We start from the raw sequence: 115,343 nt of genomic DNA, 5'->3' as shown, positions 1-115,343 counted from the left end.
TCGTCGAGGTGGCTGCGCACGGTGTTGACGTGCGAGTCCAGCATCTTGGCGATTTCGGAGATTTTCGCGCCCTGTGGAAACTCATGAAGCGCGTCTAAAACCTTGCGCTGCTTAGGCGATAGACCCAAGGACTCTGGAAATAAATCAGAGCTTGAGCGGGGGACCTGCGAGGAAGAATTCGCAGCACCGCTGTTCATCTGAATCAGCGTCCTTTCTTGAAAGTTTAAAAATAAGAGTCTATGCAGTTGTGCAGCCGAAGCAATTGCGTCGCGGGTTGAGCTTGAGAAAGCTCGCGCGCCGGGGCACGGCGTGGATGTGTTGATAGTACCGCGTGGGCAGATGAATTAAATAACCAACCCTTCTGCGTTGCGGGTACTTCAACAGGGGAAACAACCAACTTTAGTTCCTAGTTTAGTTCTCCAACAGCACTAATAGAAGACAACACTTCTGTCTATGAACTGGGCCCAAACAACACCGTTAAACACAAAAATGACCCGCGCTGAGAAAGGCTAGAGCGGGTCATTTGAAGCATCAGAGCCCTAGCGTGAGGCTAGGAAGAACGCGGCGGGCGGGTCTTATCGGCCCGCTTGTTGTTGTCAGTATCGCGGTCAAGCTGCGAATGCGGTGAACGCACTGGCTCCCAAGCAACGTGGGAACGCATATCGGTGGTGCGGCTGTCGCGCGAGCGGTAGACCACATATGGACGGTTGACATATCCAACCGGCGCGGAGAACGCGTGCACCAGGCGGGTAAACGGCCACACCGCAATCAGCGTAAAGCCAGCAAGCACGTGCAGCTTGAACGGCCACGGCACCTCAGACATCAACTCCGGCTGGATATTGAAAATCAGCAAGTTACGCAACCACGGAGAAATGCTCTCACGGTAGTCATAACCATGCGTTCCCTGAATATCGAAAAGCTGCAGCGTCAACGTTGCAATCGTGCCGGTCAAGATCGCACCGCCCAAAAGCACGTACATGACTTTGTCTGAACGCGACGTTGCCAAAAATACCGAGCGGTTCACCACGCGGCGATAAATAAGCCCCGCCAAACCCAGGCACGTCGCAATCGCGGCCAGCGCGCCGGGATAGGTGGCAATCAGGTGGTAGAACTCATCGGAAATTCCCACTGACTGCGTCCAGGACTTCGGAATGGCCAGGCCCATGAGGTGACCGACAATGACGAAGACCATGCCCCAGTGAAACAGCGGGGATGACACGCGCAGCAGTTTGGATTCGTAGATTTGGGTGGAGTGGGTGGTCCAGCCGAACTGGTCGGTGCGCCAGCGCCAAAAGATGCCGACGAAGAAGGCGACAATCGCCAGCCACGGGAACGCACCCCACAGGAAGTTTTCAAAGTATTCCATGATGATAATCCTTTAAAGATCGTCAGGTTGGACGGTCGGGAATGGAAGATCGGCAATACCCACAACCTCAGCGGGCGGGCCGGTACGGATAAGGTCGACATACTTTTGAGCGGTCTCCGCATCGACACTGGGCAAAGACCTACACACAGCAACAATGAGTGAGACATAGGGGGAGCCGGTTTGCTGCAGCGCGGCGCGGAGAACTTCGAGGCCGTCGCGGTAGCTGGCTACAAACTCCACGGCCTTTTCATGCGCGGAACCTTCAGATAGTCCAAGCGCCTCTAGTACCACGCAGAGGTGATCGGGCAGCTCATCATTTTCATCAAAGTCAAAGCCTAAGTCCCGCAGCTGCTGGCCGAAAGCCAAGATTGCCATGCCTCGCTGGCGAGTATCGCCGACCGCGTAATAGGTCAAAAACAACGAGCAACGGCGGCGTTGATCAAAGGTTTCCACGTAGTGCTCTTCCAGCTCCCGCAGGCTGGCTGCCTGCGCCCAGTCGAGGAATGCGGCGAAATCGGCGGCAATTTCTTCCGGGAGGCGATCTAGCTGGGCGTGTACTGCGGCAAGCCGGTCATGGAATAGCTCATCAGGGTAGTGCAGCAACAGCGACACCGCCATGGCAACGGTGCGCCGCTGATGCTCAGTTACTGCAACAGGCGAAATGAGCTCCGCCGGGATGAGCCCAGTGTGAGTGCGGCGTGGATTTGCAGCGCCCACGCGCGCGCTTAAAGTCGCGCGGCTCGTGCGCTCAACATCTTTTACGCCGCCGGAAGTGCCCATGCCGGCTGGCGTTCCGAAGCTAGCAAGCATGTCATGATCAGCTGGTGGTGCGGATGCAGGAGAGCCACTGCCTGGCCAGAGTTTGAGTTTGGAACGAATATCCATGATGGTGTCCTTTTCTCCCTATCCCTCATCGCGCTTCGGCGGGAACATACCGTCAGGGCGGTCACCAGTCCAGGACAACAGTGAGACCTTGCCGGACTCACTACCGCCGTGACTAGAACATGCTTCCGGAGCACCCATGCCCAGGTCCGCAAAAGCCTTGTCCATGGCACGGGTTGGGTCGGTGTCACCAAATGGATCCAGGTCAGCAATACCGCGTGGAGTTTCCGGCGAGGCGGTTGGGATGACATAGCGGTCGTCATACTTGGCAATAGCGAGCAGACGGTACATCTCCTGAATCTGCTTGCCGGTCATGCCGACTGCTTCCGCGATTTCCTCCTGTGGCTCATTGCCCAGGTTGATATCGCGCATATAAGAACGCATTGCCACCAGGCGACGCAGCGACTTTTCTACCGGAACGGTATCGCCGGCACTGAACAGTCCTGCCAGGTAGTCCAGCGGGATGCGCATGTTAGACAGCGTGGAAAACAGCAGCTTATGGTCCTCACCGTCGTAGCCAGCGGCGGTGATTTCATCAACCACTGGGGACAACGGCGGGACGTACCAAACCATGGGCAAGGTGCGGTATTCCGGGTGCAGCGGGAGTGCGACTTCATACTTGAAAATCATGTCGTAGATAGGTGACTGTTGCGCAGCGTCAATCCAAGAGTGCGGGATGCCTTCACGCTTTGCGCCTTCAATGACCTCTGGATCATTGGGGTCCAACAAGATGGACTTCTGTGCTTCTAGCAAATCCTTTTCATCTGGGGTGGATGCAGCCTCAGCCACGCGGTCGGCGTCGTAGAAGATAACGCCCAAGTAGCGCAGGCGACCCACACATGTCTCAGAACACACGGTGGGCTGGCCAACTTCAAGGCGTGGGTAGCACAGCGTGCATTTCTCAGCCTTGCCAGTCTTGTGGTTGAAGTAGACCTTCTTGTACGGGCAGCCCGAGACACACATGCGCCAGCCGCGGCACTGATCCTGGTCCACCAGCACAATGCCATCCTCCGCGCGCTTGTACATCGCACCGGATGGACACGAAGACACACACGTTGGGTTGATGCAGTGCTCACAAATACGCGGCAGATAGAACATGAAAGAGTCTTCAATCTGCTTTTTCACCGCGACGTTCATCTTGTTGAGCACCGGGTCACTATCCATGGTGGCGGTGGAGCCACCGAGGTTGTCATCCCAGTTAGACGACCATTCGATCTTGTTGATCTCACGGCCATCAATCTGAGAGACAGGCTTTGCTGTTGGCTGGGTTTTCTGCCCAGCCTTGGCGCCCATGAGGTCCTCATACTGATAAGTCCAGGGCTCGTAGTAGTCATGGATGGTGGGCAGGTTCGGGTTGTGGAAAAGCGTGAGCAGCTTCTTAATGCGTCCGCCAGCTTTGGGCTTGAGCTTGCCACTGTTGGTCAGCTTCCAGCCACCTTGCCACTTTTCCTGGTCTTCCCAGGTGCGGGGATAGCCCACGCCGGGGCGGGTTTCAACGTTGTTGAACCAGATGTACTCAGTGCCTTCGCGGTTGGTCCATGCCTGCTTACAGGTCACGGAGCAGGTGTGGCAGCCGATGCACTTGTCCAGATTCATGATCATGGAGATTTGGGCCATTACCTTCATTAGTACTGCACCTCCTGGGAGCGGCGACGAACACGGGTGACTTCGTCGCGGTTATTACCGGTAGGTCCGATGTAGTTGAAGTGATAGGTCAGCTGGCCATAACCGCCAGCGATGTGGACGGGCTTGATGAGGATGCGCGTCAAAGAGTTGTGCGTGCCGCCGCGGCGGCCGGTGTGCTCATTGAGCGGGGTGCCCACCGTGCGCTCTTGGGCATGGTTCATGATCATCGTGCCTTCAGGGATGCGGTGGGAGACAATAGCGCGGGCGCTAACTACACCGTTTCGGTTGTAGACTTCGACCCATTCGTTATCTGCTACACCGATCTTTTCGGCGTCCTTATTCGACATCCAGATGACCTGGCCACCACGGGAGATGGACAGCACATGCAGGTTGTCAAAGTATTGCGAGTGAATTGACCACTTGTTGTGGGTGGTCAGATATCGCAGAGAAATTTCTACTTCGCCATTTTTGTCAAAGGTTTCGCCCGGGTTGAATTCACCATGCAGGTGCAGGTGGTCTAGTGGCGGGCGGAAGACCGGCAGGGATTCTCCGTAGTCCATAAACCAGTCATGGTCGATGTAGTAATGCATGCGGCCGGTGAGGGTGTGCCACGGTTTATCAAATTCCACGTTGATGGAAAAGGCTGTGTATCGGCGGTTATTGCGCTTATCCGCGGTCCACTCAGGAGAGGTGATGACCTGCGTTGGGCGTTCCTTAATGGCATCCCAGTTGATTCGCACGTCCTTATCTGAGGCAGCCAGCGGGGACAAGTCCTTGCCGGTGCGCGATGACAGGTAGTCAAAGCCATTGGCCGCAACCTCACCGTTAGAAACACCAGATAGGTGCAAGATGGCGTCAATAACCTTGGTGTCCTTGGTCAAATCCACCAGCTCACCCATCGAGGTTTCCGAGGTGCCGCAGATAAGCTCGAGTTCTTTGACCTGCTTGCTGACATCAAACTTGGTGCCATGCACTGCTGTTCCAGCCTTGGCTGTCAGTGGGCCCAAGTGCGTCCACTTTTCGTAGATCTTGGTGTAATCACGTTCAACTACGGCAAGCTTCGGCATGGTTACCCCAGGAATGTAGCCCATCTTTTCCACATCAGGCACCACGCCATTGGGCATGCCCAACTCATCCGGGCTGTCATGGTGGCTAGGCTGGGTGACCACGTCACGCTGCGTTCCCAACCAGCGCACAGACATCGCAGACAAGGATGCAGAGAGGTCGCGGAAGACTTCGAAGTCGGTGCGAGCTTCCCACGGCGGGTTGATAGCCGCGTTAAAGGAGTGCAGGTAGGGGTGCATGTCTGTCGATGACATATCGTGCTTCTCATACCAGGTTGCCGCCGGCAACACGATGTCTGAAACCAACGTTGTCGACGTATTGCGGAAGTCCGTGGTCAGCATCAAATCGAGCTTGCCCTTCGGTGCTTCATCACGCCAGGTGATGGTTTCTGGACGCTCATCCTCGGACAACTCTTCTGCCGTGGCATCCGAATCCACGCCCAAGAGATGCCGCAGGAAGAACTCCGTACCCTTCGCCGAAGAGCCCATGAGGTTGGTGCGCCAGTTGAGCAAAATACGTGGCCAGTTTTCCTCCGCCGAAGGATCATCATAAGCAAAGCCCAACTCGCCGGACTCTAGCTGCTGCGGAATGTATTCCTTGACGTCTAGGCCTGCGGCCGCGGCTTCATCGGCAAGCAAAAGCGAATTGCGGTTGAATTGCGGATACGCCGGCATCCAACCACGGCGCATGGACTCCGCCATGGTGTCTGAAACCATCTTGGAGCCAATGGAATTGCGCTGCGCCAGGGGCGAGCCCAAGTGGGAGGCATGCGTGTTGTCATAGCGCCACTGCTCAGTACCGAAGTAGTAGAAGGCAGTGGTGACCATGTGGCGCGGTGGGCGCTGCCAGTCTGTGGCCATTGCCCACTGCTGCCAACCGTTCATCGGACGCAATTTTTCCTGGCCCACGTAGTGTGCCCAGCCACCGCCGTTGACACCCTGGGTGCCACACATCGAGGTCAACGCCAAGAAAGTGCGGTAGATAGTATCCGCGTGGAAGTAGTGATTGACGCCCGCGCCCATGATGATCTGGGAACGCCCCTGGGAATCCGCCGCATTCTGCGCGAACTCGCGGCCAATGCGAATGGCTGCGTTGGCTGGCACACCAGTCATGGTTTCCTGCCACGCCGGGGTACCCACCTCGGTGGCATCATGGAAATCCTTCGGCCAGCTACCTGGAAGATTGAGTTCCTCACGGTTGACTCCGTAGTGCGCGAGCATGAGGTCAAAGACGGTGGTGTACTTGACGCCGTTGATTTCGCGATAAGGCACACCGCGGTGCACGACGCCCGCGCCGATAGGCTTGCCGGAGCCAACATCTGCTGGATTCGCATCCAAGTCAAAGCGGGGAAATAGTACCTCTGCGGTGCCGAAGCTGTCTGTCTCCGCCATGGACATCACCGGATCCACGCCCTCAAGGGAGAGATTCCAGCGGGAGGTGGACTCATCCCACCGGTCTGCGACCGTGCCGCCGGGGTCCACAATCTTGCCGTTGGTTTCCATCATCAACGTGCGGTGCGTAGCATTTGCGGACTCGCGCAGCTCCGCGTACTCATCACCCTCCAACTGGGATGCGGTGAGGAACTTGCCCGGGGTATAAGCTGGCGACTGCTCAGTGGTGTGGTCAGTGGTGTGGTCAGGGGTTTCTTCCAAGGCCACCAAGAAAGCAGAGTCCGTGAATTTGCGCATGTAGTTGAGGAAGTACGGTTCCTGGCGGTCCACATGGAAAGTCTTCAAAATGACATGGCCCATGGAAAAAGCCAGTGCAGCGTCAGTACCAGGGTTAATACGCGCCCATTCATCAGCATGTACGGTGTTATCCGCAAAGTCTGGGGAGACCACCGCAACTTTGGTGCCGCGGTAGCGGGCCTCGACCATGAAGTGTGCATCCGGAGTACGGGTAACCGGGATATTGGAGCCCCACATCATGAGATAGGAAGAGTTGTACCAGTCACCTGATTCCGGGACGTCCGTTTGGTCACCAAAGGTCTGTGGCGACGCTGGTGGAAGGTCCGCGTACCAGTCGTAGAAAGACAGCGCGACGCCGCCGATCATTTCCAAAAAGCGGGTGCCGGCACCGTAGGACACCTGGGACATAGCTGGAATAACGGTGAAGCCATTGATGCGGTCCGGGCCGTACTCACGGATGGTGTAGACGTGCGCAGCGGCAGCCATTTCAATTGCCTCTTCGTAATTAATACGAATCAACCCGCCCTTGCCACGCTGGCTGATATAAGCATTGCGTTTTTCGGGGTCTTGCTGAATATCGCGCCACGCCAGGACTGGGTCGCCGAGGCGTTCTTTGGCTTCGCGGTACATATCCACCAACACGCCGCGGGCATATGGATAGCGGATGCGTGTTGGGGAATAGGTGTACCAGGAAAATGATGCGCCACGTGGGCAGCCGCGGGGCTCATATTCTGGCATGTCATTGCCATTGGTGGGGTAGTCCACTGCCTGGGATTCCCAGGTGATGACGCCGTCTTTGACATACACCTTCCACGAGCATGAACCCGTGCAGTTGACGCCGTGAGTGGAGCGCACCATTTTATCGAATACCCAGCGGTTGCGGTAGAAGACATCTGCTTGGCGTCCGCCTTGCAGAAATAGCTGTTGGCCGCCCGAGCCTGAGGTTCCTTTGCGCAGGTAGGAGCCCATCTCGAATAAGGAGTTGGTGGCTTTAGGAGAAGATCCTGTGGTTGCCTTTGTCATGGGGGATAGTCCTTTGTTTGGGGATGAGAACAAGTGCAGGTTTAGCCCGGGTATGGCGCCTTGGGGCGGGCATAGAAGATCCAGACCAGTGCGGTGCAGATGGCGAAGAAGACCACGCAGCCCCAGTAGAAGGTTTGGATTGGAATGAAAGAAAGCAGGACACCGACGATGAAGGGGCCGAAAGCTGCGATGGCGGATGTCCAGCCGATGACGCCGCCGGCCTGGGTCTTAGGCAAAATCATGGGCATCTGCTTGAAGGTCCCAGCGTTGCCGAGACCCGTGAAGAAGAACATGGCGAGCATGGCGCCGAGGAACCACCAGAATTGATCCGGGTCGGTGGGATTGAGAAAGAGTGCCGCCGCGGCGGTGAAGACGGTCATGCCAATACCACCGATGAAGGTCCAGATTGCGCCACCGAACTTGTCACACAGTGGGCCCCAGGCCGCGCGAACCGCTGCGCCAATGAGTGGGCCAAGGAAGGCATAGGCCGCACCCTTCGGCAGGTTCTCTACTCCCACGGTGTCTGCGAAAGAAGAGCCAGCGCCATATATTTGGTTGATGATAAGCGCGAACTGCGCCGCAAATCCTGCGAAAGTGCCGAAGGTCATCAAATAAACCAGCGTCATAATCCACGTATTTGGATTGGAGAAGATATCAATCTGCTGGCGGAAGTTGGCCTTGACGGGGACGTCTTTGAGAATAAGCCACGCGATAATCGCGCACACGATGGTCCATGGCGCCATGAAGATGGCCGGGTTATGAACAAAGACTGCGGAGCCATCGGGCAGGCGCTGTGGGGCGACGAGGCCAACACCCATGAGGGTGAAACCCATTAGCCATGGGGCAACTAGCTGAATGAAAGAAATGCCGAAGTTGCCGATACCTGCTTGCAGGCCAAGTGCCGTGCCTTGTAGGCGCTTGGGGAAGAAGTACCCAGTTGAAGGCATGAATCCTGCGAAGACGCCACCACCGAAACCGGAAGCAAAGGAGATGGCGAGCAGCTCCCAATAAGGCGTGTTATCGGGGCGCTGCACGACTGAGAACCAGCCGAGCATGGGCAGCAGAAACAAGATTGCGGAGAAGGCCACCAGTTTGCGGGTGCCGACAATCGGCGGTAAGAACATGAAGACCAATCGGAACAATCCAGCGGATAGGCCAGCAATGGCGGTGAGCGCGTAAAGCTGGCTGTCACTTAAGTCGAATCCGATTTGATTAAGCAGTGGTGCGATAGCGGAGACCAAGTACCAGGCGCTGAAACCAACGGCCATTGTTGCCGTGGTGATGATCAAAGTGCGCCAGGCGATCTCTTTGTCCCACTTGGCTGGATCCTCTGGATCCCAGCCGTGAAGAATTTTTCCGGAGGTATCTAGTTGAGTACCGGTGGTGTTGAGTTGAGACAGGAATCCTCGCTCTAAAAGAAAGGTAAACGGGCGGGGTACCTTTTAATAAGATTAGCTTGCTAAGCTCATAATTAAACGGTTAAACACTAAAAAATTCGTTTAATTAAACAACGCTAATATTGCGTAATTCACCTGCGGAAACTATCTCTGCAGCTAGTGATTGTGCGGTGTAAAAGCAGTACTTTCGTACTGTTAAGTGTTGGCTTGGTCACGTCGTTTCAGAACGAAGGAAAAGCACGAAAATGTCCCCCACAACAACACCCCCGACGGCAGCTTTGATCGTTGTTTCAAACCGCATTGTGGATGGAATCAAGCCGGACCACGCGGCAGACACCGCCGCCACATTATTGGCGGGTGCCGGAATCTCCCTGATTCACCACGAAGTTATCCGTGAAGAGGAATCTGCCATCGTCCACGCCCTCGACTCGCAGCTCCACACATTCAACGAGACTCGCAGGGGAGGAAACGTCGGAGCTAATAAGGCCGACATCGTTATCACCCTCGGCGGCACGGGGACGCGGCTCGGCAATGTGGTTCCCGAAGTGACCATGCAAAAGATTGCGGCACGTCTCCATGGTCTGGAAACCCAGGTGCTATTAAAGGGCTTGCAGTCTTCCCCCAAAGCAGGCCTGTGTCGTGGAGTCATTGTTTGGTCACCCCACCCAACTGATCATCAACTCCGCCGGCTCCCGCGGCGCAGTGCGTGACACCCTAGAAGTTGTTCTCCCACTCATCGGCGATATCTTTCGCGAGTGCTCTTCGGAGAAGCCAGGTGTCACCACTGCGGCGGTGCACTAATTAGTGCCGTACGGCAATTGGCGCCGTGCGCTAACTAATGCAGCTCCGACTCAACATCGGTTACGGCCTTGGGGTCTTCCGGTTTACCGGCGCCGGGGCCTTCAAGTTGGATGATGTTGTATTCGCCCTCGGCGAGATGCGAGCGCATGTCCTTCTTATCGAATTTGCCGACGGAAGTTTTGTCTAGGCCCTTTACAAAGGTCCAATACTCCGGCAGCATCCACTTTGGTAGCTCCTTGCGCAGACCTTCACGCAGGCGCTCTGCTGTTTCGATGGTCGGGGCAACGCCTGGGCGCAAGACCGTGATGGCGAGTGGGCGCTCAACCCATTTTTTATCTGGATAACCAATAACGGCGGCTTCCACGACGTCGCCATCATTCATGATGAGATTTTCTAGCTGTACGGAGTAAATCCACTCACCTCCCGAGCGGATAACATCACGCGCGCGGTCGGAAACACTTAAGAAGCCGTCCTCATTGACATAGCCGACATCGCCGGTGCGCAGCCAACCATCGGCAGTAAATTTGTCTGCTGCCGTGTCGGTTGGCTTGCCGCGGAACTCTGCCGCCGCACCATCTTCATGCCCGGACGGGGCGTCATAGTATTCCTTGGTCACCATGTTGCCGCGCACTTGGATCTCACCCGCGTTGCGGTCGGTGGTGGCCACCACTTGGCCGTCATTGACTACGCGGTATTCCAGTGAGGCAGGGAAGCGTCCCTGGGAAATGCGGTAAGCCCAGCGGGCATCACCGGAAGCGCCCTGCGGTGGGCGCGCGACCGTGCCCACAGTGGAGACTTCCACCATGCCCCAGACATGAACGACATCCACACCGTATTGCTCCTCCCATACTTTGATGAGCTGGCCCGGAACAGGGGAGCCGCCGGCGTAAATCTCAACCAAAGACATACGCTCAGGAGGATTGTTGAGGTAGTGCACCATCAACTGAATCCACAGCGTTGGAACACCGTGCGCCACGCGTGGGTGCGTAGTGGCGATGATCTTGGCCAAGGTTGGCGCCGACACATTGGAGTCCGGCAGAATCAACGGCGTGCCGGTCATCCACGCGGCAAACGGCACACCCCAGGACAACACATGGTAAATCGGGATGCAGCACAAGAAAGACTCACCGTGGGTAATAGCCAAGCTGTCCGTGGTGCGCAGCATCATTGCTTCCAAATAAATAGAGCGGTGCGAATACACCGCGCCTTTCGGCGCGCCGGTGGTACCGGTGGAATAACACAGCGCTGCGGCGGTGTGCTCATCTAAAACGGGCCAGTCATAGACCGAATACTTGCTATCGAGCAATGCTTCATATGAGTAGACCTCAACGTTGCGGCCGAAATGCTGCGCGAACTGGCGTGGGTCCTGCATTCCGGTAAACACGACAGCACGCACGATTTCGGCGCCAGCCAGTACTTTGCCCAACTGCTCCGCTAGGCGTGGATCTGCAACCACAACCTCGACCTCAGCATGATTGACAATGTGGCGGATCTGGTCATTCATTAGCTGCTTGTTCAACGGAGTAAACACTGCGCCCTTGCAGGATGAGGCGAACATGACCTCCAAATGCTCAGCACAATTCCACAACAGTGTTCCCACGCGCTCATCTCCAGTTACGCCGAGGTCTTCATGAAGAGCATGCGCGAAGGCTGCGGCGCGGGCAGCAATCTCTGCGAACGTAGTTTCCTCAGCAGGGTTCTCACCTGTGGCTTCACCACAACCGTCGCCGTGCCACGTGGTGACTTTGGTGTTGGCGTGGACGGTCGAGCCGTAGGTCAAGATCCGTGAAACTGAAAGTGGGATGTCCATCATGGTCGAAAGCATGTGTCCCACTTTAGCGGTGCAGGTGGTGATAAGTTATACTATTGCCTGACTGGTTGAAAACTCACTTTTTAGTCGAGTGTAAAACCCATCTACCAGCGCAGTTAAAGCGCGGGAAGCAGTCACCTCACCTGATGGTTGGCCCCTGACTTTAAACGTCACTTTCTGGGTCCCCACATGGGGGAATAAAGAAACTTTCGCCGCAAGATAACTCATTCGGGCGAGAACATAAATAGCTTAAAGTACCGTAACGGCCTGCTTAAAAAATGGCGCAGTTCAGCGAAGCTGTATGCATACTGTCGCAGGCTACGAAAGGACATCCGTGAGCGATACGGACATCAATTCCGCAAAGGATTTGGCCCCCCTGAAGCTAACTGAGCTGCGCGCAATGGCAGCCAAGAAGGGATTGCGTGGAATTTCAGGTTTGCGCAAAGGCGACCTGATTACCGCAATTATCTCCGGCCAGGTGCCGGGTAAGGCAGCCGCTGCAGCAGAGGACAAGCCAGCTAAGGCCGCCCCTCGCGCATCAAAGGCAGCGAAGAAAGAAAGCACTGCTGAAGCAGCTAGTGCAGCGCCAGCAAACGTTGCAGAGGCTTCTGCAGATAACACCGCCGGTGATAACAATGCTGGTGACAAGGATGACAAGGCAAAGCAAAGCACCCGTCGTCCACGCCGTGTAGTCCGCTCTAACAGCGCTGCACGCGCTGAGGATTCTTCCGCGGGAGAGAAGGACCAGGCTGCGGACACCAGCAGCACTGACAAAGCTGGTGACAACCAGCAGTCGCAGGACGGCGATGGAAACGAAGATCACCGTTATGATTCTCGTTCGCAGGCACGTCGCGCGCGCCGCAACCGTGCCCGCCGCAACGAGCAGCAAAATCAGGATGATTCTTCGAATTCTGCTGATTGGCAGGGTTCCTCGGACAACAATGCCTCCGGAAACCAGCAAGACTCCGGCAATGATCACCACAATGATGGTGATCAGGGCGATAGCTCCAACGACGGTGACAACCGCAATAACCGTCAGCGCGGTGGCCGCAACAATAACCGTCGCAATGATCGCAACGACAACCGCGACAACCGCGGTAATGGTCGCAACGACAACCGTAATGACAACCGCAACGATAATCGTGGTGGCGATGACAATGACGGTGACAACCGTGGTGGTCGCAACAACGATAGTCGCGGTGGCCGTAACAACAACGGCAACAACGGCAACAGCGGCAATAGCGGCAACAGCGGCAATAGCAGCAATAACGGTGATGATGACAACGCACGCCGCGGTCGTCGTGGTCGTCGCAACCGTCGTAACCGCGGTGGCAATGAGGGGCAGGGCGGACATGGCAACAATGACATGCAGATCCGCGAAGGCGATGAGCTGCAGGCAGTCGGCGGCATCCTCGAGGTTGTAGACAACAACGTTGCATTCTTACGCACCACTGGTTACCGCGCGATGAGCAGTGACGTGTTTGTGAACAACAACCTGGTTCGTCGTCTGGGGCTGCGCTCCGGTGACGCTGTGACCGGTCAGGTCAAAGTTGGCGGCGCAACGCACTCACACGGCAACGGACGTAACCGCCGCAAGTACAACCAGTTGGTACGCGTGGACACCATCAATGGTTTGGATCCAGAGCAGACCAAGAACCGTCCGGACTTCTCCAAGCTGACGCCGCTGTACCCGAACCAGCGTCTGCGTTTGGAGACCACTCCAAACATTTTGACCACTCGTGTCATTGACTTGATCATGCCTATTGGTAAGGGCCAGCGTGCGCTGATTGTATCCCCACCAAAGGCCGGTAAGACCACTATCTTGCAAAACATTGCGAACGCTATCGCTACCAACAACCCAGAGTGCTACCTCATGGTTGTGCTGGTTGATGAGCGTCCCGAAGAAGTTACTGACATGCAGCGCTCAGTCAAGGGTGAGGTTATTTCCTCCACTTTCGACCGTCCACCATCAGAGCACACCGCGGTGGCTGAGTTGGCCATCGAGCGCGCAAAGCGTCTGGTGGAGCAGGGCAAGGACGTTGTGGTTCTGCTGGACTCCATTACTCGTCTGGGCCGTGCCTACAACAACTCCTCACCAGCATCGGGCCGTATCCTGTCCGGTGGTGTGGATTCCAACGCACTGTACCCACCAAAGCGTTTCTTGGGTGCTGCCCGCAACATCGAAAACGGTGGTTCTTTGACCATCATCGCAACCGCGATGGTGGAGACCGGTTCCACTGGTGACACGGTCATCTTCGAGGAATTCAAGGGTACCGGCAACGCTGAGCTGAAGCTGGATCGTTCTATCTCTGAGCGTCGTGTCTTCCCAGCTGTAGACGTTAATCCTTCGGGCACCCGTAAGGATGAGCTGTTGCTGGTTCCAGAAGAGGCGCGCATCATGACCAAGCTGCGTCGCATCCTGTCCGGTCTGGATTCTCACCAGTCTATTGACTTGCTGATTAAGCAGCTGAAGAAGACTAAGTCCAATGGTGAATTCCTCATGGGCGTTGCAACTTCAGCTCCTATGGCGGCAAGTTTGGATGAGGAGGAATACTCCTAATGGCAAACCAAGTATCACTTGTTGATGACATTGTTTCGGAGTACCAGGGCATTGAGATGCAGATGGCTGACCCGGAGGTCGCCTCTGATCAAAACCAGTTCCGCAAGCTGTCCAAGCGTTATGCAGAATTGCGTCCCATCATCGTGGTTCACAATGAGCTGTCCCAGGCCAAAGAAGACCTCGCTGATGCGAAGGAAATGGCTTATGAGGACCATGAATTCCAGGATGAAGCGCAGCGCCTAGAGGGTGTTGTGTTTGAGTTGGAAGAGAAGCTGGCTGACTTGTTGGCGCCGCGCGATGAGCATGACTCTGAAGACATCATCATGGAAATCAAGGCTGGCGCCGGCGGTGAGGAAGCAGCATTGTTTGCTGCTGACCTGGCACGCATGTATGAGCGTTATGCCGATAAGGCTGGCTTTAGCTGGGAAGTTCTGGGTCTCAACGAGTCTGACCTGGGTGGCGTGAAGGACATGACCATTACGTTCAAGTCCAAGACTCCATCCCGTGACGGCGCATGGTCCGTGTTCAAGTTTGAGGGCGGCGTGCACCGCGTGCAGCGCGTGCCAGTGACTGAGTCCCAGGGACGTATCCAGACTTCCGCAGCTGGCGTGTTGGTTTACCCAGAGCCAGATGAGGTTGAGGCAGTTACTATCGATGAAAAAGATATCCGAGTCGATGTTTACCGCTCATCCGGTAAGGGTGGTCAGGGCGTTAACACCACGGACTCCGCGGTGCGTTTGACCCACTTGCCAACTGGTTTGGTTGTGACCTGTCAGCGTGAGCGTTCCCAGATTCAGAACAAGGCGCGTGCAATGCAGGTTCTGCAGGCACGTCTTGAGCAGATGGAGCGTGAGGCTCGTGATGCTGAGGCAGGCGAGCAGCGCGCGTCCCAGGTCCGCACCATGGACCGCTCTGAGCGCATCCGCACCTACAACTGGCCGGAAAACCGCATCACGGATCACCGCATTGGCTACAAGGCCAACAACCTTGATTCCGTGCTGGATGGCGATATGAATGCCATGATTGAAGCTTTGCAGGCGCAGGAGCGCGCAGAGCGTATGGAATCAGAAAGCTAACGCGTAAATGAGCCACAAGGCTACTTTTGATGAGGCGCTTCGCATTGCCGCGGGGCGCCTTCGCGCTGTCGGGGTGGATTCCGCTGAGTGGGATGCACGCATGCTTCTTGCGCATGTCCTCAAAGTCGGCCATATGGATATTCCCTCGACCCAGGAGGCGACGAATGCCGAGCAGTTCTATGCGCTCATTGATCGCCGCGCGCAGCGTGAGCCGTTGCAGCACATCATTGGCACAGCGCCATTTGGCCCTTTGGACCTGGAAGTTGGCCCGGGCGTGTTTATCCCACGCCCAGAGACCGAGACGTTGGCTGATTGGGCAGTGAACTACCTTAACCAGCATTTTCCACGCGCAAAGTTTGCGGGAGCAGGCGAATCGCTTGCGCCCGCCGTGGTCGATTTGTGCACGGGCTCTGGAGCATTGGCGGCCTATATCGCGCACTACCGTCCTGATGTTCAGGTGTTTGCAGTAGAGCTTTCCGATGCCTCCCTGCCGTTTACACAGCGCAACCTCGCCGGGACTTCTGTTCAGATTATCCAGTCCGATGTCACCAGTGTGGAGCTGCTCAACAAGCTCGAAGCCGTTGTGGGCAGGGTTGACTTGGTTGTCACTAATCCGCCATACGTGCCTGAGGATCCGAACTTGGCACCGGAGGTTTATCATGACCCGCATGACGCAGTCTTTTCAGGCGTTGAAGGCATGGACACTATTAATGCGATGCTGCCCAATGTTCTCAAGCTGCTTGCGCGCGGCGGGGCAGTGGGCATCGAACACGATGACTCAACCTCGGAGCTAGTACAGCGTGCAGCGAACCAGGCTGGCCTAGTCAATGTCTCACCCTTGAAGGACTTGGGCGGAACCGCACGCTTCGTCTTGGCCAAAGCACCAAGCTGACGACCACGGAGAATTGAAACCGGCGTGGGCAGACAAGGGTAGTACTATGAAAAACCTAAATATGCCCTTCGCTATCAACACACAAAGTCACACCATCTAGTGGGGAGAAGTACATGCAGGGAAAAATCTACGATTGCTCGGATGAGCAGCAACGTGCCGAAGGTATTGAGCTGGCCGCCAAGGCTGCAAAGTCAGGCAGGCTGATCGTTACCCCAACTGACACCGTTTACGGTATCGGCTGTGACGCTTTTGATAATGACGCAGTAGCAAGCCTTCTGGCTGCCAAGCACCGCGGCCCAGACATGCCAGTGCCAGTGCTTATCGGTTCTTGGGATACGGCAAAGGGCTTGGTACAGACTTTCACCGAACAGATGAAGCTTTTGACTGAAGCTTTTTGGCCAGGTGGGCTTTCCATCGTCGTGCCACAGGCGCCATCATTGCCATGGAACCTCGGTGATACCCGCGGCACGGTGATGTTGCGTATGCCTTTGCACCCGATTGCAATTGAACTTCTTCGAGAGGTTGGCCCAATGGCAGTATCCTCGGCCAACATTTCGGGGCATGCTCCAGCCACCACGGCGATTGCCGCGAAACAGCAGTTGGGAAAGACGGTCTCCGTCTACTTGGACGGCGGTGAAGCACCCATTGGGGAGCCTTCAACCATCATTGACCTGTCCGGCCCTTGGCCTTATCTGTTGCGGGAGGGCGCACTGTCCGCTGAACGCATTGGTGAAGTACTCGGTATGGATGCGCAGCGTCTGCGTACCCGTCCGGGTCAGCCAACCCCAGCGCCACAGGTAGCACAGAACAATCAACATGTTCAGCAGCCATCCCAGCCTCCGCAATCACAGCGTCCTGATGGAATGCAGCCTGGAGTTCAGTAATACATGATTGGCTCCGGCGTACCCCTGCGAGAACTGGGACTGGTAATCCTTGTCGCAACAGCGCTTACATATCTTGCTACCGGCTTCGTGCGTTCCTTCTTGGTCCGTACAGGCCGGGTAGCGGAGATTCGACTGCGTGATAGTCACTCCCAACCCACCCCGCAGTTGGGTGGCGTCGCGATGTTCACTGGCTTCATCGCTGCTATCTTCCTTGCGCAGCAGCTACCGGCGCTCACGCGCGGGTTCATGCCCATGACCCCGGAAATTTCCGCTGTCGTGTGGGCCGCGCTCGCCATAGTCATCGTCGGCGTGATCGATGACCTTTACGAGCTTAGCGCCTTGGTTAAGCTTGCCGGCCAATTCGTTGCCGCAGCATTGTTGAGCATCTTGGGTCTGTCGTGGACGCTGTTGTTCATCCCCTTCGGCGGCGGAACCACAGTCGTATTGGACCAATTCCAGTCCTCACTCTTGACTACCTTCGTTGCGGTATTGCTCATCAATGCCATTAACTTTGTCGATGGCCTAGATGGCCTCGCAGCGGGGCTGGGACTAATCGCCGGCAGCGCAATTCTGATCTTCTCGCTCACGGTGCTCTATGACCAAGGCGGTGCAGTTTCCGCATACCCTCCGGCAATCATTTCCGCCGCACTAGTTGGCATGTGTTTAGGGTTCTTGCCCCATAACTTTGAGCCCTCGCGAATATTCATGGGGGACTCAGGCGCCATGCTTATTGGTTTGCTGCTCGCGGCCGCATCCACCTCGGCGTCCGGCAAGATTACCCAGTCCCTGTACGGCACTGCTGACATGGTCGCGTTGGTTAGCCCTTTCATCGTGGTCTGCGCTGCCGTGTTCGTCCCCGTGCTGGACTTGGTGTGGGCAGTCATCCGCAGGCTTTCTCAAGGAAAGTCACCATTCGCAGCGGATAAGGCGCATATTCACCACCGCCTGTTGTCACTCGGGCACACCCACCGCCGCACCGTCCTCGTGTTGTACCTGTGGGTATCGGCGGTAGCGTTCGGTGCGGTGAGCTATTCAATCGTGCCGCCGATTGCTGCGACTATTGCGACAGTCATAGCACTGCTCGTTGCCTTTGGTGTCACGCTCATTCCGCTGCGCCAAGGAAAACTTGGGGCGAAAAAGAAAGCAACGCGGGTTGTTCACGAAACAACCCCTGTGGAAGACTCCCGAGGAACTGGGGCTGACCTTTAGCTCAGCTGTGGCCAATCCAATAGCTTTCCAGGGCTGAGTAGTTAAGTGATTCCAGCGTACTGTAGTAGAGTGTGCCAGCGTGAGCGAATCTTTAAATGAGAACAACGGCAGCACCAGTAGCTTTGATGACCCGCGCGTGCCGCTGCAGCGAGCACTGCGCTTTGGCTCCATCGCGCTAGCCATCATCACTGTGGCTTCCCTCGCAATTTGGGGCGGATTGCGTGAGCTTCCAGGCATCTGGGGTGTAGTCATCGGAGCAGCCATCGGCGGTGGCTTCGTTCTCATTACCGCGGCTTCGGTCTTGGTAACTTCAAAATCTACCCCGTCAACCACCATGGCAGTTGTGCTCGGCGGGTGGCTGCTCAAGGTTGTGCTCTTGATTGTGGTCCTGATGGTGATTCGAGGAATGGACTTCTACGACACTATGGCGCTATTTGTCACCGTCGTTCTTGCTATGGTTGCCGTGCTCGGCACCGAGGTTTGGGGCATCATCACAGCGCGCGTGACCTACGTGTCCTAGCGTCGAATTTTCGGCAACGGCTCGCGTGCCAACAGTTAGGTAAGCGAGCCGCACATAGGGGAGCGAACCACAGATTGTGGTTCGCTCCTTGTGTCTGTTTTCCACTCGTGCATGGCCCGGATAGGGGTCGAGGTCAAGGTGACATTAAACCGGGCATGTTAGGGGTTATCTGTGGGTGTAGTTGAGCGGGCAAACTGGATAGTTGAAAGTTCTGCAACGGTCAATTGCATGCCATTAATGTGACCTAGGGCAACAATTTAGATAACGGTGACGTACCCCCGCATTATGCCTTTTGCGTGCGTATTAAGGTCCGCAGGGGGAGTCCCCGAGACTGTCGCGGAAAGGGGTGAAGGGCGGGGGTAATAATCTGCAGAACCGTAAGTCGTGAAATAACTGTGATGAACCTTACTAACGCCTGAAAACCACATCTGGGCAGGGTAAACAACCCCAAATGTGGGACTTCAAAGAAGTGTTGCATCGAATGGTTTAGATTCGCTGCAACCCGGATCGGAATAAGGCGTCTTGAGCTGATATTATTTCCTGCGGGTTACCGCGGAAGCGGCATTAGTTAAATTCGTGTCCTGCGAAAGAATTATGCCGTATCCCATTTACGGTGAATCCCTGTTACAACTTCGCTGATGTGCGACGGAGTCCGTTGTTGTAATAGAGAGTTTGAGACGTCCATCGCACCGTACGACTCCGACATTCGTACGGCCCGAACACGGGAGAGAACGCTGAGCGTTACAACATTGGCCATGAAGGGTAGCTTCCACGCGCCTGAACTGGATCCTGAATTTTTCCCGGGGCAATATTACGGCGACATCCTGTTTGACGATGTGTTGGGCGGATGGTTCGCACTTGATCGCATCATGTTGGTACGTCTGTTGATGACGGCCATCCTGGTGCTTTTATTTATTGCAGCATTTAGGAACCCAAAGCTGGTTCCTAAGGGACTACAGAACGTCGCAGAATACGCGCTAGATTTCGTCCGCATTCATATCGCTGAAGACATCCTGGGCAAGAAGGAGGGTCGACGCTTCCTACCGTTGCTGGCGACTATCTTCTTCGGTGCTCTTTTCTGGAACGTCTCCACGATTATTCCGGCTCTGAATATCTCCGCAAACGCTCGTATTGGTATGCCAATCGTGATGGCAGCTGCAGCGTACATCGCAATGATTTACGCGGGCTCCAAGCGCTACGGCTTCGGTAAGTTTGTCAAGTCTTCGGTGGTTATTCCTAACCTTCCGCCGTTTTTGCACATCCTTGTTGTACCAATTGAGATTTTCTCGACATTCATTCTGCGTCCCGTCACTCTGGCAATTCGTCTTATGGCGAACTTCCTTGCCGGCCACATCATCTTGGTTCTTCTGTACTCTGCCACGAACTTCTTCTTCTGGCAGCTCAACGGCTGGTCCTTGATGTCCGGCGTGACCTTGCTCGCAGCGGTTCTGTTTACGGTCTACGAGATCATCATCATCTTCCTGCAGGCATACATCTTTGCTCTGCTGACGGCGGTGTACATCGAGTTGTCACTTCACGCAGACTCGCACTAAAGGCGCGAACAACATGCCCTTGTAATAAACCCCAACTTCAAACCAACACCGACTTCGCCAGAAAGAAAGATTGGCGGAGAATTTTCGAAAGGGAACGACTTTCATGAACGACATCATCTTGGCTCAGGCTACCGAGACCTCCTTCGATGGCTTGCAGTCCATCGGCTACGGTATCGCTACCATCGGCCCAGGCTTGGGCATTGGTATCCTCGTCGGCAAGACCGTAGAGGGCATGGCACGTCAGCCTGAGATGGCTGGCCAGCTGCGTACCACCATGTTCCTTGGTATCGCCTTCGTTGAGGCACTTGCACTTATCGGCCTGGTTGCAGGCTTCCTGTTCTAAAAAGCGCGCGTTTAAAACCAAACCACCGTTTTTAAGACTGGAGACTCATGAACAACGTCTTTTATTATCTTGCAGCGGAAGGAGAGACCCTTCCGATGGAAGGTGGTAACTCTATTCTGTTTCCCAAGACTTATGACATCGTCTGGTCTCTGATCCCGTTCGTAATCATTCTGATTGTCTTCGCAATGTTCGTCATTCCGAAGTTCCAGGAACTATTGCAAGAACGTGAAGACCGGATTGAGGGCGGCATCAAGCGCGCTGAAGCCCAGCAGGCAGAAGCAAAGGCCGCTCTTGAGAAGTACAACGCACAGCTAGCTGATGCTCGCGCAGAAGCAGCTGAAATCCGTGAGCAGGCGCGTGAGCGCGGCAAGCAGATTGAAGCAGAGGCTAAGACCCAGGCAGAGGAAGAAGCACGCCGTATCGTCGCAGGTGGCGAAAAGCAGCTTGAAGCTTCCCGCGCACAGGTTGTTGCCGAACTGCGTTCCGATATCGGACAGAACTCCATCAACCTGGCTGAGAAGCTGCTCGGCGGTGAACTCTCTGAGTCCACCAAGCAGTCTTCCACCATTGATAACTTCCTGTCTGAGCTCGACTCTGTGGCATCGGCCGGAAAGTAGGCAACTATGAAGGCAGCTAGCCGCGAATCGCTCGCATCCGCTCTTGAGTCGCTAGATTCCAATCTGGCTTCTCAGGCTGGTGTTGCAGTGTCCACCATGACCGGCATGGAACTGTTCGAGGTTGCTCAGGTATTGGGCGATGACCGCGAACTCCGTGGGGTGCTGATTGATGAATCCGCCTCAACCGAATCCCGCAAGCAGCTCGTTAAAGATCTCTTCGGCGCAAAGGTTTCTCCTGCAACTGAGCAGGTTCTGGAACAGGTAGCGTCCTCGAAGTGGTCGAGTGCTCGTGAGATGGTTTCCGGACTGGTTGCGCTTTCGCGTCGCGCATTGTTGCGCGGTGCTGAGAGCGAAGGTCAGCTTGGTCAGGTTGAAGATGAACTCTTCCGCCTGTCCCGCGTCCTGGACCGCGAAGGCGAACTAACCCAGCTGCTTTCTGACCGAGCTGCAGAACCTGCGCGCAAGCGCAAGTTGCTGGCAGATGTGCTCTACGGAAAGGTCACCAAGTTCACCGAGGCGCTCGCGCTGCAGGTGATTGACCGCCCAGAGCGCAACCCAATTGATGACGTTGCGGCGTTGGCATCCGAAGCAGCTTCGCTGCAGGGACGCACCGTTGCGCACGTTGTTAGTGCGGGTGAACTCAATGAAGGCCAGCAGGCAGTTCTCGCCGAGAAGCTGGGCAAGATTTATGGTCGTGCGATGTCCATCCACTCTGAGGTTGACACCAGCCTCCTCGGTGGTATGACAATCCGTGTAGGCGATGAAGTTATTGACGGTTCTACCGCAGGCAAGATTGCTCGCCTGCGCACCGCAATGAAGTAGCCGCAGACAACGACAGAATTGATTTAAGTAAGTGCTGGACGAATCTACCGAGAGTAGGAAGAACATGGCGGAGCTGACGATCTCCTCCGATGAGATCCGTAGCGCGATAGCGAACTACACCTCGAGCTACTCCGCGGAGGCCTCCCGTGAGGAGGTCGGCGTGGTCATTTCGGCAGCTGACGGTATTGCACAGGTTTCTGGGCTACCTTCAGTTATGGCGAATGAGCTGCTCGAGTTCCCAAGCGGCGTAATCGGCGTCGCGCAGAACCTTGAGACCAACTCCATTGGCGTTGTTGTCCTTGGTAACTACGAGTCCCTCAAAGAAGGCGACCAGGTTAAGCGAACTGGAGAGGTTCTCTCCATTCCAGTGGGCGAGGAATTCCTCGGCCGCGTAGTTAACCCACTGGGTCAGCCAATTGACGGCCTCGGCCCAATCGCTGGCGAAGAGGACCGTGTCCTCGAGCTGCAGGCACCTTCCGTGCTTCAGCGTCAGCCAGTTGAAGAGCCAATGCAGACCGGCATCAAGGCAATTGATGCTATGACCCCAATCGGTCGCGGTCAGCGTCAGCTCATCATTGGTGACCGTAAGACTGGTAAGACCGCAGTCTGCATCGACACCATCCTTAACCAGAAGGCTAACTGGGAATCCGGCGACAAGGATAAGCAGGTTCGCTGTATCTACGTCGCTATTGGTCAGAAGGGCTCCACCATCGCTGGTGTCCGTAAGACCTTGGAAGAAGCAGGTGCACTGGACTACACCACCATCGTGGCTGCTCCTGCATCTGACTCCGCAGGCTTCAAGTGGCTGGCACCGTTCTCCGGTGCTGCTCTTGGTCAGCACTGGATGTACCAGGGCAACCACGTCCTGGTCATCTATGATGACTTGACCAAGCAGGCTGAGGCTTACCGTGCGATTTCCCTGCTGCTGCGCCGCCCACCGGGCCGCGAAGCTTACCCAGGTGACGTCTTCTACCTGCACTCCCGTCTGCTGGAGCGTGCTGCAAAGCTCTCCGACGATATGGGTGCTGGCTCCCTGACCGCATTGCCAATCATTGAGACCAAGGCGAATGACGTTTCTGCGTTCATTCCAACCAACGTTATTTCCATTACCGACGGCCAGGTCTTCCTGGAGTCCGACCTATTCAACCAGGGCGTCCGTCCGGCAATTAACGTAGGTGTTTCCGTCTCCCGTGTTGGTGGCGCTGCTCAGACCAAGGGTATGAAGAAGGTTGCAGGTAACCTGCGTCTTGACCTCGCTTCTTACCGTGACCTCCAGGGCTTCGCAGCTTTTGCTTCTGACTTGGACCCAGTGTCCAAGGCACAGCTTGAGCGCGGCGAGCGTCTGGTTGAGCTGCTTAAGCAGCCCGAGTCTTCTCCTCAGCCAGTTGAGTACCAGATGGTTTCCATCTTCTTGGCTGACTCTGGCGTATTCGACGTCGTTCCCGTTGAAGATGTTCGTCGCTTCGAGGTTGATCTGCAGGAGTACCTCCAGCAGAATACCCCTCAGGTCTACGAGCAGATCGCTGGCGGCAAGGCATTCACTGACGAGTCCAAGGACGCGTTGCTGGCTGCTGCTGAGGACTTCACTCCGACCTTCCGCACCACCGAAGGCAACAACTTGGGCACTGAAGCTCCAGTTGATCCTTTGGAGGAGAAGGAAGTTAAGAAGACCGAGGTCACTGTCTCCCGTAAGACGGCTAAGTAAAGACTTCACGGTCTCTACTATCACCGTCTGAATAGAAATATAGAAGGGAGGAGCGAAACAACATGGCAAATCTTCGCGAACTACGCGACCGAATCCGGTCCGTGAACTCGACTAAGAAGATCACCAAGGCGCAGGAGCTTATTGCGACTTCACGCATTACCAAGGCACAAGCCAAGGTAGAGGCGTCGCAGCCGTATGCAAATGAGATGACGAACATGATGAATAGTCTCGCATCTGCTAGCTCGTTGGATCACCCAATACTGCGCCACCGTGAAAACGGTAAGGTTGCGGCCGTACTCGTGGTCACTTCAGACCGCGGTATGTGTGGCGGTTACAACAACAACGTCTTCAAGAAGGCTGCTGAGCTCGAAGGTCTACTTCGTGGTCAAGGCTTCGACGTTGTTCGCTACGTAACTGGTGGTAAGGGCGTTGGCTACTACAGCTTCCGTGAAAAAGAAGTTGTGGGCAGCTGGACTGGTTTCTCTCAGGATCCAAACTGGGAAGCTACCCACGACGTTCGTCACCACTTGATCGACGGCTTTGTTGCCGGCTCCGAAGGCACCACTGCAGCCCGCGCGGGCCTGCACGCGGAAGGCGAAGGCCAGCCTGTACGTGGTTTCGACCAGGTACACGTTGTCTTCACCGAGTTTGAATCCATGCTGGTTCAGACCCCACGTGCGCACCAGTTGCTGCCGATTGAACCGGCAATCAAGGAAGAGGAACTTCACCTGGGCGACTCCGCGCTGGAAGACACTCCTGAAGAACAGGATCTGTCTGCCGACTACGAGTTTGAACCGGATGCAGATACGTTGCTCGAGGCTCTTTTGCCTCAGTATGTATCACGTATTCTTTTCTCCATGTTCTTGGAGGCTTCGGCTTCCGAGTCCGCAGCTCGTCGAACTGCAATGAAAGCTGCTACTGATAACGCAACCGAGTTGGTTAGGGACTTGTCCCGCGTGGCCAACCAGGCTCGTCAGGCGCAGATTACCCAGGAAATCACAGAAATCGTCGGTGGCGCTGGCGCGCTCGCCGAAAGCGCAGAAAGTGACTAGATTATGACTTCAGCTCTGCAAGAGCAGAACACACAGTCGTCGGCAGTAGCCGGCCGTGTGGTGCGTGTCATCGGTCCGGTCGTCGACGTGGAGTTCCCGCGTGGCGGACTACCGGCACTGTACAACGCACTGACCGTCGAGATTAATCTCGAGGCTGTAGCACGCACCATTACCCTTGAGGTTGCTCAGCACCTCGGCGACAACCTCGTTCGTGCCGTATCCATGGCACCTACCGATGGCCTTGTTCGTGGTGCGACTGTAAACGATACTCAGAAGCCAATTTCCGTCCCAGTTGGCGATGTTGTTAAGGGCCACGTCTTTAACGCATTGGGCGACTGCTTGGATGAGCCAGGCCTCGGCCGCGATGGCGAGCAGTGGGGAATCCACCGCGAACCACCAGCATTCGATCAGCTCGAAGGCAAGACTGAGATCCTCGAAACTGGCATCAAGGTTATTGACCTGCTGACCCCTTACGTTAAGGGCGGCAAGATTGGTCTGTTCGGCGGCGCAGGTGTGGGTAAGACTGTTCTTATCCAGGAGATGATTACTCGTATCGCACGCGAGTTCTCCGGTACCTCCGTCTTCGCAGGTGTTGGTGAGCGTACCCGTGAGGGCACCGACCTGTTCCTGGAAATGGAAGAAATGGGCGTACTGCAGGACACCGCCCTCGTGTTCGGCCAGATGGACGAACCACCAGGAGTTCGTATGCGCGTGGCTCTGTCCGGCCTGACCATGGCGGAGTACTTCCGCGATGTTCAGAACCAGGACGTGCTGCTGTTCATCGATAACATCTTCCGTTTCACCCAGGCAGGCTCTGAGGTTTCGACCCTTCTGGGCCGTATGCCTTCCGCCGTTGGCTACCAGCCAACCCTGGCTGATGAGATGGGTGTTCTTCAGGAGCGCATTACTTCCACCAAGGGTAAGTCGATTACCTCTCTGCAGGCTGTTTACGTTCCTGCGGATGACTACACCGACCCAGCTCCAGCGACTACCTTCGCTCACTTGGATGCAACCACCGAGCTCGACCGTGCTATCGCTTCTAAGGGTATTTACCCAGCAGTGAACCCACTGAGCTCCACCTCTCGTATCCTTGAGCCAAGCATTGTTGGCGAGCGTCACTACGCAGTTGCGCAGCGCGTTATCAACATTCTGCAGAAGAACAAGGAACTCCAGGACATCATCGCCATCCTTGGTATGGACGAGCTGTCTGAAGAGGACAAGATCACCGTTCAGCGCGCACGTCGCCTCGAGCGCTTCTTGGGCCAGAACTTCTTCGTCGCAGAGAAGTTCACCGGTCTGCCAGGCTCCTACGTACCTTTGGCTGACACCATCGATGCATTCGAGCGCATCTGCAACGGCGACTTCGACCACTACCCAGAGCAGGCCTTCAATGGCTTGGGTGGCTTGGACGACGTCGAAGCAGCATACAAGAAGCTGACTGAGAAGTAGGGAGAGGCACATGGCTGACATCACCGTGGAACTGGTATCTGTAGAGCGCATGTTGTGGTCTGGTAAGGCCAGCATCATTTCCGCAGAGACCACCGAGGGTGAGATCGGCGTGCTTCCGGGTCACGAACCGATGCTTGGCCAATTGGCTGAGAATGGGGTCGTAACCTTCCGCCCAGTCGACGGTGACCGCAAGGTTGCCGCCGTACAGGGTGGCTTCCTCTCCGTTTCCGCTGAGAAGGTCACCGTCTTGGCTGACTGGGCTGTCTGGGCAAATGAGGTCAATGAATCTCAGGCTCAGGAAGAATCCACGTCATCTGATGAACTGGTTGCTTCTCGTGGACAGGCAGCGCTTCGCGCCTTGGCTCGTTCCCGTGAGAGCTAATCTCAAGAGCAATCTTGGATAAGCTCGCACGACGAGCAATCGGAGATAAAGGGCAGCAATGACCGCCCTTCCTCTCTCACTTAAATCCCCGCAGTACTTCGGTACCGCGGGGATTTTTCGCGCCAATTTCTGCTCGGTGCAGGAAGAAGTTCGTCATGAACCGTAATATCTAGCCCCACTAGTGGGGAGTTTGCACCAATCGGTCATTGACACCGGCAGCAAAGTGTTTCCCGGGTCAGGCGGGTAGTCAACCAAACGATTTATTGTGACTCTACGCAGGCACTCTGTAGACTATTCAACAACTTGAGATTGATTGAACCGCTTCGTTGCAGTTTGGTTGAGGCAGTTCAGACAGTACTTTGTCTCGCGCCGTGGCCTTTGCAGAAGTGGTGGATGATGAGAAGGGCAGAACGAGACTGATGAGCGTGGGTTCGGTAATCTTCTGGGTACTGGCCATTATTGCCATTTTGGTCGTATTCTTTGCGGCCATGCGCTTTTTCACTTTGCGTTCTCGCGGCGCTTCGGTTCTGCTGCGCAAGCTTCCGGCCAAGGGCTTTCACGGCTGGCGCCACGGCGTGCTGCGCTACAAGGGTGACACTGTGGATTTCTTCAAGCTCCGCTCTGTTTCTCCTATGGCTGACTCTTCAATCAACCGCCTCGACATCGAGTTGCTGGACACCCGTCCGGTCACTGATGACGAGGCTGCTTTCATTTCTGAGGACTACACGATCATTCGTTTTGTCAACGGCGGCGTAGATTATGAGTTGGCGTGTACTCAGCACGCACTGATGGCGTTCGGCGCTTGGGTTGAGGCATCGCCATCACAGCGCAAGGAACGCATTGATTTCCGTCGCCTGCGCGATAGGGCAGAGCGTCCACGCGGGACCAATATGCCCTATGACCCAAATACTTGGTCAAGCTACAACGGTAGCTAGATAAAACTTCATTAGTACAGCGCACAGCATCCGAAGAGGATGTTCTGTGCGCCTTAGTTTTTCTTAGGCGCGGCTTACGCATAATGTAGAGGACATGCGTTTAGTCATCGCCCGTTGTTCTGTCGATTATGTCGGCCGATTGGATGCCCACCTTCCCATGGCAGATCGTCTGCTTTTGCTCAAAGCTGATGGTTCAGTCTCTGTGCACGCCGACGATCGTGCGTACAAGCCATTGAACTGGATGACCCCTCCGTGCACATTGGAAGAGTCAGAAATCAAGGATATTGATGGCGATCCAACAGGGGAGTACCTGTGGTTGGTGGAGAACAAGAAGGGTGATCAGCTTCGTATCACCATCGAGGAAATCCACCAGGATATTGAGGCAGAACTTGGTGAGGATCCAGGTCTGGTCAAAGATGGCGTGGAAGCACATCTCCAGGAGTTGCTGGCTGAGCACATCACCACCTTGGGTAAGGGCTATTCCTTAGTTCGACGCGAGTACCCAACGGCGATTGGCCCCGTGGATTTGATGGCGCAGGATGCCAAGAAGGGCTATGTGGCCATTGAGGTCAAGCGTCGCGGTGAGATCGACGGTGTTGAGCAGCTGACCCGCTATCTTGAATTGCTCAACCGCGATGACTTGCTGGCACCGGTTGCTGGCGTGTTTGCCGCACAGGAGATCAAGCCACAGGCACGTACTTTGGCTGAGGATCGTGGCATTCGCTGCGTCATTCTGGACTACCAGGAGCTGCGCGGCATTGAATCCAACGAGCTTCGTCTTTTCTAGGCTTCGCTCGCAGCAAAGTATTTGAGAGCATATGGGACGTAAAAGTCGCCGCGGGAGGGGTTCATCGCGGAACTCCAAGGCGCAGCAGACGCCGCGGGCATTGCCCCGTGATGCCGCGGCCTTCTTCGGCGCTGAAACCGTCGAGGGGCCTTCGTGGGACTTCGGCCGTCCCTATATTCTGCGGCGCGTCGGTGCGGCTGGAGCTACCAAGAACTATGTCTGCCCCGGCTGCAATGGCACCATCTTCTCCGGCATGTCGCACATTGTTGCATGGCCGCAAGAAGGTGGTGGTCGCGTTGATGAGCGCCGCCACTGGCACACCCGCTGCTGGGATCGCCGCTAGCTATCCTCGGCCACTAATCCGCCAGTACTATTCCCCGCGCCAACTATTTAGGTTAACCTAAGTAGCAAAATCTACGTGGGGATGGTTGCAGTGGACTTTTCAACGTCATATGCACAGTGGTGGGGACACACTCTTACTTATGGCAGTATTGCCGTGCTGCTTAGCGGGTCGGTGCTGCTGGCTGTTGTATTTCTTAGGCCCTATGCACTGATAGATGACTACCCAGAAGACATCCGCCAAGCCGCACCGGCTCCCACCGCAGGGCAAAAACGCGCGGGATTAATCAGTGGCACTGTCTTCGTCATAGTTATATTCGCATCGATCACCGCTGTGGTGTGGGCGTGGGGCGCCCAGCCTCCAGAGGCAAGCTTTCTCGAATTGGCATTGATGACTTTCGCGCTGTTCGACCTCCTTATCATCGATTGGCTGATCATCTGCACGTGGAGGCCCAAGGCATTGGTTTATCCCGGTACAGAAGACAGCGCGGGTTGGCGGGATTATGGCTTTCATGTCAAAGAGCAATTGCAGCCCAAAGCGTTGCTCGTCCTAGTGGGAGCAACCTCAGTCATTGGACTCTTAGTGTGGGGGCTGACCTAAATCTCCCAGCAGCACCCTAGAATCAAAAAGTCGCTCTCAGCGTTTGCATCATGCCTGTGTACATCCCACACCAATTGTTTCGAGCGGTAGAGTAGACGGCATGATTGTTGCATTTTCTGTTGCCCCTGTCATCACTAATACCGCTGATGCAGAGATGTCGGAGGCGGTTGCTGAAGCAGTCCGCGTGGTCCGAGAATCCGGCCTTCCACATGAAACCAATGCCATGTTCACTCTGCTTGAGGGCGAGTGGGATGAGGTCTTTGGCGTGATTAAACAAGCTACCGCGGCAGTAGAGGCTGTATCCCCGCGCGTTTCCTTGGTTATCAAGGCTGATATTCGCCCGGGCTACACGGACCGCATCCGCGGCAAGGTGGAGGCCATTGACCGCCACTTGGGCCCAGATACTGCGCAATAAACCTTTAGCAAAATTTTTAGGGAGTAATACTTAAATGACTAATCCGCAGTCCGGCTTTGTTGGTGGAGCCTTGGATCTGAGCCAGGTAAAGGCACAGGCTGAAGCCCGCGAGGCCGCAAAGAATCAGTCGGCATCGGCAACGCCGACAGGCGGCATCGCGCCATTTTTCGATGTCACTGACGCGAACTTTGAAAATGAAGTCGTGCGCCGTTCCACGCAGGTCCCGGTTATCGCGATTATTGGCACCCAGCGCTCACCGGCGTCGGAGCAACTGAAGGCGGATTTCAAGGAGCTTGCAGATGCCGCGGGTTTGAAGTTCATTGCCGGCTACATTGATGCAGATACCTTCCCGCAGATTGCACAGGTCTTTGGCGTTCAGCAGCTGCCAACCGTCGTTGCGATTGGCGCCGGCCAGCCGTTGACCAACTTTGAGGGTGGCCAGCCAAAGGAAGCGCTGCAGCAGTGGGTTGATGCGCTGGTTGAGCAGATTGGTCCAAAGCTTAAAGGTCTGGACCAGGCTGATATGCCGGATCAGGTTGAGGAAGAAACCCCAGCGGAGGATCCTCGTCTGGCAGAGGCTGAGTCGAAGCTTAACCAGAGCGATTTTGATGGTGCGATGGCGGTCTATGATTCCATCCTCGCTGAGGACCCAAGCAACACCGACATCAAGCAGGCGCGCAACACCACGATGTTGCTCAAGCGCTTGGACCCAGCAAACCGCACCACGGATCCGATGGAAGCGGCGCAGCAGGCACCAGAAAACATTGATAAGCAGTTCGATGCTGCCGATGCTGAAATTGTCGCCGGCAACCCAGAGGCAGCTTTTGACCGCCTCATTGCGCTAGTTGCAGGCAACGTAGCAGGAGAGAAGGCTAAGGTGCGCGACAGGCTGCTGGAGCTTTTTGCACTTTTCGATGCCGCCGATCCCCGCGTGCTTGCCGCCCGCACCAAGCTGGCTAGCTCCCTGTACTAAAAGCTTCAGTACTTAAAGCAACCAGCCAGCTGCTGCACAACGCCGCGTACTTTGTTGCGCTCCTGCGCTCCTAGTATTCGTGGCGGTGGTACATCCTGCGGTGCACTAGCGTCGCAGGGTGTACCACTGCACGGAGTTGGCCGGGATGTGCAGTTGGACGTTGTTGTCGGAGGAGCTGACCTGGCCCGCGAGCTCGTTTCCGGCACCTTCGTAGGCTTTATCGTCGGTGTTGAGGATAAGCTCCCAGGTGCCATCTTCTGGTACCCAGACGGCGTAGTGCGGCTGGGAGGAACCAGAGAAATTACACACGGCCAAGACGGTTGAGCCGTCGCTGCCGTAGCGGATATAGCCGAGGATGGAATTATTCGCGTCATCAGCCTTGACCCACTGGAAACCATCTTGGGTGAAGTCCTGGGACCACAGCGCCGGATGTGCCTTATAAGTCAGGTTGAGGTCGCGCACGAGGCGCTTGATGCCGTGGTGGTATTCCGCGCCCCAGCCTTCCAAGTTGGACCAGTCAATCGAGTAGGCCTCTGACCACTCGGTGGTCTGGCCGAACTCGCAGCCCATGAACATCAGCTTCTTTCCTGGGTGGCTAAACATGTAGCCAAACAGGGAGCGGACACCCGCGGCCTTGTTCCAGTCATCGCCAGGCATGCGGGTCCACAAGGTGCCCTTGCCGTGAACAACTTCATCGTGGCTAAAGGGCAGCATGTAGCGCTCAGAATAGGCGTAGACCATGGAGAAGGTCAGCTCATTGTGGTGGTAGCTGCGGTGGATCGGGTCGTGGCCGAAGTATTCGAGGGTGTCATTCATCCAGCCCATGTTCCACTTCAAGTCAAAGCCCAGACCACCGTGTTCGGTTGGCGTGGTCACACCAGGCCAGGAGGTGGATTCCTCAGCGATAGTCAGCACGCCGGGGTGGTGGCGGTGCACAGTTGCGTTGGTTTCTTGCAAGAACTGCACTGCCTCGAGGTTCTCGCGGCCACCGTGGATGTTTGGCAGCCAGTCTTCGCGCGAGTAGTCCAGGTAAAGCATAGAGGCGACGGCATCCACGCGCAGGCCGTCGATGTGGAATTGCTCTGCCCAGTACAAGGCGTTGGCTACCAGGAAGTTGCGTACCTCGTTACGGCCGAAGTCAAAGACATAGGTACCCCAGTCGCTTTGTTCACCGCGGCGTGGGTCAGGGTGCTCGTAGCAAGCCTGGCCGTCGAACTTGCCCAGGGAGAAAGAGTCCTTAGGAAAGTGTGCTGGTACCCAGTCAACGATCACGCCGATGCCCGCGTTGTGCAGGGCGTCGATGAGCGCGCGTAGGTCATCCGGGTTGCCCCAGCGTGCGCTTGGCGCGTAGTAGCTAGAGACCTGATAGCCCCAGGAGCCACCAAAGGGATGCTCGGCAACGGGCATGAGCTCCACGTGGGTGTAGCCGTGTTCCTGCAGGTAAGGGATGAGTTCCTCCCGCAAGGTGTTGTAGTTAGAACCCTGCTTCCAGGAACCAACGTGAACCTCGTAGACACTCATCGGCACGTTCAAGTCCGTCGAGCGAGAATCTAGCCAGTCAGCATCCTTCCACTCATATGTGGATTCTTCGATGACCGAGGCGGTCTCTGGTGGCGCTAAGGTGCGGCGCGCCATCGGGTCAGCCTTATCAATGCGGTGGCCTTCCTTGGTTTGGATGGCGAACTTGTAGCGCTCACCCGGGCCCACACCTGGAATGAAGACCTCCCAGATACCCGTGGAACCCAATGAGCGCATGGGGTACTGCGCGGCGTTCCACCCACAGAAGTCACCAACAACGGAGACACCTTCAGCATTCGGAGCCCAGACGGCGAAAGCAGTACCGGTAATCTCACCCAGTTCGGAGGCATAGGTCTTGAGGTTCGCGCCGAGCACATCCCACAGCCGCTCATGGCGGCCTTCAGATATCAGGTGCAGGTCCAAAGAACCCAGTGTGGGCAGAAAGCGGTAGCCATCAGCGATATCGCGCGGTGGCTGTGCGGGATAAGTAATGCGCAGACGGTAGTCTTCGTTTTCTGCGAGCTCTGCGAAGAAGATGTCATCGCCAATATTGCGCATTGGTACTACGTCTTCGGCGGTCACCAACTCCACGCGCTCAGCGCCAGGGCGACGGGTATGTACGGTGCCGTCGTGCCAGCCGTACAACCCGTGCGGGTCATAGTGCCGGCACTGGTTGAGAAGACGAAGATCATCTGCAGGAATGCTCATGGTTTTAGGCTACCTTTTTCAGGCTATTAAAGGGAGGAAAGTTGCTGCTGTCCGGACCACCGGATTATCTGACTATCGGGCTTAGAGACCGAAGGTCGATTAAGCCCGATAATCCGTGACGTGGCGGTAGGCCAGTGCCTCGCGGCGCTCACGTGGGGCGGTGGGCAGGACGAAGATGTGGGCGACATCGCGCAGTGGTTCGAGGCGCACAAAGTTACGCTCAGACCATTCGTAGGTGTTGCCGGAGATCTGGTCGTGCACAGCGTAGGATTCGCCCGGTTTGCGTCCGATGGCGTTGTAGTCAATGGTGACAGTTGCTTCCTGCGCGTTGCGTGGATCAAGGTTGATGACAACGAGCACGATGTTGCCGGTGGTGGCATCGGCCTTGGAATAGGCCATCACGTTTGGATTATCCGCCTCATGGAAATACAGGTTGCGCAGCTGCTGCAGTGCAGGGTTGTCGCGGCGGATGGTGTTGAGATGGCGGATAAAACCCTCGAGGGAGTCACCGGAATTAACAGCTGCTTGGAAGTCGCGCGGGCGCAGCTCGTATTTCTCTGAGTCCAAGTATTCTTCGCTGCCGGGCTTGACCGGCATGTGCTCATAGAGCTCGTAGCCGGAGTACACACCCCACAGCGGGGACAGGGTAGAGGCCAGCACGGCGCGGATAGCGAACATCGCGCGTCCGCCTGTTTGCAGGGATTCGTGCAGAATATCCGGGGTGTTCACAAACAAATTTGGGCGGCAGAAATCGGCCTGTAGCGCGTGCTCAGTAGCGAACTCTGTCAGTTCTTCCTTGGTGGTCTTCCACGTGAAGTAGGTATAAGACTGCGAGAAGCCGTGCTTGGCCAAACCATAGAGGCGGGCCTGGCGGGTAAAGGCCTCAGCCAGGAAAATCACGCCAGGATGGGTGGCATGCACCTTGGAAATCAGCCACGCCCAGAAGTTGGTCGGCTTGGTGTGCGGGTTGTCCACGCGGAAGGTGGACACGCCAGCATCGACCCACACCATGACCACGCGATAGATCTCCTCATAGACCTTCTCCGGGGCGTTATCGAAGTTAATGGGGTAGATGTCCTGGTACTTCTTGGGAGGGTTCTCGGCGTAGGCGATGGTGCCATCGGCAAGCACTGTGAAAAACTCTGGGTGCGATTTCGCCCACGGGTGATCAGGTGATGCCTGCAGCGCCAAGTCCAAAGCCACCTCGAGGCTGAGCTCATGCGCGCGCACCACGAGCTTCTTGAAATCTTCCATGCTGCCCAGCTCCGGGTGTGTTGCCGTGTGGTCTTGAATAGCCCACGGCGAGCCCACATCATCCGCACCCGGGGTCAGCGTATTGTTCTTGCCCTTGCGGTGGACCTCACCAATCGGGTGAATCGGCGGGAAGTAGACGGTGTCAAAGCCCATCGCCGCTACGCGCTCAAGGGCTTTTTCCGTGGTGGCAAAAGTGCCATGCATTGGCTTGCCGTTGTCATCGCGGCCACCGGTGGAACGTGGGAAAAGCTCATACCACGAGTTAAACAGCGCCTGTGGACGCTCCACGAGTACCTGCTGGGTGGGCCCCTCGGTGAGCATTTCGCGGAAGGGGTTATGGCGCAGGATCTCCGCAACATCATCAGAAAGCGCCAATGCGACGCGCTCGGTCACGCTCGCGGTGCGGTCATCCAAAGCCACACCGGCGCGTAGCAATGACCGGCCCTCAGCACCATCCAGGGCGAGGCCCGCACGCGCGTACAGGTTTGAAGCATGGGCTAAGTCATTGGCTAGTTCCTCGGCGTCTTGACCAGCCGCTATTTTCTTTTCGATGGCATTGCGCCACGTCGCAATCGGATCCGACCACGCATCAACGCGGAAATACCAGGTGCCCTCAGTGCCGGGCGTAAAAATTCCGTGCACCCGGTCCGGGATGTCCTTATCCACCGTCATAGTGGAGGTCGCCACCGTCTGCGGGTCGCGTGAGGACCACACATTGAGGGTAGCGGCGATGGCATCATGGCCTTCGCGCCACACCAAGGCAGTGACGGGGATTACTTCCCCAACAACTGCTTTGACCGGCAAATTACCGTTATTGATCCGGGGCCGAACATCATCTATCCCAAGGCGCTGAGTCATGAATTCTAGGTTAGTCGAGCTGTGTCAGTTTCACCGGGCAACGTGAAATTAGGCCACAATAGATGGTGTGAACGCACCTATGTCTAATACCCCAGCTAATAACCCTGCTGCATCTAATTCTGCATCGAGAGCAACGCAGCCTTTAGAAACCCACGATGATTTGCTCATCGACTTCCGCGGCGTGGAGCTTCGCCGCGGGGGCAACACGCTTGTCGGTCCGGTGGACTGGCAGGTGGAATTAGATGAACGCTGGGTGGTTATTGGCCCCAACGGTGCGGGCAAGACCTCGCTGGTGCGCATGGCCGCTGCCGAGGAATTCCCGTCCAAGGGCGCCGCTTTTGTGATGGGTGAGCGGATTGGCAAGACCGATATGCGTGATTTGCGCGCGGCGATTGGTATGTCATCGGCAGCCGTGCAGCACCGCATTCCGGACAATGAAGTTGTCCAAGACTTAGTCATCTCCGCCGGCTATGCGGTGCTGGGCCGCTGGCGCGAACAGTATGATGACATGGACTTTGACCGTGCCCAGGACATCCTGGACCAAGTCGGTGCCCACCATCTAGCGGAGCGCACCTGGGGCACATTGTCCGAGGGTGAGCGCAAGCGCGTCATCCTCGCCCGTGCATTGATGTCTGACCCCGAGCTGCTCATCCTGGATGAGCCGACCGCCGGCATGGACTTAGGCGGGCGTGAGGACCTGGTGGGTTACTTGGGCGATTTGGCACTCGATGCTGACGCCCCAGCAATCGTGATGATCACCCACCACGTCGAGGAAATCCCTTATGGCTTTACCCACGCCATGATCTTGGACGAAGGCCGCGTTATTGCCAAGGGCCTTATCAACTCAGTGATGACGTCGAAGAATCTCTCCGAGGCCTTCCACCAGCCCATCCAGGTCGACCGCATTGGTGACCGCTACTTTGCCCGCCGCATCCGCTCTGCCCGCAAAAGCCACCGTAAGTAAGGAACGCCGGCATTAACCAGGGTTCGTTACTTACGGTGCGAGACAGGTCGAAGAAGTACAAACTTAGGGGGTAGGGATTGATTAGCTCTACCTCTCGCAGTGTTGTCAGGGCTAGTTGAGGACGTACGATTAAAGGCAAATGGGCGATACAGATAAGAATCTGAGTAGAGCTCACTTCAGCGACCCGGCTCAGATTGATGCAATTGATCACGCCGATACCACAGGGTTTAACGGCGGAAGGATGGCAGCGACCGTCCTGTTAATTCGTGACGGCAAAAACGGTCTGGAAGTCTGGGTCCAAGAACGTGTGTCCACCATGGTCAACTATCCCGGGCACGTGGTCTTTCCCGGCGGCGGGGTAGACAGCCGTGACTTTCCACCGCGGTCCTGGGACTCCGGTGATTTCTGGGCCGGGCGTTCCGTGGTGTCCATGGCTCGCCACATGGGCGTCACCAAATACAAGGCGCACGCCCTGGTCTTTGCAGCCGCCCGTGAACTTTTTGAAGAAGCTGGCACCCTGTTGGTTGTCGATGACAACGGGCCAGTCAAAGACGCCGCGCCCTTTCACGAACAGCGCGCGCTGCTCGAAACCCACGAGGTCTCCTTTACAGATTTTCTGGCGGAAAATTCCATGAAAGTCGACTCCGACCTCCTCATCCCGTGGGCGCGCTGGGTTGGGTCATCGGGTGCGAAGAACTGGTTCGATACTTTTTTCTTTCTCGCGCTGATCCCTGAGGGCCAACACCCCGATGGTGACACCGGCGAAGCCGATGACGCCAACTGGTTTCCACCCAGCTTGCTGTTGGAAGGCTGGAAAGCAGGTCTTGTCCGTCTAGTGGTTCCTACGTGGGCGCAGCTTAAACGCCTCGCGCAGTACAACTCCGTGGCAGAAGTCCTGGATGCGGCAAGTTTGTCTGATACCCGCCCGGTTATCGGCGACCACAAAGAAGACCCGCGCTACCATGACTTTTTCACTACCTCACCAATGGATCGGATTTCATGGCGTACTCCTCGAACGAAGTAGACTTCCTCGCCCGCAACCGCGCGGCCATCGCCACCAGCGCTGAGTCATTGGAGTTGACCAAGGCGTCCACCATGGCCGATATGGACTCTCTCCGCAAAGAATACGGCGAGTACTCCCGCGCCGTTGCCGAGCTCACCAGTGCTCGCCGCGCCGGGGTCCGCACCCACAAGTTCCCAGGCCTCGCTGAGTCCGCAACCGAATTCTTGGTTGATACCGGGTCTATTCAGCAGGCCACGCCGCACTCCGTCGCGCAGTTTCGCGCGCAGGAGCTCGCAGCATTAGGCATCAATCAAGTCCATGACGTGACCTGTTCCGTCGGGTTTGAGGGCGCCGCACTTACGGGCGCCGGCATCAGCTATATCGGCAGCGACATCGATCGCATTCGCTTGTCGATGGCCCGCCACAACATCCCCACCGGCCAGTTCCTTGCCGCCGATGCGCTGACCCAAACCACGACTTCCGATGTCATTCTCGCCGACCCCGCGCGCCGCGCCGGCGGGCGCCGCATTACCTCACCCGAAGACCTTTTGCCACCACTGCCAGACCTCGTTGCCGCACACCGTGACAAAGCACTAGCCATCAAATGCGCACCCGGTCTGGACTTCTCCAAATGGAACGGGGGAGTCACCATCACCTCGCTCGACGGCGGCGTCAAAGAAGCCTGCCTCTACAGCCCACAGCTATCGACGAAACGACGCGCGGTGCTTCTGACATCGGATGATGAGACAGCAAGCTTCTCATCATCCGTTAAAGGACATATCCGGACGGTGATCGAAGAGTACGACGGTGACCGTGACGAGCTGCCACAAGCCGGCGAAATCTCTGACTTCATCATTGACCCAGACGGCGCGGTCGTGCGCGCCGGGCTGGTCAAGGACTACGCTGCGCGTGAAGGCCTGTGGCAACTCGATGACCGCATCGCGTACCTCACGGGACCCCGAATCCCGGCGGGGCACTCGGGGTTTCGATTCATCGAAGAAGTACCCATCAAGAAGCTGAAAACCGCCCTTGCGGCGCTGGATTGCGGCCGGGTTGAGATTCTTGTGCGCGGAGTAGACACCGACCCTGACCAGCTGCGCAAGAAGCTAAAACTGCGTGGCAGTGAAGAATATGCCGTGGTTATCACCCGCATCGGCAGCCGCGGCGTGGCGCTGATCTGCGGCGCGCGGCAGTGGGCATAAAAATCTTGAATGAAAGCTAAGTCGTTCTAAAGTAGGTATGCCTACTACTATGGGCGGTTGAATGAATTTCGCAACACTTATATGAGCAAATAAGAAAGGTGAACGCCTAATGCCAACCATCGTGGCACTGGTTAAACACGTTCCTGATACGTGGTCGACCAAGACCTTAGACTCCGACCACACGCTAAACCGTGAAGCCGTTGACAACATGCTGGATGAAATCAATGAGTACTCGGTTGAACAAGCCCTACGTTTGAAAGAAGCCAACCCTGATTTCCAGGTTGTGGCTTTGACCGTAGGTCCTGCCTCTGCTGATGAAGCGTTGCGCAAGGCATTGGCCATGGGCGCCGATGACGCCGTGCATGTCCAAGATGACGCACTGGCTGGCTCTGATGCTCTGGCAACCACCTGGGCAATCCACAACGCGATTAACGCCATTGCCGCAAAGCACGGCAGCGCCGACTTGGTGGTTATGGGCAATACCTCCACAGACGGCAGCACCAGCTTGCTCGCCGGCATGCTGGCGGAATACCGCCAGGCACCAGCTTTGACCAACGTGCTTTCTGTAAACATTGCTGACGGCAAGGTCACCGGTACTCGCGAAGACGCGGATGGACACTGGGAGCTTTCTGCCTCCCTGCCAGCGATCGTGTCTGTCACCGATAAGGCTGACCAGCCACGTTTCCCTAACTTCAAGGGCCTGATGGCTGCGAAGAAGCATGACGTGACCGTGTGGTCCATCGCTGATATCGGCGTTGAGGCCGGCAACGTTGGCCTCGCAGCATCCACCACCGCCGTGACCGCAGCAGCTGAAAAGCCAGCGCGCACCGCCGGGGACGTTATTGATTCCGGCAGCCCAGAAGAGATGGCAGCGAAGGTTGCTGACTTCCTGGCATCGAAGAACTTAATTTAGTAGGAGAATTACCGTGTCTCACGTATATGTTCTGGTCGAGCACGATGCCGGCCAGCTCGCCCCTGTAACCGCAGAGCTCATCACCGCAGCCCGCGAACTCGGCGCTGTCTCTGCCGTGGTTGTTGGCGGTCACGCTGAGGAACTTGCTCCTCAGCTGGCCCAGTTCGGTGCTGTTCAGGTGGTAAACGCCACCGCCGCTGACTACGACGCTCGTCTGATCACCCCAGAAGTTGATGCTCTGCAGACTCTGGGCCAGGCAAACCCAGCACCAATCCTCATTGCTTCCACCCGCAAGGGCAACGAGATTGCCGGCCGCCTCGGCGCGCGCCTGGCATCCGGTGTTCTGGCGAATGTCTCCGCTGTTGCAGCTGATCGTTCCGCAACCCTGTCTATCTTCGGTGGTTCCACCGAAGTCACCGCGCAGGCACATGGCAACTGCCCGATCTACACCCTGCAGCCAGGTGCCGTCGCACCATCCGAAGCACCAGCAGAGACGCAGCTTGCACCGATGCCACTTCCAGCAGCAACAGAGCGCGATGTGCAGGTTGTAGGTTTCACCCCAGCTGTGAAGTCTGCTCGCCCTGAGCTTGGCACCGCCAAGGTTGTTGTGGCCGGTGGCCGCGGCGTTGGCAACGAGTTTGCCGGCGTAGTTGAGCCTTTGGCTGATGTCCTCTCCGCTGCCGTGGGTGCAACCCGTGACGCAGTCGATGAGGGCTGGTACGACCCAGCACTGCAGATTGGTCAGACCGGCGCGACTGTATCTCCTGACCTTTACATCGGTCTGGGTATTTCCGGCGCTATCCAGCACACGTCCGGCATGCAGACCTCCGGTACCATCGTTGTTGTTAACCAGGACCAGGATGAGCCTTTCTTCCAGATCGCTGACCTGGGCGTGGTGGCAGACCTGCATGAATTTGCACCAGCACTTGTAGAAGAATTGAAGAAGCGCTCCTAATGTCGTATTTCGATTACGCAGCAACCCAACCCATGCGCCAATCAGCTATTGATGCATGGGTGGCCGCTTCCGGCATGCTCAACGCCGGCGCCCAATACACCTCGGGCCGTAAATCACGCTCTGTATTGGATGACGCGCGTGAGACCGTGGCTGAGCTGCTTGGTTGCGAGCCAATCGAAGTTGTTTTCACCGCCTCCGGCACCGAAGCAGACAACATTGCTATCCAGGGCCTTTTCCACGCCTCTACTAATGAGGCGGGCGCCGGCCGCATTATTTCTTCTCCTATTGAGCACTCTGCTGTTCGTGACACCGTGGCCCGTTTAGAAGAACAGCACGGCGCCACCGTGGATTTCATGCCAGTGGGCCGTGACGGCCACATCAGTGATCTCACAGCCCTGGATACTCCGGCTGCTGTTGCTACTTCTATGTGGGCCAACAATGAAACTGGCGCTATTCAGCCAGTCGAAGATATTGTTGCTCGTGCGGCTGCGGCAGGCACACCGGTTCATGTGGATGCCGTGCAAGTGGTGGGCAAGCTGCCCATCAACTTCCATGAGCTCGGCGCTGCGACTTTGGCGGCAAGTGCACATAAGTTCGGCGGTCCGCGCGGTATCGGCCTGCTGCTAGCAAAGCGCACTCCCGCACCGCGTCCACTGATGCTCGGCGGCGGTCAGGAACGCGGCATCCGACCTGGCACCAATGACGTTGCTGGCGCCTCAGGTCTCGCAGCAGCACTCAAAGAATCGCTGGAGCAGCTTGAGAAAGAATCCAACCATATTCGCAGCCTGCGCGATGCACTTCGCGATGGCATTGTGAACACCGTCGATGACGTGGTGGTTAACACCACCGAGCCATCGTTGGATTCTCATCTGCACGTGTCTTTTCCTGGCACCGACGGCGATAGCTTGATTTTGCTGCTTGACCAGCGCGGCATTGAAGCAGCCACTGGCTCTGCCTGCCACGCCGGTGTCAACCGCATGTCGCATGTGCTTGAAGCGATGGGCGTTAGCGACGACCAAGGCCGCGGCTCCTTGCGTTTCACCCTGGGCCGACTCACCACCAAAGAAGACGTCAAGCAACTACTGGCTGTTCTTCCCGAAGTAATCACCCTTGCTCGCTCGGTCTAGGCGGCAAGCTAACTTCCACTCAATCTATCCTCAGCATTTCCGGCACACTGTCAGAAAAATGCTGAGGATATTTTTATGCTCTCAACCACATGAAAAACACTTCCAGTAGCTGTGGCCTGCGCAAAATTACGCCAACCCCCTAAACAAAAATCGAATAATTACCAAAATTTTGCGAATGTTACGCCAGTTACCTGTGTTACTGGAGTGAAATAAGTTATGCTCATGGCCATGCGTAAACTCCGCTTGCTTACTGCCGTGACCGCCACCGCCGCTGTTGCAGGATCTTTGCTTATCCTTCCTGCAACGGCGATTCCAGGTTTGCCTGCGAATATTCCGGTGAATCTGCCATCCGGATTGCTTCCAGATGACATGGTGCAGCAGGCATCGACGGTGCCAGGTATCGCATCCGGTGTGGATGTCTCCCGTTGGCAGCATCCTGACGGCGGCAGTATCGCCTGGGATCAGGTGCGCACTGACGGCCAGTCCTTTGCTGTAGTTAAGGCTTCTGAGGGAACCACCTGGACTAATGAGCACTTGGTGGATGACACCTCCCAGGCTGCTGCCAACGGCATGCAGGTGGGCACGTACCACTACGCCCGTCCAGGCGGGGATGCGCGTGCACAGGCGCAGCACTACGCCTCCCAGTACAACCAGGTGGGCAACCACTCGCTGCCACCAGTGCTCGACTTGGAGGTCTCTGAGGGCAAGAGTCCGGAGCAGCTTGCCGATTGGACTCGCGAGTTCATGAACGAGCTCGAAACCCTGACCGGGCGCACACCGATGATGTACACCTACCGCTACTTCTGGATTGAGCAGATGAACAACACCCAGGAGTTCGCGAACTACCCACTGTGGCTGGCTGCCTACCAATCCACCGCACCAGATCCAGTGGGCGGATGGAACAAGCTAGATATGTGGCAGCGTTCTGACTCTGGTCGTGTCAACGGCATTGCCGGCAACGTGGACTTGAACCTGTTCAACGGTAATGAGGCACAGCTGAACATGTTCTCCGCTGGGCAGCTTCAGGCTTCGGGCGGCAAGCTCGAAGGCTTGACTGTCAACGACGGCGTGGACTTGGGTGCGGATTCCACGGTCATCATTGGTGCAATTTTGGCATTGGCCGCAGGTGCTATTGCCGCACCAGCGCTTGCCGATGCCGCCCAAAACGCCAACCTCGATGGCCTTCCAGACGTAGTCAACGGTCTGATTGCCAACGACAACCTGCCAGTCGAGCAGTTGGAAACCATGGCTGATGGCAACTACACCTTGGGTGATTTGGTCATCTTGCTTGATAACGCTGAACACGTTGCCAACGCCACCGGCGCTGACAACACCACCGAATACAAGGCTGTCGTTGGGGCCTTGAACGGGCTAGCCGGGCGCTAAATAATCTCTTGAGTTCAGTATTTCAATCGTGCTCAGTTGATTGAATTCCAGATGAGCCTACTTACGTCCGTTTGGTGGTGAGCTATTAGATCCAAACTGACGCGATGGCCAACTATTCAAATTGAAGAGTGGCGTAATAGTATCCATTAGAGGCTCTACGCTGTCCGAAACCTACAGTGGAATGCTGATTTAGAAGCATGGTGCGGTTGTGACCCGGTGAGTTCTTCCACTGGGTTAAAACGTAGTCAGCGCTGCCATAATAGTTGTATGCAATGTTTTCCCATACGTTGTCGTTGGAGTGTCGGTAATGGTTTTGTGTGGCCATAGTCTGAGACCAAGAACGAGCTTGTCGCGTTAATTTGGCGGACACTCGAACCGGAGACTTTCCACGAGATATCCGATACTCGTTGAGCTTATTTATAAACTCAGTTTCTAGTTCGGTAAGGGTTATACTTTGATTGCTACTTCCAGTGATTGGAAGGGAGACGTTGACGCTGCTGGTGTTTACGGGGAATTGGGGAATGTTGCCGACCCCGCTGACGGCTGTAATGAGTGCCAACACGGCGGCTAAAGCTTTCTGGGTCTGGCCATTGAGGATGTTATTCCAAATTTCTTGGAGCTGTTGAGGGTTCATTATGCCTACTTCACTGCAGTATGTGTGTTACCTGTCAGGAAGCTTATAGTGGGCACGAGGGGTCGGCAAGAGATATTTTCCGCGGGGCTATTTATAGGGTGTAAAGACAAAGCGATCTCGTGTATACAGGCATTTTGAAGCGGAATTTCGCCATACAGGTTTGGATGCTCAATATATTAAATACGTTTAATCCACATCTGATGAAGAATATTCAAATTGAGGTATGCCGCATGGGAGCACAATTCGGTTGCAATCTGGTTCGCTGCGAGTGGCTTTAGGATCCGGCATCTTGGCGTGCTTGCCCGCCGGTGGAGAATTTAGTTGTCCAGGCTGGTCCCTTGTAGTGAGCAGGCACTGCGCCGCCGAGTAGGCGAGAGGCTATCTCTTGATGTTGTTCTGGCACTTCTGCATCTGAGGCAATCAAAATGATGTTGCCGTAGCGCCTGCCTTTTAGCATCGGCGGGTCCGCGATGACAGCGACGTTGGTAAAGACTTCGAGAAGTCCAGCAATTTCCGCCTTGGCGCCACGCAGATCAGAATGGTCGCCACAGTTGGCTACGTACAGCCCGTCCGGAACCAGGGCGCGGTGCGCAGCTTGAAAGAACTCCACGGTGGTCAGGGGAGTAGGGGTAATGGCGCCGGCGAACACGTCCCGGATAATCACATCGCGTGAGGCAGGTAGGAACTTCTCGGTTTCTTCACGAGCTTCGCCGGCACGAATCTTGACCTTCGGCGCGCGTGGAATGTCGAATTTCTCTCGGACGAGTTCACCGAGCTTGGCATCAAATTCCACGACGGTGTTCTTCGAGTCATCCCAGACGTCCGCGAAGTAGCGAGGCAAAGAACACGCGCCGCCACCGAGATGAGTGAGGCGATGGCCGGGCGCAAAGGTTTCTACAGCGGCAGCAATCCAGCGCATGTACTCAAACTCCAGCTCGCGTGGTTCGCCGGGAACAATGTGTGAGCTGGGAACACCATTGACGTGAAGCACGTAGGCGCCGTCGCGAAACGGATCGGCTTCGATGTCGGCGGTGCCGGTTGAAATCTCGTAAGTACCTACTGGTGAGGTCTGTGCTCCAACGCTGGAGGCAGAAGAACTGTGACCCCGTTTGCTGCGCTTTTTACCCATAGCTCTAAGAGAGTACACTCCCATAACATGCGAGTTTTGGTTGCCATGTCAGGAGGCGTCGACTCATCCGTTGCTGCGGCCCGTGCGGTTGAAGCAGGACACGAGGTGGTCGGCGTCCACCTTGCCCTACACAAAGACGCCCAACAGACCCGTGAGAAAGCTCGCGGCTGCTGCTCATTGGAAGACTCCGCAGATGCGCGTCGCATCTGCGACAAGCTTGGCATCCCGTTTTATGTCTGGGATTTCTCCGAGGAATTCAAGGAAGCGGTCATCACTGACTTCGTTGATTCCTATGAGCGCGGTGAGACCCCGAACCCTTGCCTGCGATGCAATGAGAAGATTAAGTTCGCGGCACTGCTGCGCAAGGGCATGGCCCTTGGCTTTGATGCCGTGGCAACCGGCCACTACGCCACCTTGGATAAGGACGGCTACATGCGCCGTTCCTTGGATGAGAACAAGGACCAGTCTTATGTTCTCGGCGTTATCACCGCAGAAGAGCTGAATTACTGCTACTTCCCAATCGGTGATACTCCGAAGCCATTGATTCGTGAGGAAGCAAAGCGTCACGGTTTTTCCACGGCGTCTAAGCCGGACTCTTATGACATCTGCTTCATTCCAGATGGCAACACTCAGGCCTTCTTGGGCGCGCGCATCGGCATGCGCCCAGGCATGATTGTGGACCAGGACGGCACCGAGCTGCGTGAGCACGATGGCGCGTGGAACTACACCATTGGCCAGCGCAAGGGCTTGGACATCAAGGCACCGGCTGCCGATGGCCGCCCGCGCTACGTCACCGGCATCGACGCCCAGACTGGTACCGTCACCGTGGGGTCGCGTGAGGACCTGAAGGTCACTGAAATTACTGCGGACCGTTTGAAGTTCCTGCACCCAGCAATGGACGGCGAGTTCGATTGTGATGTTCAGGTGCGCGCTCACGGTTCCGTGGTTTCCTGCCACGCTCGTGTCGACCGCAACTCGGACATGATGATTTTGACGCTTAACGAGCCACTGACCGGTGTTGCGCCGGGTCAGGCTGCGGTGCTGTACTTCCCATCACCTGATGAGTTGGGAGATATTGTTATCGGCTCCGGCACCATCACACAGACGGCTTAATCTGGATCGATGACCGCATTCGGATTAGGTCCGGTGCCCGGCACCGATATCGCCTTAGCCGCGGATATCATCGCTGGGGAAACCGGAAACAGCCTGCACCTTCCGCAGCTTCCCGCGCGCGGCTTGGGCTCTGATGTCATTGGCCGCACCGCCGGCCTGCTTGAAGCAGTCTCCGTCGACCGTGGCCCGCGCGGTTGGCGGCTAAGTGACCGTCCTCAGTTGGCATCACGTGCCATGTGGGACCGCATGGACCGCGACCTCGACATCTTACAAGAGCTGTGGGGCGATGACGTAGACAGCCTCAAGGTTCAGATTGTTGGACCATGGTCGCTTGCTGCCGCGTTGGAACTGAGCAACGGCCACCGTGCCATCACTGACTCCGGTGCCCTGCGTGACCTCACCGGCGCGTTGCATGCAGGTCTTGCTGAGCACATTCGTGATCTGAAGAACCGTTTCCACTGCGATATTGCGGTGCAAATCGATGAGCCTTCCTACACAGGTGTCCTAGCAGGGCTTCGTGGCACTACATCCTTCGATCCCGTGCGTCCGGTTCCATCTGAGGTCGCCGCCGACGGGCTTGAACAATTCCACGGCCAGCTGCTCAACTTCACCGGCCAACAACCCAACTGGGAAGCCGCTCGCGTCGCAGAGACCATCATCATCGACGTCAATCTATTGACCACCGATCAAGACGGCATTGGCGAACATATCGAAGAAGGTCACCGACTCGCGTTTGTCATCGATCCATTCCACGATGACGGAAGCGTCAAAGACTCCCGCAAAGTCTCCATCAGCATCGCCAAAGCCTGGGACCGCATTGGCCACTCACGCCTGCGATTGACCACTGATATTGATATCGTCCCAGCCGCAACAGGGGAGACCCTGAAAGACATGGCTGGCGCTTACCGCTTCATAGCGGAAATCGCCGACATCCTCGAACGGGACGCCGGCGACCTTTAAGCTAGTTCCTTGGATGTTTGGTTCTGGACAATCCGCCAGATAGCAACCCCTGCATATGCGGCTGTGGTTGCGGCGATGATCCACCACATATAAATGGAAACGTGGATTCCCCATTGGGCGGTGCGGCTAAAGAAGATGACGATGACTAGGGTAAATACCAAGTAGCCGAGGATTTTTGCGGGCTTGAACTGGCCGGCATCGCCAGGGCGGGTGAGCTTCCAGATTTGGTAGATGTTGTCACCGGCGACAATGACCAGGACTACGTACATGATGATTTCGGTCAACATTATTACTCACCTTCTTGGCGTAGGGCACGGGTGAGGTCTTCCACGCCTTGTGGGGTATTGCCGTTGGCAAAGAATGCTTCATTCTTTTCGGGGTCAATTATCAGCATGGTGGAATAGCCACCCGTGCCACCGTTATGCCAAAGGCCGCCGGTCTCTTCAGGGAACCAACCAAATCCAAACTCGCTGTTATCCAACATGAACTCGGCGTACTTGGCCATGTCAGCGGCAGTAGAGCGGATGGACCCGGCAGGGGCGTAGCCATCCATGCCCCAGGCGTCAGTCTTGCGGCCATCCGCGCTAAGTCCACGCGGGGCATATTCGGAAACAGAGGTCTCGCTGCCTACGTAGGTTGAATCCATGCCTGCTGGTTCCAAGATGTTTTCTTGAACTAAGTCGACGTACTCAGAATCAGCGTTGACAGCGAGCAACTGGCCAAGCAGCGCGACACCAAAGTTTGAGTAGGCTACCTCGCCACGCCCGCTCAAGCTGGCATTACGTGCGGCATTAAAGACATCTTCTTGAGTAATCCCGGTATAAGGATTCTCAGTGAAAATGGTGCGGAACAACCCCAAATTGTCCTTGTCCAAGCGCGGTAGACCGGAAGTGTGGTTGGCCAGCTCCACCATGGTGACATCGGCGACCGCGCTGCCATCGACATCAATGATGTCGCCAACGGTGGTCTCTAGCTCAATATCGCCGGATTCGACCTGCTGGCGCAATAGCTCAGTGGTGAAAGTCTTGGAGACCGAACCTATTTCTACTTCTGTATTTTCATCTGCCCCGAGACCAGCGAAGGTTGCTTCGCCGGTTTGCAGAGTAAATGCAGTGATCTGGTTCTGGGCATTGCTGGAGTTATCACGAATCTTTTGTGCTAATTCCTCATCACCCGTGTTTTCATCAGCCAAAGCGATGCGCTGTGGGCCGACGATTAAGAGTCCGATGAGTACGACGATGGTTGTCAGGATGCCGAAAAGAACTGATCTTTTCATGGCCTTCACCTCTTTGGTCTTAGCTAGTGGTCCTCACTAGCTGAAATGATGGTCAAAAGCGGAATGATCCGAGTTGGCGCAATCTCATAGGTGCCTGAACCGGATTTTTTAATCCAGCCAGCTTGGGAGAGTGCAGATAGATGGTGATATGCCGTCGATGTGGATGTGACCAGTTCTTCTTCGATGAAGTCAGAGACCTGAGCCGAAGATTGCAGTAGGCGGCGAAGAATCGCCCCGCGCACTGGATGCGCCAGAGCGAACAGCCGTTCAAAGCTGTCAGTCCACATGTCTGGGTCGGTCAGTACTTCAAGCGGGCGTTGCCACTGGTAGCTATAGCTGCCACCAGCTGCATCAACATCGCCACCAAAAATGACTGAGCCTTCTGGCATCTGCTCACGTTGATTATGAAGCGCGTCCACAACCCAAAATCCGTTTGCTTCAGAAGTTTTAGAAGCGGCGTTCTCCAGCGCCTCAACACGTGCTTCCAGCGCAGCGAAGCGTTCTTCTGCGCTTGCTTGCTGCTTAGAAGATTCCGTGTCGCGTTGCGGATCTGGGGTCGATGACATTAACCTATCTTCCATAATTTCTGGAAAGATTGCAAGATAGTTGGAAAACCAGAGAATGATTACAAAAATTCCAAAATTCTTGAACGGTAGAGGTGATTAGTGAAAGTGCGGGATGGCGGTGAATCTAGCCCTGCAGTGGCCAGGACATGTTGAAATCAGAGACGTCGCGTCCAATTCCTTCGAAATACTTCTTCTGGTCCACGGCTAGCTCGTAGAAGTTAACCGCCTGGAATTCCATGAGCTCATCTGAGTCCATCTCCTTTAGCTCAGGCCAGCGTTGGTTGACCTGCTTCCAGGCGATGCGCGCGGCCGCTAGGGCATCGGCAGTAGCTTCGTGCGCGTTGTCCAAGGTGACGTTGTATTCGCGGCACAGATCACCGAGTGTGCGCTTGCCCTTGCGGTAACGGTCCTTCACGCGGTCCATGAGGTAAGGGTCAAAGACTGGCCCGGTTACGGTGAAATCTCCGGTGAGATTGCGCAGTACCGACAAATCATAAGGCGCGTTATAGACAATGAGGGTGAAGCCTTCATCCCAGGCGGTCTTAATGGCTTTGACGGTTTCTTGCAGGACCTCATCGTGAGGGCGGCCTTCCGCACGGGCTTTCTCGGTGGTGATGCCGTGAATCTTGGCGGCAGCCTCCGGGATTTCCACGCCTGGGTCAGCCAGGGTTTCTTTCTTCACTACATCGCGACCAGCGATGCGGATAACAGCAGAGGTAACAATCCTTGCTTCGCGAGTATTGACGGAGGTGGTCTCCAGGTCGAAGGAGAGCATCTTGGAGGCATCGAAGTTCATGCCCAACACTTTATAGGCACCCTCGGACACGGCATCTGGATGGGGGATTTGAACCTTTAGATTCGCAACCCAACTAGAATTGGCAACCGTGAGTGCTACTGAATCATTTGACCAGCTAAACCCGGAGGAAGCGCAGAAGCGGTGGGCAGAACTTGCCCAAGAAGTCCGACGCCATCGAGAGCTGTACTACAACGAGCAGCCAGCGATTCCTGACGCCGATTTCGATGCCATGTTCCAGGAGCTTGTTGCGCTGGAGTCTGCACATCCGCAGTTGGTAGTTCCAGAGTCCCCAACCCAGGAGGTGGGCTCGGCGCCGGCTGCTGATTCAGCATTCGCTGATATTGAGCACCTTGAGCGTTTGATGAGTTTGGACAATGTCTTTAACTCAGATGAGCTGCAAGACTGGCTGGATCGCACGCCGGCGAAGGCTTATTTGGCTGAGCTCAAGATTGACGGCGCGTCCATTGACTTGGTCTACCGCGATGGTGAATTGGTTACGGCCGCCACGCGTGGTGATGGCCGCGTGGGCGAGGACATCACCGCTAATGCCAAGGTGATTGAATCCATTCCGCACAAGCTGCAAGGCTCCGATGAATATCCGGTACCAACGCTGGTGGAAATTCGCGGCGAGATTTACATGCGCCCTGAGGATTTTGAAACCCTCAACGAAGAGCGCGCCGCTGAAGGCAAGCAAGCTTTTGCCAATCCCCGAAACTCCGCCGCGGGTGGTCTGCGTATGAAGAATCCAGATGATGTGAAAAAGCGTCGCCTGCGCCTTGTTGCTCACGGCATTGGTGCCCGCGAGGGCTTTAGCCCTGCCAGCCAGCATGATGCCTATGCAGCCATCGCAGCCTGGGGACTGCCGGTCTCTCCGTACACGGAACGAGTAACCACCTCGAAGGAAGTCCAAGATAAGGTCAAGTACTGGGCGGATCATCGCCACGATGCCGAATTTGAGATGGACGGAGTGGTCATCAAGGTAGATGACTTGGGCTCACAGCGCGGCCTGGGTGCTACCTCGCGCGCGCCGAGGTGGGCAATTGCCTATAAGTACCCGCCGGAGGAAGTCACCACCAAGCTGGTCAACATCGAAGTTGGTGTGGGTCGCACGGGACGTGTGACTCCTTATGCCGTGATGGATCCGGTCTTCGTATCTGGTTCTACGGTGTCTATGGCAACGCTGCACAATCAGTCTGAGGTCAAGCGCAAGGGCGTGTTGATTGGGGATACCGTCATTATCCGCAAGGCCGGCGAAATCATCCCTGAGGTCTTAGGTCCGGTGCTGGAAAAGCGTGACGGCTCAGAGACCGAGTGGGTTTTCCCGGAGAACTGTCCATCGTGTGGCACAAAGCTTGCGCCGCAAAAGGAAGGCGATGCCGACTGGCGATGTCCCAATACCCGTACTTGCCCGGCACAGCTTTCAGCGCGCCTGGAGTACCTCGCGGGCCGTGGTGCTTTCGATATCGAAGCACTCGGTGAAAAGGGAGCCATTGACCTTATTGAGCGCGGCGTACTGGAAGATGAATCGGACCTCTTCGACCTGACCGAGGAGCTTCTGACCAAGTCCGATGTGTACACCACGAAGGCTGGCAAGGTTAATGCCTCAGGTAAGAAGCTTCTATCGAACCTGGAGACGGCAAGAAACACCGACCTGTGGCGCGTGCTGGTTGCACTGTCTATTCGCCATGTCGGCCCGACTGCCGCGCGCGCAATTGCGACCCGCTATGGCTCGCTGGAAGCCGCACGGTCAGCCGATGTGGAAGACATCGCGCAGACAGACGGAGTGGGCCAAATCATTGCCGAGAGTTTTAAGGAATGGTTCGAGGTGGATTGGCACCGCACCATCGTGGAGAAGTGGGCGGCCGCTGGTGTCACCATGGCTGTCGATGAATCCGAGAAGCAAGAGCAAACCCTCGAAGGCCTGACCATCGTGGTCACCGGCACTTTGGAGAACTTTTCCCGCGATAGCGCCAAGGAAGCAATCATCACCCGCGGCGGCAAGGCTTCCGGTTCTGTATCGAAGAAGACCGACTATGTTGTCGCAGGCGAGAACGCAGGTTCCAAGGGAACCAAAGCCCGCGACCTCGGCGTCACCATCCTGAACGAAGCCGGATTCCAAACTCTTCTCGACACCGGCGCTGCCGAAGCCGCGCCAAGCCCAGAAGGTGCCGAAGAGTAGCCTTTGCGGGCGGCCGAGCTACAGAACTAGGCCCTGGCGTAGCGCGTGAAATCAATTGCCATTCCAATTGGGATGGCAATTAGTGCTGCGAATTTCCACAAAGACTGAGCGGTTCCGTCCGTGCCAAGGTTGCGAAAGTAGACAGTTAGAAGAATGAATCCAATTGCGGCCAGAATCAGGCCACACAAGGTGAATAAGTAGTATTGCTTGGGCTTTGTCTCAGGGTAGAGGGCTTTTACATAGTCCTGGGGACTTCCAAATTCTTCAGTAAGTGGTCTGTCCGTGTTGTTGCCGGTTTCTTGGACTTCCCGAATAGTTTGTTCAATCTCCGCCTCAGGGATAGCATGGCGCCTTAGTGCCCGGGACAATTCCTTGAGGTAGTTCTCGTCAGTTTTCATGTCAGTTCCCCTCCGAAAACGCTTTGATGACGTTTAATAAGCGTTCAATGTTGTTAATCTCTTTGTCGACGATTTCTTTCCCTGCCTGGCTGAGCTCGTAGACCTTTCTGGTCGGACCCGTGCCTGGGATATCCCAGGTTGCCGTCACGAGCTCAGCTTCTTCGAGCCGTTTGAGCAGCGGGTAAATAGTTCCACCCTTGAATTCACCGAAGCCGTTTTCGCTCAGGCGCTGCCGAATCTCATATCCGTGTGCGGGAGTCTTTCCGATGCTTGCCAAAACCGCCACTGGCAGCAGCGAACTCGCGGCATCAAATTTCCACATCGGAATTGGCTCCATTCATTAGGCAAACTTGTCGCGACTACCTAAGTAGTGTCGCTACCTAGATGGTAGGGCTAGGTTGTCTCGATGTAAAGGGGGAGTACACAAAAGCACCAAGTTCCAGCGCGGAAAAATTCCACGGAACTTGGTGCTGAGTTATGAATTTAAAAAGGGGAAGCGCGCTAGCTCTTGTTCAAAAAGGCGCCCAGGATGGTGCCGAGGTTGCCGAGGTGGTCGACTTCGGAGGCGAGGAATTCGGGGCCGCCGACGCGGCCGACCACAAGGACAAGTCCGGTGCCGCCCAGTGGCGTGGCAACGATGGAGGAGTCCAGTAGGGCCCAGGAGGCAGGGATCCAGTCTTCGATGTCAGGGTTGAGCTGACGTGCGGCATCGACAGCCAAGTCGGTCGGCACGGTGCCGTCATCTTCGGGTGCCGCGCTGGAACCTGCAACGCGCTTGATAGGTCCCTTAGTGTCGGCAACAATAGCCCAGCTTGAGGTAAGTGCCTGCGGAATTGCCTGGACTAGCTGTTCCATTGCGGCCTGCAGGTTGTTGGTCTTTTGGGCGATGGAAGCTAATAAACGGATCTGTCCGCGGCGGTCCACGCGTCCGGAGAATGGGCGGATCGAGTCCACCTCCACACCCTTGACGGTGCTGGCGGCGGTGATTAAGGCATCGGCAAGTGTGCCAATGGGAAGTTCCACCACGATGTCATCGGTAACCGTTCCATCAGGGGCATTTTCAACGATATCGACGGATTGTATATTGCCGTCGACGGCGCCAATGGCTTCGGCTAATTCACCAAGGCTGCCGGGAGCATCGGGGAGTTGGACACGGATTAAAAAAGACATTGGTCGATGATGGGCTTTCTCTAAATTTAATTACAAATAAGGCAAGACTATTGTGCTCCATGCTACAACTTTCACCTTGTCTTTTGCAGGAACCACAAGCATTGGAATTGGATGCGGGTAGATAATCACCCACAAAGTGCTGTGCAGTAGCATGGGAGGGCAGGAAAATAATTAACGTCGTGGAAAAGGATGGATAACGCGTGTCTGAGATTTCGCGGGAAGAAGTCAGCCACCTGGCTAAGCTGTCACGCTTGGCTTTGAGCGAAGAAGAACTTGGCCAGTTCGCTAGCCAAATCGACGAGATTGTGGACTCGGTGTCCGCAGTTGGCAAGGTCAATACCGAAGGTGTTGAGCCGATGAGCCACCCGCACTCCATTACTACTTCCATGCGTGAGGACGTCATTGTGCGCACCCTTAATACAGAGCAGGCACTGGATCAGGCGCCGGCTGTTGAGGAAGATCGTTTTGTAGTGCCACAGATTCTGGGAGGCGAATAAATGTCCTACGCAGTACCTTCCGAGGGGCTTACTTCTTTGACCGCAGCTGAGCTTGCGGAGAAGATTCATTCCCGTGAGGTCACCTCCCGCGAGGTTGTCCAGGCCCACCTGGACCGCATTGCTGAGACCAACGAGGCACTTAACTCCTTCCTCCACGTGGGTGCGGAAGAGGCTTTGGCTACTGCCGATGCCGTTGATGCCGCGCTCGATGCCGGGGAGAAGCCAGCATCGGCTTTGGCCGGCGTGCCTTTGGCGCTGAAGGATTTGCTCACTACTACCGATGCCCCAACCACCGCAGCATCCAAGATGCTGGAGGGCTGGGTTTCGCCATACGATGCCACGGTGACCAAGAAGCTGCGCGAGGCCGGCATTCCAATTCTGGGCAAGACCAACCTGGATGAGTTCGCGATGGGTTCTTCGAATGAGAACTCCGCTTATGGTGCCGTGCACAACCCGCATGATTTGGACCGCACCCCAGGTGGTTCCGGTGGTGGTACTTCCGCAGCGCTGGCTTCTGGTCAGGCGCCGTTGGGCATTGGTACTGACACTGGTGGTTCCATCCGCCAGCCGGCTGCACTGACCGACACCGTTGGCGTGAAGCCAACCTATGGCACCGTGTCCCGTTATGGCCTGATTGCTGCAGCGTCCTCTTTGGACCAGGCAGGCCCTACCGCACGTACCGTGCTGGATACCGCGCTGCTGCACGAAGTCATCGCTGGTTTCGACGAGTTCGATGCAACTTCAGTTAACCGTCCGGTTGCCCCAGTTGTAGATGCAGCACGTGAGGGCGCGAATGGCGACTTGTCTGGCGTCAAGGTCGGCCTTATCAAGCAGTTTGAGCGTGACGGCTGGCAGCCAGGCGTGATGGAAGCCTACCGCGCGGCCGTTGACCAGCTGGTTGCACAGGGTGCTGAGACCGTCGAGGTTGATTGCCCACACTTTGATGATGCACTCGCGGCCTATTACTTGATCATGCCTTGTGAGGTTTCTTCTAACCTCGCTCGTTTCGACGGCATGCGCTACGGCCTGCGCTCCGGCGATGACGGCTCGCACTCCGCGGATGATGTCATGAGCATCTCCCGGTCTGAGGGCTTTGGCCCTGAGGTCAAGCGCCGCATCATGCTGGGTACCTACGCACTGTCCGTGGGCTACTACGATGCCTACTACTTGCAGGCACAGCGCGTTCGTACCCTTATCGCCCAAGACTTTGAGCGTGCATTCGAGCAGGTTGACGTGCTGGTTTCCCCAACCACGCCAACCACCGCGTTCAAGTTGGGCGAGAAGACCGAAGATCCAATGGAGATGTACAACTTCGACCTGTGCACCTTGCCATTGAACCTGGCTGGCCTGTGTGGCATGTCCGTTCCTTCTGGAATGGCATCTGACACTGGGCTTCCTACCGGTCTGCAGATCATGGCTCCTGCATTCCAGGATGACCGCCTGTACAAGGTCGGCGCAGCCTACGAAGCTGGCCGCACCAAGTAAAAGGTAGTTTCACCCCTGACCCCGCTGGCAAGGGCGCGATGAAAAGCGTTCTGACCAGTGGGGTTCAGTTTATGCAGGGTGCGTGGCAATTACTCTATACAACCTACTGTGTTAGCCTTGCCTAAGTGCACGGTGTGCAGTTTTTCACCAGTGCAAAACAATCTGAAGAATTTTTAAGGATAGTGATCACTATGGCTGAGCAAGCTAAAGATGCAGCTCCAAAGCGTAAGGCGCGCGTGGCGAATGAAGCAACCGTTATCGGCCGCCGCCAGGTTTCCCCGGATTTGGTTCGTTTGAGCCTGAACTCCCCAGCGTTCGTGGGCAAGGACCTGGAATTTACCGACCACTACATCAAGCTGCTGTTCGTGCCACAAAGCGCTGACTACTCTTGGCCATTCGATATGGAGCAGATCCGCGAGGAACTTCCGCGCGATAAGCACCCAATTACCCGTACTTACACTCTGATTAATCTGAATTCAGAGACCGGCGACTTCGACGTTGACTTTGTCACCCATGGTGACTCGGGTCTTGCGGGTCCGTGGGCGCGCGTAGCTGAGGTCGGGGAGAAGTTCGGCTTCTTTGGTCCTGGCGGCGCGTGGGGTCCAGCGGCAGAATATGACCACTTTGTGTTGGCTGGCGATGAATCCGCAGCACCAGCTATCGGCGCCGGCCTGGAGAAGCTTCCAGAAGGTGCAACAGCCGCCGCTTACATTGAGATTGAGGCCGAAGACCGAAAGTTCGAATTCCAAGCTCCTGAAGGCGTGGAAGTCAACTGGGTCATCCGCAACGGCGCTACCCACGGCACCGAGCTGTCCCGCGTAGTGCGCGAAGCCGGCGTCCCAGAGGGCAAGAAGACCAGCTGGTTCGTCCACGGCGTCGCGGAGATGATTAAGGAAATGCGCCGCTTCCTCTTCGTTGAGTCCGAGATCCCTAAGGAAGATGTGTCTATTTCCGGCTACTGGCGCATCGGCATGACCGAGGACCAGTGGCAGTCCTCCAAGCGTGACTTCAACGCCGAGATCGAAGCCGAAGAAGAAAAAGCGAAAGCCTAAAAAGTCTTAAGCAGAGAAATAGCCCGCACTTCCAAACCGGAGGCTTTGAACCGTCATTCTAGGTTCGAGTCCTGGTAGGGAAGTGCGGGCTTTGCCTATGCGCTGATGTTGCGATTACTTGCTGTCAGAGAGCACGTAGGCTGCGCCGGCGGCAACGCCGGTCACAGTCAGTACGGCTGGCCAGGAGCCAATCTTCTTTGCCAGTGGGTGCGAAGCACCGAAGCCGCCGACATAGAGTGCGGTGAGGCCAACGGTGGTTGGAACATCAGTCTTTGCCAACCAGGAGCGGACCGCCCAGCCACCAGCGGCAGCCAAAACAACACCGCCCAGCGGGCGGATTCCTGACTCGCGGGCGGTGATGTAACCTCCCAGGAGACCTGCACCAACAACGGTCGCGGTGCTTACTTTCTTTGGTTTCTTAATATCAATAGCTGCCATGTGTTCATGATAGCCCTTTTGCCGTACTCTTCTGTCAGTGAATGTATGGGTCTATCTCAGTTCCGCGGGTATGTCCGCGCTGGGCAACTCGGTCGCAGGCATTGTCTGGCCGTGGATTGTCCTTGAACGCACCGGCGATCCCGCCGCTGCGGGTTTGGTGGCAGCAGCCGTAGCTGTGCCATCGGTTTTGTTCGCCTTTCTCGGCGGTTATTTGATTGATACGGTAGGCCGCAAGCCGATGTCGGTTATCTCTGACATTATCTCGGGCCTGTCGGTGGCGGGCGTGGTGCTGGTTGACCAGACTCTGGGCTTGACCATCGCGTGGTTTATCATCCTCGGCATCGTCGGCGGCGTGGGCGATATCCCCGGCATGGCAGCGCGTTCGGCACTGGTCGGAGACATCGCGCAGTCCTCGGGCAAGACCGTGGACTATATCGCCGGGCTTAACCAGGCGATTATGGGCGTGTCCTTCCTGGTCGGTCCGGCTTTGGCCGGCGTGCTTTTGGCATCGATGGAATCCAGCTGGGTGCTGGTTATCACCGCCGCGTGTTCCTTCATCGCAGCGTTGCTGACCACCTTCTTGCGCTTGTCCAAGCGCGAGATGACGGAAGCAGAAAAGGCAGCTGCGGCAGAAGCCAATGCGCTGAATTTAAAGGCGCTGAAGAGCTGGGGCCAGGTCATCCGCCCGCCGTCCATCATGATGCTCGCCATCCTCACCTTCGTCGGTGTCGCTCTGGTCGGCCCATTTTTGGGCGTGCTCATGCCGGCACACTTCCAAAACGTAGACCAGCCTTTCTTGCTCGGCCTGGCCTTCTCCTTCTACGCCATCGGCATGATGGTCTCCGGCGCGGGCATCGCCGCAGTCGGCACCTCACGCCGTCGCCTAGTCTGGGTGGTAGCCATCGGCGTTGAAGCAATTGGCTTTGCGATGATGGCCGCGCTCGGCGCCTCCTGGCTCGTCGTCATTGGCTGTGGCATCGCAGGTCTCGCCGGTGGAATGCTCGCACCCCTGCAGATGGTTCTGGTTACAGAAGAAACCCCAGAGCACATGCGCGGGCGCGCCTTCTCACTTTTTACCGCCATCATGCAGTTCGGTGGTCCAATCGGCCTGGTCGTCGCCTCCGGTCTACTGACTGCACTGTCTATCTATCAGCTGGCCGTATTGCTCGTTGCCGCATACATGTTGGTGGCTATCTGGGCGATGATTCGCGGTATCCAGATTCTGCCAACCTATGTTGCAACCGAGGCAACAACCACCGCCGTGGGGGAGGTTTCACCAGAAAGCGAAGCATCCAGTTAGGATAGCCTTCGTGTCTAACGGTAAAACCACGCCTTCGCCGCAAATAGCCAAGCCTCAAGCCTGGCGCGCACTCGCCGCGCTGTGCTTGGGCTTTTTCATGGTGCTGATGGACCAAACCATCGTTGCGGTGGCAGCACCGGACATCATGGCGAACTTTGATACAGAGTTTGACCAAGTTGTCTGGGTGACCTCCATCTACTTGCTGTGCATGGTTGTGCCCTTGCTGTTTACCGGCCGCTTGGGCGACCGCTTCGGCCAAGCGCGCATGTTTCAGCTGGGTATCACCGTCTTCGTGCTGGCGGCACTCGCTGCGTCCCTAGCTCCGAACCTGGCGGTGCTGCTCATCGCGCGTGCGGTGCAGGGCCTGGGCGCTGCCATTTTGACCCCGCAGACCATGGCGGTCATCAACCGCATCTTCCCGCAAGATGCCCGCGGACCGGCGCTCGGTGTGTGGGGTGCAGTCGGCTCGGTGGCCTCCCTGGTGGGTCCCGTCTTGGGTGGGTTCATTATCAGCACCTTTGGCTGGCGCGGTGTATTTGTTCTGCACCTGCCACTGGGTATAGCTGCCTTGGTGCTGTCTGCTATGTGGGTGCCGAGGCTGCCGACGTATGCACGGAGCATCGACAAGCTAAGCGTCGTGGTCACCCTGGTTGGTATGTCTGCTGCTGTTATTGCCATCCAGCAAGGACCTGGCCTGGGCTGGCCGTGGTGGACTATTGTCCTGCTCATTGCTGGTATTGCGCTGATTGCCTGGTTCGTGCGCTTGCAAGCGACCGCGACGTCGCGCAATACCGAACCGCTGGTGCCGCTGCCGTTGTTTAAAAACCGCAACTACTCACTCGGTGCGTTTTCTATTTCGACCATGGGCTTTGCCGTGGCATCGCAAATGCTGCCGATCATGATGTGGTTCCAAACCGGCCGTGGGCTGACCTCGGCGGAAGCTGGACTGATGATGGTGCCGATGGCCGTTGCCGCCGGCCTGGGCTCGCCTTTGGTGGGGCCGCTGGCTGACCGCATTAAACCGCGACTGCTGTCTGTGATTGGCTTTGCTTCTGTCATCGCGTCTTTGGTGTGGATTGCCGGCATTATGTACCTCGATGCCAGCCTGTTCTGGTTTGTGGGTGCCTCCGCGCTGCTTGGTGTGGGCAATGCTTTTGTGTGGGCGCCGAATTCGGTGACCGCGATGCGCACCGTGGACTTGAAATACATGGGCGCCGCCTCGGGCGTGTACAACACCACCCGTCAGGTGGGTGCCGTGGTTGGTGCGGCGGCCGTGGGCGCGGCGATGCAGGTGGGTGCTGCCAGCTTGGGGCTCAGCCAAGCCATGGCTGTCTCGCTGCTGCTGCCGGCGCTGGTGATGGTCGCTGGTCTTATCGCCGTGGCCTGTTTTGAAAATACTTTGGGACCTAAGCGATAGAAACTTGCGCTGGTGGCATGCGTTTTTGAGCGCCTTGGACAAATACAAACTAGTGTAGTGGTTATGCGACTAGCCACATTGACTTCCGGCGGCGACTGCCCCGGCCTAAATGCAGTAATTCGCGCAATTGTGCGCACCGCGTCGAATGAGTTCGGCGACACCGTTGTGGGCTATGAGGACGGCTGGGTGGGCCTGATGGAAGACCGCCGACGCGACCTTTACGATGACGCCACCATCGACCGCATTTTGCTGCGTGGCGGCACCGTGCTGGGTACAGGCCGTCTGCACCCGGACAAGTTCAAGGCCGGGCTGGACACCATTAAGTCCAACCTGGAAGACGCTGGCGTGGATGCACTCATTGCCATCGGCGGTGAGGGCACGCTCAAGGGTGCAAAGTGGCTGGCTGATAATGGCATTCCTGTTATCGGCGTACCGAAGACTATTGACAATGACGTCAACGCCACCGACTACACCTTCGGCTTTGATACTGCGGTGTCCGTGGCTACCGATGCCATCGACCGCCTGCACACCACCGCCGAATCCCACAACCGCATTCTGATCGTGGAAGTCATGGGCCGTCACGTCGGTTGGATTGCGCTGCACGCTGGCATGGCAGGGGGCGCTCACTACACCGTGATCCCTGAAGCCCCTTTCGATGTTGCTGACATCTGCAAAGCGATGGAACGCCGATTCCAGATGGGGGAGAAGTACGGCATTATCTGTGTTGCCGAGGGTGCGTTGCCGAAAGCAGGCACCATGAACTTTGGCGAAGGCCAAGAAGACGAATTCGGTCACAAGACTTTCAACGGCATCGGCCAAGTCATTGGGGATGAGATTAAAAACCGTACTGGCTATGACGTGCGCACCACCGTGCTGGGACACATCCAACGCGGCGGTACCCCGACTGCCTATGACCGTATCCTCGCAACCCGCTACGGCGTGCAAGCCGCACGTGCGGCCCACGAAGGCCTATCCAACAAGTGCGTTGCGCTGCGCGGCGAAGACATCAAACTCGTCGACCTCGCCGACGCCGTCGGAGAACTCAAGACCGTGCCGACCCACCGCTACGAGAACGCCCAGGCGCTATTCGGCTAAGCCTCATTGCCCACTGGCGTGTTTTTTAACCTGATGTGAGTTTGCTTCTTAGGCGAAACGGCCGTAGTGTCACTTATGACAGTTAAATCAGATGTGACACTTGGTAGCCTATGTGTAAAGGGAGGGCTGGCAATGCAAAATGTATTAGGCTGTGGACTAAATTCCGAAGAAATCGCCGATATTCAGCGCCTTGCGGAGTCTGCAAAGACAGAGACTGTTCGGGATTTACTTCTACGCGTTGCATCGTTATCAAGTTCAGGAAACGGCATTCCCTCTATCGCAGAGGATAGAACGTATACGCCAGCCGAGGCAGCCAAGAGGATTGGAATGAGCCGAACTCATCTTTATAAGCTTCTTGATCGCGGAGCTTTGCCTTTCCACAGAGTGGGTAGTCACCGAAAGATATTCGCCAGTGATCTGAAAGCTTTTGAGGAGAAACGGCACGCTGATCGTATCGAGCTTGCGGAACGTTTCTCCTGTGAACGAGAGACTGCAGCAGCAGTTGATGATGAGATTGCAGATCTGCTCTGACGCATAGAGGCGTGCGTTGAAGATTTGGTGCATGATGGACGTGTGTTTATTCGTCGTGCTCGGCCAACGCTTCGCCTGATCCGAGAGGATCTAACATCAGATTGGGAATCCCCGCATTTTAAGCGATCACTGGAAGCGGGGAGAGTCGATGAATTGTCTCCAATGGCCGAGCTGCCACATCCAGTTATCAGGAAAGCCGCTGATTGATTTGGAGAAGATCCTGAACGGGACAACTTCGTTCAGCCTATTGCAAGTTCAACGCAGGTTCCCTTGCTTGAAATCAAGAGTGCTCAGTGGCGTGGAGGTGTGTGGCGGGACCCAGGCACCGGTGTCTGTTGGCTCTTGGTGGCGGGACTTGCGAAAGGCGATCATCAAGATGTCGATGATTTCTATGTTCAGATTAAACGACAGGACGAACAAGGAAAGCCCGAGCGATGGTTGCCTAGCGAAGCCGACGTGAGGATTCTCAAGCGGGAAACGGCTGCGCACTTGCGGACTGAATGGGAACTTGGGATCCAGTTTGAGTTGCTCAACGGATTGCGGGCAATTCATGATGGTGGAACTTATTTATTTGATGTAGACCATATTTTGCCCGGTAAAGGGCGCATAGCGAGTGTTGAAATTTCAATAGTGCAAGAACGTCCCGTTTCAGGCAATGCGGATGGTGAGCATTTTGTTCCGACCGACGATATTGTGGTTGAGTTTATGCCGAGAAGCTAGTACGAAGGCTCGAACCTACTATGGCAGTTGATACAGCGTGTTCTGACATCAATAGAACCGCCCCAACAAGTGTGGGACAGATTTGGAAACACTTTTTCTAATCTGGGGGAACCTGGCGTCTGGGGCAGTAGGATTCAAACACTTTCTGAGGCGGTGGAGGCGAAACAATTACTGTTCTCCGAGCCAGGAAAATTCAGCCATTACACGCACCGTAAGCACCTAGCGGGCAAGACGTTTGAAGGATCTGGTGTCCGTTCGATGTGCGGTGTCTACTTTGTTCCGTCGCAGGACCATGGTGCGCTGCCTACTTGTTCCACCTGTGAAGAGATGTATTCGTTGCTTCCAAAAGAATGATTCCCGCCGTTCAGTATCCCCGTTGAAATCTACTCGCGGTGGAGTTCCCGGCACGCTTACTGAATCAAACTCCCATAGTGCGGGATGGCAATCCCAGGCTGTGGACTAGTATGTAGGGATGACCGATTCCCTTGAACCTCAATCCGGCGGCAATGGCGCCGCTGGGCACACTACTCCTACACAAGCAAACCCTGCTGCTGATGCAACTGGCGTTTCTGATGCAGATAAGGCTGCGGCGGCGCGGGCGGACCGCGCGGCGTTTATCGCAGCGCTAGGATTCCCGGTCCTAGTTATTATCGGCGGCCTTCTGGGCTTCTTCTTTCCGGATACTGCCGCGGGCTTCGCGCCGCAGGTGACGCCGCTGCTGGGCATCATCATGTTCGGTATGGGGTTGACGTTGCGGCCGGTGGATTTTGCGCTCGTCGCTAAGCGTCCGCTCCCAGTGCTTATTGGTGTGGTGGCGCAGTTCGTCATCATGCCGTTGTTCGCCGTGGCCACGGTGTGGGTTTTGCAGCTGCCACCGGAAATCGCGGTGGGCGTCATCCTGGTGGGTTGTGCGCCGGGTGGTACTTCATCCAACGTCGTTAGCTATTTGGCGCGCGGTGACGTGGCACTGTCTGTGACCATGACTTCGGTGTCCACGCTGTTGGCGCCGCTGCTCACGCCGATGCTCACCTTGTGGCTGGCGGGGCAGTACATGCCGCTGGATGCGGGTGCGATGGCGTGGGACATCGTCAAGGTTGTGCTCATCCCGGTGGTCGGCGGCCTGGTTGTGCGCCTTTTGCTGCCGAAGGTCGTGGCGTTTATTACCCCGGCGCTGCCATGGATTTCGGTGCTGGCTATTTCGTCGATTGTTTGCATCGTCGTCGGTGGCAACCGCGACAACATCATCACCGCAGGCGGTATCGTCCTGGTCGCCGTCATCATCCACAACGGCCTGGGCTATGCGCTGGGCTACCTCACCGGCAAGATCACCCGCCAAACCGAGCCGGTTTCGCGCACCATGGCCATCGAGGTCGGCATGCAAAACTCCGGCATGGCAACCGCCTTGGCATCGACCTACTTCAGTCCACTATCAGCGCTGCCGGGCGCAGTGTTCTCCGTCTGGCACAACCTGTCTGGCGCTGTGGTCGCAGCCATCTGCCGCTACATTGACGGCCGCGCAAAGAAGGCCCAAAACTAGTACAAGCCATACACGCTGGGTGGTGACTGACCGCCCGGGGGATAAGTATTAAGATGGCACCCATGACTGCTGCGATGTATGACCTGATGGACTTTGATGAAGTCCTTGAAAAGTATGACCCAGTTATGGGTTTGGAAGTCCACGTCGAACTAGCCACGGAAACCAAGATGTTTTCCACCTCGGCAACCAACTTCGATGCCCCGGCTAACTCCAACGTCGACCCGGTGTCTTTGGGTCTGCCGGGTGCGCTGCCAGTGGTTAACGCTAAGGGCGTGGAGTGGGCCATCAAGATTGGTTTGGCTTTGAATTGCTCCATTGCGGAGTCATCGCGCTTTGCCCGCAAGAACTACTTTTACCCAGACCAGCCAAAGAACTACCAGATTTCCCAGTACGATGAGCCTATTGCTTACGATGGCTACTTGGACGTAGTTCTGGAAGACGGCACCGAGTGGCGCGTGGAGATTGAGCGCGCGCACATGGAAGAAGACACCGGCAAGCTCACCCACCTGGGTGGCACGTCGGGTCGTATCCACGGCGCGACTGCGTCTTTGGTGGACTGCAACCGCGCGGGCATTCCATTGATTGAGATTGTTACCAAGCCAATTGAGGGGGCAGGGGAGCGTGCACCTGAGTTGGCGCGTGCTTATGTCACCGCGTTGCGCGAGCTGGTTGCGGCGCTGGGAGTATCCGATGCCCGCATGGATCAGGGTTCAATGCGCGTGGACTCTAACTTGTCGCTGCGTCCGGTTGGTACCACTGAGTTTGGTACCCGTACTGAGACTAAGAACATCAACTCTTTGCGCTCGGTTGAGCAGGCAGTGCGTTTTGAGATGATGCGTCAGGCGCAAGTGCTTGCCGATGGCGGCACGATCGACCAAGAAACCCGCCATTACCAGGAAACCGACGGGTCGACCTCGAAGGGTCGTCCGAAGGAAACCGCGGATGATTACCGCTACTTCAACGACCCAGACCTGCCACCCGTTCTGGCGCCACGCGAGTGGGTTGAAGAAATTCGTCAGACTCTGCCGGAGATGCCATGGATCCGCCGTGCGCGTATCCAGGAAGAGTGGGGCTTGAAGGACGCGGAGATGCGCGACTTGGTCAACGCTGGCGCATTGGACCTTATTATTGCGACCACCGAAGAGGGCGCTACTGCTGATGAGGCTCGTTCCTGGTGGGTTTCTTACCTGTCCGCAAAGGCGAATGAGCAGGGCGTTGACCTTCCGGCACTGAGCATCACCCCGGCGCAGGTTGCGCGCGTGATTGTTCTGGTCAAGGAAGGCAAGCTGACCACCAAGCTGGCGCGCCAGGCAGTCGACGGTGTTCTCGCCGGCGAAGGCGATGTTGATGAGGTAGTCAAGGCTCGCGGCCTGGAGGTCGTGCGTGATGACGCAGCGATTGAAAAGGCCGTCGATGACGCACTGGCCGCCAACCCAGACGTGGTGGAGAAGTACCGCGCTGGCAACAAGAAGGTCACCGGCGCTATTGTCGGTGCCGTCATGAAGGCAACTCAGGGCAAGGCTGACCCAGGGCAGGTCAACCAGCTCATCGCTAAGAAGCTCGCTTAGTTGCAGGCTTAAAGACCCGCATATCAACTCTGGAGGATTGGGAGTTGGTGTGCGGGTTTTCTCATGCTCTGAGCTGTGTGCTGGGCGAAGCGCAAAATTCTTATTGGTTCACACAATAAGTTCGGCTGTGAGGTGTCTCATGGTAATCAAAACTATATAAAACCAGGTTATTCCATGTTTTCCGCCTGTTGGTGGGCGCTGGCTTTGCCACCGGCCAAGAGGTCGTTCAGTACTTCAGCTCATTCGGTATCAACGGTGTCTGGGGCATTATTATTGCCGGTGTCATCATGACCATTGCCGGCACGGTGTTCCTGCAGCTGGGTTCCTACTTCCACGCTTCTGAGCACAACGCGGTGTTTAGGAAAGTAACTCACCCGATCGTGTCGAAGCTGCTGGATATCGCCGTGATTTTCACGCTATTCGCTGTCGGCTTCGTCATGCTGGCGGGCGCTGGTTCCAACATGGCGCAGCAGTTTGGCTGGCCAGCCTGGGTCGGCTCGACCTTGATGCTGGTGCTCGTTTTGGTCACCGGTCTGTTGGATGTGGACAAGGTATCCAATGTTATTGGCTTGCTGACGCCAACGATCATCATCGCTGTTATCGCGCTGCTCATCTACACCTTGATGAACATGCCGGAAAATGCCGGCGAGGTCATCGACATTGCATCGCAGACCGAAGCTCCAATTGGTAACTGGCTGCTGTCTGCGGTGAACGACAACGGCCTTGCCCTCATCCTGGCCGTATCTATGTCGCTGGTTATCGGCGGCGACCACATCAGCCCACGCGAGGCTGGCTGGGGCGGCGTCACCTATGCCATCCTGCTCGGTATCTCTGGTTTCGTCCTGCTGATGGGCGCGGACAAGATTGGTGACTCCGATGTTCCAATGCTGGTCCTGGTCAATGAGATGGGCAGCACCGCTGGCTTCCTCATGGCGATTGTCATCTTCTTGATGAGTTTCAACACCGCCATCGGCATGTTCTACGCACTGGGCAAGCGTCTGGCATCGGGTCGCGAAAACCGCACCTACCCAATCTTCGTTGTGGGTACTCTCGCAGGCTACGGAATGTCCTTCTTCGGATTTAAGACTTTGATGAACTATGTCTACCCAATTCTGGGCTACATGGGCATGTTCATGGTTGTTGTGCTGGTCTTCGCCTGGTTCCGCAGCCTGTCCAAGATTCGTGATGAGTCCGTTCGCCGCGAGCGCATCAAGTCCCTGCTTCGTCTGAAGCTGCACCCAGAAGAGAAGTACGACGAAAAGCACGATGATGTGATCGGCTGCGAGCTCGTTGAATCCAACCTCGACCATGAAGTCCTCTTTGAAGACCTCGTTGGAGAGGTCACGGAAGAGCTCGACTCCGACTCCGAGATTGAATTTACTGCCGACGAAATCGAAGAAGAGATCACCGATGTCGAGTACTACATCGAACGCGATGGAGTACCTGACCCGGTTGTTGATTCCGATGTAGCAAACGGCAAGGATTCGAAGGCACCAGACGCCGCTAAGTAAGTCTCCTTTCCAGCTCCTCTTGAGAAACCACAGTTTCCAAGAGGAGCTTTTTCTATGCCAATAGATCCATTGCCCCCATTCCACTTAGCTCATGTGTGTTGCCCAGCAGTTTTCCGCCTGGGGTAACAAGCTTGACCTGTCCGCGGTGGCGCATCATCCGACCTCGACTTTTCTCGCGGCGCCTTGCCCGGGCGCCGTCGTCATTGACACCGTTGTGATAAGCGCACAGCGTGGTGAGATTCGACGGATTAGTCTGCCCGCCGTTCTTATGCGCGTCGATGTGATGTACCTGGCATCTATCGGCCGGCACTTTGCAGTCCGGCCATGGGCACACCAGGTTTTCTGCGATGGCCAAGATTCGCTGTTTGCCTGACGCGAACCTTGCTTCGTAGAGATTGACCGGTCCGGCGGTGGGGTGGAAGAGTCCGGCGTAAATCTTGTCGCCAAGGGCTCCGGACATCGCAAGGTTAACGATCTCAGCGCCGGTCATGGTCGTGCCGTCGGATGCTCCGATGATGGATTCGTCGCCTTCACCGCGAATGATCTGCGCGGATTGGTCCAGTCCAACGGCAATGACGGTGCGGTATTCGGGTTTGAGAACACCACCGCCGCCATCGATGTGTTTCCAAAACGCTTCTAATAATGCTTTCGAGCGGGGTTGGTCCGTGGTGGATATGGCATCAAGCGTTTTCTCAAAGTCGGTGATGCGGCGCTGGGTATCGGTGATGCTCATCGTGACCATGCCATTTTTCGGGCGGCTTTTACGCATACCGGGTTCTTTTGGTTTGTCACCAACGAGTTCGTCGACGCGCTGGTTGCCCAGAGCATTGACTTCTTCATAAGTGCCCTCATGTGCAATCAACTCAGCACGGAGTTTCCACGCGGCACCGCGCTTTTTCTTTAACTTCTGAGCGTGACTATCAATCATCTGTAGACGTTCCATACTCAACCCGCGCTCTTCGGCGAGTGCTACGGACTCGCGTTGAAGGCGTGGTGAGTCGGTGGAGCCGAAGAAGACATCCGCTAACTTGGCGTACTTTCTCGCCGTCTTTAACGCCATGTCATCGGCGGCCATGTCATAAACGGATAGTTCCGCCATGTCTCTTAAAACGCTCACCGCCTGGGTGGCTTGTTGTATGAATGCTTTGTAATTTTTCATAACTTCGACGCTAAACCCAAAGCGCAACCCCACACCAGAGCAAGCCTCGAAATCTGTGGATAACTACGTTGACGCGTCACTCAACAGGCCAAGTTGTCCACAGGTGGAGCAATTTCGCCCAAAAGTGCGTTCGGCGGGGGTACAGGCGTGCGAACTGTGAACCGCGTCCCTGGTGGATCGTGCTGCGCGGATATGAATTGCGTGACGCGGTAGCTCTCTTAAGCAATTGCGGGGAGGGGTAGGCAGGTGCGAACTGGCGTGATTGAAAGCACAATTGTTGGCATGAGCAAGCCGGTTAATAAAAAGTTTTCTCCTTTGCTGGCGGTGGAGAAGCCTTACTTGCCGCGGCCTTCTATCCGGGAAATTTTCCGCGATTTAGGACCCCAGGAGTTAGGTGATGGATTAGTTGCCCTGATTTTCTCCGCCTCGGGTCCCATCGCGGTCATTTTGGCGGCGGCTGCCGCGGGCAACCTCAGCCCGGAGCAGACTTCTTCGTGGATCTTCGGTGCCTTCTTGGGCAACGGTCTCCTCACGCTGTTTTTGACGTATCTTTACCGCAGCCCGCAGGCGTACTTCTGACTATCCCCGGTACGGTGCTCGCGGGTGATGCGCTGACGCATTTGAGCTTCGGGGAAGTCATCGGTGCCTATCTTGCCACGGCCGTGCTGGTGTTCTTGTTGGGATGGACGGGCCTGATTGGCAAGATTATGGCGGTATTGCCGCCGACGATTGTCATGGCGATGGTGGCCGGCATCTTCCTGCGTTTCGGCCTGGACCTGATTTCCGCGGCCGTCGATGATCCGCTCATTGCGATTCCGATGAGTCTCATCTTCATTGTCTTAAGCGCTAGCCCTAAGATTGCTGCGGTTGCGCCGCCGGTGGCAATGGCGGCGGTGGTGGGCATTGTTATCGCGATGGCCGCAGGGCAGTTGGGCGGTGGAATCCTGGATGCTGGCGTGGTGGCATCGCCCGTCTATACCGCCCCGGAGTTCTCCTTGGCTGCGATGACCGAGCTAGTCGTGCCGTTGGCAATAACGGTGGTGATTGTGCAAAATGGCCAGGGTATCGCGGTGCTGCAGGCTGCGGGGCACAAGCCCGGAGTTAACCTCGCTGCGGCGGCCAGCGGCCTGGTGTCTTTACCGATGGCGCTGATTGGCAATGTCACATCTTGTCTCACCGGGCCGACCAACGCGTTGATTGTGTCCGGTCCGAACAAGCAGCGCCACTATACGGCGGCGATGGTGACTGCGGTCGGCGCAATCTGGGTTGGGCTCTTTGCGCCAGTCTTTGTTGGTTTCATGTTGGCTATGCCGGCATCCTTTATTGCGGCGCTGGCGGGCATCGCTATGCTCACGCCGCTAAAGAATGCATTCGTGGCTGGGTTTTCAGGCGTGTTCTGCACGGGCGCGCTAGTGTGTTTCCTGGTCACCGTCTCGGAGATAACGCTGCTGGGAATCAGCGCGCCATTCTGGGGGACCGTGTTTGGTTGCCTGGTGGCATGGCTGATGGACCCCAAGCCGAAGAAGGTCGAGGTCCAAGAAGCGAGTGAAGAAGAGCTAGCTGAGCAGCAGCTTGATGGTCAGGCCGATCATGATGCAGCCGATGCCGAAGTTGATTCCGCGCCACACAGCTGGGCGCGATAGAACGTGGGAGAACTTCGCGGCAGATAGGCCGATGGTGGGAAACCACACCATGGATGCGGTGATAGCGCCGGCGGCAAAGATCCAGCGGCCATCGGTGCCGTACTGGTTGGCCAGGCCGCCAATCATGACGAGCACGTCAACATAGGCAGCCGGGTTGAGCCAGCAGATGGCCAAGGCCGCAAGGGCAGGCTTTAACCAGGTGGACTTTTGCATCTGTCGACGAAGCCGCGTCGTGCGCTTACGAGTATCAACAGATGAAGAGCCAGGGCCGGTGGGTGCGCCGCCATCGAAGGCATCGATTTGCTGCGTCTTATTTGGCTCGGTGTTGGACGGGGACAAGGTCTCGACCTTGTCACGGAAGGCATCGCGGAAGCACAAGAATGTAAAGTAAGCCAGATAGGCAGCACCGAGATACTTCAGCGCAACCAGCGCAGTTGGGAAAGTCTCAACCAAGTAGCCAACGCCGGCGGTGCCGCCCAAAATCAAAATGATGTCTGAAATCGCACAGATAGCAATGACCACCCACACATGGTCGCGCTTGATGCCAAGCTTGAGCAACAGGGCATTTTGAGGACCGATCGCTACAATCAGCGAGATACCGAGTGCAAAGCCGGCAGCATAAACAGACAACATTGACATAGCCACACTCTGCAACGTCAATTTGATGAAGTCCAGTTATTGAAACTCATCGTAGGTTAGAATGACTTCATGAATCCGGTTCATTTGGAAACGCTGCTGGCCATCGTCGATGAAGGCAGCTTTGAGTACGCTGCCACGGTGCTGGGAATCACACCGTCGGCGGTGAGCCAGCGTATTAAATCGCTGGAAGCATCGACAGGCCGCGTGCTGCTACGTCGCGCGAATCCGGTCACCGCAACCGATGCTGGTGAAATCTTGGTGCAGTCTGCCCGCCGCATGGCGCTAGTGCAAGCAGAAACTGATGCCCGCCTGGGCCAGCGTCTTCAGCGCGTGCCGCTGTCGGTGGCCGTCAACAATGACACCTTGGCAACCTGGTTCAAGGCAGTGATGGCGGAAATGGCGCAATACGGTGAGGCCGCGCTGCGGCTGCGCGTGGAAGATGAGTCCCGCACGCTGTCCATGCTGCGTCGCGGTGACGTTCTCGGCGCGATTACCCATGAAGAAGACCCGGTGTCTGGCTGCGTGTCTGAATATCTGGGCACCATGCGTTATGTCGCGGTGAGCACGCCTGAAATCAAGTCCCGTTTCAACACGGAACTCGGCCTGGTGTGGCGGCAGATGCCGCTGGTTATTTATGGCCCGCAAGACGCCATCTTGGACCAGGCCATGCGGGATCGTTCGGTGGAACTGCACGTTATCCGCGGTAGGGTCTCGCAGATTCCCACTTCGGAGGCCTACCTGGAAGCTGTGCGCATCGGCCTGGGTTGGGGCGTGCTCGCCGAGATCCAGGTACAGCAATACTTAAACTCCGGCGAATTAGTAGAACTCGACGGCGAAGACATTGAAGTCGACCTCTACTGGCAGCGCTGGCGCCTGGAATCGGAGGTGCTGGAAAAGCTCACCAGCAGCGTCGTCGGCGCCGCCAAAAAAGCCCTGCCGCAGCGCAAATGAAAAGCGCGCGGCACCACTTCCGCTCAGGTGGTGCCGCGCTAAAACCTAGCGCTCAGGTGGTGCCGCGCTAAAACCTAGCGCTCAAAGAGTGGCAGCTGGAAGTCCTCAGGGTTTTTGACTTCCTCGCCCGCTGGCACAGCGCCCGGCAGGGTGGTGCCGTCGGCGAAAGGCTGGCCGCCGAAGCGGTCGCGGTCATGGGGTTGCATCAGCCAGGACATGTCGGGGCCGACGGGAACAATCTTGGTCGGGTTAATTTCGGTGTGCACCATGAAGTAGTGCTGCTTGATTTCGGTGAAATCGGTGGTGTCACCAAAGCCCGGAATCTGGAACAGCTCCTGCAGGTAGCCGCGAATATTCGGCATCTCGGCCAGCTTGTGGCGCGAGCACTTGAAGTGGCTGTAATAGACCGGGTCAAAGCGAATCAGGGTAACAAACAGGCGAATATCGGTCTCCGTAATGTGCTCGCCGACCATGTAGCGCTGCTTGCCCAAACGCTTTTCAACCCAGTCGAGCGCCTCCCACATGAACTCATACGCGGACTCATACGCTTCCTGGGAACCTGCGAAACCACAGCGATACACACCGTTGTTAATTGCCTTGAAGATGTAGTAGTTGATCTCCTCCATTTCATCGGCAAGCTGCTGCGGATACAGCTCCGGCGCACCCTCACGCTGGAAATCCTTCCAACCCGTGATGAAATCGCGCACGATAGATGGGTAATCATTGGTCACAACGCGACCGGTGGATTCCTCCACGATGGCCGGAACCGTAATTCCGCGCGGGTAGTCAGGGAAGCGCTTGAAATAAGCGTCCTGCAGGCGCGGAATCTTCAGGACCGGATCCACGCCGCCTTCATCCAAATCGAACTGCCAGGATCTGACGTCGTGGGTGGGGCCAGCCAGCGCCAAAGACAAGGTGTCTTCCAAGCCCATCAAACGGCGTGCGATAACGGTGCGGTGCGCCCACGGACAGGCACGTGCGACGGCCAGGCGGTAGCGGCCAGCTTCTTGCGGCCAGTGGAAAGTGCCATCTTCCTGCTCCGTCGGCTCGCTAATGCCGGGGATAATACGGTCCTCGATGTAATTGGTATCGCGCACAAATTCGCCGTCGGGGGAGGCGTTGAGTGGGTCGCCGTAGGTTTCCTGGCTGTTATTGGCAGTCATGTTGCTCCTTCAATCCATAGTGTTGACGTGTCAACAAGATTACAACAAGTTCTGGCACAAATCTAGATCCACAGCCACACAAGGTGGTTGAGCAATCCAACCCGCTGGGGGAAATGCGGTGGCGCGCCGAGAATGTTCGCTGCCAGCTGGCAGTTTTTCGCCTAGTGTTTAGGCTATGAGCACGAATAAACCGTCCAATGATCAACCTGATAAGGCATCAGACTTTGATGATGAGTTGGGTGTTCCTTCGTACAATCCACCAACCGACGCGAAGCAGGATGTCAGCCGAAAGGCGCCGTCCAATGAGCCAACTTTGTCCTTCAACAGGCCAACTCAGGCTCAGCAGCAGGCAGCAAAGAGCAATTCGCTTGACGATGCCAAGCTGAGCGACGCCCCCACCACCGCCCCCGCGTCACCTGTTTCCAAGAAGAATGGCAATGCGGCGACTCCTAAGGATTCTTCCGCCGGCGCCGACGCGGCATCCGCCGGTTCCGCATCCGCAGGTGGCGCTGCTGCTGGGGGCGCTGCAGCAGGGGGAGTAGCAGCCGCTGCGTCTGAACCGAAGCGCTCGAGTGTGTTTGACCGCCCAGGGCGTGCTCAGCCGCAAGAGATTACGCCGAATAACACCCCGCCGAATAATAATCAGGCTCCGCAGTCACCTGTTGAGTCCCAACCTACGGAGACGATGAACTTGGGCCCTACAACTGGTTCACAGAACAATTCCTACGATGACCGTGACTTTGCCAACCGCAATGATTCCTTCGCGAATGACCCAACCACGGTCTCCCCAGCGGTAGGCAACGGCTACGAGCCAACCACCGTGCAGCCGGCAGCAGCGCCAGCAGGCGCAGCAGCCGGTGTGGGTGCTGGCGCAGGCGCTGGTGCAGCATCAGCGCAGCACTTTGATACTCCATCGCAGTACTCCGATGGAACCGCGATGGCTTTGGATGCTGACACCGCTGCCGCAGCGCAGGCTGAGGAAGAAAAGGCACTGCGCCGCCAGTACGGCAAGCGCGGCACCATCGACTTCGGTTTGCTGTTTATCCGCTTTGCGCTGGGCGGCTTCCTCATCATTGAGGGTGTTCGCACCCTGTTTAGCATTGGCGAATCCGCTGGCATCTCTGGCCTGGAGTCGGAGTACGCAAGCTACACCATGGCGAACATCCTGGCCATGGGCGTTCCCGTCGGCCAGCTGGTCGCAGGTACCTTCCTGGTCCTGGGCTTGCTCACCCCATTTGCATCGATGTTGGCGCTGGTAGTCACCGGCTTCATGGCCATTCATGAGCTGGCAGTTTCCGGCACCGGCCTGGATGTTTTCGCGTGGCCTGAGTCCCTGTGGTTGGCACTGATTCTGTTCGTGGTCAACGTCGGCGTGCAGTTCACCGGCCCTGGCTTTATCTCCGTGGACTGCGCACTGGGGGTGAAGGCACTGTCTAGCCCAGCTCGTCGCCCACTGGCTTCTTCCTGGATCTTCTTCATCCTGGGCGCAGCCGCACTGGTTGCCGTCTGGTGGTTCGCTGCAGGCATCAATCCCTTAGGCTAATTCACCTTCGAATAAGAGCGAATTAGCGAAAAGCGCCGGTGCAGAAACCCTAAGAAGGGAATCTGCACCGGCGCTTTTGTGTGCCTTGATGCTTCGTTGATTAACGGGCAGCAGGTGCTTTGGCTGGCACGAAGCGGAGTATGTAGGCGAGTGCCAGCATGGTCGAGACTGAAAGCCAGACGAAGTCATTTATGACTAGTTTGAACACCAGCTCCATGTCCCAGACATTGATGCCGTCGGCCCAGTACCACTTTGGGGGAACCGTCACGACGAGGATGGCCCACAGGCTCAAGATGGAGATGAGGATGCCGGCAGCCCAGTTGAGGTGGCGCCAGGTAATCGCGCGGTAGAGCAGCACCGGGATGGCGATGGCGACCCAGACCCAGTGGTGGGACCAGCTGACAGGGGAGATGAGCAGCATGATGAATGCGTTGATCATCCAGGCTTCGATGTTGAGACCGCGCTTCATCAACGCGACCATGAGCCAGCCGCCGAGGACGACGGTGATGATCGCAAGGCATAGCCAGATGATGTTGGTGATGGTGCTGGCAGTTTCCATGCCCTCTTGGGAGGTGTAGAGGCGCTCGATAGCGCCCTTGATAGAGCTGTTGGATTGATACGCGGTTTGCACGCCGAAGTCGCCGCCGGTGCCCATGGACAACAGTTTGACGGAGAAGTACTCCCAGGCCACGTCCCAGCGCACGGCAGCGGCAATCAGTGTTGCGATGATCGCGGAGATAGCAGCGGTGATGATCGGTTTGATTTCTTTGCGGACCAAAAAGTACAGCAGCATGGCCAGCGGGGTGATTTTGATGGCCGCGGCAACACCGATAAGCCAGCCCTGCGGCAGCCACTTCAGGCGCTTACGGGGAATCAGATCTAAGGCAACGAGAACCATGATGATGATGTTGATCTGCGCGAAGCCGTTGTTGAGGCGCACCGGTTCGAAGATGAGCACGATGCCCCAGATAAGTGAGGCGGCGGCGATGACATCGCTGCTGACAAAAGGATTGCTGCGCTGCCGGTTTAAGGCGAAGGCTAGCAGCAGGACGACTAGGCCGATGAGCAGGTTGGACAGAACAATCATGATGTCGCCGGCCATGGCGTGGCTAAACCAATCACCAGCCAGGGGCACCATGACAAGCGCGCCGAAAGGCGGGTAGATAAACGGCAGGGCGATATCTCCGGCCATCATGGGAACGGAGTAAACCTCGCCGCCTTCCATGAATGCTTTAACACCTTCACGGTAGATAACCATGTCGATGGGAAAGTCTGTCGACATCACCTGAATCGCCGTGGTGATGGTGGCGATGACAAGGCCCAGAACTCCGACCACGCCGGCAAGGGCGGGGGGTAGGAAACTTAGTCGCGTAGAACCACCTTCCACGGGGCCATACGAGGTTAGATCAGTATTCGGCGAAGTAGTCACAGGCCATAATGTTAGGCGGTGGGTCAGTACTTCGGTAAATACTGACCCACCGCCTAGGTGGAAATGTGGTGAATGTCGTTGAAACAACGACATTCACGAAGGGCTATGACAACGGCATTCAGGGGGCGCTGGCTAAGCGATGTGACCGTCAACGATACGGACAGCGCCCATATCGGCAGAAGTAGCCATGTTCGCGTACGCACGCAGCGCCTTGGTGACTGGACGGTCACGGCTGACCGGAGTCCATGGCTTTTCGCGGCGCTCCTGCTCAGCGCGGCGACGCTCCAGCTCGTCTTCGTCGATGTCCAGGGTCAGCGCGCGCTTGCGGACATCGATGGTGATTGGGTCGCCATTTTGGACCAGACCGATGACGCCGCCGTGAGCAGCCTCAGGGGAGATGTGGCCGATGGACAAACCGGAGGTACCACCAGAGAAGCGGCCGTCAGTGATCAGCGCACACTTCTTGCCCAGGCCGGAGCCCTTCAGGAAGGACGTTGGGTGCAGCATTTCCTGCATGCCTGGACCGCCGGCGGGGCCTTCGTAGCGGATGACAATGACATCACCAGCCTGGACCTCGCGCTTGAGGATGATGGACACTGCCTCTTCCTGAGATTCCACAACGCGGGCTGGGCCCTGGAAGTGCCACAGCTCTTCCTCGACGCCGGCGGCCTTGATGATGGCGCCGTTGGGCGCCAGGTTGCCGCGCAGGACAACCAGACCACCCTGGTCAGAGTAGGAGAACTCAGCGGAGTGGATGCAACCATGTTCCTGGTCGGTGTCCAAGGACTCCCAGACGTTTTCGGTGGAGAAAGGCTCAGTGGTGCGAACGCCACCTGGGGCAGCCAGGTACAAGTCACGCGCCTTGTCCAGTTCCTTGCCGCCGCGGATATCCCAGTCATCCAGCCACTGGTTGGCATCCTTGTACAGCGCGGTGTGAACATTCATCTTCAAATGTCCGGAGCGGCGCAGCTCGCCCAAGATAGCGGGGATACCGCCGGCGCGGTGAACGTCCTCGATGTGCCAGACACCGTTCGGTGCAACCTTCGACAGGCAAGGCACAGCGTCAGAGACGGCCTCGATGTCATTCAAGGTGAAGTCGATGGCGCCTTCCTGAGCTGCAGCCAGGGTGTGCAAAATGGTGTTGGTGGAGCCGCCCATGGCCATATCCAGTGCCATGGCGTTGTAGAAAGCGTCCTCGTTGGCGATGTTGCGTGGCAGGACGGACTCGTCCTCCTCGCCGTAGTAACGGCGGCACATGTCAACGATGGTGGTGCCGGCCTGCTCAAACAGACGACGACGGAAAGCATGGGTTGCCAAGGTGGTGCCGTTGCCCGGCAGCGCCAAGCCCAGGGCCTCAGTCAGGCAGTTCATGGAGTTTGCGGTAAACATGCCGGAGCAAGAACCACAGGTAGGACAAGCAGATTCCTCGACCAGTTTCAGGCCGGCATCATCCACTTCATCGCTGGCCGATGCCGTGATCGCCGTAATCAAGTCCGTCGGTGCCTGGGCGACGCCATCAACAACAACTGCCTTGCCGGCCTCCATTGGGCCGCCGGAGACGAAGATGGTGGGGATGTTCAAACGCAGCGCTGCGTTGAGCATGCCTGGGGTGATCTTGTCACAGTTAGAAATACACACCAGGGCATCGGCAGTGTGCGCGTTGACCATGTACTCCACGGAGTCCGAAATGATCTCACGTGATGGCAGGGAGTAGAGCATACCGGCGTGGCCCATGGCGATACCGTCATCGACCGCGATGGTGTTGAATTCTTTCGGAACACCGCCTGCTTCACGAATGGCGTCAGCAACAATGTCACCGACATTCTTCAAGTGAACGTGGCCCGGAACGAACTGAGTATAAGAGTTAGCAATAGCCACGATTGGCCGGCCGAACTCATTTTCCTTGGTGCCGGTTGCGCGCCAGAGCGCGCGAGCACCAGATGCTTGACGGCCGATGGTGGTTACTTTAGAGCGCAGAGGAAACATCGAAATATCCTAAAATTTTAAAGATGGGGATGATAAGGCTATCTAGCGTGGTCAACGCTTTGTGAGTAGAAAATATTCCCTCACTGCCTTAGGGCCGTAGGCGATTGCTGGGTAGAAGTGGGTGTGCTTGCCGCAGCATCGGTGAGTTATTTACTCTACTCCGTCACGTCCGCGAATCTGAGTCCGTGGAGTTTCCGGGGGTGTCTCACGGGGTGAGCTATTCTGTCCACGGTGTGAGACGTCATCGGTCTCGTTGGCGGCCTTGTATTGTGCGAACTCATCCTTGCTCATGAGAATCTGCTGGCCATCACGGTGAACAATGACCACCTTCTCATCGGCTGCAGCTTTGCCCTCACTAAGGGCGTCCGGGATGCGGCCGCGGGAGGCATCGAAAAGCCCTGGCAAAGAATTGAACGTAACACCCGGTAGCATGTGCTTTTCGCCGGACTTGGTGGCCGCGAAAGATTTGGAACCCTTAAAGCCCACGCCCTCAAACTCATCCCATGAGATGGACTTCGCGCCACGAAATGCGTAGCGGATAGCAATGCCGTCATTGCCCACGGTGGTTTTTGCGCGCAGCACCCAGTAGATCCAAATGAGTGGAATCAGGGTGGTCCAACCAATGAGAAGGGGATTCCAGCCGGCCATGATGATGCACACCATGGCCATCATGGCGAGCGCGAAAACGTGAGTGCGCTCCGGAACAAAATCTTTGGTCTTACCGGTGAGCGCCGGAATGGTTTCGGCGGTACCAGGGGTAGCGGAGGTGTTGTCGGCGTTGTCGGCAGGACTATCAGCAGGCACGGGATCGGTCATGTATTCCTATGCTAATTAGTTTTGACGCTAGGGGTTAATTGGAAGTTCGGTCGCACCACGAAATTGCTGGGAAATCTTGCTCTTTGGGACAAGTTTCCCACCTAGTGGGGGTGTTAACTGGACTGGGCGAAATCTGTGTGTATGATGTAGCTCATGATCATTATTCGACTTCAGGTGGTAGTAGTAGCAGCGCGGCACTTGCCGTAGCGGCCGTTTGAAGTCGTTGAATAGCAAGTGCCCTCGCCAACTCCCACCAGAGTTGAGTCGGGGGCATTGCTCATTTATAGGTCGGCCCACCCTTAGCTGATTGATGATCGGTGCTTGATTGCCTCCCATTCACCCGCATGGGACACGGCGAAAAAGTGTTTAATTGAATAATCAATTAATGATGTACATGACATAAGGAGCATTTCCACCGTGGCAGCTTCCACAACGCCCACTCCGGCTTCGGTGGCCTCTTCTACTGGCGCTAAGCCAGGACCAAAAGGCCCGGAGCGAATGACTGGCGCTCAAGCTATTGTCCGCACACTAGAAGACCTTGGTACGGACCTCGTATTTGGTATCCCTGGCGGCGCCGTGCTGCCTTTGTACGATGCCATCAACCGGTCTGAAACCCTGCGCCACGTGCTCACCCGCCATGAGCAGGGTGCTGGCCACGCCGCTGAAGGCTATGCATTGGCATGTGGCAAGGTCGGCGTTTGTATCGCGACCTCTGGTCCTGGTGCCACCAACTTGGTCACCCCGATTGCTGATGCCAACTTGGACTCCGTGCCCCTGGTGGCAATTACTGGCCAGGTGGGTTCCAACCTGTTGGGCACTGATGCCTTCCAGGAGGCGGACATCCGCGGTGTGACCATGCCTATTACCAAGCACAACTTCATTGTTACTGACCCGAACAAGATTCCAGAGGCAATCGCTGCGGCATTCCACCTGGCGTCCACGGGCCGCCCAGGTCCAGTTCTGGTGGATATCCCGAAGGATATTCAGAACGCGACGGTGGAGTACTCTTTCCCGACGAAGTTCTACATGCCGGGTTACAAGCCAACCACCAATCCTCATAACCGTCAGATCTCGGCGGCAGTGAAGCTGATTTCTGAGGCTTCCCGCCCAGTTCTCTACATCGGTGGCGGCGTTGTGAAGGCCGATGCGCACCGTGAGCTGCTGGAGTTCGCCGAATTCACCGGCATCCCAGTGGTTACCACTTTGATGGCTTTGGGTGCTTTCCCAGATTCTCACCCGCAGCACATGGGTATGCCGGGCATGCACGGTACGGTTCCGGCCGTGGCCGCGATGCAGCGCTCAGACTTGCTCATTGCTATCGGCGCGCGTTTTGATGACCGCGTGACCGGCGATGTTGATACCTTCGCACCGCACGCGAAGGCAATTCACGCTGATGTTGACCCAGCAGAGATTGGCAAGATTCGGGAAGTTTCCGTTCCAATCGTTGGCGATGCGCGTGAGGTGCTCTTGGCTTTGACCAAGACCTACCAAAACAGCACCAAGTACCCGAAGCCAGAAATTGAAGAGTGGACCGGCTACTTGAGCGATCTGCAGGACCGTTTCCCACGCGGTTGGGAGCCAACTGAAGATGGCAAGCTCAACCCACAGCAGATTCTGGAGCACCTCTCCGCAGAGATCGGCCCGGAGGCCATCTACGTGGCAGGCGTTGGCCAGCACCAGATGTGGGCTGCACAGTTTATTGACTTTGAAAACCCACGTACCTGGCTCAACTCCGGCGGCGCCGGCACCATGGGCTACGCCGTTCCCGCCGCTTTGGGCGCAAAGGCAGCGATGCCGGACAAGGAAGTCTGGGCGATTGACGGTGATGGTTGTTTCCAGATGACCAACCAGGAGCTGACCACCGCAGCGTTGGAAGGATTCCCCATCAAGGTCGCTGTTATCAACAACGGCAACCTAGGCATGGTGCGCCAGTGGCAGACTCTGTTCTATGAGCGCAACTACTCCAACACCAAGCTGCGCGAGGAAGCATCGTACGTTCCTGACTTTGTAAAGCTTTCGGAGGCAATGGGCTGTGAATCCATCCGCGTGACCACGGAGGAAGAGATCCTTCCAGCAATTCAGCGGGCACGCGAAATCAATGACCGCCCCGTGGTTATTGACTTCATTGTGGGTGAAGACGCCCAGGTCTGGCCAATGATTTCCGGTGGTGCATCAAATGAAGAAATCCAGTACGCACTGGGTCTTCGCCCACTCTTTGACGAAAACGAATCGGCGGCTGAAGAACCGGCGACAATTCATGAAACAGTAGAGGAGACCGAAGACTAATGCCAGCTCCACACGAAGTCACCCGCCATACTTTGTCTGTCCTGGTTGAGGACGTGGAAGGTATCACCTCTCGCGTCGCCGGTATGTTCACCCGCCGTGGTTACAACCTAGTGGGCATTGTCTCAGCTAAGACTGAGACCCCTGGCATCAGCCGCTTCACAATAGTTGTTGATGCCAATGAAGTAGTGACCGAACAGGTTACGAAGCAACTCAACAAGCTCATCCCAGTCATCAAGGTGGTTGAGCTTGATGATGAAACCTCAGTGGCCCGCGGCATCATGCTGGTCAAGGTTGCAGCGGACAACACCAACCGTCCGCAGGTTGTGGACGCCGTCAACATCTTCCGTGCACGCGTTGTGGACGTGGCTCAGGAATCCGTCATCGTGGAAGCTACGGGTTCCCCAGGAAAGCTGCGCGCACTACTTGATGTTCTGGAACCATTCGGCATCCGCGAACTCATCCAGTCCGGCCACGTGGCGCTTAGCCGCGGCCCCAAGGCCATGGCCCCCACCAAATTGTAAAAATTTCTCACAAAATTTTTACAGGGCAAAGGGTTAAACGCTCAAGATTCACTCGACAACCTTGGGCAGGCTAAGGATGAAACACCACCGGTGTTTCATCCCAGAAGCTGAATAAAAACACTAATCCATCTCATAATGTGAACACTCCATCCCGTGCTGTGGTACGGTAAGTGGAGTGAATCAACACTGATACCGAACTTTCCAACGAAAGGGCTATTTCTCATGGCAATTGAGACTTTTTACGACGACGATGCCGACCTGTCCATTATCCAGGGCCGCAAGGTAGCTGTTATTGGCTACGGCTCGCAGGGCCACGCTCACTCTCAGAACCTGCGTGACTCCGGCGTTGAGGTTGTCATTGGTCTGCGTGAGGGCTCCAAGTCCGCTGCTAAGGCTGAAGAAGCTGGCTTTGAAGTCAAGTCCGTTGCAGATGCCGCTAAGTGGGCAGACGTTATTATGCTCTTGGCTCCAGATACTTCCCAGGCACAGATCTTCTCTGAGAACATCGAGCCAAACCTAGAAGACGGCAACGCGCTGCTCTTCGGCCACGGTCTGAACATCCACTTCGACCTGATCAAGCCTGCTGACAGCATCACCGTTGGCATGGTTGCTCCAAAGGGCCCTGGCCACCTGGTTCGCCGCCAGTTCGTTGACGGCAAGGGTGTTCCTTGCTTGATCGCTGTTGATCAGGACCCTAAGGAAGAGGGCCACGACCTGCTGCTGTCCTACGCTGCTGCAATCGGTGGCGCACGCGCAGGCGTCATCCCAACCACCTTCGAGGCTGAGACCGTTACCGACCTCTTCGGTGAGCAGGCTGTTCTCTGTGGCGGCACTGAGGAACTGGTCAAGACTGGTTTCGAGGTTCTGACCGAAGCTGGCTACGAGCCTGAGATGGCGTACTTCGAGGTTCTGCACGAGCTGAAGCTGATTGTTGACCTCATGTTCGAGGGCGGCATTGGCAACATGAACTACTCCGTTTCTGATACCGCTGAGTTCGGTGGCTACATCTCCGGCCCACGCGTTATTGACGCTGGCACCAAGGACCGCATGAAGGAAATCCTGACTGACATTCAGGACGGCACCTTCACCAAGCGTTTGCTGGCTAACGTTGAAGGCGGCAACAAGGAGCTTGAGGGCCTGCGTGCTTCCTACAACGATCACCCAATCGAGCAGACCGGTAAGAAGCTGCGCGATCTGATGAGCTGGGTCAAGGTCGACGCTCGCGCCGAAACCGCCTAAGCCCAACCGCTAAGCGCGCAGGGCACCCTCCCGCGCACCTAGTGCTCAAAGCGCATCTGTTCCTGGACACTATTTCAGGCAACAGATGCGCTTTCGCGTTTCCAACCTCGTGAGCGCAGCCAGACCCAGAGTGTTCTCACTTGCACTGCCAATTTCGACCAGGGGAGAGCGGCATCACCTCCGAAATTGGTTAGTGGCCCATTCAATTCCGAACCAAAAATAGTCCCAATGCTGCAATGTCCGATCGGGCATCCGAACTTGGGGCGCGGGCAGGACCTGTGGGGTATAAAGTGAGTGCCATGGGTTTTATTACGCCAAGTTATGACCTTGTTGACCTCTTTAAGCGTATTGATCGCGGTGATATTCAGGTTCCGGACTTCCAGCAGGATTATGCATGGGACGAGGACCACATCCGGTCTTTGCTTGTTACCGTTTTACGCGGTTATCCAATCGGCGCCGTCACGGTACTAGATACCCGTGATGAAAAGATGCGCTTCAAGCCCCGCCCTCTCGCCGGCGCACCCGCCGCTAAGGGCAATCCAGGCATGCTCCTGCTCGATGGTGAGCAGCGCATGACCACCTTGTATCACTGCCTGCGTGGCTCCGGAAACATTCGCACCACCGACTACCGCGGTGCAACCGTCATGCGCCGCTACTTCCTGGACGTCAAGCGCGCAGTTTCCGAAGAATTGCTACCTGATGAAGCAGTCTTTGCAGTCGACGATGACAACAACGTCTACTCCCACTTTGGCCCCGCCTTGGACTACCCACTCGATGGCCAAGAAGCCTACCTCCGCAGCGGCTGCGTTCCTGTTTCCCTTCTTCTCTCCGAAGAGGGCACCGGCATCATCCTCTCCATGGCCGCCCACGCCCACGCCGGCGCCGTTGGCCCCGACAAAACTTTGGAACAAAGCCAAGGCAACAGCCAGAGCCAGAACTTGGAGTACAAGGAGCTCGCTGAGTTCCACAACCGCGTGCTCTTCCCGCTAGCGGGTTATGACGTTCCGATGATTCGCCTGTCGCGTGAGACCGCTAGCGCTGGTGTGGGAACGATCTTTGCCCATGCGAATAGCTCAGGTCAGGACATGGACGTATTCGATCTAGTCACCGCAGTCTTCGCTTCAGAAGATGAGAACTTCCGTCTGGCCGATGATTGGGCAAAGCGCGAAAAGGCACTGCGCAAGTACCCAGCACTTGACGGCATTGGCCGCACTCAGTTCTTATCCGCGGTGTCGCTGTACACGACGGCTGATTCCGGTCATGCCGGCGGACAGCGCGAGGATATTTTGACGCTGACCCTAGACGGGTATCTAAAGGCAGCGGACAAGCTGCAGATTACTTTCCAAGAAGTCGCGGAATTCTTGCGGCAGCGTTGCATCTTCAGCGTGGAGCAGGTCCCTTATACCGCGCAGATCATTCCGCTGGCCGTCATCTTGGCGCGTCTGGCGCATGTCCCAGGTTGCCTATCTAGTGAGCAAGCGTGGGACAAGATCAACCGCTGGTTCTGGTCCGGTGTCTTTGGTGAACTCTATGGCTCCGAGGCAGTCAAGCTACGCGCAGCGCGGGACGTCGAAGAGGTCTCCGACTGGGTGCTGGGCAACCGCGAGGATGAACCAAAATCAGTACGCGAAGCAGAGTTTGAAGAATCACGTCTAAACACCGCGGGGGTTTCCAGCGGCATTTACCACGCGCTTTATGCGCTGTTGATGGCCCGTGGTGCACGCGATTGGCGCAGCGCCAAGACCTTTGACAAGAACACCTTCTTTGAGCTGAGCACTGGCTTCCACCAAATCTTCCCAGATGCATGGTGTGAGAAATTTGAGATCGATGATGAACTAGCAAAATCCGTGCTTAACCACACACCAATGGGCAAGCGCACCGAGGTAGTCATTGATGGTCACTCGCCCGCGCGCTACCTCTCCCGCGTGCAATCCAAGTCCATCTTGGAAGACGCCGAATTCGACACCGTTCTCGCTTCACATGAGCTCAACCCCGAGCTATTGCTGCAAGCAGACTTCGACGGCTTCATCCGTGACCGCCGCGAGCGCTTCATCGGTATGATTGAGCACGCCATGGGCAAGCCAGCTATCCGCAGTACTCGCAATTCCGCCACTGCTTAGAGGACTTTCACTCGGCTAAAGAAGGCGCAGTGACACCGCCGGTTGCTCAGCACTATCCACGCTGTGTAACAAGGAGCTCTTTGTAGTATCTTGAACCCGAGTAGACGGTTCACCATTGTCTGCAACAAGCAGAAGCGAAAACAGAGATGAGAAGGGATAGGGCGGTTGCGCAATAGGAGTTTCACCAAAGCAATCGCAGCTGTCCTGACCGCCGGTATGGTGTTAAGTCTTTCTTCGTGTTTTCGCCAGACTGAGCCAGTGGTGACACGGGCGGTGTTTAGCTTGGAAGATGATCAGATAAGCCTCTCTCAGGCTGAGACTGAGAACCACAACCGTTTGGTGCAGGAGCAGTTCCGCGATGAGGTTCACGTTCTGCCGGACCCGTGGGGGCTGGAATCGGTGGAGTTGTTCTTTGGGCCTGCTGGGTCGAACTCCATCGTCATCTCAGAAAACACAGACTCGGCGAAGCTGCGTGCGGCATCCATTGCGGTGGCGCAGCGCGCGCCGATGGTGACATATGATGACTCGATTCGCAGCGAGCTTATCGCGCAGATGGACCACCTTGGAACCACGCGTATTTTGCTTGTAGGTAAAGTTCCTTTCGCGGCTACGAGCGGCGAGATTGAGATTCTGCATGACCCGGGTACAACTAGTGCATTGGGGGAGATGACGGCCTTTCAATTCACCAGCCAAGTAGTTGCTGCTCCGGAGGATATGGCGCAGGCTGTCGCTGATTTGGATCCCACAGCGCATACTGAGTTGAAGGCTGCGTGGGAGCCTTTGTATCGCGAGGAACAGTGGGAGACTCAACCAATTCCGGCACAGTCGCGCCGTGATTCTGGCATGTCACCGGTCATTATTGGCACCCCGGAATCCTCGGTGGCATCTATCGCGAATGCTAATGCCTGGGGCGGTGATGTGTGGATTATGCCAACCGGTGATCCGCGAGATTCCAAGCAGCAAATGGCGCTGGTTTCGGGTCTGGAAAACGGACCTTTGGTTGCACTAAGCCCCCAGTTTGGGGATACCAACCTGTTAACCGATAGGATTAGGCAAGGTTGGAATTCTCCGACGTCAGCTGAGTCCATGAGCTAGCAGCACGACAGACCACAACTCTTGTCATAGACTACTCGATAGGCTCTGGTGCGCCGCCCAATTCCCACTGCACGGTCACTACGGTGACCTTGAATTGATGTACCGCCACTGATCACGAGCCACTGATCACTCCAATTTCCATAAGGATCGTAGAACATGTCGAAGCCGGTCGTTTTAATTGCCGACAAACTTGCCCCATCCACCGTCGAAGCGTTGGGAGACGGCGTTGAGGTCCGCTGGGTTGATGGACCAAACCGTGATGAACTGCTCGCAGCAGTAGGAGAGGCAGATGCCCTCCTGGTTCGATCTGCTACCACCGTGAATGAAGAAGTTCTGGAAGCAGCTAATAACCTGAAGATTGTCGGCCGCGCAGGCGTGGGTCTGGACAATGTTGATGTGCCTGCAGCTACTGCACGCGGCGTCATGGTTGTTAACGCACCTACTTCTAACATTCACTCCGCGTGTGAGCACGCAATCTCGCTGCTGCTGAGCACCGCACGCCAGATACCTCAGGCTGATGCCACTTTGCGTGAGGGCGAGTGGAAGCGTTCTTCTTTCAAGGGCGTGGAAATCTACGGCAAGACCGTCGGCATTGTCGGCTTTGGCCACATTGGTCAGCTCTTCGCGCACCGCTTGAAGGCATTTGAGACCGAAATCGTCGCGTATGACCCATATGCAAACCCAGCACGTGCAGCATCCCTGGGCGTGGAGCTGGTGGAGTTGGAAGAGCTGATGAGCCGCTCTGACTTTGTCACCATCCACCTGCCAAAGACCCCTGAGACCGCTGGCATGTTCTCCGCGGAGTTGCTTGCGAAGGCAAAGAAGGGCCAGATCATCATCAACGCAGCCCGTGGCGGCCTGGTTGATGAGCAGGCTTTGGCTGATTCCATTAAGGCCGGTCACCACTGGGGTGCGGGCTTTGACGTGTACTCCACTGAGCCTTGCACGGATTCCCCGCTGTTTGCGCTTCCACAGGTTGTTGTCACTCCACACCTGGGTGCTTCCACCGTTGAGGCGCAGGACCGCGCTGGTACCGACGTTGCTGAGTCCGTGCTGAAGGCACTGGCTGGCGAGTTCGTGCCAGACGCAGTCAACGTTTCTGGCGGTCGCGTCGGCGAAGAGGTTGCAGGTTGGCTCGACTTGGCTCGCAAGTTGGGCTTGGCTTCCGGCAAGCTGCTGCGCTCAGCACCAGTGGCTATTGAGGTCACCGCGTGCGGTCAGCTCTCCACCGAGGACGTTGAGGTCCTTGGCCTCTCCGCAGTCCGCGGTCTGTTCTCCGGTGTTACCAGCGAGGCAGTTACCTTCGTCAACGCTATGTCCATCGCTGAATCCCGTGGCGTCACCGTCAAGGTTTCTTCCACTGAGGAAGCAAAGGGCCACAACTCGACTGTCCGCGTTAAGACCATTTCGGCTGACGGCGACACCTCGGTTCTTGAGGGCGCATTGACGGGCATTGACGGCGTTGAGAAGATTGTTCGCATTGATGGCCGCGGCGTTGATATGCGTGCTACCGGCCGCAACCTGTTCTTCTCCTACACTGACCGCCCAGGTGCGCTGGGTGTTGTTGGTTCCGTTCTCGGCGGCGCCGGCATCAACATCCAGGCAGCTGCCTTGACCCAGGGTAAGAAGGATGACGCCGCAGTGCTTATTCTTCGCGTCGAGCGCGAGGTCAACGATGAGCTCATCGCCGACATCCAGGACAAGCTCGAAGCTACGTCCCTCCAGGTCAACTTCGACGCTTAAGAAACATAAAAGCCATTGCTTAGGGCTTGAAATCGACTCAGGTTGGTTAGAGACTTAAGCAGGCAGAAAGAAACGCCAGCATTGCTTGACGATGTCTGGCGTTTCTTTAGTTTTGCCCTCTCTTAGAGAGGGCCTTCTGATTGTGAGCCGCGCGACCTCAGTAGCGCGAGCAGGATTCCGTTGGTGATTAAAAGCATGAGGTTCATGCCCGCGTAAGAGAAGAGCACCCCCACGCCCTCCTGGGTGCTGACACCGTAGGAGACTCCGAAGCAGAAGAACGTGGTGAAGCCCGCGGCGCTGAAGACCGTCACGGTAGGGAGGACGCCCGAGCGCCGCGAGTACTTGGGGGTAACTAATCCACTGAGGGCAATGATGGTGATGCCACAGCAGATGACCTGCCACACCATGAACTGATTGGACATCCCGTGCTGGAAGAAGTTCACTGGCCCTGAGCTGCCGTCCCAGGTCAACCAGAGCAAGCCCGATACAAGTCCGGCAAGAAAGGCCAGCGCCATGCCAGATACTGGCATGAAGCGCTTTGGCGTGCCTTTGGCTGTGCCCGTCGAGGGGTCAATCTCTCCACGCCTCCTGTTCAAACGCTGCGAGGTATCAAACACCAGCAGCATGATGAATGTGGTGGGGACAACCGCGAAGATGAATGTTCCCCATAAGAATTGGCCGGCGTTGAATCCTATGTCCATGTTGCGTGCCTGCTTTCAGCGTTCGGAATTAGTTCCCGTGCGGGCAATACTTTCGAATCTACGCTACTTAAAAGGGAGAGGTGAGGATCAAAGGTGGGTAATGCTAGCAACTCGTGGGTAGTTCCACTAAGCTAGTTTTATCCACCCTATGAGAAAGGTGTTTCACATAATGAAACTTGCGGTTATCGGCGGCGACGGAATCGGCCCAGAGGTTACAGCGGAAGCAGTAAAGGTACTGCGCGCTGTACGCGATGATATTGAGACTACTGATTTTGATCTCGGCGCAACGCGTTATCTCAACAACGGTGAGCTGCTCACTGATGATGACCTGGCTTCGTTGCGTGAACATGACGCTATCTTGCTGGGTGCGGTTGGTGCACCAGGCAAGGTTCCGCCAGGAATCCTGGAACGCGGTTTGCTGTTGAAGCTGCGCTTCGCGCTGGACCACCACGTGAACTTGCGTCCATCCAAGCTGTACCCAACCGCGGTTTCTCCTTTGGCTAACCCAGGCGAGATTGACTTCGTGGTTGTGCGTGAGGGCACTGAGGGTCTGTACGCCGGCAACGGCGGCACCCTGCGTCAGGGGACTGAGCATGAGGTGGCTTCTGAGGTTTCTCAGAACACCCGCTATGGTGTGGAGCGCGTTGTGCGTGATGCCTTTAGCCGCGCGCAGAACCGCCGTAAGAAGTTGACCTTGGTGCACAAGACCAACGTGTTGGTCAACGCTGGTGACTTGTGGCAGCGCACCGTTGATGAGGTCGCACCAGAATTCCCAGATGTTGAGGTGGACTACAACCACATTGACGCGGCCACCATCTACATGGTTACTGACCCATCCCGTTATGACGTTATTGTCACCGATAACCTCTTCGGCGACATCCTCACTGACCTTGCTGGTGCAGTGGCAGGCGGCATTGGCCTGGCTTCCTCCGGCAACATTGACTCCTCTGGCGTTAATCCATCCATGTTCGAGCCAGTACACGGTTCCGCACCGGATATCGCCGGCCAGGGCATTGCTGACCCAACCGCAGCAATCCTGTCCGCAGCGTTGATGCTGCGCCACTTGGGCGATGAAGACAACGCACAGCGCATTGAAAATGCAGTGGCGGAAGATGTCTCCGCCCGCGGCGACGCACAGGTCAAGACCGTTGAGGTCGGCGACCGCATCGCAGCAGCACTTGCCTAATTAGTCGCAGCACTAAGAGGGCCTCTTCGAAGAAGGGGTCGCATTATTCCCCGTCTTGGCTCAGGAACATCTGAAGCCAGGACGGGGAATACTCATATATTTGGGGCCTTTACCCGGCCGTGTACCCGCAGTGGGCCCTGGGCGGTAGACGCCGCTGTCAGTAGCGGAGATTTAAGAGCTTTGTAATACTGGGAGATTGCACATGTCACTTGATGTCATTGAACTTTTAGGCTTGGTTGTTTCGGCGATAGTCATGCTTTACACATTGTTATCGCGGTTCTCGGTGTCTGATGAGCTCGAGCGAGCAAAAGCATTGCAGGAAGCAGCGCGGCTGTTTGATGAACTGGAGTCGCAGGGACATGACTTCGGGGCAGACAAGGGCATCGTGTCTAGCAATGATGCATCGGTGGGGTACAAGAAGAGCCTGCGCAATCTTCATTTTCACACTACCTTCGGAGTCGGAGAGATCTCGCTGATGGCTTTGGGTAGTTTTGTCCTTGCATTGGGGATTTACCTCATGTCAGTCACTGTGGAAACGGGTATCGCGGCGGTGCTGTGGTACGCCCTGGCACTCTTTGCGCTCATTGGTGTGCCCGCGGTATGGATCTTTGTTCGCCGCTACGTCATCAACCGTGAATCGCGTGAGATTTCGGATGAGGAAAAGGCTCGATTGCTTGGTCGTTCTACTGAGGGCTAGTCCCGTAGGGGGAGCTTTGTTATCGAAGTGTTTACCCCTGGCCCCTTGGCGTTACGGATAAACACGTGCCACGGCAGTAACATTGGCAACTGATGAACACTCAATTTGTTTCTAATTCGCAGGCCGAAGACCGTACCAACGCAGTAGCTGGTCGCCGTCAGTTGCGGCGTCGGGGTCGTGTGGTCGTGGCGACTGTGGCTGCGGCCTTGATGGTCGCTTCGTGCAGCGTGTTTACTTCCGGTGATGACAACGCTCAGGATGGGCAGTCGGCGTCGCAGGATGCGCCAACAGCGCCAAGCTTTGCGGTGGATTCGCCGACGGCATTGTCGGATGCAGATCCGTCTGGTGTGGCGGCGGCGCAGCACTTCTTCCCGGCAGATGCGGGAGACAATGATCCGTCATCGGAGCAGTTGATGGTCGCGGGCGCGGAACAAGCGGATCAGTATGCGGCGGCACAGACGGCGGTTAATGCCGGTGCGCCGATGATGATCATCCCTGATGGTGCAGACGGCGAAGAAGCCAAGGCGAAGATTAAAGAGCTCGCGCCGAAGGAAGTTATTGCGTGGGGTCTTGATTTGAGTGCGGACCCGGCGCTGGCGGATACGGATATTGACTTCCAGGTCGGCGGCGCGCAAGAGGGAGATTCCGCAGAGGATGCGGAGGCTACCGAAGGTGACGCGGCGAATGTAAATGCAGCACCGACCTCAATGGCGGAGCTGGCGGCGCTAGAAGGTCCGAATGATGGCCAAGATGGCATGCCGCAGGTGCTCGTTGGACCGGGGACTAATGTGGCGCAGGTGGCTACAGCACGTGCGGCGGGTGCGCCGGTGCAGGTGTTGGCGGCAGCTGATCCGCGTGCGACGTCGGAGTCGATGGCGGCTATTGCAGAAGGCAATGCGGTGGCATTGGGGGCCGGCTTTGGCACGCAGGAAGAATTTGATGCCCAGGTCAAGCTGGCGGCTAATGGTGAGCTGCCAGGCGGTGGCGGACTGGTGTTCCCAGGCCGTCGCATGGTGGCGCTGTACGGCCATCCATCCGGTGCGGCGCTGGGTGTGATGGGGGAGCAGAACCCAGAAGAGGCGGTGAAGCTGGCGCAGGATTATGCCAATCAGTACCAGGAGCTCACGGACTATCCGGTGGTGCCGGCGTTTGAGATTATTGCAACGGTGGCATCAGATGCGCCTGGTGGAGATGGTGACTACAGCAATGAGTCAGACCCAGACGAGCTGCGCCCATACGTTGACGCGATTACAGAAGCCGGCGGCTATGCCTTCTTGGACTTGCAGCCAGGGCGCGCGCGCCTGCTTGATCAGGCAAAGATGTATGAGGACTTGCTCAAGCACCCCAACGTGGGCTTGGCGTTGGACCCAGAGTGGAAGATTGGCCCGGATGAGGTGCCAATGACCAACGTGGGCCATGTGGAGGCCGAAGAGGTCAATGAGGTCACCGAGTGGTTGGCGCAGCTGGTCCGAGATAATGAGCTGCCACAAAAGGGCGTTATATTGCACCAGTTCCAGTTGCAGATGCTGCGCGATAGGGACCAGATTCGCACAGACCACCCAGAGTTGTCGTTTATCCTGCACGCGGATGGACATGGTGACGCCGGGCAGAAGCTGGATACCTGGAACGCCATGCGTGAAGGCCTGAGCCCTGATTTCTTCATGGCGTGGAAGAACTTCATTGATGAAGACACCCCGATGTTTGACCCAACCCAAACTTATGGGGTCAATCCACGCCCATGGTTCGTGTCTTACCAGTAGTCTAAGGCGCATGAGCGTCGAATTAGAAGAGGTTCAAAACTTCCTCGCGTCCATTGAGCCCTACCGGCATTTGCCGGAGGAGGAGCTGGCGGCGCTGGCATCCAAGTTGACGGTGCGCTATATCCGGCGCGGGGAGATCGTGCTGGATTTTGAGGAAGCCAATGATCACCTGCGCATTATCCGCTCAGGTGCCATTGATATTTTGGGCCCGGATAATGTGCTGCTAGACCGCCGCGATCCGGGGCTGACTTTCGGGTACTCCACGCTGATGGGAACTAATGCCTCGCGCTACCGCATGGAGGCGGTGGAGGATTCCTTGGTGTATGAGATGCCGCGTGAGGTGTTCATGCAGCTGTCCAAGCACTATCCGGATATTTCGCGCTTTTATTCCTCGCAGTCGCGGCGTATCCGCGCGGCGGCGGAGGAGATTACTAATGCCGGCGCGAATACCAATGTGCTGCGCACGCATATCCATGACGTCAAGATTGCGAAGCCGCGCTCCTGCCCGCCGGATTTGAGCATTCGGGAGGCGGCGCAGCGCATGGAGGAATACAGTGTGTCCTCCTTGCTGGTCATTGAGGGCGATGAGCTCCTTGGCATCATTACGGATCGCGATATGCGCGGCCGGGTAGTCGCACAGGGGGTTGATACGGCACGGCCGGTGGCGGATGTCATGACCAAAGATTTGCTCACGCTGGGCTCGGATTCTTTGGCCATGGAGGCGCTCATGTACATGTCAGAGCGCAAGATTCATCACCTTCCCGTGGTGGATAAGGGCACGGTGACAGGCATTGTCACGCAGAATGATATCGCGCGTTTGCTGCACAATGATCCGGTGTTTCTCACCGCGGATTTGTCGCGCAAGAATTCGGTGGATGAGCTCGCGGATGCGTTTACTCGTACCACCAAGGTCGTTGCCCAGCTCATTGAAAGCGGGGCGGCGCCGGAAGAGACAGCAGGCATGATTACTATCGCGGCAGATTCCGTGGCGCGCCGGTTGTTCACCCTTGGCATAGAGAAGTTTGGCAAGCCGCCGGTGGACTTCGCTTTCGTCGCAGTCGGCTCCCAGGGTCGCAGGGAGATGGTCTTGGCCTCCGACCAAGACAACGCATTGGTGCTTTCCGATGATTTCGTGCACGCCGACCACAACTCCTACTTCCAGAAGCTCACGGAGTTTGTTTGCCTGGGCCTGGATAGGGCAGGGCAGGTGTTGTGCCCAGGGGACATGATGGCCATGAACCCGCAATGGCGCATGACGGTCAGTGAATGGGAGAAGACCTTCTCCACCTGGATTGGCGCGCCAGAGCCAGATGCGCTGTTAAACGCGCAGATCTTCTTCGACTTCCGGGTGATAGCCGGCAGCAACGAACTCGGACAAGAAGTCCATGACTCGGCAGTTAGCCATGGAACCAATGCGCGCCGCATGCACGCACATCTAGCATCACTAGCAGCGCGCCGGGAACCACCGCTGACCTTCTTTAAAGGCCTGGTGGTGGAGCGTTCTGGCGAGTACGCCAACACCCTTGATGTGAAGAAGGGCGGCACCGCGGGCATCGTGCAGATGGCGAGGCTCTATGCGCTGTCTGCCGGGCATTCCTCGGTGGAAACCAGGGAACGCCTGCGCCAGGCATCGGGTAAGACGGTGAGCCCAGCGGGAAGTCAGAATCTGTTGGATGCTTTTGATTATTTGCGCTCAATTACTTTGAAGCACCAGGCTTCGCAGATTCGCGCGGGCCAGCAGCCGAACTATCACATCGATCCGAAGCAGCTCTCGGGCATGGAGCGGGAGAATCTGCGAGATGCCTTCTCCATTATCAAGAACATGCAAAATGCTTTGGCCACCAAGTATCCAGTCCGCAATATCTAGGAGGGTAAGAGATACATGGGACTGTTTGATGTGCTTCGAGCCCACAAGTGGCTGGACCTAAATGCGCCGGATCCGAGTACGCCCATCGATGATGTCGAGCTCCTCGCCGTCGACATGGAGACAACAGGACTCAAACCCAAGCAGCATCAGATTGTGTCGATTGGTTGGGTACCAATCGCTAACAACCGGGTGCAGCTGTCAGGCGCGAAGTATGTGTTGATTAAAGGCGTAGAGGTCGGAAATTCAGCGACAATCCACCACCTGCGCGATAGCGACCTGGAAAATGGCTGCATGCTTGAAGAGGCCATGGAGATGCTCACCAAGGACCTGATGGGCAAGGCGATGCTCGCGCACTTCGCGCCGATTGAGACGGCTTTTTATTCGCATGCCTGCAAACAGCTGTGGGGGAAAGTACCACAACTACAGGTGGTGGACACTTTCGCGCTAGAGCGCCGACACATGGAACGAATGAGCACCCTCCCGCGTGGTGAGGACCTACGGCTGAGCCGGGTGCGCAGCCGCTATGGATTGCCCAATTACCGCAACCACAATGCGCTAACGGATGCCATGGCTTGTGCGGAGCTCTACCTCGCGATGGCCGCACATCGCCCGCCGAGCACACTGAAAGATATGCAGAAGAATCTTCAGATCTAAAAGCAAACGACTGGCAACTGTGGCAGACGTTCTATCTATTGATAGATTGTCTGGTTGGCACGCAGAAAACTTAACAATCGGGCTTCAAAAACCCAATTAACCGGGCTGTAAAGATGTAATTGCAATCCTTTGCAAACTTGCAAAGATACGATTTAGTAGCATTGACTACATGCGTTTAGGACGAATTGCACACCCCGACGGAATTTGCTTCGCCATTATTGAAGGCGACAGCGACGACCCAAAGAGCGACAAGCTTGTAGCTAAAGAAATTGCCGGCACCCCATTTACCACTCCAGAGCCAACTGGCCGTGAGTGGAAGCTGAACGAGGTTCGCCTCTTAGCTCCTACTTTGCCAACCAAAGTTGTTGCATTGGGTCGCAACTATGCAGACCACGTTGCTGAGGTCTTTAAGGAATCAGCAGAGCACCTGCCACCAACCATTTTTATCAAGCCATCCACGGCCGTTATCGGCCCTGAGGCACCAATCAAGATCCCTGAGTTCGCAACCAAGGTTGAGTTCGAAGGCGAGCTGGCAGTAGTTATCTCTAAGGTGTCTAAGAACATTGATCCGGAGAACTGGAAAGACCACGTTCTCGGTTTCACCATTTGCAACGATGTCTCCTCCCGTGACCTGCAGTTCCAGGACGGCCAGTGGGCACGCGCAAAGGGCATTGACACCTTCTGCCCACTGGGCCCATGGATCCAGACTGACCTGGATGTTCTGGATCTTGATGATCACAAGATCAACGCGTATCTCACCCACGATGGTGAGCGCGTGCAGAAGCAGGACTCCAACACCAACCAGATGATTGTGAAGATGGGCGGCATCCTCGCGGAGATCTCCCAGTCCATGACTCTGCTGCCTGGTGACGTCATCACCACTGGCTCCCCAGCGGGTACCGCACCAATGTTCAACGGTGACCGTATCGAGATTGAAATCCCTAAGGTCGGCATCCTCGCCAACCCAATCGCGAATGCTTAAGCGACCTCCAAAACAAACTGCTCCCAGCCCGATATCCCAGTCAAGGGGCTCCGCGTTGGGAGCAGTTTGCTTTATGCAATAAGCCCTTTCCATTCTCGATCAGCCCGTGGACGACTTGTGAAAGCTTGATTAACCTGGTGCTGATTGGCGACTTGACTCGCGATGACGTGCATGTTTGTCTCTCGCCGAAAGAAGTCGCCTAGTATTCAATGGCTGTTGGCTCATGAAGAATTCGTAGCTTTCTACTTTCAATTAGTGGAACTCACGCTTGTTCTCTCTGTTTACAGTCGAATTTGAAAGCGTCCAGGCTCGAAGTGCTAAATGCACGTCCAACGCGCTCGTTCCTGCAGCCCATGCACTACCAAGGATGATCTTGATTCGGTCTAGCCGTTGCCGCACCGTATTTTCATGCACGTACAATTCGCGTGCTGTATCTGCCACATTGCGATTCTTTTCTAAGTACGCCAGTGCAGTTCGCGCGAGCTCAGTGCTATGAGACTCATCATAAAAGAGTAGCTCTCCAATAGTGGCTTCTACGATGTCCGCTACAGACTCCGAGCTGGCTCCAAGCAACAATCCGAGGCTGCCAAAACTGTCTGGCATTGCCACTCGACCCGTCAGGCTGAGTTGCCTCAGGCTTCGGGTGAGCGCGCAGGATTTTTCATGCTGTCGGGAAATAGATTCCAAGTCCCTCGCTAATGGCACTGCTCCAATAAACAAATCGCCTTGACGTGCGTTTGCCCAATCCAGCAACGGCTCCATTGCGCTTTCGACACTCTTTTGGGAAATGTTCACGGCGCAATGCACCAGCGCACAAATGTGGTTTTCATGGGAAAACGCTATGCCTGTTCCGGCGAGTACGGAATTCACGGTACTGGCTCTTAAGTCCAAGTCCACGGTTTCAATTGAAACAATGCAGCTTTTTTCGAAATCATTCACATCAAAGCCGGTCAATTTGCGCAACCGATTGACGTCTTCACGGCTAGCCGTGCCCGCCACAACTTTTCGCAGCACATCATCGACTTGTCGGGCTTCGGCCGCGGCCAAAGTTTCCCGAAAAACTAATGCAGTAGCCAAAGTTGCGGAAGCTCGGTGAACAATTCGTGAGCCGGCTTCATCCACCGTCGTGGCTACGGACAACACACCAAGCGACCGCTCATGAACACTAAGAGCAATGGCCGAATAGCCGGCTTCTGTAACGAAGGATTCTTCATTTTGGGCACGAGAAACCACTTTCTCCAGTTCCGAAGAAATACTCTGATCAGGGAAAGCGACTAAGAGCTCTCCGGCTTCATTGAATATCCAGGTATGAGTATTGAGCCGCTCAGACACGAAGCGGGCAATGGATTCAGGTCGAGCTCCCTGATTTAGCAAACGCGTAAGAATTGCATCTACGTCGGTAAGTGACTGGAGTTCGTTCACCTGTTCTTCGCGATTTTGATGGGCAGAGCGCAATGCCTCGACAGACTGTTCTAGAGATGTAATGAGTTCAGCCTTTTCTAATGCAATAGAAGCTAGAGAAGCCAGGGATTCCAATACTAAGATTTCGTTGGGAGAATAAGCGCGTTTCCGCCTCTCTCCAACCATCAATGCACCGATTATTTCCCCGTTACGGGTGAGTGGAGCTCCTAGGATGGCGCGAATGCCTTCGGCCTGAACCGCGGCGTCCACCTCCGGTAGGTGAGTTACATTAGGGTCTGAAGCGTGATCAGTGGTCCAAGCGCTACCTTGACGAGACGCCACCATGCCCAATACACCCACTCCAAGTGGAATCTTGATGTCCTTGAATTGTTGAGTGACGACGCCTGAAGTGACCAGCACGGAAGTATCGTGGTCTTCACCGTTGTTTAGGCTGATGTAGCCAACATCAGCGTGAAGGATTGATCGCGCTGACTTTACTAAGTCGCCCAGGACATCTTCTTTATCTTTGCTGCGAGACAAGTTGGCAGCCGCAGCAAGTATTCCTTGGGTGATCTCTTTCCAGTGTTGCGACGAACGGAATCCCAGTTCAAACTCTCGAAGTGCCTGTCGCTCGTCGGGCGACAGCCGTTGGAAAAGGGAGTCTGGCACACCTGATTCATCGTTAATGAAGTTTAAGACTTGAGATAGAAAACTCACTATGCGGTTTTTCTCCTGCTATTTGCTCGTTATTTGCTGAAATCCACCTCATTGTCGCGATTCGGAAATCTGCTCCAAGAGGGCCTGCATGGCTGTCCCGCCTAAATAGGTCGAGGATGGCGGTGACCCATCAGGAGTACCTAAATAGAGAATTCTACATGTTCCACTTAATTAAGTAGAGGTTTGCATATGTCTAACCTATGGTGAAGATTACTTTTCTGCGGTAACTTAATGCGCCTAACCAATCATTCCGTCGTTACAGAAGAAAGGGAGAATTTGGTGTCTACTTCAGAAACCATTACCATTCGTGGTGCCGTACTTGAGCGCTCTGGGGAATCCGCTCCTTACGCAGAATCCAAGCCTCTCGTCATCTCCGAAATGCAGTTGACAGGACCCAGCGAAGGTGAAGTTCTTGTCAAGATAACTGCATCTGGCCTTTGTCACTCCGATCTATCAGTGGTTAATAACAATCGACCACGGCCACTGCCTATGCTGATCGGTCATGAATCCGCCGGTGTTATTGAGTCCGTTGGTACAGGAGTCAACGGCTTTGAGGTTGGCGATAATGTTGTTATGACCTTTCTTCCACGCTGCGGAAAATGCGATGGATGCAAGTCAAACGGAAAGATTCCCTGTGAAGTTGGTTCCAAGACCAACACTGACGGAACTTTGATTAACGGAACCCGGCACATTACGCGTGACGGTGAAATCATCCAGCATCACCTGGGGGTTTCTGGATTTGCAACCTATGCCGTCGTCTCAGAAAAGTCGATCGTCAAAATTGGTAAGGATGTTCCGTCTGACATTGCGGCGATTTTCGGGTGCGCGATTTTAACGGGTGGCGGGGCAGTCCTCAATGAGATTAACCCAAAACCGGAAGACACCATTGCAGTTGTTGGTCTTGGCGGAGTAGGTATGTCTGCGATCATTACCGCAGCGGCGCTCGGCGTAAGAGAAATCGTGGGTATTGATATGCAGGCCGAAAAATGCGCGAAGGCAATCGAACTAGGTGCTAATACTGCAATGACCCCCGAGGAAGCAGAAACATCCGGGAAGAGGTTTTCAGCCGTGGTCGAAGCGGCGGGCCACCCCAATGCACTTGAGACCGCATATAAGTTGACCGCTCCAGGAGGATTGACTGTCACTGTCGGTCTGCCAGCACCGGGCTCATCCATTACCCTTGACCCGCTGATCATGACCTCTGAGGCTCGCCGAATTCATGGTAGCTACCTAGGTTCATCCGTTCCGTCCAAAGATATCCCTGTCTACGAGCAACTGTGGCGCGAAGGCAAGCTCAACGTTGATGGCCTTATTTCCTCCCACATTCATTTGGAGGACATAAATGAGGCGATGGACAATCTTGCTTCCGGTGAGGCACTTCGCCAGATCATCACGTTTGACTAGGCGGGAGTGAGTTTTCTTTTCGTCGCCTGGAATATCCCTACGCGACCTCAATGAGGTTGGCGTGTTCTGCCTGTGCCCAGTGCCAATTGCAATAGTGCAGTCCTTGACCAATTTGATGTGAGTCACGGGTGCGTACTTTCTAAAAACGGAGAATGAAGTGAATCAAAAGAACAATGATGTTTACGATTCGGACGAAGGAATTGGTGTAGAGTCACCGCACTGGAAGGCTGGACCGTTCCAGATCCGTTTGCCTTTCGTCCATTACCGGTTTGAATGGCCAGACTATGCTCAGGGCCTATTCATGTGCGTGGTTGATCTTGGTGCAATCCCGCTGATGACTGAAGCCTTGGGAATGCCATTTGAGGTAGCGCTTGCCGTGGTCGTCCTGAACGGCCTTCTATATCTAATTCACCATATGCTGGGTGATCCAGTGGTTCCTGGTTGGATCACTCCTGCGATTCCGCTGCTCATGGTGTATGTTCAGGGATTTGACGAGGGGCCAGAAAGAGTTTGGGCTCTCATTAGCTTCCAGCTCATGCTGGGAATATTCTCCATATTCTTGGGTGTGACAGGGCTTGCCACCAAGGTCGTAAGGATTGTGCCTTCTGGTCTGCGTGCTGGCATCGTGCTCGGTGCCGGTCTAGCGGCAATTATTTCTGTATTTCAAGCAGGTGGCCGATTCCATGAATTCCCCGTCACAATCACGGTAGCGGTATTGGTTGCATTCTTCCTTATGTACTCCAAGCAATTCGCACAACTGCGACAGAAAGCGGTGGGCTGGCGAATACTCGCATCCCTGGGAATTCTCCCGGCCATATTGGTAGCAGTTTTTGTGGCGCCAATCGTTGGCGAAACTTCATGGCCGAAAATCGAGTGGGGATTTTCATCACCAGACTTCGTTACCCTCTGGAATGAATACACAGTATTCGGCTTAGGCTTTCCGCCACTGGTGATGTTTATCACCGCTATCCCGACAGTGCTTGCTGCCTACATCGTTGTGTTTGGCGATATTCTCCAATCCGATGCAGTGCTCAAAGAAGCGGACCATATTCGTACAGACGAGGCTGTCGTATACAACCCGTCGCGTGCTCACATGCTTTTCGGTGGCAGAAACATGATTATGTCGCTGATTGGGCCAGACATCGCCATGTGCGGACCATTGTGGGCAGCAATGCATGTAGTGATCGTTGAGCGTTACAAGCAGGGCAAGCGTGCTATGCAGTCAATCTTTGGTGGTACAGGTTCGTTCCGCTGGGGTACCAATACGGGCTTGTGGTTGCTCCCCATCGTCACGTTCGTCGAACCGATTCTTGCGGTGGGACTGGCACTTACGCTAATTATCCAGGGCTTCGTCTCGTGCCGTGTGGGAATTATGGAGGCTAAGAACCAGAAAGATCTGGGAATTGCTGGAATTACAGCCGGAGTTCTTGCGACCCAAGGTGCTGCTTGGGGATTTGCCGCAGGTATTCTCATGCTGGTGGCCTTGTACGGGAAAGATATGTTTAAGGATGTCCGTGATGGAACCCTCCGCCAACTCGATGAAATCGATCCGGGCGAAGGTTATGCCGACACATCCATTGAGCTCACGGGATCTGTTGGGGATAGCGATGAAGAAGATTCAAGCGAGTCACCGAAACCATTGAAGTAGGGCAGTTTCATTTCTGGAAACTTCCTCTGTTTGATTCAAACAGTGTCAAAGAATCGAGATTGCTCCGTTTAACAAAAGACGTGCTGCGAGCTTTTTAGCGGAAATACTAGCTCACGTGGATAAATTCACCCGTAGGCACCGGTCCTAGTGTTTCTCGGTAGATGCACTTTAGGTAGGGGTCTGACTGTATTGGCTTTTAGCCTCCGTATCACCGTTTGGTGACTAACGGAGGCTATCTCGATCCGCGCATTAGTCATTAGACGTCGTGCGAAAATCCCTAGTAACTCCAATCGAGTCCCACTTGTGCTCGCAGAGAAGTGAGGTGTCTTATGACGGAGTATTGACGATGGAGCTTAAAAGTTCTGGATACCCATCGCTCGAGCAATGGTCTGTAGCTTCGCGGTTGTTTCGGCGAGCTCAGCTTCGGGGTCGGAGTCTTCAACGATGCCGCCGCCGGCCCAGGCGCGGGCAGTGAGGCCGTCACCGGCGACTTCGGCGCAGCGGATGGCAACCATGTATTCACCGTCGCCGGAGGCGTCGCACCAGCCGACGGCACCGGAATAGAAACCGCGGTCGGTCTCAGCGGTGCAGATGAGGGACTTGGCGGCAGCGGTTGGGGTGCCGCAGATGGCTGGCGTTGGGTGGCAACGCACGGCCAGTTCTAGGGCCGTGGTGGTTGGCTTCTTTAGCGTGCCGGTGATCGGTGTTGCCAGGTGCCACATCTCGTTGGTTTGAATCAACTGAGGAGTGTTTGGGGCGTAGAAACTGTCACACATTGGCGCCAGGATTTCTGCCAGGTGGTTGACCACAAAGGCGTGCTCACGCAGGTCCTTGGCGGAGCTGAGCAGTTGCTCACCGGCGGCGCGGTCTTCTTCGGGGTCGGCACTACGGGCAGCTGAGCCGGCGAGGGGATAGGCGGAGACTACGTTGCCCTTCTTCTTTACTAGGACCTCAGGGGAGGCACCGACGAGCATGGCGCCGTCGTATCCGGCAGGGGTGAGGTCGGCGGCGAAGCCGTCGCGGTGATTGGACAGGTCAATCAGTCGAGCGGCGACCAGCATGGGGTCAACGGGGCCGTTGAACTCAATATCTACGGCACGCGCCAGGACAACCTTTTCCAGGCGGGAGGCGTTGATGGTGGCAACAGCTGCTTCCACGCGGCGTAGGTGTTCATGGGTGTCAGGATCGACGCCGGAGATTTCAGAAGTCAGGTTCTGCTGACGGAAATACGCCGGTGGTTCCAGAGCGCCTGGTTCACGGACAATCGTCTGTGGAACGGTCAGTGCGGCAGGTTTATCCAGGTCAAAGGGGAGAGCTCCCACGACCATCTCCACGCGCTGTGCCTCAATATCGTCAATGGCTTTGTCTACATCCGTGTAGGAAGCCACCGAGCCCTGGGTACGCACAGAACCCGTTGCACGGGACAACAGGAAATCAGGCGCGGTCGTAGGGCGTGAGGCACACATAACCACCCACATTACTTCGTGCGTAGTTGAGTAATAAAATTAAGTCCCCTAAAAATTGTCGTGACGTTGATTGTCACACTCCCGCCTGGGAAAAGAAGAAGCTATTCCCCATTGTGGAGGCAATAAAGCAGGCTGGTCTAACATTGTCGGTATGACTCAAGAAGTACGCGTACGCTTTTGCCCGTCGCCCACTGGTACTCCGCACGTTGGAATGGTGCGAACTGCCTTGTTTAACTGGGCTTATGCCCGCCACACTGGTGGCAAACTTGTTTTCCGCATTGAAGATACTGACGCCGCCCGTGACTCGGAAGAGTCCTACCAGGCTATTTTGGATTCCTTGACCTGGCTCGGTCTAGGTTGGGATGAAGGCGTGGATGTTGGTGGTCCACATGAGCCTTACCGTCAGTCGCAGCGCATGGACATCTACGCGGATGTTCTGGCAAAGCTAAAGGATGCAGGACTGGTTTACCCGGCATATTCCACTGCGGAGGAAGTAGAAGAGCGTCACAAGGCTGCTGGCCGCGACCCAAAGCTCGGCTATGACAACTATGACCGTGAGCTCACCGAAGAGCAGATTGCTGCTTTTGAAGCAGAAGGCCGCCAGCCAGTGTGGCGCTTGCGCATGCCGGAGCAGGACTGGTCCTGGAATGACCTGGTTCGTGGTGAGATGACTTTCAAGTCGGAAACCCAGCCGGACTACGTGGTGGCTCGTTCTAACGGCGCACCGCTCTACACGCTCGTGAACCCAGTCGATGACGCTCTCATGCAGATCACCCACGTTCTGCGCGGTGAGGACCTGCTGTCTTCTACTCCTCGTCAGCTCGCTATGTATGAGGCACTGAAGCAGATTGGTATCATTGACTTCACTCCAGAGTTTGGCCACCTGCCATTCGTGATGGGTGAGGGTAACAAGAAGCTGTCCAAGCGTGACCCACAGTCCAACCTGTTTAACCACCGCGATAACGGCATCATCCCAGAGGGCATGCTCAACTACCTGTCGCTCCTGGGTTGGTCGCTGTCTGCGGATCAGGACATCTTCTCCATTGATGATTTAGTAGCCAACTTTGACATCAAAGACGTTCTGGGCAACCCGGCACGCTTTGATCAGAAGAAGCTGGAAGCTATCAACGCAGACCAGATTCGTCTGTTGGATCCAGAAGAGTTCGCATTCCGTCTGCGCAACTACCTCACGGAGTACACCGACTTCCCAGAAGACTATGACGGTGAGAAGTTCGCCATCGCGGCAGACTTGGTGCAGACACGAATCAAGGTGCTTTCCGATGCCCACGACCTCCTCAAATTCCTCGTAATCCCCGATGCAGAACTCACCCTGGATGAGAAGTCCGCAAAGAAGAACCTCAAGGAAGATGCAGTCGAGCCTCTCGAGGCCGGCATTACCGCCCTTGAAGCCGTCGGGGAGTGGAACACCCCTCACATCGAGGCAGCTCTTACCAAGGCGCTTATTGAGGACCTCGAGCTCAAGCCACGCAAGGCTTACGGTGCTCTGCGCGTTGCTATCTCCGGCGCTGCTATCTCTCCACCGCTGTTTGAGTCAATGGACCTACTAGGCAAGGAATCCACCCTGGCACGCCTTAATGCCGCACGTGCGGTAACTCCATTCCAGGTCGCTGAGTAGTCAGTCTTTCTTAGGTTTCGGCTACTTGAATTCTTTACGGTTCAAGTAGCCCTCAGTACGAAGCGCATTACATTCATGAAATTAGCTCTGTACTGGGGATTTGGCTTAGTTCAAGATAATCGTTATAGTTATAAACCGTTGCACAGAGCGGTGAGAGCCGGTTCTGACAGCAATGATGGCCTATGGTGTAATTGGCAACACAGCGGTTTCTGGTACCGTCGTTCTAGGTTCGAGTCCTGGTAGGCCAGCAGTGATTACTGCTGAGAAATTAGCAATATCACGTCCTAATGCCCCGTTCGTCTAGCGGCCTAGGACGCCGCCCTCTCACGGCGGTAACACGGGTTCAAATCCCGTACGGGGTACAAATGAGAGCCAGTCAGTGAACGTGCTGACTGGCTCTTGTCATTGTCTGCTGAGCTCCTCGAGTAGCGCACGCTGGCGAAGGGTACGATCAGCTAGTCACTGGGTAGAAGTCTTGTCCGGCACGTACTGCATTCCGATAGAGTGCGGAGCAGTCTCTACAAAACCCATTGATTGATACAGCGGCCTACCTGGCGCATCAGCTAACAGGACGATGTATGGGTTATCTGGTGCGGAAGTAAGAATCTCTGATAAGAGTTCCTCGAGTACCGCGCGACCGATTCCGCGGCGTTGATGGGCTGGATCGGTTGCCATATCAGCAATGAGGAAACACCAGCCGGAGTCACTAATAACTCGACCCATCCCGGCAGTTTGCCCTGAGTCTTTTTCAATGGCGCGCACCCACATCTAGGAATTCTCAAAGATCGGCTCTGCTTGCTTAGCCGTCTTTGGAGTCAAGCCAGTATCAGCTCGCAGACGTAGGTAGTCATCGATATCAGGTGCGTTATGTTCAAGTAAATAACGGCGAACCATACTCAAGAGTGTAACTGGCGGCATTGACCTCAGCTACGCGATCCGGATCGCCTAGCCGAGTCCCAAGGATGACCAAGGCAGCAAATACGACTACGAGTACGGCAGTGAGTGCGATCCAGAGCCATCGTGCACGCGGGCCAGCCCATTGTGCGATCCAGGCTCCGGCTGCTGCGCCAAGCGTATTAAAGAGAAAATCGTCGATATCGCTAAAACCCAGTTGGAATAGGTACTGCGAGATTTCAATAAGTAGTGAGAATCCTGCGCCGAAAAGAGTAGTCTGCCCAATTCGGCCACAAAGCAAATAGACCAGCACCCCAAAAGGTACGAAGAATGCGAAGTTTCCACCGTAACCAAACACTTGCGTAAATAGACTCGATGACTCCCACAAATCATTGAGCGGTATCAAGGACAGGCCACGTACTCGCTGATTTTCCGGTATCCATAACAAGCCAATGACGAAAAACGCCTTAAGCATGGTCAACGAGACAATTATTGCGCAGTACGCCACTAAAGCGACGATGACCGTTGTGTAGGAGGTAGGCCACGTAGAACGGCAAAGCATAGCAATATCTTAGGTGAGGGGCGCGACGGAAGCGGGGTGCTTCCTTTCCTTAGCTGTCATCCTCTTCCGCTAGTGCCCGCTGAACAACTGCAGTGCTGGGCGGTGAGCTCAGGGAAAGCGTTAAGGCAGCCCGCATGGAAATATCGGCTTCGACTAATTTGCGCACTCGGATATTTACTAAAGGGCACCTTGAAGTTGGGTAATTCACTTACCGTCACCTCACGCCATGACTTAATTCACTAGTTCATCTTTTTAGTACGTATTTCATTTAGTCTGAGTTTATGGCCAATATATTTACTATTTCCCTCCCAGACAGTGTGATTCGGAGGGTAAAAAATAATGCGTGCAGTGAGCTCTCGAGTTCTGAGCTATTACTAAAGGTCACGCAAGAACTGAATTACTTCTTGGATAAGCGGTTTGAAAAATACCACATAGATGAACTAATCATGGAACTTGGATTTGAGATGTCCAGGGGGATGATGTCAGCCGATCGTCAGGAAATCGCTGAAGCAGAACGCAATGGTACTTTAATCAGTGGGGTTATGAAATCCAACCAATTAGAGTTGATGGCAATGGGGCATGGTTCTCGCATCGCGTTGGAACGAGCAGTTCTCGCATCCAAAACCGGCGCTAAGAAGGTGTCCGCCAAAGAGGTCGAAGACATCAGAGATGTAGGATTTAAGCTTTCGACTATTTGTACTTTACGTACCATATCAGAATTGGCTGAAAGCGCGACGTCGTCACGCACGAGAAAGCCAATGCTTGGAAGTCTGTCGGTAAAGCTGGTTCGGCAGGGCATCCAGTGTGAGTATGTACCCGGTGATATGGATCTTCTAAGGTGGGATGCCCTCAGAAATCGTCCGATCGATCTCTTTGAAATTAACCTTGACCATTTCCGCCAAAATCAAGATGAAATGGATTGGGTTCACCCAGACTTGCGAGAGATATCGGACGCCATGGAGAAAGATCTTCAATTCTCTTTACATGACTTGATTAATGTCTTTAGCTGGATTCAAAACCAATGCGATGCTCTGGATAAGCAATTTATCGTCTTCGAGGTCCCTGAACCAAAGAAGCAATGGACGTCAATTGAGGCGGTGCGGTACCTGACTTTTTCAGACGAGTACATATCAAAAGATGAGCTTCGTCCGGGGGCACTCGCCATCAGAAGCGGAGAGCCGCGACGAGCCCGCTTCTTCAGCGAGGTCATCGGTACTACATCATTCGTGATCTGGCGTTTGGAGCATTACAGCGATGGTTTAGGTATCTGAGTCAGGGAGATTGGCCGGTACCTCGTAATGTATTGCAAAAAACTGCTCCCAATTTGTACAGAGCACTGGAAAACCGGAGTACAAAAACAGGCGACGAGTTTGAGGAATATGTGAATTCGAAGCTATCTGAGATCGGGATGCCTTTTGCACGCCTCAACAATCGTGAAAGGGTAGGTGGTGAAACGCTATCGCGGGAGATCGACGCGGTTGTTGTCGACGCTGTGAACAATGAGATTTATGTACTCGAGTTTAAGAATATTAGGTCTGATCAAAATGCCAGATCTCTCCAAGGCGAACTTCATCGGTTTTTAAATGAGTTCGTGCCGAAACTACAAAGATCGATAGCTGAAATTAGTTCGAGTAGTGATGCGGTAGTCCGGCGAGTTTACGAAAAGCATGGAACTGTTCGAAAAATACCGTCAGCCTCCGACGCGAATGCAGATTGGAAAGTAACGGGCGCCTTCGTCTTTAATAGCCATAGTCCGTTTGAGTGTTTGACTAAACCGCATGAATTAAAGGGAATTAATGCAGACTGTATCGCCGAACTATTCGAGTAGTTCGCCAAGAATGAAGCTTGGGAGGAGCCCCGGTGGCGCTATTTGGGCATAGGATAAATCAATAAGTCTAATGTTGCTGGTGCTGCACTTTTTATATAAGCGTGCTGGGATTATTCTAGTGCTACTTTGTATGTGGATACCAAAGAGCCTCACAAGTATCTATTGTAACCGTAGCCTTCATGATGTCTGCGTTTTGGTGAGCTGCTTCGACGGTACTGGCCGGCAGAACACCTGCAATTTGTCGGAACCGTGGCTGTACATAGCCTGCCTACAATTTCCCTCCAGATTGTAGGTGCCTAGCGCCACGAGGAAGTTAATGCCATTGCGGAGTCTGTGTGGAGCCGATAGCTAGGTAGCTAAACGTCCATTAAGACTGGTGCTCATGACCGAATTCGCGGGCATCGTCGCGTGGAAGGTGCCTTACCGCGATTTCCGGTAGTACGGGTTCGGTTGGCCCGAGCAGATTAGCTGATATGGCTGACAAGGGGCGGGAGATGCGATCTTCTTTGGGGTTATGAGCTTGGCAGTGGGTGGCCCTGCCACGCTGTGTGATCTGAGATCGCTATTCCATTCCTCTTCAACCTATGATCTTCACTAGGTCGTAGCTTGCGATCCTGCGGGCTGAGATCTTGTAGTGAGTTTCTGGTCAGTTGCTGTCAGGACGCCCGTCGACGTTCTGTAGCTGGACCGCCTTCTGACGTTCGGTGAGCTTCTGCATTGTCACAATCCAGTATTGGCTAAGACTCCTATCTGAGGGATCAATTGGGGCAATCTGTCTCTATACCTGACTACTGCATCAAATCGACTCACAGCATTTAGGAGTGAGTACTCTAAATTTACGTCGGAAAAGAAATGCTGCAGCAGTACTTGGCTATCATCAATTTATGGTTAAGAAGCAATCGAAAGATCAGCGTAAAGACCTTAAGCGGTTGTCGAGTGAAGCGGATCTGCCAGCGGTAGTGGTCGTAGCTCTGGGCGATAGTACAGCCCTCGATTTCTCGACCCTAGCGGGGCAACGTCGAGTCGCGGAGGAAGTCCGCTTGGTCCGCTCGGCTTTGCTTTATGCGGGACAGGTCGAGCTTGTTTCTCCGGCACTCCTCCATCTACAAAAGCTCATCGGTCTTTCACGATTAGGGGCAGACGGTGTCATCAAATTACTTGAGATGCATCAAAGGGAAAAGGGCTTTGATCTGGTCGGACGAAGTCAGTTCGAGGTAGAGGAAATCTTGCGGGTTACACGTGGGTTGGCAACCTTCCAGAAGCAGCACTCGCGTGCACAGCGACGAAGCAGTCCAGAATTTCTCGAAGCCAAGAAAATCTACGACCAATATCTTGGTCCGGGGTACAACTCGGTTGCTAGCCAGATGCGCCGGCAGTATGAGGAATCTTGGCGCAACTATGGCGGGGACGATATTGACCAAGCATTGGAAAGCGGTGTGCTGACTTTCGGCTCCGCCGGCTTATTTCGCGATGAAATGACTAGCGACTTGAATGCAGAACACTTAGCAGCTCTGCTTACCGAGCTTTTGCAGAACCCGAGATCGCACCTACTCCTCGATGATCACATTCGCCTGCTGGCTGAAGAACTTACCCAAAATGGTGAAGCCTCCCCGTCGGACGTCGCTCTGACCAACTCTGCCCGTGCCGGGGTCGGCTCAAGATTTATCGAGCACTTACCAGTTTTTCCCGATGCTTCCATGGAGAATATTCTTGAAGCCAGATCCGAACTTACAGATCTTCGTGGCCGGTACTTTAGGGGAGTGCGGCACGTCCAGGACAAGATTGCATCATCTCCACTTGAAGCAGACTTCCTGCCAGGGGTGGATGCTTACTGGCGCGACGAAGTTCACCCCACTGTGGCGGAGATGGCCAAGGCAGCGGCTCAGACTAAGGCTGCTGCTACCTGGGAAGTTTCAAGTAAAGCCCTGGCTCGATTCCTTGATGTCCCCACGATTCAGGAGGGGGTCGGAGCCCTAACGATGGGGTTGGCTGGGACTGCGTTGGCAGACCTGGCTGCTGGAGGACTTTCTGCACTGGCATACAAATACGGGCTAAACGTGCATGAAATTCTAAAAGCTCGCCAGGCGAAGCGGACGCAGGACGCAGGCTCGGAATGGCAGTACTTACTCCAGCTGACGAAGCGGCTCTGACCTGGAAGCGAGTAGCTCGGAGCTCCAGGTTGGAGAGCGTAGGTCTCGCTTGTAGTGCTGCGCCGATACTTGTTCAAGCCTGGCGAGACGGCCCTTGTGCTCATCGATGACTTCATCGTGGCGACTGAGTTGCTCATTCTAAGCTACTCGCTCTGCGATTTAGTTGTTCATCGTTCATATGTTCTTATTTGGGAAGCGCTTCCTGGCGAGCTGAAATCGCTACAGTGTAGCTATTGTCACAGCTTAAAGTACCTTTTCCACTCTCGCCTGTAGATCGGCTCGCCGCCCGTATGTTGGGAGACCCACTGGGCCTCCTCCTCAGTTTCACACGGCTCGGAAAAGGAATTCCAGTCTCGGTCGAAGACGATCCAGTCAACGTAGCCGTCCAGGCCTGGGCTGCGGCTGTCGGAGGCGCTCATGAGCACGACGCTACGAAGCATTACCCGGCAGGGTCGCCCCCTGGAGTGGGCGAAGTTCCACCGCTTGCGTGTTCGAACATGGCGACCTCTCCGAGAGGTGTGTGGACTCGTGGACATAGTTAACAAAACCCCAGTTCGGAGGTATAATCAAAACATTGACGACCAACCCAGGTGTGAAGTTGCAGTCCGCCACTTCACACCTGACGAGGGCAGTTCCCGGCAACCATGTCGGTGGCGATCAGTAGAGTCAACTACCTAACAAGATTTAGACCACCCAGCGTGGAGGAGAAAACCGCAAGATGAGCCTGAGAGTCCAACAAGCATCAATTAACGCCGAGTCGTCGAAGGTGGTGACGTGGTAGTGGCTCTCAAGAAGTCTGATCTTTACAGCTCCCTCTGGAAGAGTGCCGATGAGCTGCGCGGCGGCATGGATGCCAGCCAGTACAAGGACTACGTCCTGACGCTCCTGTTCGTGAAGTATGTCTCGGATAAGGCCAAAAGCGACCCCTACAGTCTGATCGAGGTTCCGGAGGGTGGATCTTTCGACGATTTGGTGGCGCTCAAGGGTGCCCCCGATATCGGCGAGAAAATGAACATTGCCATTCGCCGACTGGCTGAGGCTAACGATCTGCAGGGCGTGATCAACAACGCCGACTTCGATGACCCGAACAAATTGGGCGAAGGCAAGGCTATGCAGGATCGCCTGACCAACCTGGTTAGCATCTTCCAGGACATCGATTTCACCGGCTCCCGTGCTGAGGGTGACGACCTGCTCGGGGATGCGTATGAGTACCTGATGCGGCATTTTGCGACGGAGTCCGGCAAGAGCAAGGGGCAGTTCTACACCCCGGCTGAGGTTTCCAGGATTATGGCTCAGGTACTGGAGATCCCGAAGGATGCTCCTCGCTCTACCACCGTTTATGACCCGACCTGTGGGTCTGGTTCGCTGTTGATCAAGGTGGCGGATTCTGCGCCCAACGGCTTGTCGATCTACGGCCAGGAGAAGGACAACGCCACCTGGGCTTTATCGCGCATGAACATGATCCTGCACGGCAACGAGACGCATGACATCCGCCAGGGAGACACGCTCTCTGATCCAAAGTTCCTCAAGGGTGAGCAGCTACAGACCTTTGACTACTTCGTGGCTAACCCGCCGTTCTCCGTGAAGACCTGGAAGAACGGTTTCGACAAGGAGTACGGACGGTTCGACGGTTTCGCTGAACCGCCGGAGAAGAACGGTGACTACGCATTCCTGCTTCACATGGTGAAGTCGCTCAAGTCTGACGGTCGGGGAGCGGTGATTCTTCCCCACGGAGTGCTCTTCCGTGGCAACACTGAGGCCGCGATCCGTGAAGAGCTGATCCGGCGCGGCCTGATTAAGGCGATCATTGGATTGCCAGCCAACCTGTTCTACGGAACTGGCATTCCGGCTTGCATCATCGTTATCGATAAGAAGGAAGCGGCTAGCCGGACGGGCATCTTTATGATCGATGCCTCCAAGGGGTTTGAGAAGGACGGCGCTAAGAACCGTCTGCGTCCTCGAGATATGCGCAAGATCATCGACACCTACCTCGCCGGCGAGGAAGTCGAGCGTTACGCACGGATGGTGCCGCTGTCGGAGATATCCGATGCGAAGAACAACCATAACCTCAACATCCCCCGCTACATTGACACGTCTGAACCTGAAGACATTCAGGACCTGGAGGCTCACCTCAAGGGCGGGATCCCGAACCGAGATCTGGATGCTCTGGGTGAATACTGGGATGCTTTCCCGAACCTGCGTGACGAGCTATTCCGACCTCTCCGCGAGGGATATTCAGAGCTCACAGTGGAGCCCGAGCAGGTAACAAAGGTGATTGAGGAATCGGAGGACGTCAAAGCTCTTACCTCGACTGTCTCTAAGGCTGTTGAGGATTGGTGGAACTCTCACCGAGGCCAGCTGGAGGCGATTGACTCCCAGACCAGGCCTCAGCAGCTGATTGAGGATCTTGGCGATGACCTGCTGGAGAAATTCCGGGGTCGCCCGTTGATCAGCGAGTACAGCGTGTACGAGCAGCTGATGAGCTACTGGAATGACACCATGCACGATGACGTCACACTCATCGTCGGGTCCGGCTGGGTTGATGCTGCTCAACCGCGTGAAGCTCGGATCACTGGCTATGACAACAAGAAGAAACCGAAGTACGAGAGTGCCGATCTAGTCTTTGGAACTGGAGTCAAGGCACAGCGCTGGGTAACTGACCTAATCCCGCCGGCGCTGATCATCGACCGGTACTTCGCCGACGAGAAGGCCGAGCTTGATCGCCTCACTGCGGAGCAAGAACGCATCAGCCAGGAGCTCCAAGAGCATATCGAGGAGCACGCCGTAGAGGAAGGGCTGCTGTGGGAGGCCGTCAACGATGCTGGTGGCGTCAAGGTAAAGGATGCCCGTGACCGATTGAAGACTGCCAAGCTAGAAGACGCCGAAGCCGACGAGATTGCCGCGCTGAACACGGTGATCAAGCTGTTTACGGCAGAGACGGCAGCAAAGAAGTCAGTCAAGGATGGGATGTTGCAGCTGGACACGAAGGTGATTGCAACGTACGCCAAGCTCTCCGAGGAGGAGATCCGTGAGCTGGTAACTAGCGACAAGTGGCAGACTGTCGTCGCAGGTCGGTTTGCTAGTGAAGTCGATACTGCAACCTTCCAACTGATACGCCGTATCCAAGAGCTCGGCAAGCGATACGACGAGACTGTTGATGATCTCGACGCTGAACTAGAAGACCTTCAGAAGAAGGTGGCGGTCCACCTAGCGGATATGGGGATTCAATGAACACCTTGACTAATCCCCAGTGGCGAAACGTTCGGCTCGGCGATATAGGGCAAAGCCTAATCGGGTTGACATATAGTCCTAGCAATGTCAAGCGTTCAGGCACGCTTGTCCTCCGTTCATCGAATATTCAGGATGGCGAGCTTGCATTCGATGACAATGTATATGTCGACTGCGCGATTCCCGAGAAGATCCGCACACGTGAGAATGATATTCTCATCTGTGTCCGTAATGGCAGCCGTCGATTGATCGGTAAAAGCGCCATACTCGATCGTCGAGTCTCCGGACAGACCTTCGGTGCTTTCATGGCTGTATACCGCTCCGATTTAAACCCGTTCCTGCGGTACTTCTTCCAGTCTGATGACTTTAAGCGTCAGATCGACGAACATCTAGGTGCGACGATTAATCAGATCACGAACGGGAGCCTCAACGGATTCGTTGTCACCCTTCCCTCTAAGTCGGAGCAACAAGCGATCACGGAACGGCTTCAAGATGTGGATCGGCTGATTGCCACTCTCAAGCGTCTCATCTCCAAGAAGCAGGCAATCAAACAGGGCATGATGCAGGAGCTACTAACAGGCAATACTCGTTTAAGGGGCTTTACAGGTAAATGGGAATCTAAAACAATTGGTCAACTGTGTGTATCTATTCGAGGAGGTGGTACCCCTTCGAAGGCTATTGCCGACTACTGGGGAGGCCAAATTCCGTGGGCTACTGTAAAAGATTTAAGCAAATTCAACCCAAAGGGCACCCTCGACCATATTTCCACTCGCGGCGTCGCTGAGAGTGCTGCGCGTGTCGTACCAGCTGGAGAACTGATCGTCTCAGTGAGAATGTTGATTGCTAGAGCTGTTCAATTTTCCGTAGACGTAGCCATAAACCAAGACTTGAAGGTCCTGAATCTCAAACAGGAAGTTGACCCAACGTTCCTACGTTACTGGTTCAATCTCAACGAAGAATCTTTTGCGCGAGCAGCTGGAGGAAGCACCGTCTCTGGAATTTCCACAACTGAATTGGCATCCAAGATCGTAGATCTCCCCCCGATTGAAGAGCAAGCCGGTATCGCCCACGTTTTACAGGATGCAGACGAAGAACTGAATGCTCTAATGCGGCGCCTACAGTCAGCCCGGAATGTAAAAGACGGCATGATGCAAGAGCTCCTTACTGGCCGCACTCGCCTGCCTATTGAGGAGGTCTCATCATGAGTTCCGTTGGACAGCGTGAGCGGGTCACGCAGGATCGCGTCGTAGATATTTTGTCTAGCCAGCTCGGGTATGAGTACGCCGGAGACTGGAAGGACCGGACTAATTCCAACGTCGAGGAGGAGTTGCTTCGCCAGAACCTGCTTGCTCGTGGATACGGCGAGGATCTGGTTCGGCGTGCCATCCAGCAGTTAGTAACCGCCGCTTCTCTACCGGCGGGCGGCTCGCTCTACGACGCCAACCGGAAAGTGTACGGCCTGCTCCGCTATGGCGTGAAGGTCAAGCGCAGCGTCTCGGAGAACTTCGAGACGGTGTGGCTTGTCGACTGGAAGGACCCGGAGGCTAATCACTTTGTGGTGGCTGAAGAGGTCTCTATCAAGGGGAAGAACGCCAAGCGGCCTGATGTCGTTCTTTACGTCAACGGCATCGCCCTTGGGGTCATTGAGCTCAAGCGCTCTAAGGTCAGTGTTGGTGACGGTATCCGTCAGCATCTCGGCAACCAGAAGGCGGACTTCGTTCGTCCTTTCTTCACCACGGTCCAGCTACTGTTCGCTGGCAATGACGTCGAGGGGCTTCGCTACGGCGTGATTGAGACGCCGGAGAAGTACTGGTTGGAGTGGAAAGAACCAAGCGAGGTTGAGAACCATCTCGACCGTGGCCTGCTTCAGATGGCGAACAAACAACGCTTCCTCGAACTCATCCATGACTACATTGTCTTTGATTCGGGCGTGAAGAAAACCGCCCGACACAACCAGTACTTCGGCGTCAAGGCTGCTCAGGAGCGCATCGCTCGCCGCGAGGGCGGCATCATTTGGCACACTCAAGGGTCAGGTAAGAGCCTGACGATGGTGTGGTTGGCGAAGTGGATCCGGGAGAACCAGCGCGAGGCCCGTGTCTTAGTGATCACCGACCGCACCGAACTCGATGAGCAGATCGAGAAGGTTTTTGCTGGAGTCGATGAGACCATCGAACGGTCGACGTCTGGAGCCGGCATGATCGGCATGCTCAACCGGAACCAGCCCTGGCTGATGTGCTCACTGGTGCATAAGTTCCGGGGTGATGACGAGAAGGATCAGGGCGACACGGAAGACTTCGTGCGTCAGCTCAAGAAGCCCCTGCTCGAGGGGTTCAGTCCGAAAGGTAATCTCTTCGTCTTCGTCGATGAGGCTCACCGCACCCAGAGCGGCAAGCTACACAGTGCGATGAAGGAACTGCTGCCGAACGCGATGTTCATCGGCTTCACCGGCACACCTCTTCTCAAGAAGGACAAGGCCTCCAGTATTGAGACTTTCGGCTCCTACATCCACACCTACAAATTCGATGAAGCTGTTGAAGATGGCGTGGTTCTGGACCTTCGGTACGAGGCTCGAGACATCGAGCAGAAACTCACGAGTCCGGAGCGGGTCGATGAGTGGTTCCAAATCCACACCCAGGGCATGACCGATCTGACAAAGCACCAGCTGAAGAAACGGTGGGCAACGATCAAGGAAGTCGAGTCCGCTGAGCCGCGTGCCCGGCAGATCGCGGCAGACATCCTGATGGATATGGCCAGGATGCCTCGCCTAATGGATGGCCGAGGCAACGCCATGCTGGTGTGTTCGAGTGTCTACCAAGCCTGCAAGTTCTACGACATCTTCAGCCGCAGTGAACTCGCCGGCAAGATCGCCATCGTCACGAGCTATGAGCCGAACGCATCCAAGATCTCCAAGGAAGACTCCGGGGCCGGCAAGAATGAGGAGATCGTCAAGTACGACATCTACCGTCGGATGCTCGCCGACTACTTCCAGACCAACCCCGATGATGCTGTCAAGCGGATTGACGAGTTTGAGAAGAGCGTCAAGGAGACGTTCATCAAGCATCCCGGCCAGATGCGGCTACTTATCGTGGTCGATAAACTCCTGACCGGCTTTGATGCACCGAGTGCGACCTATCTCTACATCGATAAGAACATGCAGGATCACGGCCTCTTCCAGGCTATCTGCCGCGTGAACCGGCTCGATGGTGACGATAAAGAGTACGGCTATATCGTCGACTACCGAGATCTGTTCAAGTCTCTGGAGGATGCGGTCTCTGACTACACCTCTGAAGCCTTCGCAGATTACGACGAAGAAGATGTAGAAGGCCTGCTCAAGGATCGTATTGAGCAGGAGCGCCAAGACCTGGATGAAGCTCTGGAGATGGTGCGAGCGCTGTGCGAGCCAGTGTCTCCGCCGAAGGGCACGCTGCAGTACCAGCACTATTTTTGCGCGATGGAGAGCGGCAGCGCAGAGCAGCTCAAGGCCAACGAACCTAAGCGTGTCGACCTGTACAAGGGAGTGGCGAGCCTGGTTCGGGCATACGCCAACCTAGCCAACCGAATGACTGATGCCGGGTACTCGCCGAGCGAAGCGGAATCTATCAGGCAGCAGGTCAAGCACTTCGTCGATGTTCGCGACGAGGTAAAGCTCGGTGCTGGTGAAAATGTTGACCTCAAGCAGTTCGAGGCCGGCATGCGCTCGCTTCTCGATACCTACATCCAGGCTGATGCTTCGCGAAATCTAGCGACCTTCGACAAGGGGCTAGTACACCTCATTGTCGAGCATGGGGCGGGAGCTCTCGACAAGCTGCCGGAGAACATCCGGAAGACCCCGGAGGCCGCAGCTGAGACGATCGTCAACAACGTCCGCAAGACAATCGTTGACGAACAGGCCATGAACCCGAAGTACTACGAGTCGATGTCTACTCTGCTCGACGCCCTGATTGAGCAGCGCCGCGAGGCTGTTATCGACTATGAGGAGTACCTCCTCAAGCTCGTCGAGTTCACCCAGCAACTGGCGAGGGGAGAGTCTGGGAAGAAGTTCCCAGACTGGGCCAAGACGCCGGCTCGTCGCGCCCTGATCGACTTCGCGTGGCCGGAGGGCATCGAAGTCGATGTTGAGCGGGTCTACCGCACGATCCAGCGCAACAAAGACCATGGCTGGGCTGGAGATAAGACCAAGCAGAAGTCTCTTATGCG

The 115,343-nt window shown here is 55.8% G+C and carries 94 protein-coding genes, 2 tRNA genes and 2 pseudogenes (2 of these 98 only partly in view); 68 read left to right on the top strand and 30 right to left on the bottom strand.

Going from position 1 to position 115,343, the window contains the following annotated elements; translation table 11 throughout:
* From CCASEI_RS08695 to CCASEI_RS08670, 6 genes are all read right to left on the bottom strand, one after another.
* Positions 1-197, bottom strand: partial view of a helix-turn-helix transcriptional regulator gene (locus CCASEI_RS08695; protein WP_025387725.1) — the start only. Its footprint begins 592 nt before the window's first position; 197 of the gene's 789 nt are visible here — the first part of the coding sequence; the start codon lies at positions 195-197; its stop codon lies off the left edge, out of view.
* A gap of 353 nt (positions 198-550) precedes the next feature.
* Entirely contained in the window at positions 551-1,366 is an 816-nt protein-coding gene (gene narI, locus CCASEI_RS08690) for a respiratory nitrate reductase subunit gamma (RefSeq protein WP_025387724.1), read from the bottom strand.
* Between the two features lie 12 nt (positions 1,367-1,378).
* On the bottom strand, positions 1,379-2,251 hold the full coding sequence (gene narJ / locus CCASEI_RS08685) for a nitrate reductase molybdenum cofactor assembly chaperone (protein ID WP_025387723.1): 873 nt from the start codon (positions 2,249-2,251) through the stop codon (positions 1,379-1,381).
* Between the two features lie 18 nt (positions 2,252-2,269).
* Positions 2,270-3,874, bottom strand: a complete 1,605-nt coding sequence (narH, locus tag CCASEI_RS08680) for a nitrate reductase subunit beta (RefSeq protein ID WP_025387722.1) — start codon at positions 3,872-3,874, stop codon at positions 2,270-2,272.
* Positions 3,874-7,650, bottom strand: a complete 3,777-nt coding sequence (locus tag CCASEI_RS08675) for a nitrate reductase subunit alpha (protein WP_025387721.1) — start codon at positions 7,648-7,650, stop codon at positions 3,874-3,876. The genes narH and CCASEI_RS08675 overlap by 1 nt, the downstream gene beginning before the upstream one ends.
* Before the next feature lie 41 nt (positions 7,651-7,691).
* The gene (locus CCASEI_RS08670) at positions 7,692-9,050 is read right to left on the bottom strand and encodes an MFS transporter (RefSeq protein ID WP_025387720.1); all 1,359 of its coding nucleotides are present in this window, start codon (positions 9,048-9,050) and stop codon (positions 7,692-7,694) included.
* A 242-nt stretch (positions 9,051-9,292) separates the two neighbouring features.
* Between CCASEI_RS08670 and CCASEI_RS08665 the strand changes: the two genes are divergently transcribed.
* A complete protein-coding gene (locus CCASEI_RS08665; protein WP_225868392.1) occupies positions 9,293-9,757 on the top strand; it encodes a molybdopterin-binding protein in 465 nt (154 codons plus the stop codon).
* A 125-nt stretch (positions 9,758-9,882) separates the two neighbouring features.
* Here CCASEI_RS08665 and CCASEI_RS08660 read toward each other — a convergent pair whose 3' ends face one another.
* The gene (locus CCASEI_RS08660) at positions 9,883-11,673 is read right to left on the bottom strand and encodes a long-chain fatty-acid--CoA ligase (protein ID WP_025387718.1); all 1,791 of its coding nucleotides are present in this window, start codon (positions 11,671-11,673) and stop codon (positions 9,883-9,885) included.
* Between the two features lie 319 nt (positions 11,674-11,992).
* Here CCASEI_RS08660 and rho point away from each other — a divergent pair, with 319 nt between their 5' ends.
* From rho to CCASEI_RS08560, 20 genes and pseudogenes are all read left to right on the top strand, one after another.
* Complete coding sequence (rho, locus tag CCASEI_RS08655; RefSeq protein WP_025387717.1) at positions 11,993-14,218, top strand: transcription termination factor Rho; 2,226 nt, start codon at positions 11,993-11,995, stop codon at positions 14,216-14,218.
* The gene (prfA, locus tag CCASEI_RS08650; protein WP_006823380.1) at positions 14,218-15,294 is read left to right on the top strand and encodes a peptide chain release factor 1; all 1,077 of its coding nucleotides are present in this window, start codon (positions 14,218-14,220) and stop codon (positions 15,292-15,294) included. Before rho ends, prfA begins: the two co-directional genes overlap by 1 nt.
* Positions 15,295-15,301: 7 nt before the next feature.
* The gene (gene prmC / locus CCASEI_RS08645; protein WP_025387716.1) at positions 15,302-16,186 is read left to right on the top strand and encodes a peptide chain release factor N(5)-glutamine methyltransferase; all 885 of its coding nucleotides are present in this window, start codon (positions 15,302-15,304) and stop codon (positions 16,184-16,186) included.
* A 113-nt stretch (positions 16,187-16,299) separates the two neighbouring features.
* Positions 16,300-16,950, top strand: a pseudogene (locus CCASEI_RS08640) (L-threonylcarbamoyladenylate synthase); the annotation flags it as partial.
* Between the two features lie 123 nt (positions 16,951-17,073).
* Positions 17,074-18,279 (top strand): MraY family glycosyltransferase, encoded by a 1,206-nt coding sequence (locus tag CCASEI_RS08635; RefSeq protein ID WP_006823377.1) that lies wholly within the window; start codon positions 17,074-17,076, stop codon positions 18,277-18,279.
* Between the two features lie 79 nt (positions 18,280-18,358).
* Positions 18,359-18,799 (top strand): hypothetical protein, encoded by a 441-nt coding sequence (locus CCASEI_RS08630; RefSeq protein ID WP_025387714.1) that lies wholly within the window; start codon positions 18,359-18,361, stop codon positions 18,797-18,799.
* Between the two features lie 755 nt (positions 18,800-19,554).
* Entirely contained in the window at positions 19,555-20,352 is a 798-nt protein-coding gene (atpB, locus tag CCASEI_RS08625) for a F0F1 ATP synthase subunit A (RefSeq protein ID WP_006823375.1), read from the top strand.
* A gap of 103 nt (positions 20,353-20,455) precedes the next feature.
* Complete coding sequence (locus CCASEI_RS08620; protein ID WP_003848677.1) at positions 20,456-20,695, top strand: ATP synthase F0 subunit C; 240 nt, start codon at positions 20,456-20,458, stop codon at positions 20,693-20,695.
* Positions 20,696-20,742: 47 nt separating this feature from the next.
* Entirely contained in the window at positions 20,743-21,312 is a 570-nt protein-coding gene (locus CCASEI_RS08615; protein ID WP_006823374.1) for a F0F1 ATP synthase subunit B, read from the top strand.
* A gap of 6 nt (positions 21,313-21,318) precedes the next feature.
* On the top strand, positions 21,319-22,134 hold the full coding sequence (locus tag CCASEI_RS08610; RefSeq protein ID WP_006823373.1) for a F0F1 ATP synthase subunit delta: 816 nt from the start codon (positions 21,319-21,321) through the stop codon (positions 22,132-22,134).
* A 64-nt stretch (positions 22,135-22,198) separates the two neighbouring features.
* The gene (atpA, locus tag CCASEI_RS08605) at positions 22,199-23,839 is read left to right on the top strand and encodes a F0F1 ATP synthase subunit alpha (RefSeq protein WP_006823372.1); all 1,641 of its coding nucleotides are present in this window, start codon (positions 22,199-22,201) and stop codon (positions 23,837-23,839) included.
* Between the two features lie 62 nt (positions 23,840-23,901).
* Complete coding sequence (locus CCASEI_RS08600; protein WP_006823371.1) at positions 23,902-24,891, top strand: F0F1 ATP synthase subunit gamma; 990 nt, start codon at positions 23,902-23,904, stop codon at positions 24,889-24,891.
* Between the two features lie 3 nt (positions 24,892-24,894).
* Complete coding sequence (gene atpD / locus CCASEI_RS08595; protein WP_006823370.1) at positions 24,895-26,340, top strand: F0F1 ATP synthase subunit beta; 1,446 nt, start codon at positions 24,895-24,897, stop codon at positions 26,338-26,340.
* A gap of 10 nt (positions 26,341-26,350) precedes the next feature.
* A complete protein-coding gene (locus CCASEI_RS08590; protein ID WP_006823369.1) occupies positions 26,351-26,722 on the top strand; it encodes a F0F1 ATP synthase subunit epsilon in 372 nt (123 codons plus the stop codon).
* A 419-nt stretch (positions 26,723-27,141) separates the two neighbouring features.
* Positions 27,142-27,657, top strand: a complete 516-nt coding sequence (locus CCASEI_RS08585) for a DUF2550 domain-containing protein (protein WP_035095713.1) — start codon at positions 27,142-27,144, stop codon at positions 27,655-27,657.
* 94 nt (positions 27,658-27,751) lie between these two features.
* Entirely contained in the window at positions 27,752-28,444 is a 693-nt protein-coding gene (nucS, locus tag CCASEI_RS08580) for an endonuclease NucS (RefSeq protein ID WP_006823367.1), read from the top strand.
* Positions 28,445-28,475: 31 nt separating this feature from the next.
* Entirely contained in the window at positions 28,476-28,787 is a 312-nt protein-coding gene (locus CCASEI_RS08575) for a hypothetical protein (RefSeq protein ID WP_006823366.1), read from the top strand.
* Between the two features lie 90 nt (positions 28,788-28,877).
* Positions 28,878-29,384: a hypothetical protein gene (locus CCASEI_RS14445; RefSeq protein ID WP_155894830.1), complete on the top strand. Its 507-nt coding sequence runs from the start codon at positions 28,878-28,880 to the stop codon at positions 29,382-29,384.
* 100 nt (positions 29,385-29,484) lie between these two features.
* Positions 29,485-29,799 carry an MTH1187 family thiamine-binding protein gene (locus CCASEI_RS08565; protein WP_006823364.1) on the top strand — a complete coding sequence of 105 codons (315 nt, stop codon included), beginning with the start codon at positions 29,485-29,487 and terminating at the stop codon, positions 29,797-29,799.
* A gap of 34 nt (positions 29,800-29,833) precedes the next feature.
* On the top strand, positions 29,834-30,772 hold the full coding sequence (locus CCASEI_RS08560; protein ID WP_025387712.1) for a tetratricopeptide repeat protein: 939 nt from the start codon (positions 29,834-29,836) through the stop codon (positions 30,770-30,772).
* 105 nt (positions 30,773-30,877) lie between these two features.
* On the opposite strand, the gene glgB is transcribed toward CCASEI_RS08560, so the two are convergent.
* Both glgB and CCASEI_RS08550 read right to left on the bottom strand, forming a co-directional pair.
* Positions 30,878-32,998, bottom strand: a complete 2,121-nt coding sequence (gene glgB / locus CCASEI_RS08555; protein WP_006823362.1) for a 1,4-alpha-glucan branching protein GlgB — start codon at positions 32,996-32,998, stop codon at positions 30,878-30,880.
* A 99-nt stretch (positions 32,999-33,097) separates the two neighbouring features.
* Entirely contained in the window at positions 33,098-35,110 is a 2,013-nt protein-coding gene (locus tag CCASEI_RS08550) for a maltotransferase domain-containing protein (protein ID WP_025387711.1), read from the bottom strand.
* A gap of 67 nt (positions 35,111-35,177) precedes the next feature.
* Here CCASEI_RS08550 and CCASEI_RS08545 point away from each other — a divergent pair, with 67 nt between their 5' ends.
* The 7 genes from CCASEI_RS08545 to CCASEI_RS08515 all read left to right on the top strand — a co-directional run bounded on the left by CCASEI_RS08545 (position 35,178) and on the right by CCASEI_RS08515 (position 42,660).
* Positions 35,178-36,074 carry an ABC transporter ATP-binding protein gene (locus CCASEI_RS08545; protein WP_404825245.1) on the top strand — a complete coding sequence of 299 codons (897 nt, stop codon included), beginning with the start codon at positions 35,178-35,180 and terminating at the stop codon, positions 36,072-36,074.
* Positions 36,075-36,213: 139 nt separating this feature from the next.
* Positions 36,214-37,098, top strand: coding sequence for an NUDIX hydrolase (locus CCASEI_RS08540; RefSeq protein ID WP_006823359.1), 885 nt, complete (start codon positions 36,214-36,216; stop codon positions 37,096-37,098).
* Positions 37,074-38,279, top strand: a complete 1,206-nt coding sequence (locus CCASEI_RS08535; protein WP_025387710.1) for a THUMP-like domain-containing protein — start codon at positions 37,074-37,076, stop codon at positions 38,277-38,279. Before CCASEI_RS08540 ends, CCASEI_RS08535 begins: the two co-directional genes overlap by 25 nt.
* A gap of 109 nt (positions 38,280-38,388) precedes the next feature.
* The gene (locus tag CCASEI_RS08530; protein WP_025387709.1) at positions 38,389-39,192 is read left to right on the top strand and encodes an electron transfer flavoprotein subunit beta/FixA family protein; all 804 of its coding nucleotides are present in this window, start codon (positions 38,389-38,391) and stop codon (positions 39,190-39,192) included.
* Between the two features lie 13 nt (positions 39,193-39,205).
* On the top strand, positions 39,206-40,147 hold the full coding sequence (locus CCASEI_RS08525; protein WP_025387708.1) for an electron transfer flavoprotein subunit alpha/FixB family protein: 942 nt from the start codon (positions 39,206-39,208) through the stop codon (positions 40,145-40,147).
* On the top strand, positions 40,147-41,274 hold the full coding sequence (locus CCASEI_RS08520; protein WP_025387707.1) for a cysteine desulfurase family protein: 1,128 nt from the start codon (positions 40,147-40,149) through the stop codon (positions 41,272-41,274). Before CCASEI_RS08525 ends, CCASEI_RS08520 begins: the two co-directional genes overlap by 1 nt.
* Positions 41,275-41,502: 228 nt before the next feature.
* On the top strand, positions 41,503-42,660 hold the full coding sequence (locus CCASEI_RS08515) for a glycoside hydrolase family 25 protein (RefSeq protein WP_225868391.1): 1,158 nt from the start codon (positions 41,503-41,505) through the stop codon (positions 42,658-42,660).
* Between the two features lie 112 nt (positions 42,661-42,772).
* On the opposite strand, the gene CCASEI_RS08510 is transcribed toward CCASEI_RS08515, so the two are convergent.
* Positions 42,773-43,294, bottom strand: coding sequence for a CAP domain-containing protein (locus CCASEI_RS08510; RefSeq protein WP_006823352.1), 522 nt, complete (start codon positions 43,292-43,294; stop codon positions 42,773-42,775).
* A 274-nt stretch (positions 43,295-43,568) separates the two neighbouring features.
* Positions 43,569-44,423, bottom strand: coding sequence for a spermidine synthase (locus CCASEI_RS08505; RefSeq protein ID WP_025387705.1), 855 nt, complete (start codon positions 44,421-44,423; stop codon positions 43,569-43,571).
* A 27-nt stretch (positions 44,424-44,450) separates the two neighbouring features.
* Between CCASEI_RS08505 and mnmA the strand changes: the two genes are divergently transcribed.
* Together mnmA and CCASEI_RS08495 are read left to right on the top strand one after the other, a co-directional pair.
* Positions 44,451-45,536, top strand: a complete 1,086-nt coding sequence (mnmA, locus tag CCASEI_RS08500; RefSeq protein ID WP_006823350.1) for a tRNA 2-thiouridine(34) synthase MnmA — start codon at positions 44,451-44,453, stop codon at positions 45,534-45,536.
* Between the two features lie 9 nt (positions 45,537-45,545).
* Entirely contained in the window at positions 45,546-46,496 is a 951-nt protein-coding gene (locus CCASEI_RS08495; protein WP_025387704.1) for a uroporphyrinogen decarboxylase/cobalamine-independent methonine synthase family protein, read from the top strand.
* On the opposite strand, the gene CCASEI_RS08490 is transcribed toward CCASEI_RS08495, so the two are convergent.
* From CCASEI_RS08490 to CCASEI_RS08475, 4 genes are all read right to left on the bottom strand, one after another.
* Positions 46,493-46,783 carry a hypothetical protein gene (locus CCASEI_RS08490; RefSeq protein WP_025387703.1) on the bottom strand — a complete coding sequence of 97 codons (291 nt, stop codon included), beginning with the start codon at positions 46,781-46,783 and terminating at the stop codon, positions 46,493-46,495. The genes CCASEI_RS08495 and CCASEI_RS08490 overlap by 4 nt on opposite strands.
* A gap of 2 nt (positions 46,784-46,785) precedes the next feature.
* Positions 46,786-47,772 carry a serine hydrolase domain-containing protein gene (locus tag CCASEI_RS08485; RefSeq protein WP_025387702.1) on the bottom strand — a complete coding sequence of 329 codons (987 nt, stop codon included), beginning with the start codon at positions 47,770-47,772 and terminating at the stop codon, positions 46,786-46,788.
* Positions 47,773-47,795: 23 nt separating this feature from the next.
* Positions 47,796-48,338, bottom strand: coding sequence for an ArsR/SmtB family transcription factor (locus CCASEI_RS08480; protein WP_025387701.1), 543 nt, complete (start codon positions 48,336-48,338; stop codon positions 47,796-47,798).
* A 124-nt stretch (positions 48,339-48,462) separates the two neighbouring features.
* Positions 48,463-49,134 carry a 3'-5' exonuclease gene (locus tag CCASEI_RS08475; RefSeq protein ID WP_025387700.1) on the bottom strand — a complete coding sequence of 224 codons (672 nt, stop codon included), beginning with the start codon at positions 49,132-49,134 and terminating at the stop codon, positions 48,463-48,465.
* Between the two features lie 88 nt (positions 49,135-49,222).
* Here CCASEI_RS08475 and ligA point away from each other — a divergent pair, with 88 nt between their 5' ends.
* Complete coding sequence (ligA, locus tag CCASEI_RS08470; protein ID WP_025387699.1) at positions 49,223-51,313, top strand: NAD-dependent DNA ligase LigA; 2,091 nt, start codon at positions 49,223-49,225, stop codon at positions 51,311-51,313.
* A 26-nt stretch (positions 51,314-51,339) separates the two neighbouring features.
* On the opposite strand, the gene CCASEI_RS08465 is transcribed toward ligA, so the two are convergent.
* From CCASEI_RS08465 to CCASEI_RS08455, 3 genes are all read right to left on the bottom strand, one after another.
* Positions 51,340-51,711, bottom strand: coding sequence for a hypothetical protein (locus CCASEI_RS08465; protein ID WP_006823343.1), 372 nt, complete (start codon positions 51,709-51,711; stop codon positions 51,340-51,342).
* A 1-nt stretch (position 51,712) separates the two neighbouring features.
* The gene (locus CCASEI_RS08460; RefSeq protein ID WP_006823342.1) at positions 51,713-52,033 is read right to left on the bottom strand and encodes a PadR family transcriptional regulator; all 321 of its coding nucleotides are present in this window, start codon (positions 52,031-52,033) and stop codon (positions 51,713-51,715) included.
* A 179-nt stretch (positions 52,034-52,212) separates the two neighbouring features.
* On the bottom strand, positions 52,213-52,881 hold the full coding sequence (locus CCASEI_RS08455) for an ACT domain-containing protein (RefSeq protein WP_006823341.1): 669 nt from the start codon (positions 52,879-52,881) through the stop codon (positions 52,213-52,215).
* A gap of 200 nt (positions 52,882-53,081) precedes the next feature.
* Here CCASEI_RS08455 and gatC point away from each other — a divergent pair, with 200 nt between their 5' ends.
* The 3 genes from gatC to CCASEI_RS08440 all read left to right on the top strand — a co-directional run bounded on the left by gatC (position 53,082) and on the right by CCASEI_RS08440 (position 55,915).
* Positions 53,082-53,378 carry an Asp-tRNA(Asn)/Glu-tRNA(Gln) amidotransferase subunit GatC gene (gene gatC, locus CCASEI_RS08450; RefSeq protein ID WP_025387698.1) on the top strand — a complete coding sequence of 99 codons (297 nt, stop codon included), beginning with the start codon at positions 53,082-53,084 and terminating at the stop codon, positions 53,376-53,378.
* Positions 53,379-54,863, top strand: coding sequence for an Asp-tRNA(Asn)/Glu-tRNA(Gln) amidotransferase subunit GatA (gatA, locus tag CCASEI_RS08445; RefSeq protein ID WP_006823339.1), 1,485 nt, complete (start codon positions 53,379-53,381; stop codon positions 54,861-54,863).
* Between the two features lie 191 nt (positions 54,864-55,054).
* Positions 55,055-55,915 (top strand): siderophore-interacting protein, encoded by an 861-nt coding sequence (locus CCASEI_RS08440; RefSeq protein ID WP_025387697.1) that lies wholly within the window; start codon positions 55,055-55,057, stop codon positions 55,913-55,915.
* A 114-nt stretch (positions 55,916-56,029) separates the two neighbouring features.
* On the opposite strand, the gene CCASEI_RS08435 is transcribed toward CCASEI_RS08440, so the two are convergent.
* Positions 56,030-56,353, bottom strand: a complete 324-nt coding sequence (locus CCASEI_RS08435) for a hypothetical protein (protein WP_006823337.1) — start codon at positions 56,351-56,353, stop codon at positions 56,030-56,032.
* Positions 56,354-56,390: 37 nt separating this feature from the next.
* On the opposite strand from CCASEI_RS08435, the gene CCASEI_RS08430 reads away from it, so the two are divergent.
* From CCASEI_RS08430 to CCASEI_RS08395, 9 genes are all read left to right on the top strand, one after another.
* Positions 56,391-57,653 (top strand): MFS transporter, encoded by a 1,263-nt coding sequence (locus CCASEI_RS08430; RefSeq protein ID WP_025387696.1) that lies wholly within the window; start codon positions 56,391-56,393, stop codon positions 57,651-57,653.
* Between the two features lie 10 nt (positions 57,654-57,663).
* On the top strand, positions 57,664-59,070 hold the full coding sequence (locus CCASEI_RS08425; RefSeq protein WP_025387695.1) for a DHA2 family efflux MFS transporter permease subunit: 1,407 nt from the start codon (positions 57,664-57,666) through the stop codon (positions 59,068-59,070).
* Between the two features lie 63 nt (positions 59,071-59,133).
* On the top strand, positions 59,134-60,165 hold the full coding sequence (locus tag CCASEI_RS08420) for a 6-phosphofructokinase (protein WP_006823334.1): 1,032 nt from the start codon (positions 59,134-59,136) through the stop codon (positions 60,163-60,165).
* 132 nt (positions 60,166-60,297) lie between these two features.
* Complete coding sequence (locus CCASEI_RS08415; protein ID WP_025387694.1) at positions 60,298-60,696, top strand: helix-turn-helix domain-containing protein; 399 nt, start codon at positions 60,298-60,300, stop codon at positions 60,694-60,696.
* Between the two features lie 270 nt (positions 60,697-60,966).
* A complete protein-coding gene (locus CCASEI_RS08410) occupies positions 60,967-61,416 on the top strand; it encodes a hypothetical protein (protein ID WP_155894829.1) in 450 nt (149 codons plus the stop codon).
* A 69-nt stretch (positions 61,417-61,485) separates the two neighbouring features.
* Complete coding sequence (locus tag CCASEI_RS15695) at positions 61,486-61,770, top strand: DUF3039 domain-containing protein (protein ID WP_404825244.1); 285 nt, start codon at positions 61,486-61,488, stop codon at positions 61,768-61,770.
* A 118-nt stretch (positions 61,771-61,888) separates the two neighbouring features.
* Complete coding sequence (locus CCASEI_RS08405) at positions 61,889-62,953, top strand: bile acid:sodium symporter family protein (protein ID WP_025387692.1); 1,065 nt, start codon at positions 61,889-61,891, stop codon at positions 62,951-62,953.
* A 62-nt stretch (positions 62,954-63,015) separates the two neighbouring features.
* Positions 63,016-64,521, top strand: coding sequence for an Asp-tRNA(Asn)/Glu-tRNA(Gln) amidotransferase subunit GatB (gatB, locus tag CCASEI_RS08400; RefSeq protein ID WP_025387691.1), 1,506 nt, complete (start codon positions 63,016-63,018; stop codon positions 64,519-64,521).
* Between the two features lie 185 nt (positions 64,522-64,706).
* Positions 64,707-66,032, top strand: a complete 1,326-nt coding sequence (locus tag CCASEI_RS08395) for a YkvI family membrane protein (protein ID WP_051461199.1) — start codon at positions 64,707-64,709, stop codon at positions 66,030-66,032.
* A 52-nt stretch (positions 66,033-66,084) separates the two neighbouring features.
* Here the strand turns inward: CCASEI_RS08395 and CCASEI_RS08390 are convergent, their stop codons facing one another.
* A complete protein-coding gene (locus CCASEI_RS08390; RefSeq protein ID WP_025387689.1) occupies positions 66,085-67,191 on the bottom strand; it encodes an HNH endonuclease signature motif containing protein in 1,107 nt (368 codons plus the stop codon).
* Positions 67,192-67,473: 282 nt separating this feature from the next.
* On the opposite strand from CCASEI_RS08390, the pseudogene CCASEI_RS08385 reads away from it, so the two are divergent.
* A pseudogene (locus CCASEI_RS08385) lies at positions 67,474-68,834 on the top strand (benzoate/H(+) symporter BenE family transporter).
* Here CCASEI_RS08385 and CCASEI_RS08380 read toward each other — a convergent pair.
* Positions 68,748-69,464, bottom strand: coding sequence for a LysE/ArgO family amino acid transporter (locus CCASEI_RS08380; RefSeq protein ID WP_025387688.1), 717 nt, complete (start codon positions 69,462-69,464; stop codon positions 68,748-68,750). The pseudogene CCASEI_RS08385 and the gene CCASEI_RS08380 overlap by 87 nt on opposite strands.
* Positions 69,465-69,542: 78 nt before the next feature.
* Here CCASEI_RS08380 and CCASEI_RS08375 point away from each other — a divergent pair, with 78 nt between their 5' ends.
* Positions 69,543-70,424 carry a LysR family transcriptional regulator ArgP gene (locus CCASEI_RS08375; protein ID WP_006823328.1) on the top strand — a complete coding sequence of 294 codons (882 nt, stop codon included), beginning with the start codon at positions 69,543-69,545 and terminating at the stop codon, positions 70,422-70,424.
* A gap of 74 nt (positions 70,425-70,498) precedes the next feature.
* Here CCASEI_RS08375 and CCASEI_RS08370 read toward each other — a convergent pair whose 3' ends face one another.
* Entirely contained in the window at positions 70,499-71,587 is a 1,089-nt protein-coding gene (locus tag CCASEI_RS08370; RefSeq protein WP_025387687.1) for a glutathione S-transferase family protein, read from the bottom strand.
* A 175-nt stretch (positions 71,588-71,762) separates the two neighbouring features.
* On the opposite strand from CCASEI_RS08370, the gene CCASEI_RS08365 reads away from it, so the two are divergent.
* Positions 71,763-73,130, top strand: a complete 1,368-nt coding sequence (locus CCASEI_RS08365; protein WP_025387686.1) for a DoxX family protein — start codon at positions 71,763-71,765, stop codon at positions 73,128-73,130.
* Between the two features lie 100 nt (positions 73,131-73,230).
* Here the strand turns inward: CCASEI_RS08365 and CCASEI_RS08360 are convergent, their stop codons facing one another.
* The 3 genes from CCASEI_RS08360 to CCASEI_RS08350 form a co-directional block, all read right to left on the bottom strand.
* The gene (locus CCASEI_RS08360) at positions 73,231-74,559 is read right to left on the bottom strand and encodes a glycosyltransferase family 87 protein (protein ID WP_155894828.1); all 1,329 of its coding nucleotides are present in this window, start codon (positions 74,557-74,559) and stop codon (positions 73,231-73,233) included.
* Positions 74,560-74,691: 132 nt separating this feature from the next.
* Positions 74,692-76,545: a dihydroxy-acid dehydratase gene (ilvD, locus tag CCASEI_RS08355; RefSeq protein ID WP_006823324.1), complete on the bottom strand. Its 1,854-nt coding sequence runs from the start codon at positions 76,543-76,545 to the stop codon at positions 74,692-74,694.
* Positions 76,546-76,695: 150 nt separating this feature from the next.
* On the bottom strand, positions 76,696-77,361 hold the full coding sequence (locus CCASEI_RS08350) for a PH domain-containing protein (RefSeq protein ID WP_025387684.1): 666 nt from the start codon (positions 77,359-77,361) through the stop codon (positions 76,696-76,698).
* A 417-nt stretch (positions 77,362-77,778) separates the two neighbouring features.
* On the opposite strand from CCASEI_RS08350, the gene CCASEI_RS08345 reads away from it, so the two are divergent.
* From CCASEI_RS08345 to serA, 6 genes are all read left to right on the top strand, one after another.
* The gene (locus tag CCASEI_RS08345; protein ID WP_081748476.1) at positions 77,779-79,647 is read left to right on the top strand and encodes an acetolactate synthase large subunit; all 1,869 of its coding nucleotides are present in this window, start codon (positions 77,779-77,781) and stop codon (positions 79,645-79,647) included.
* Entirely contained in the window at positions 79,647-80,168 is a 522-nt protein-coding gene (gene ilvN, locus CCASEI_RS08340) for an acetolactate synthase small subunit (protein WP_006823321.1), read from the top strand. The genes CCASEI_RS08345 and ilvN overlap by 1 nt, the downstream gene beginning before the upstream one ends.
* A 222-nt stretch (positions 80,169-80,390) precedes the next feature.
* Complete coding sequence (ilvC, locus tag CCASEI_RS08335) at positions 80,391-81,407, top strand: ketol-acid reductoisomerase (RefSeq protein ID WP_006823320.1); 1,017 nt, start codon at positions 80,391-80,393, stop codon at positions 81,405-81,407.
* A gap of 299 nt (positions 81,408-81,706) precedes the next feature.
* Positions 81,707-83,527, top strand: coding sequence for a GmrSD restriction endonuclease domain-containing protein (locus CCASEI_RS08330; protein ID WP_025387682.1), 1,821 nt, complete (start codon positions 81,707-81,709; stop codon positions 83,525-83,527).
* Between the two features lie 165 nt (positions 83,528-83,692).
* The gene (locus CCASEI_RS08325) at positions 83,693-84,622 is read left to right on the top strand and encodes a hypothetical protein (RefSeq protein ID WP_225868390.1); all 930 of its coding nucleotides are present in this window, start codon (positions 83,693-83,695) and stop codon (positions 84,620-84,622) included.
* Positions 84,623-84,778: 156 nt separating this feature from the next.
* A complete protein-coding gene (gene serA, locus CCASEI_RS08320; RefSeq protein ID WP_025387680.1) occupies positions 84,779-86,365 on the top strand; it encodes a phosphoglycerate dehydrogenase in 1,587 nt (528 codons plus the stop codon).
* Between the two features lie 122 nt (positions 86,366-86,487).
* On the opposite strand, the gene CCASEI_RS08315 is transcribed toward serA, so the two are convergent.
* On the bottom strand, positions 86,488-87,066 hold the full coding sequence (locus CCASEI_RS08315; RefSeq protein WP_025387679.1) for a hypothetical protein: 579 nt from the start codon (positions 87,064-87,066) through the stop codon (positions 86,488-86,490).
* A gap of 169 nt (positions 87,067-87,235) precedes the next feature.
* Here CCASEI_RS08315 and CCASEI_RS08310 point away from each other — a divergent pair, with 169 nt between their 5' ends.
* The 6 genes from CCASEI_RS08310 (at position 87,236) to CCASEI_RS08285 (ending at position 94,212) form a co-directional block, all read left to right on the top strand.
* Entirely contained in the window at positions 87,236-88,252 is a 1,017-nt protein-coding gene (locus CCASEI_RS08310; protein ID WP_025387678.1) for a 3-isopropylmalate dehydrogenase, read from the top strand.
* Positions 88,253-88,454: 202 nt separating this feature from the next.
* On the top strand, positions 88,455-88,949 hold the full coding sequence (locus CCASEI_RS08305) for a cytochrome c-type biogenesis protein (RefSeq protein ID WP_025387677.1): 495 nt from the start codon (positions 88,455-88,457) through the stop codon (positions 88,947-88,949).
* Between the two features lie 92 nt (positions 88,950-89,041).
* The gene (locus CCASEI_RS08300) at positions 89,042-90,709 is read left to right on the top strand and encodes a hypothetical protein (protein ID WP_025387676.1); all 1,668 of its coding nucleotides are present in this window, start codon (positions 89,042-89,044) and stop codon (positions 90,707-90,709) included.
* Between the two features lie 10 nt (positions 90,710-90,719).
* Complete coding sequence (locus CCASEI_RS08295; protein WP_025387675.1) at positions 90,720-92,576, top strand: DUF294 nucleotidyltransferase-like domain-containing protein; 1,857 nt, start codon at positions 90,720-90,722, stop codon at positions 92,574-92,576.
* Between the two features lie 15 nt (positions 92,577-92,591).
* The gene (locus tag CCASEI_RS08290; RefSeq protein ID WP_025387674.1) at positions 92,592-93,230 is read left to right on the top strand and encodes an exonuclease domain-containing protein; all 639 of its coding nucleotides are present in this window, start codon (positions 92,592-92,594) and stop codon (positions 93,228-93,230) included.
* 169 nt (positions 93,231-93,399) lie between these two features.
* Entirely contained in the window at positions 93,400-94,212 is an 813-nt protein-coding gene (locus CCASEI_RS08285) for a fumarylacetoacetate hydrolase family protein (RefSeq protein ID WP_025387673.1), read from the top strand.
* Between the two features lie 252 nt (positions 94,213-94,464).
* Here the strand turns inward: CCASEI_RS08285 and CCASEI_RS08280 are convergent, their stop codons facing one another.
* Complete coding sequence (locus CCASEI_RS08280) at positions 94,465-96,330, bottom strand: helix-turn-helix domain-containing protein (RefSeq protein ID WP_025387672.1); 1,866 nt, start codon at positions 96,328-96,330, stop codon at positions 94,465-94,467.
* Positions 96,331-96,627: 297 nt separating this feature from the next.
* On the opposite strand from CCASEI_RS08280, the gene CCASEI_RS08275 reads away from it, so the two are divergent.
* Positions 96,628-97,734 (top strand): alcohol dehydrogenase catalytic domain-containing protein, encoded by a 1,107-nt coding sequence (locus CCASEI_RS08275; RefSeq protein ID WP_025387671.1) that lies wholly within the window; start codon positions 96,628-96,630, stop codon positions 97,732-97,734.
* 157 nt (positions 97,735-97,891) lie between these two features.
* A complete protein-coding gene (locus CCASEI_RS08270; RefSeq protein WP_025387670.1) occupies positions 97,892-99,382 on the top strand; it encodes a permease family protein in 1,491 nt (496 codons plus the stop codon).
* Between the two features lie 353 nt (positions 99,383-99,735).
* Here CCASEI_RS08270 and CCASEI_RS08265 read toward each other — a convergent pair whose 3' ends face one another.
* Entirely contained in the window at positions 99,736-100,848 is a 1,113-nt protein-coding gene (locus CCASEI_RS08265; protein ID WP_025387669.1) for an isochorismate synthase, read from the bottom strand.
* A gap of 151 nt (positions 100,849-100,999) precedes the next feature.
* Between CCASEI_RS08265 and gltX the strand changes: the two genes are divergently transcribed.
* The 3 genes from gltX (at position 101,000) to CCASEI_RS08250 (ending at position 102,846) form a co-directional block, all read left to right on the top strand.
* Complete coding sequence (gene gltX, locus CCASEI_RS08260) at positions 101,000-102,484, top strand: glutamate--tRNA ligase (protein WP_081748474.1); 1,485 nt, start codon at positions 101,000-101,002, stop codon at positions 102,482-102,484.
* A gap of 176 nt (positions 102,485-102,660) precedes the next feature.
* Positions 102,661-102,732: transfer RNA gene (locus CCASEI_RS08255), tRNA-Gln, on the top strand.
* Between the two features lie 41 nt (positions 102,733-102,773).
* A tRNA-Glu gene (locus CCASEI_RS08250) sits at positions 102,774-102,846 on the top strand.
* A 97-nt stretch (positions 102,847-102,943) separates the two neighbouring features.
* Here CCASEI_RS08250 and CCASEI_RS08245 read toward each other — a convergent pair.
* Positions 102,944-103,246: a GNAT family N-acetyltransferase gene (locus CCASEI_RS08245; RefSeq protein ID WP_196776652.1), complete on the bottom strand. Its 303-nt coding sequence runs from the start codon at positions 103,244-103,246 to the stop codon at positions 102,944-102,946.
* A 109-nt stretch (positions 103,247-103,355) separates the two neighbouring features.
* A complete protein-coding gene (locus CCASEI_RS08240; protein WP_025387667.1) occupies positions 103,356-103,940 on the bottom strand; it encodes a VanZ family protein in 585 nt (194 codons plus the stop codon).
* Positions 103,941-104,221: 281 nt separating this feature from the next.
* Here CCASEI_RS08240 and CCASEI_RS08235 point away from each other — a divergent pair, with 281 nt between their 5' ends.
* The 5 genes from CCASEI_RS08235 to CCASEI_RS08205 all read left to right on the top strand — a co-directional run.
* Complete coding sequence (locus CCASEI_RS08235) at positions 104,222-105,211, top strand: hypothetical protein (RefSeq protein ID WP_025387666.1); 990 nt, start codon at positions 104,222-104,224, stop codon at positions 105,209-105,211.
* Positions 105,212-106,652: 1,441 nt separating this feature from the next.
* A complete protein-coding gene (locus tag CCASEI_RS08225) occupies positions 106,653-107,918 on the top strand; it encodes a hypothetical protein (RefSeq protein WP_025387664.1) in 1,266 nt (421 codons plus the stop codon).
* A 780-nt stretch (positions 107,919-108,698) separates the two neighbouring features.
* Entirely contained in the window at positions 108,699-111,149 is a 2,451-nt protein-coding gene (locus CCASEI_RS08215) for a type I restriction-modification system subunit M (RefSeq protein WP_025387662.1), read from the top strand.
* Positions 111,146-112,351: a restriction endonuclease subunit S gene (locus tag CCASEI_RS14440; protein ID WP_025387661.1), complete on the top strand. Its 1,206-nt coding sequence runs from the start codon at positions 111,146-111,148 to the stop codon at positions 112,349-112,351. The genes CCASEI_RS08215 and CCASEI_RS14440 overlap by 4 nt, the downstream gene beginning before the upstream one ends.
* Positions 112,348-115,343 carry the 5' portion of a type I restriction endonuclease subunit R gene (locus CCASEI_RS08205; protein WP_025387660.1) on the top strand. The gene runs 91 nt beyond the window's last position, so only the first 2,996 of its 3,087 coding nucleotides appear in the window; the start codon lies at positions 112,348-112,350; its stop codon lies off the right edge, out of view. The genes CCASEI_RS14440 and CCASEI_RS08205 overlap by 4 nt, the downstream gene beginning before the upstream one ends.

The organism is Corynebacterium casei LMG S-19264, assembly GCF_000550785.1.
GTDB lineage: Bacteria > Actinomycetota > Actinomycetes > Mycobacteriales > Mycobacteriaceae > Corynebacterium > Corynebacterium casei.
Note: the sequence above shows the minus strand (reverse complement) of the source record. Positions and strands in the feature narration are given on the sequence as shown.

What these genes read in the sequence shown, in the direction of transcription:
- narI (WP_025387724.1), bottom strand. Translation starts at nt 1,366, where the DNA reads ATGGAATACTTTGAAAACTTCCTGTGGGGTGCGTTCCCGTGGCTGGCG.
- narJ (WP_025387723.1), bottom strand. Translation starts at nt 2,251, where the DNA reads ATGGATATTCGTTCCAAACTCAAACTCTGGCCAGGCAGTGGCTCTCCT.
- narH (WP_025387722.1), bottom strand. Translation starts at nt 3,874, where the DNA reads ATGAAGGTAATGGCCCAAATCTCCATGATCATGAATCTGGACAAGTGC.
- CCASEI_RS08675 (WP_025387721.1), bottom strand. Translation starts at nt 7,650, where the DNA reads ATGACAAAGGCAACCACAGGATCTTCTCCTAAAGCCACCAACTCCTTA.
- CCASEI_RS08665 (WP_225868392.1), top strand. Translation starts at nt 9,293, where the DNA reads ATGTCCCCCACAACAACACCCCCGACGGCAGCTTTGATCGTTGTTTCA.
- CCASEI_RS08660 (WP_025387718.1), bottom strand. Translation starts at nt 11,673, where the DNA reads ATGCTTTCGACCATGATGGACATCCCACTTTCAGTTTCACGGATCTTG.
- prfA (WP_006823380.1), top strand. Translation starts at nt 14,218, where the DNA reads ATGGCAAACCAAGTATCACTTGTTGATGACATTGTTTCGGAGTACCAG.
- prmC (WP_025387716.1), top strand. Translation starts at nt 15,302, where the DNA reads ATGAGCCACAAGGCTACTTTTGATGAGGCGCTTCGCATTGCCGCGGGG.
- CCASEI_RS08635 (WP_006823377.1), top strand. Translation starts at nt 17,074, where the DNA reads ATGATTGGCTCCGGCGTACCCCTGCGAGAACTGGGACTGGTAATCCTT.
- atpB (WP_006823375.1), top strand. Translation starts at nt 19,555, where the DNA reads ATGAAGGGTAGCTTCCACGCGCCTGAACTGGATCCTGAATTTTTCCCG.
- CCASEI_RS08620 (WP_003848677.1), top strand. Translation starts at nt 20,456, where the DNA reads ATGAACGACATCATCTTGGCTCAGGCTACCGAGACCTCCTTCGATGGC.
- CCASEI_RS08615 (WP_006823374.1), top strand. Translation starts at nt 20,743, where the DNA reads ATGAACAACGTCTTTTATTATCTTGCAGCGGAAGGAGAGACCCTTCCG.
- CCASEI_RS08610 (WP_006823373.1), top strand. Translation starts at nt 21,319, where the DNA reads ATGAAGGCAGCTAGCCGCGAATCGCTCGCATCCGCTCTTGAGTCGCTA.
- atpA (WP_006823372.1), top strand. Translation starts at nt 22,199, where the DNA reads ATGGCGGAGCTGACGATCTCCTCCGATGAGATCCGTAGCGCGATAGCG.
- CCASEI_RS08600 (WP_006823371.1), top strand. Translation starts at nt 23,902, where the DNA reads ATGGCAAATCTTCGCGAACTACGCGACCGAATCCGGTCCGTGAACTCG.
- atpD (WP_006823370.1), top strand. Translation starts at nt 24,895, where the DNA reads ATGACTTCAGCTCTGCAAGAGCAGAACACACAGTCGTCGGCAGTAGCC.
- CCASEI_RS08590 (WP_006823369.1), top strand. Translation starts at nt 26,351, where the DNA reads ATGGCTGACATCACCGTGGAACTGGTATCTGTAGAGCGCATGTTGTGG.
- CCASEI_RS08585 (WP_035095713.1), top strand. Translation starts at nt 27,142, where the DNA reads ATGAGCGTGGGTTCGGTAATCTTCTGGGTACTGGCCATTATTGCCATT.
- nucS (WP_006823367.1), top strand. Translation starts at nt 27,752, where the DNA reads ATGCGTTTAGTCATCGCCCGTTGTTCTGTCGATTATGTCGGCCGATTG.
- CCASEI_RS08575 (WP_006823366.1), top strand. Translation starts at nt 28,476, where the DNA reads ATGGGACGTAAAAGTCGCCGCGGGAGGGGTTCATCGCGGAACTCCAAG.
- CCASEI_RS08565 (WP_006823364.1), top strand. Translation starts at nt 29,485, where the DNA reads ATGATTGTTGCATTTTCTGTTGCCCCTGTCATCACTAATACCGCTGAT.
- CCASEI_RS08560 (WP_025387712.1), top strand. Translation starts at nt 29,834, where the DNA reads ATGACTAATCCGCAGTCCGGCTTTGTTGGTGGAGCCTTGGATCTGAGC.
- glgB (WP_006823362.1), bottom strand. Translation starts at nt 32,998, where the DNA reads ATGAGCATTCCTGCAGATGATCTTCGTCTTCTCAACCAGTGCCGGCAC.
- CCASEI_RS08550 (WP_025387711.1), bottom strand. Translation starts at nt 35,110, where the DNA reads ATGACTCAGCGCCTTGGGATAGATGATGTTCGGCCCCGGATCAATAAC.
- CCASEI_RS08540 (WP_006823359.1), top strand. Translation starts at nt 36,214, where the DNA reads ATGGGCGATACAGATAAGAATCTGAGTAGAGCTCACTTCAGCGACCCG.
- CCASEI_RS08535 (WP_025387710.1), top strand. Translation starts at nt 37,074, where the DNA reads ATGGCGTACTCCTCGAACGAAGTAGACTTCCTCGCCCGCAACCGCGCG.
- CCASEI_RS08530 (WP_025387709.1), top strand. Translation starts at nt 38,389, where the DNA reads ATGCCAACCATCGTGGCACTGGTTAAACACGTTCCTGATACGTGGTCG.
- CCASEI_RS08520 (WP_025387707.1), top strand. Translation starts at nt 40,147, where the DNA reads ATGTCGTATTTCGATTACGCAGCAACCCAACCCATGCGCCAATCAGCT.
- CCASEI_RS08515 (WP_225868391.1), top strand. Translation starts at nt 41,503, where the DNA reads ATGCGTAAACTCCGCTTGCTTACTGCCGTGACCGCCACCGCCGCTGTT.
- CCASEI_RS08510 (WP_006823352.1), bottom strand. Translation starts at nt 43,294, where the DNA reads ATGAACCCTCAACAGCTCCAAGAAATTTGGAATAACATCCTCAATGGC.
- CCASEI_RS08505 (WP_025387705.1), bottom strand. Translation starts at nt 44,423, where the DNA reads ATGGGTAAAAAGCGCAGCAAACGGGGTCACAGTTCTTCTGCCTCCAGC.
- mnmA (WP_006823350.1), top strand. Translation starts at nt 44,451, where the DNA reads ATGCGAGTTTTGGTTGCCATGTCAGGAGGCGTCGACTCATCCGTTGCT.
- CCASEI_RS08495 (WP_025387704.1), top strand. Translation starts at nt 45,546, where the DNA reads ATGACCGCATTCGGATTAGGTCCGGTGCCCGGCACCGATATCGCCTTA.
- CCASEI_RS08490 (WP_025387703.1), bottom strand. Translation starts at nt 46,783, where the DNA reads ATGTTGACCGAAATCATCATGTACGTAGTCCTGGTCATTGTCGCCGGT.
- CCASEI_RS08485 (WP_025387702.1), bottom strand. Translation starts at nt 47,772, where the DNA reads ATGAAAAGATCAGTTCTTTTCGGCATCCTGACAACCATCGTCGTACTC.
- CCASEI_RS08480 (WP_025387701.1), bottom strand. Translation starts at nt 48,338, where the DNA reads ATGTCATCGACCCCAGATCCGCAACGCGACACGGAATCTTCTAAGCAG.
- CCASEI_RS08475 (WP_025387700.1), bottom strand. Translation starts at nt 49,134, where the DNA reads ATGAACTTCGATGCCTCCAAGATGCTCTCCTTCGACCTGGAGACCACC.
- CCASEI_RS08465 (WP_006823343.1), bottom strand. Translation starts at nt 51,711, where the DNA reads ATGAAAACTGACGAGAACTACCTCAAGGAATTGTCCCGGGCACTAAGG.
- CCASEI_RS08460 (WP_006823342.1), bottom strand. Translation starts at nt 52,033, where the DNA reads ATGTGGAAATTTGATGCCGCGAGTTCGCTGCTGCCAGTGGCGGTTTTG.
- CCASEI_RS08455 (WP_006823341.1), bottom strand. Translation starts at nt 52,881, where the DNA reads ATGTCTTTTTTAATCCGTGTCCAACTCCCCGATGCTCCCGGCAGCCTT.
- gatA (WP_006823339.1), top strand. Translation starts at nt 53,379, where the DNA reads ATGTCCTACGCAGTACCTTCCGAGGGGCTTACTTCTTTGACCGCAGCT.
- CCASEI_RS08440 (WP_025387697.1), top strand. Translation starts at nt 55,055, where the DNA reads ATGGCTGAGCAAGCTAAAGATGCAGCTCCAAAGCGTAAGGCGCGCGTG.
- CCASEI_RS08435 (WP_006823337.1), bottom strand. Translation starts at nt 56,353, where the DNA reads ATGGCAGCTATTGATATTAAGAAACCAAAGAAAGTAAGCACCGCGACC.
- CCASEI_RS08420 (WP_006823334.1), top strand. Translation starts at nt 59,134, where the DNA reads ATGCGACTAGCCACATTGACTTCCGGCGGCGACTGCCCCGGCCTAAAT.
- CCASEI_RS08415 (WP_025387694.1), top strand. Translation starts at nt 60,298, where the DNA reads ATGCAAAATGTATTAGGCTGTGGACTAAATTCCGAAGAAATCGCCGAT.
- CCASEI_RS08405 (WP_025387692.1), top strand. Translation starts at nt 61,889, where the DNA reads ATGACCGATTCCCTTGAACCTCAATCCGGCGGCAATGGCGCCGCTGGG.
- gatB (WP_025387691.1), top strand. Translation starts at nt 63,016, where the DNA reads ATGACTGCTGCGATGTATGACCTGATGGACTTTGATGAAGTCCTTGAA.
- CCASEI_RS08390 (WP_025387689.1), bottom strand. Translation starts at nt 67,191, where the DNA reads ATGAAAAATTACAAAGCATTCATACAACAAGCCACCCAGGCGGTGAGC.
- CCASEI_RS08375 (WP_006823328.1), top strand. Translation starts at nt 69,543, where the DNA reads ATGAATCCGGTTCATTTGGAAACGCTGCTGGCCATCGTCGATGAAGGC.
- CCASEI_RS08370 (WP_025387687.1), bottom strand. Translation starts at nt 71,587, where the DNA reads ATGACTGCCAATAACAGCCAGGAAACCTACGGCGACCCACTCAACGCC.
- CCASEI_RS08365 (WP_025387686.1), top strand. Translation starts at nt 71,763, where the DNA reads ATGAGCACGAATAAACCGTCCAATGATCAACCTGATAAGGCATCAGAC.
- ilvD (WP_006823324.1), bottom strand. Translation starts at nt 76,545, where the DNA reads ATGTTTCCTCTGCGCTCTAAAGTAACCACCATCGGCCGTCAAGCATCT.
- CCASEI_RS08350 (WP_025387684.1), bottom strand. Translation starts at nt 77,361, where the DNA reads ATGACCGATCCCGTGCCTGCTGATAGTCCTGCCGACAACGCCGACAAC.
- ilvN (WP_006823321.1), top strand. Translation starts at nt 79,647, where the DNA reads ATGCCAGCTCCACACGAAGTCACCCGCCATACTTTGTCTGTCCTGGTT.
- ilvC (WP_006823320.1), top strand. Translation starts at nt 80,391, where the DNA reads ATGGCAATTGAGACTTTTTACGACGACGATGCCGACCTGTCCATTATC.
- CCASEI_RS08330 (WP_025387682.1), top strand. Translation starts at nt 81,707, where the DNA reads ATGGGTTTTATTACGCCAAGTTATGACCTTGTTGACCTCTTTAAGCGT.
- serA (WP_025387680.1), top strand. Translation starts at nt 84,779, where the DNA reads ATGTCGAAGCCGGTCGTTTTAATTGCCGACAAACTTGCCCCATCCACC.
- CCASEI_RS08315 (WP_025387679.1), bottom strand. Translation starts at nt 87,066, where the DNA reads ATGGACATAGGATTCAACGCCGGCCAATTCTTATGGGGAACATTCATC.
- CCASEI_RS08310 (WP_025387678.1), top strand. Translation starts at nt 87,236, where the DNA reads ATGAAACTTGCGGTTATCGGCGGCGACGGAATCGGCCCAGAGGTTACA.
- CCASEI_RS08305 (WP_025387677.1), top strand. Translation starts at nt 88,455, where the DNA reads ATGTCACTTGATGTCATTGAACTTTTAGGCTTGGTTGTTTCGGCGATA.
- CCASEI_RS08300 (WP_025387676.1), top strand. Translation starts at nt 89,042, where the DNA reads ATGAACACTCAATTTGTTTCTAATTCGCAGGCCGAAGACCGTACCAAC.
- CCASEI_RS08295 (WP_025387675.1), top strand. Translation starts at nt 90,720, where the DNA reads ATGAGCGTCGAATTAGAAGAGGTTCAAAACTTCCTCGCGTCCATTGAG.
- CCASEI_RS08290 (WP_025387674.1), top strand. Translation starts at nt 92,592, where the DNA reads ATGGGACTGTTTGATGTGCTTCGAGCCCACAAGTGGCTGGACCTAAAT.
- CCASEI_RS08285 (WP_025387673.1), top strand. Translation starts at nt 93,400, where the DNA reads ATGCGTTTAGGACGAATTGCACACCCCGACGGAATTTGCTTCGCCATT.
- CCASEI_RS08265 (WP_025387669.1), bottom strand. Translation starts at nt 100,848, where the DNA reads ATGTGTGCCTCACGCCCTACGACCGCGCCTGATTTCCTGTTGTCCCGT.
- gltX (WP_081748474.1), top strand. Translation starts at nt 101,000, where the DNA reads ATGACTCAAGAAGTACGCGTACGCTTTTGCCCGTCGCCCACTGGTACT.
- CCASEI_RS08240 (WP_025387667.1), bottom strand. Translation starts at nt 103,940, where the DNA reads ATGCTTTGCCGTTCTACGTGGCCTACCTCCTACACAACGGTCATCGTC.
- CCASEI_RS08235 (WP_025387666.1), top strand. Translation starts at nt 104,222, where the DNA reads ATGGCCAATATATTTACTATTTCCCTCCCAGACAGTGTGATTCGGAGG.
- CCASEI_RS08225 (WP_025387664.1), top strand. Translation starts at nt 106,653, where the DNA reads ATGGTTAAGAAGCAATCGAAAGATCAGCGTAAAGACCTTAAGCGGTTG.
- CCASEI_RS14440 (WP_025387661.1), top strand. Translation starts at nt 111,146, where the DNA reads ATGAACACCTTGACTAATCCCCAGTGGCGAAACGTTCGGCTCGGCGAT.